This window comes from Glaciimonas sp. Gout2, assembly GCF_035018905.1.
GTDB lineage: Bacteria > Pseudomonadota > Gammaproteobacteria > Burkholderiales > Burkholderiaceae_D > Glaciimonas.
In genome coordinates, this window is sequence record NZ_JASJXA010000011.1 from 1 (window position 1) to 115,343 (window position 115,343).

The window sequence follows — 115,343 nt, forward strand, 5'->3', positions numbered from 1 at the left end:
ACTCGGTCATCGCAGCGGTCAGCCCCATGCCCTGGCTGGCACGGGTCAAATGCCGTGCCATAGACGGTGGCTGGATCTCTACCGGCAGCGGCATAGTGGCTTCACCACGTATCAAATGCCGTGTCTTTGGCACTCGGTCATCGCAGCGGTCAGCACCCTGCCCTAGCTGCCACAGGTCAAATGCCATGCCATAGGCGGTGACTGGATCGTTACCGGCATCAGCGTAGTGGCTTCACCACGTATCAAATGCCGTGCCTTTGGCGCTCGATCATCGCAGCGGTCAGCACCCTGCCATGGCCGGCACGGGGTCAAATGCCGTGCCATAGACGATGGCTGGATCGCTACCGGCAGCGGCATAGTGGCTTCACCACGTATCAAATGCCGTGCCTCCGACACCTGCAAAGGCCTAAAAATATAATAGACTATAGTTACCTATAAATCCCACTAGCAACATTTTCCCACCCCGTTTAAGTGAGGTATGAATGCTGGCGCATTATGATGGGAGCATGAACATTACGATCCCACCACCAGACGATTACCAGGCCGCACTAAAAGAAATCGACTCGCTCATGGCCGCGGAAAAAGGCACGCCCGAAGGAAATCACCTAAACGCTCTTGCTAATCTGGTTGTGGCATACGAAGCCAGCATGATTACAATGCACAACATTTTTACCCCGCTCATGACTCGTGACAATTTAATCGCATCGGTTCCTATCCATGAGCACAACGGACGCCCATATTTTGTGCGCCTGGTTGAGATACCAGAACCGTGGCGCGGCCAATTCGGGGAAGCCTTGACCGGCTCGCAGACTCCAATCTTCGAGGGCGAAGGAAAACTTGCCTATGCATGGGACTGGACATGCTGGGTCGATGACAAATGGCACGGCCGCTCTGGCCCTACTGGGCTAAGCACGGTTTAAATTATGGCGGCACCATCACCCCACAGCGCCCACCCGCTTAGATTGGCACGGTCGTAGCAAAACTGTGTGGCCGGCGCCGGCGCCGCGATCATGGCGCGCAGGATCGCCACCGCCTCGACATCGAGGCCCGCACTGGGGTCCGTGAACAACGCCGCCCCGGCGCCAGGTAGATCCGGCCCGAAGTTGTCCGGGCAGTCGTCAACAGCAATCCAGCGCACATGCTCGCGCCCGTGCGCGCGCAGCCATTGCCAGCACTCGCGTTCGCGCTGGCGCGGTTCCTTGCCCTCGATGCCGGTCACGCCGATAAACCGATGGCGGACGTCAAGATCGAAATGCACCGCCAGCTCGGCCACGCTGCCGGCGTCCTTGCGCCAGTCGGACGAAACCACGACTTCGATACCAGGATGATCGCGCAGCACCTCCGAAAATCGAGATGCATGGAGAAACAGGGCTTTGGATGTACAGGCGATTTCGTGCATCACGCCATCGAAGTCAAGGAAGACAATCATGGCAGTTGCCAGCCAGACCCAAGGGTGTAGAGAGCACCAATCCGCAGGGAATGGGCATCGTGCAACGCATAGTGCGCCGGCCGTTCTGGCGTGTGGTAGCTTGCCATCCGCGCGTGCAATTCTGGCTGCTCGTCGTCGCCCATCGACCACGCCGTAAAAAGCATCGGCGCCGGCGCCAAGTTATTCGGCCACTCGACCAGAAGCCGGCACAGTAAGCCAAAATCAGGGTCCGGGCAATCCCTAACGATCACAGCGCAATCCTGAATGCCGGCAAGCCAAGCGGTCAACCGATCACAGGTTGCCGCCACGCTATGGACATGATCCTCGCCCCACAGGTGAGGCACCACGTTGAAATGCACCCACCCATTGCACTGGACGGCGTAATGGACGAGGGGCAGCTCTGCATATAACTCGCGGCCAGCCCCGTCCACCGACCCAATCGAAATCAAATCCGGCTTGTCTTGGTCGAGTCCAGTAAATTCGGTATCAAGAAAAATCATCATCCGCCGGCCCAAAATATTGCCCCGCCAGCCGGAGCAAAGCGACTTTTAAGGCGATCTGTTGGCCGCTCATCAGGATATGATGAGCCCTCGCGCCAGTCGCCGCCATGCGCATCGTCTGCCGTAACGCCCATCGCGAACAGGATGCTGGCCAGCTCCCGGATATCCGCATGCTCAAGCGTGCGCACTTCCTCCAGCTCGGCCAGAAAGCCTGTTTCTGTTAATCGAATGTTGGCGCCGACGCTACATTGACCCACAGCGCGAGTACGGCTAACCCAGGCACGGCTGAGGGAAACCGCACTGGGTCTGCGTTTGCGCGAGACCAGGGTCAAAAAATCTCGGCAGCCTAGTTCAATTTGGAGTCGGCGCCAACAATCCTACTTCACCTCATTTACTTATCCGCAGAATTGCTGCCCTAGCATCCAAAATTACTGGGCGCCATTCATCTTCTGGCGGCGTAATTCCTCGTTCAACCAAAGCCGCATGTAGGCCACGGATGACTCGGGTAACATCGCTAAGTGCCAAGACGATTTCGGTCTCGTAGTCTACGTTTGCTTTACGGCCAAGGGCTGCGCGGCGGATGAATTCAGATATGTCCATTTGCCGGATGCTCGCTGAGTGGCGGATTTTTTTGTCCTCTTCTTCGGTCAGTCGAATTCGACGCGCAACTGATCTCAACTCGGATGGATCCTTCTTTTTGAAAAGCTTTGTCATAGCCTCATCATTTCATGAAAATTGCATATATGCAATTTATTTCTTGAGGTTATGGGTCTCGGGGTGAAGCCCTGAGTTGACTGCGACGGGCGCGAAGCGAGCTAGCGGACGAAACCCTGGATTGTGCCGACAGGCACACATCCGGCATCCTGTCCTTCTTCTTGGCTCTTGTTTTGCTGCAAATCGTAAGCGAGTTTGCTGTAAATCGTAAGCGAGTTTTCGGCATGTTTGTGGCATCTCTGAGGCGATGCGTAGGCGAGTCTGTTGGGAGAATTTGGGTAGTCTGTGGTAGCTGCACGGTGAGTTGATGGCTGATATGACTCGATTGTACGAGGTCCGTGCGGCGTTGTTGGTGCGAAACTGGTGGAAGTCTGCAGCTAACCGCTCGCATTCGAAACTGGCCATGGGGTTGTACTGGATTCTGTGTAGACGGGTTTTCGTTTAAGCCTGCGGCACCCGGTCTTCAAACTGGATGGCGAAGCGGTTCAGCGCTCGATCCATATCAGCCATCAAATCACCGTGCAGATACCACAGACTACACAAATTCTCCCAACAGACTCGCCTACGCCTTGCCTCACAGATGCCGCAAACATGCCGAAAACTCGCTTACGATTTACAGCAAAACAAGAACCAAGAAGAAGGACAGGATGCTAGATGTGTGTGCAACACACATCTAGAATTTTTACTGCTAGGTTGCTGCGCACCCGTTGCAGTCAACTCAGGGCTTCGCCCCGAGACCCGACCGAACACAGGACACCGAAAACAGGTTGCGTACATGTTTTCGACGTAAAATGGTTTGCTGGCTATGGACGTAGGTTACCAAAAATCGGCAGCTGGATCAAAAAATTGTCTGCGTCAACAGCCCGGCGAGGCCGCAATCATCGGCACCGACTTCTCCATTCCATTGACCATCAAATTTTTTCCGCCGAATGCAAAGCCGTTTCCGATGGGCCCAATTACCAGGACCATTGAAACACGTAGTTTTCAGGCCTATGCAATTTTTACGTACGTGACATTAAACTCCTTGCACTGACGGTGCTGCTGCAAGCGGCTGGTGAAGCTGAATACATCGTTGAGTTCGTAGCGCTGGAAGACATCAAGCCCACGGCTCAAGACGATTTTCCAGCCATGGTCGGTCGTGATGTCACGATCATCCTTGGCTCCCGTCTTGCCGTACTCCCAAGTGAACTGGATGCCAATGCCTGTGCAGGCATTGGCCATTTTCTGGAAGTTCTCGGTCTGGCGATCACCATTGAACTCATCCTCCGCCGTGACGACATGGACCGATACCTCGTCCTCGGAGCCTACCTGCTTGCTGATGGTCTCCAGAAGATCCATCAGGTTACGTTGCTGGTGAAACAGGCGCAGGTATGGGTCAGTGATGGTGATACGGCTTGCTCCGGCCAAGTAAGGCCCAAACAGCTTATCGAAGCTTACGCCCCGCTGGTTTTCCTGAAAGACGAGATGCGCCTCCTTCAACTGTTCCAGAGCGGCAGTCGATGGGGCTGCCACTGCGACCGACGGACTGACGACGGCTACACTGGGGGGGGCTGCAGGGAGCTCTGGTGCCTGCGCCACCCAGTCATCTGATGCGCTTTCGGTCGCAACCTTACGGTGATAGGAATTTGGATACTCATCCTCTTCCAGCGTCCGGACAGACTTCTCCTGTCCGTCATTGGTCAAGTAAACGAATCGAACAGCAGGATAGGTGGAGTCGATGCGCAGGAGTTGGTCCTTGACCCGCTTGCGGCCTTCGATGGCTGAACATAGCACTTCCTCGACTTCTGCATCTGAAGCTTCACCATGTGGGTAGAGGATCTTCATCAAGCCTGAGAAGGTCTTATTGATGCCGTCGCGGTCGCGAGTCGATATGTCGTCGGAGAGCCGGAATTTCGCTTTGTATCTGTCAGAAAAGTCATGACTGCGCAGCGAGCGCAGAATCTCGGCAAGGTAATCGACGACAAAGCCGTAACCGTCCGAAAACATCTCGCCACGGATGACGTCCACCTCCCATCCCGGGATGTAGCTATGGATACGGTCCAGGAAAGCCGAGTCGTGGAACTTTTCGGGCAGCGGATCGAACAAATCCGAATGCTTAAGCATGTACGGCACCGTATGGTCCGTGTTGCCGACGAATACCATGCTGGCCTCGGCTCCCAACGTCTCCACGCCCCGGGAGAAAGTTTTGTTGGCCATGTAGTTCTTCAGAATGTCGACCAGCGCTTTGTCGACCTTCTTCTGCTTGCCAGCGAACTCATCGAAGGCCACCACGTCCCAGTAGCCTACTAGTCCCAATTTGCCGCTGCTATTGTTAACGAACAGCTTGGGTACCGTTACCTCGCCGCCAGAGACCAGGATGCCGTGAGGAGAAAACTCCGAGAAAATGTGAGACTTGCCGGTGCCTTTTGGCCCCAGCTCGATCAGGTTGTAGTTGCGCTCACAAAACGGAATCAGGCGCACAAGTTGACTGAGCTTATTGCGTTTGCCGAACATCTGCGGGTTAAAGCCCACACTCTGGATCAGCAGGTCAATCCACTCGTCGGTACTAAACTGCTTACGGGCCTGTAAATAGCCGTCGAAGTCGAAATGCGATAGCTGAATCGGCTTGATCGAGGCCAATATCCAAGGCGTCGCGTTCTTATCTTCGGTGAACATATATTCAAGGTCGGCGATACACCAGACCCCACCGACCAGCAGTTTGGGGTGCGCTTTAACCGTGGCCGAGTCGATCACCACTTTCTTAACACCAAGATTGGCGAACTCTGCCTCGTAGGCATCCGATTTATCGTTCAGCGCCACGCTGATCCGGTCAATAACCTTGTGTCGGCCTTTCTCTTTGATCGTCGAACGCACCAGACCCGCTTCGTTGCGGTGCACGTAGTGCTTGCGCAGGATTTCTCGGACTGTATCGATACCCGCTTTAATAGTGGCTTCGTCATTGGTGGCGCAATACTGCCCGAGCAAATACTCCAGCACGTAGGTAGGCACGATGGCATTACCCTTCACCGTCTTGACCAGATCCTTGCGGACCACCAGGCCGGCGAAGTGCTGATTGATTTTATCGTCTAGCTGGCTCATGGGTAGTTCCTCTGGCATTCACTCAAAAATCAAAATCACTGGAGAGCGAACGGCGGATCGCATAACGCACCGCCTGGTATTTAGCGTAGTGCGAGGTGCCGTCTACCTGTTCATCCAGGCGCAGTTCTACCTGCTGGTTGTTGAAATCATCCGCCTTGCGGCTGAGGATGAAGCGCACTGGCAACTCGCGCTCGCGCGGGTTGTCGGAAGCAAAGTCGAAGGTCAGGTCATGCGTGTCGGAGATCGACTCACCCGCCAGGGTGTAGATGCCCGCCTTCAAGCGCCGCGCCTGCTTCTTCTCGGTGATCGGCTCGGTCTGGTAGAGCACCACGGCCAGCTGCCCTGTGGTGATGGTTTTGCCACCGCCGCCGATGAAGTCCACGTCCACCCGGCCCACGTCGCTCTGGCGCTTCTTGTTGATACTGATGACCGGAATCACAACCTCCTGCAAGGTGGCCCCACCATGCACGAACCGGCTGCCGGAACCTTTCAGGCGCAAACGATTAATGGATTTGGGGATTTGCACCTCCAGCGTGCCCGCCAGTGACAACTGCTCGGGGCTGAAGGTCTTGAAGCCGGGCTTGGCCCGCAGCCCCTTGCCCAGCACAAAGCGGCGGTCGGTGTAAAGAACTTGGCTGCCCTCGGGCTCGGCGCTGAGGAAATCACTCTCTGCCAGAGGTCGGTTTTGATAGATGAAACCGTGATCTGCTGTAACGAGCAAATTACTCGCATTGGCATTGGTCAGTTTCTTCACCAGGCGCAACAACTCGTCCAGCGTTTCCTCGGCCGCGCCAAACACGCGCTCCTCGGTATCACGCGTGTCGCCCGTTTTGTCGATCAGGTTGTGATAGACATAGACAACATCGTGGTCACGCATCAGCGCGCGCGATTCATCTCGTCCCATGCCCAGCACATCCTTGGCCAGCACCACGGTCGATGCCGGCACGGCCGACGCCAGAATTTTGGCCCGGTTTGCCGAGCCCATGCTGCTCTGGCCATTGACCAGCGCGTGGCCGCTGTCATCCTCTATCAACTGCAGCGTTTGGTTGGGCAGCAGCGCAGCCATACCCAGCTGGGTGTAGCTAGGCAGACAAGACAAGACGGGCACCAGCTCAGCATCAAAGCGATCCTCACGGCGGATCAGGCTTTGCAGCTCTTCGCCGATCTCATACCGGAAAGCGTCTGAAATCAGCACACAGACCTTAGCCTTACGATCCAGATATGGCCGCACAAAGCGGCTGAAAAATTGCGATTGTGAGATCACGGACGCGGCCTCCCAGCGCGTACTCGCATCGACGAAGATTTGCCAACGGTCATTGAGCCGCACCAGAAAGTTGTTGGTGTACAGGTTCTCGATCAGGTGGTTGAGATCCTGCAAAAGGGAAGTCTGCCCCGACTCTCGTGCATGATGGATGAATTTGCGATAGCGCTGGTCTAGTCGGAACCAGGTCTGCGCGTACTTCTTGACACCATCCTCCAAAGAGCTCATCTCCAGCTGGGCGATGTCCAGCAACTGAATAAACTGCGCACCATGCTCGATGGTAAGGTAAACGTCTTTGAAGCGTTCAAACCAGTGCCCCTGCCGGCGTTGCCGTACCCACAGTTCTACCTCTTGCGCAGAGACAGTGCGTGCCACCACATCCCGTACCAGGTCGCTGAGAATCTTCTGGTCGATCAGCTCGAAGTAATCCAGCTCCTTGAGTGAACGGTAATCAATGCTCTGCAGCTTCTCGTCAATCTGGAGGATGGCAGCGCACTCGTCCGACAGGGCTTCATAGCTCTGGCTATGGGCGCGGCTGTCTTTCCAGCGATTGATGAACATCTGCGCCTCGGCAGATAGGCGCGCCTTGTAGTCCGGTTCTATGTCTGCAAAGAAACAGGTTTTGAACAGCTCGATCACAAAATCACGCAGGCCAGGCTGATCGGACGCGTAGCCGTAGGCGCGTTTCATTCGCTCCCACAAAAACTCACTAAGGCCGCTGCGTTCGATCAGCTTCATGCGCGCATCGGAGCCCTTGGCCAGATCGGCCAGCAGCTCTTCAAGCATTACATCGAGGCGGGGTTCGCTGCCCACGCAGACCGCCAGCATCTTCTGGCACAGGGCGTTTTGGCTGTCTCCGCTCTCCAACATGGAGTGCAAGGCTTCGCGGCGTTTGGCAGCCTCAAAAAACGCCACGTGAGCCTCCAGCAGCGGGTAGCAGTCCGGCCCCAGCTCCAGCTCCGCCAGCCACAGCGCCACCTGATCGGTACGGAAAGTGTGGCCGCTGGCTAGTTGCACATCCAGCAACCAGTTGTGCAGGTGCTCAGGCTCCGGTCCATCGCGGTAGAGCAAAAACTTTTGCGTCTGCTGAGCGCGCAGCACACGGTGCTTAATGCCAAACTCGTTGTTGGTCAATTCGATCTTCTCAATGCCGGGCAGTTCCAGCGCGACAAAGTCAGCACGAAACTCGTGCCGTGTGTCGTACCAGAACACGATGCGTTGTTTGTCGAACAGGTTGGTGAGAGCTTGTATAATTTTGAGGTTGCTCATCGGCGTCACTCCTCGCCCTTCGCATCCAACCCGACGATCTTCTTCAGGGCCGGGCCGAGTTTGAGATAGTTGACCTTGACGCCATCATCGAGATCCAGCGCTACCTGCTCGGTGGCCAGCGGGTAGAGAGTGTCGCGCTCATAGTCGTCCAGTTCCTGCAATTGCTTCTTGATGCTGTCGATCTCCTTGTTGGCGCGGGTCTTCTCGCCCTGGCTGGCCGTGGTGCTGATGCCCACATGCTGCATGTAATTTAGGTGCGCCGCCAGCTTGTTGCGGAAGTCACGCAGGTAGCCGTTGAGCACCACGCTCACCGTATCCTGGCGGTAGCGGTGCAGATAAATCAGCGCGTTGAAGCTGCCCTTGGGACTTGAAAACAGCCAGTAGATGGGGCGCTTCTTGTAGCGCTTTACATGGTCGTTGTAAAAATCCTTGAGGAAGTAGTCACGGATCTCACGAGCCTTGCCGTTTTTGCCCAGCGCCAGTTCAATAAACTTCAGGTTTTCCTCAAAATGCGTCTCGCCAAAGGCCACGCGTAGGAACTTGCGGAAGCGCTCGGCGATGTCGTCCGTGAACCAGTCGCCGTCGAGCATGGGGATTACGTTATCGTCATCAACTGCAAAGCTTGGTTCCGGCACCTTGATCAGATAGTCGTCGATGGTTTCGCCCTGGTTGGCAAGAATCAGCCCCGGCTTGTCAAGCGCGTAGCGACCAAACATACAACCCACAGCGAAGGAGATCAACTCGCGAACGGTGTCGGTCAGCAGCAGCGCTTCCAGTTCTTCTTCGCCCTTACCCTTCCCATAGCGGAAGTGCGGGTTACAGGTCAGTGTGATTTCGCTGAGCGGTACTTCGGGCGTCAACTCATCCTGTAGGCCATAGGCCTCGATGAAGATGCGGTTGTTCTCGTTCTCTAGTCGCTGCACCTCTTGCACGATTTCCCGCCAATGGGCGCGGAGTTTCTGATAGCTAGCCGTCAGAGTCGGTTGACGGTAGTCTGGATTTAGCAGTGGCAGGCTGGAGAAGTCCCATGAGGTTTCAAACGCGTCCCAGTCATACCTCGCGGCTTTTATCAAACCGAGAAGGATGGGCGAGCATTGCTCCTCCACCATCTTATTGGGTATAGGTAGTTTACGAATTTCACCCGCTTGAAAGTTTAGCGTTGGTGATAAACACCGAAGCATTACTTCACTTACTTTTGAATTCAATAAACAGAAAACCGTACTGAATCGCTCTCTATCAATGAATGCTGTTGGGCTAGCAGAATTAAAAACGGCACCCGCTGGTGCCAAACGGAATGATGCTGCGCCAGAACTGACACGTGTATAGAAAACTCCTTCTCGGAAATAGTATGTTCGAGAAGGAAGTTTATTCCCTTGTTTACTCAATGCGTTGTAATCGCTATCCCCGAACGCAATCACATCCGTGAGATTTCCAAACCATTTGCGGTACTCTCCGCCTTTTGTGTGAGGAACCCAGCGGGCATTTTTCATGACAACTTCCTCCTGAGAGGATGCATTAAATACTGTATTTTCGTTTGAAACCTCAAACCACGAACGAAGGAATTGACTGTTATCACCAGTATCTAATCCGACGCGAATATCTGCGCGATCGCTTACGGACTCGTTACTTGCGAATGCATGAATGAGCTTGTCAGATGCCCAAAAAGCCAAAGGGGCACCTGGTAGAAGAAGACATTCCTTAGCCGGTAATTTGAATTGCATAGCACCTTCTTTAAAATGTGTCTCTTTTACTCGACCTGGAACGTCACTTAGGTCGCAAAAATGGCTCAAACGCTCTGCGGGAGGGCTATTTTCAAAAACAAAAGCTGTGTTTTGTACTTTTTCTCCGTTTATTTCGGGGAATACCTCTGTCCCGAGATAACACAAATCCAACAGCGTGGATTCAGTAAGAAGTCTTCGACGGAAGTCTTCAAGACGGGAAAGAAACATCCAGCTGCGTTGTGTAATTAGCGCAAAGATTCCTCCATAAACGGTTTTCCTCTTTGCATTTTCGATAAAAGTAGAATCAAGTCCCTGCTTAGTATCCGGATAAAAGCTCTCAACGAATGATTTTAGCGTCGGATTCATGTTTCCAAGATCAAGATAAGGAGGATTGGCGACTATGACCGTATAACGGGGGCTAAGGAAATCTGTCATACGCAGAACCCTCAGAACCTTGACGTGGGTATCGGCAAGAAACAGGTTACCCACCATATCCTTCGCTTCGAGAACTAGTAAGAGATCTTCAGTGTTAGATAGTTTCGGACAAATCAGCGAGCCGAAGTTATCTGCCTCCTCGAATTGCTGTAGAGTGTCTCGCAGTCCGAGCGTAAAAAGGTCACGCCCAACGAAATCCATGTAATCGGCCAGCTCGGCTGCGTTAAAACTGATTTTTTCCAACACGCAGATGTTTGGCTTGATAGCCTTATTGAAGAAGCGGCGTTGTTTGGCCCGCGCTTTCATGGTCAATGCGAAAGCAGCCAGTTCCCCTGCACGTTCGTCTAGCTCGACGCCGAAGAGGTTGTAAGTAAGGATTTTTTCCGGTATCTCGGCCGGGTCAACGCCTTCTTCCTCGTAAATGGCGTAGAGCAGGTCAAAAGCGTAGGTCAGCATGTGGCCGGAGCCGCAGGCCGGGTCGCAAATTTTGATCTCTTCGGGACTGGCGAGCTTAAGAAAATTGGTGTCCGGCTGCTCGGGCTGGATGTAGTAGTCCATTTTCTCGGCCAGTTTCGAACTCGGACGGTTGAGCAGCCACAGGCGGCCTAGGGAGTTTTCCACCAGGTAGCGCACGATCCAGTGCGGGGTGAAAAGCTGGGTGGCGGCGGGAATGTTTTCGGGTGTAATTTTCTGGTTCTTCTTAAGCCCCTCGAACACAGCATCTTTTTTCTCGGAGATGTAGAACTGGTAGAGCCAGCCGATGACTTCGACATCTTCGCACGCGTCAGGTGTCATCGCCTCGCGGGTATAGGCCAGGATGGAATTGCCCGAGAGCAGGTCGTCGGGCATCAGCAGTTCGGTGTAGTCGGCGATGCGCTCGAATAAAAATGGCATGGCGCGGTGAAAGGCGTTGCAGGCTGCTACGACCAGCAGGCGATAAGCTTCGCCCTGCGGGTCGTGGCTGGGTGCCTTACCGTCAAGTAAGGCAAAGATCTGCTGACGGATTTTCTCCGGCACCATCTCATCGTCGATATGTCCCATCTTGGCCTCGGCCAAAATTTCTGGCTGGAACTGCCCCTCGGCAGGCGACACCACACCGATACGGGTGTAGCGGTTAACATCCATAAAACGCAGGGCGCAAAAGCGGTTGAACCAGATGTAGGCCACGCGCTCGATCACCTGCGCTTCGCCATGGTTTTTGATGGCTTCTTCGAGCTTTTTGGTGGCATCGGCATTTTCACGCCGAGCGGCGCTGCCGACATGCAAAACCAGTTGCAAGCGCGCCTCGACCACTTCTAGCAGAGTGCGGCGGGCATATTGGGCAAAGCGGCGTAGTTTGGTGGTTTCCATAGTTACTCTCCAGCACTCAAGCGACGGACCGAATCTGTGCCGAACTGCTTTTTGTACTGCTCTAAATTCAAAATGACACAGGCCTGAGCGCATGGCGCAGACCAATCTGTATGTTTTATTGGCAACGAGCGTTGTAGCTCATCCTGTTTTGCCAGCAGCAAGGCCGGCTCCAAACTGGCCATCGACAGCAATACAATGTAGTGTGTGGGTTTGTTCGCTTTTCCACTCAGCGTTCGAAACCACAAACTGTCTCTATACTTCCCGGCCAAATCTGGAATTAGATTTCCACTCAGCAGTTTTTTCTTGAACGCGTCCGAATTTGCAGCCGCTGGATTGTCGGGATCTTTGATCTCAAGAAAAATAAAGCGGTCAGAAAATTCTGCGATAAAATCCACGCGCTTCATCGTACTTTGCTTGTGCAAGGCATCGTCGTCAAAGCAAATCGCTTCAATGGCCGTACTGAAATCAAACTCCAGATCATTTTCAGATAGAACCGTCATCAAGCCCCTCCCAGTGAGCGCTTGATTTCTTCGTCATAGAGATCATTGAAGGTGTTGGCGATTGCGTTGTTGTTCAACTGCCGGTAGTCATCTGCGGTTTGCACAACCACCTGTCCATTTTCGGTTGAAAGCGCATGAAACCTAATGTGATCTCCTTGGCCCTTGTTGACAAGAAGATCAAACCACTTGAGCAGCACATAGTCGTGCGTTGCCAGAATAATCTGCTGACCATTGCGTGACAGCTCCAGCAGGATTTCCACCAGCAATTTCATTAACTTGGGATTCATATTGGTTTCAGGCTCGTCCCAGAACAAAGTTCCGGTCCGGCCAGGGTCAAGCTGGCGATTTTGCAAGAGCAACTGAAGAATACCAAGCTTACGGATACCCTCGGCCGCCATATTGGCGGAGATGCTTTCGCCCTTCGTTGCGAGAAATTTCGCCTGCATTCGGGTATTCAGATCGTGCTGATCCTTGTCTCGCTGCACCTGATACTGGCCCGGATCAAACGACATCAGCACCGAGCCGCCAATGTCGGTCAGACTGAAGCGCCCCTCCAGTGCATTCACCAGTTTTTCGTAAACAGCACCGAAACGCGGATCGCTTTCGATCACGTCTTCCGCCTTGAGCGGCTTTTTAGCCATCAATTTTTCGCAGAGATCTAGGTAGGTGCTGTCGAAGATGGACTCAATGGTTTTTAGGTCGGCGTCTTTGCTTTTGATGCCGCGCAGCAGGGATAGCACTTCCTTGGTGGGCAAGAAGAGAGGTGCACCTAGCGAGGGTTGCGCGGCGATGCCGGGCAACGCAACGGTCTTCGAGGCTGAGGTGAATCTGGCCTGCAAGCGTTGGCCACCAGCAAATTGAGCATCTATTTCGGCATGCGCACCCACCGGTGTACCATGCCGAACCAGTTTTCCCAGGCTATCGCCGGTGGGGCGGTAGATTCTGCAGAGTCGCTTGGCCAGATCTGTACCTTGTAGCTCATCGCTCAAAGCCGCGTTGGCGGCGTAGGCGGCCTTAAGCAGCTGGGTCTTCCCAGTGCCATTTTCGCCGATCACGATGTTGATGCGTGGCGAGAACTTGATAGGGAGATCAGAGAACTTGGCGAAATTCTTTAGTTCGAGTTTTTCTAGCATTTGAGCCTCTATACCTGTACGCGATTGCCTGCCTGAATTTCTTTCAGCCAGGCTTCGCGCTGTTGTTTAAGGTAATCGTCCAGTTCAGACTCGCTGGCCAACCAAGGTTTGGCATAACCTACCTTGATGGTGCGGGCTGGTACCAGGCGAGGCTCGGCCACGACGGGGCGCAGTATTGTCGTCGCTGGCTTGCCGCCATCAGATTGCGGAGGAGCACCGTCCTGAGCGCTGGGTGGGGGCGTGCCCGATTTGGGCTTGGCCAGGCCTTCGAGTTCGAGCAGCAACTGCGGATAGCGTTCGTCTTCAAAGTGACGCAACTGGTTCTGGATCATAGCGATGCGTTTCTGGTTCTGCATCGACTGGCGCACATCGTGGAAAGGTTTTGCTAGTTTGGCCTGATCGTCCGCTCTCAGGCCCACATATTCGTCAGTGCCCTGTAGGCGCTGTGACAATTCATCGAGCCGATTTGCGGCGGTTGACTTTTCGCTCGCCAGTTGGTTAGCAATACGCTGCTGCAAAGCGTCCAGCTGGGGCTTGGTTTGTTGCAGACGGTTGCCTTGCCACGGACGCTTGTCGATCAGTAACGCTTGAACGATATCGACTTCAGCCGAGGGCACAAAGGCGAAGTTGTCCTCATGGTCGTTGACGAGTTGACGCGCCTGATCGAAGATCGCCTTTTGCGGGCTTTTCATGAAGCGGCGCAGCGGGTCGATCAGTGTTTCTTTGCTTTCGAGCAGTGCATCTTGCGCGCGAGCGAGATCGGTCAAGAACCAGTTGACGTTCTTCTCGGCCACTTCTTTTAAGGTGACCAGTACGGCGTCGAACACGCTTAGGAAGGGGTATAGCGCCTTTTGGGCGTTGAGTTCGACCAGTTCGATTTCCAAGTCCTTGAGAGCGTCGATGGTTTCGCGCGCGAGGGCCCTTGCCTCGTTACTGATCGCTGGTTTGTCGAAGAAGTCAGCGAAGAAATCTTTGAGCGTGCGGACTTGCGAGGCGGTGAATTCGACCTGCGGCTCCAGCACCAGGGTGGCATGCGCATTGGTGTTGCGCAGGCTACGTTCCAGAGCGTCGGCTTCCAAGGCATTGCTGTCCTGGCGGATTTCGACTTTACCGCGCGCACTGAGCAAGGCCAGGTTGCACAGGATGGCAGCGTAGTACCAGCCGTAGTTCTTGCGCTCGAACCGTTCGATCAAACTCTTGACGGTAGTGCGGACGCCGCTGCGCGCGTTGCTTTGAATGAAGGCCAGCAGTTCCTGCTCGGGCTCGGTAAGGCTGGTGGCATCGTTGGCTAGCAGACTGTCTTCGACCATGCGCAGGTGCTTGCCTACATCGGCTTCATTGAAGGGCAGATCGCGCAGCATGCGCAGGTTCGAATAGGTGGTCTGGATTAAGTGGTCAAAGCCTTTGAGCACCCGCGTCTGGCCATCTTCACTGCTAACGTCAACATCGGCGGCGTTGATTATCAGCGTGGCTTTGCCCAGTAGCGCTTTCGCACGCATTTGCAGTTCACTCATGCGCTCGGTGTTCTGGAAGCCCTTGGCATCCAGTATTCGCTTGACGGCTTCCTGCTGAGTGTTGCTGTTTTGACGGATGTATTTCTCCGTGCGCTTGTGCATGGCCAGGTCTTGCATGAAGCGTGCATCGGCAGGCAGCACTACCCGCAACTCGTCACGTCCCATGCTCTGCATGCGTTGCAGCGTAATGTTGTCGAAGTTGTCGCTTAGCGGGGTGATGATGTGAATCGCGAGCTCATGCTCGCGGCTCAGCGAGCGGTCATCCATCTTACGGGTGTAGGCGTAATCTTGGCCGTTGCTGTGACGGATCTTGCGCTGCTTGATCACCCCGTCGAACAGCAGGGTTTCCAGCTCCTTGATCACGTCGGCCGTTTCGACCTCGGTGTTCTTGATTTCCTCTTCTACGTCTTTTTCCTCATCGGTCAGATATTCGTAGAGGTCGCCATTGCGCTGGACGTACGTTTGCTGCTCCAGCAGGTTGAGCGCCGCTTCCAGTTTTCTGCGCTGGGCGGGCAGATCTTCGCCAAAGCGCTCTAGCATCAGCACACCCAGATTGCGCAGCGTGGCCTTGAACTCTTTGACGTACTTGACCAGGAATAGCGCCTTGAGAACCCGAACGGCGTAAGGGTCACCCAAGTTGCGTTCTGCGGTGTTGATGGCGCTTTGGATACCACTTTTCAGCGCGCCCCTAATACCTTCGAACATGCGGTCGAAAGTAGCCAGTTGACCGACAGGTTCATTATCAATGGCGATGGCCACCTCGCGGAACACTCCGAGCATGGAGCGCTCGCCCACTGAGCTGGCCTTACCTTCGAATCCATTGTGTACCGAAATGCCTCGAATGGCCGACTGGAACAGTGGAAACTGGTAGGGTACGAATGGGTAGGCGTATGTGAAGTGTTCCTCGTCGCGGTAATTCTGGTAGACCTGACCGCCATCGGCAAAGTCGAACAGCGTCTTAAAGTTGTTGAGCTGTTGGGCATAAGTCGTCTTCAGCAGCTCGGTACCGATGTCGTTCTTGGTGAGCAACCGCTTCTGGATCACCTCGGCCACGTCGGCGCTGGTCAGCTTAAGTCTGTTGGCGAAACGCGCCTGGATCTTGGTGAAGTCGTTGCTCTGCTGCCGGCTCATGTCACCCAGCACCGAGTTCATGTCCTCCTGTGCTGTGACGATGATCCACGCGCGCCCCTGGCATTTGGTGGCCAGACTTTCGGCTACCGTTTGCAGGTTGGTCATGAGCTTGGTGTTTTCAGCGACGTACTGGCCGACTTCGTCCACAAAAAAATTGAGACGGAAGTTCACCGGCTTCTTGTCGAGCCAGTTTTTGACCTGGTTGCCGAAGTCTTCGATTGAGACGCTGTACTGATTACGGTATTTATCGAGAATACCCTTGGCTAGAGATGGATCTTCGCCCGTGATCTCAGCATAGGCCTTGGCAATATTTCCTGCTTCCAGCAGTGCCTGCTCGCGCCCCCGTTCCCACGATTTTTTTGCATGGCCTTGATAGGCGTCTTTAAACCGCAGGAGCTGGTCGCGCCCGTCGAGGTCGCGTTCGAATTGAGCAATGTAGCCTTGCTTTCCGAAATATCCACACATCTCGTTGAAGACTTTGACGAACACTGATAGCAGCGCGTCGATTTGCGTCTTGCTGATGACATCGGCCTTCTGGTCGATGTTGAACAGGATGCTTCGAGATGGAATGGCGACGGCCTTCTTGAGCGCGGCACGCAGCAACTCGTCTTCCTTCGAAATCTTGGGAAGGAAGATGTCCAGCGCATTACCGCCATCGACCTGACGATTTTCAAGCAGCAGGGCGAGCATCTTGAGCAGGTGTGATTTGCCTGAGCCGAAGAAGCCCGACACCCAGACACCGTTGGCGCCGTGGTAGTCGTTGTAAGCGTCAAGGAAGTGCTCCAGACGCTTGGCAACTTCATCTGTAAGAACATACTCACTGAGTTCGTTGTAAAGACTGGACTCGTCGTCTGCCTTGATTACCCCTTCAATGGGGCGAATGACGGGGTTCAGAAAAATACGATTGAGTTCCAAATGTCACTCCCTTAAGCCTGTGTTTCAAAGATGTTGAATGCGCGGTAGTACTTGTCGTCGTGCAGCAGGCCGAAAAGCTCCAACGACGCGCCTTGCTCAAGCGAGTAACGGTATTCACCTGGGAAAAACATGACGGTCGGCTTTTCCTTGGCCGTACTTTGCAAGTTGTTGAGTACGTTGTGCGAGCGTATGTAAGGGAACACTTCTCCGATGCCAGACAGGAAAAGCACATCAAACTCGGTATGCTGTATGCGCTCACCAATGGCCGGAACCAGATAGTCTTCAATGCCAAGCACGTTTTGCAGCAGCTCCAGCAGATTGTCCTTCTCGACATCGCTTTCAATTGCAATGATCTCATCCCACAAATTGCTATCCTGGCTGCTGCCTTCGCGGGCCTTGAGCAGGTCGATACAGAGGTCATAAAGATTTATCTCAAGCACCTTAACGCCACGTCCTCCCAGGCATTCGACGGCGGAACTATCCAGGGTGTTGATCAGTTGGCCTTGCATGCGCTGCATTTCGAAGGCCTCGGCGGATCTAAACTCGCAGATGTAGAATGGCAAATCGTTGTTCAGCCCGCGCATCTCCAGGAAACGCGGACTGCTGATTACATTGATCAAGTGTTCAAAACGGGCTGCCAGCGTTTGCTGGCTGATTTTCTGGCTCATTTCAGCCACCTCTGAATTTCGTTGTCCGTGGAGGGGAATACCAACAGTTCCTCTCGCCCGCGCCGAGCCAATAGCTGTGCCATCCGGGGGCTAAGCATGGCTGGCTGAATGTGTTGTTGATCCGAAATCAGGTCTGCCTCTCTCAGCATCCGGAACATGTTTTGCCGGAGCTTCTGCTGGGTAGAAAGGGCGATCTCGTCGAGTTCCGTGTGCCACAGGGCCTTGCCGTTGTAATATGCGTCGTAGTCGCCAAAAGAAATCTGGCGACGTAGCAGCAAGTGATGTTCCCGCAGCACCTCAACGGCGAAGTCATGGATGAAGGCGTAGCGTCGGCAAGCCGCCGCCCAAAGCAGGTAGCCGCGATCACGCAGGCTGGCCTCCCGCAGCTCTTCCAACTCCGGCACCTCTAAGCACTCAAGTCGCGCGACCAGTTCTTTGCTGAGTCGAAGCGCGGCACTTGCCGTGCGGACCTGTAGCAGGTTTTGGCTGCGCATCTCGGCTCGCGTCTGTGCCCAGTCACGCAGAGCCAGGTAGCGCTCCGCGACGAGAGGTGCTTCCTGCAAAAAAATGCCGCCCGTTGTGAAGGACAGGCGGTAGCGTTCAATTGTCATCGTTGCCTTGCTTTGACGGGGCAAGACTCGTCGCCGACTGTTGCTTGATCCATGCGTCAATGTCCGCACGCGAGAATCGCCACATGCCTCCAACCTTAAACGCGGGAACCTTTTTAGCCGCAGCCAGTCGATAGATCGTTCGTTCAGCAACCTTTAGGTATTCGGCCACTTCCGCAATTGTCAAAACATCATTTTCTTGCTTTTTCATTGGCGAAAAATGTCACTAAAGGTCAAAGTTGGCGAAATATGGCCACATCTTACCGTGAATCACTACCCTATTCAATCTCTGCATCGTCTTCTTTCTGTTGGCGCCGATGTCAAATTGATCCAGGCTGCCGATTCCAACTGACCCACCTCAAAACCTCTGGAACCGTTACTGCACGCGGGTTTGCTGGATACGGACATGGATCACCGAAAATCGACAGCTTGGGTCAGAAAATCGTCGGCGCCAACAGTTGAATGCCCCAAGTCTTTCTCGCTCAGATCTGCACTAGTCTTACGTCTACAGGGTATTGGGATGGGTCAACGATTTCCAGTAGTCTGGGTCAATTATGCGTCAGCGCCAACAGGCGCTGGGCAGACGCTTACATTTCAGCCTCGTTTGATTGACGTGTGGGCGGTGCCAGACATTGTTCTCCTGACCGAAGAGGCCAGCGCGATAAGCGAGGGGCTGCAAGCGCTGTCCGCGCCGACGCCGGCCGACTACCAGGCGATGCGCGCCCCCCACAATGACCTTACCACGCCATACGCTCAGGTAAGCGGGCCGTGCAGCGCTACCTCGTCAAACAAGTCGCTTTGCCAAATCTTCAGCCCGGAGATGCGTATAACGTTTTAGCATCTGAAGGGTCTTGTGGCCGGTGATTGAGGCAACTTCCATAGGATTAAACCCCAGTTCAAAGAGGCGTGAAGCTGCTTCATGGCGTAAATCATGAAATCGAAAATCCTGCAAAAAATGACTATCCGCCACTTTTCCCAGTTTCTGACAGTCATTTTGATATAGATTCTGCGCCCGGTTTACCGCCCTACGCCACGTTGCTTGAATGCTCCCGCTTTCCTTCCAGTTCCAGAAAACGCGTAGGTCCTCTGGATTGCGCGATAACAACTTCAGCGCATTTGCTACCGCAGTCGAAAGGGGAACTTGTCGCGTATCGCCGTTCTTTGTGTCTCGCAACAATGCAACACGCTTATCGAGATCAACGTCCGCCCACGATAGACTGAGAAGCTCACCCAGCCGCATCGCGGTTCCCAACGCAACCACGACCAAGGACTTCAACGCTTCAGAACTGACACCTGCAGCGCTAAGCAGCCAAACTTCCTCATCGTTGACAAGGCGCCGGTCGCGCCCATTGGGCAATTTCGGCTTTTTGATGATTTCAACGGGATTACTCAAATTCTCCATCCCCCATTCTTTCCGGGACACATTGAAGAGATTCGAAATAAGGTTGATCTCATGAATGACTGTCTGCGCAGATACTTCTTTGAGCCGGCTATCGCGATAGCTGGCAATGTCGCTGCTTCGAATACTCGCCAGCGACCGTATGGCAAGGGGGCCACCCAGCAAATTCTTGATACGGCTTCTCTCCGGCATCGCGCCCTTCTTTCCAACGGTAATTTCACGCTGGTAACGCTCCAGGGCTTCCCGAAATGTTGTACGCTCAGACTCGGCACTACTGACAAAAGTGCCGCGTGCCATCGCTGATTCGACTGTGGCCGCCCATGCCTCGGCTTCCGGTTTTGTGTTGAAGGTTTTTACTTGGGCTGCAAAGCCCTTGCGAGCAACGCGAGCCTGCCATTGCAGATCGCCACGCTTACGAAATGATGCCATTGCTACTCTCCCGCCAATAAAATGTCATTTGGACAGATTTTGGACAATAATTCGATTTTTGGATATGGAAAATACTGGAATCTGGCGGAGAGCCTTGATTTTACTGGTGCGGCTGGCGGGGATCGAACCCACGACCCTTGGCTTCGGAGGCCAATACTCTATCCACTGAGCTACAGCCGCATATGAGAGGTACGAAGGATACCGTTTTTCGGTGTGTTCGTCCATGAATTACGTTGCTTTATCGTCCCAAATTGTGATTATTACGACTATAATCAAGGGTTTGGCGAGAGACCGTGCGTTGTTCTGTCTTTTTTTACGCGCGTCTGTATTTGCCCACCGGTTTTTGAAAATTGTACTGAGGGAAACATGAGCGACGCACACAACGAAGAACAATCTGCAATCAAGACGCCAAAACAGTTGATTATCGCTATTCTGGCAGGCTTTTTAGTCCCTATTATTTGTATTGTGCTATTGGTGGAGTTCGTCACCAATGCGCAAAAAACGGGGGCTGGATCTGAGGGACAGACTCCGGAAGCGATAGCAACCCGATTGAAGCCAGTCGCGGATGAAGGTTTTACTTTTAAAGACGTTAATGCACCACGGATATTTTTGACTGGTGAAGAAGTGTACAAGTCGACTTGCGTCGCTTGCCATGGTAGCGGTGCCGCTGGCGCGCCTAAATTTGGCGATGTAAGTGCATGGGGACCGCGCCTTGCGGATGGCGAGGACAAAGTGATTGGTTATGCGATTAACGGTTTGCGTGCGATGCCAGCCAAAGGTGGTAACCCTGATCTTGATGATGTTGAAGTCGCCCGCGCAGTAGTCTTCATGGTGAATGCATCGGGTGGAAAGTTTAAAGACCCAGTTGTTCCAGCGCCTGCTGCCGCGGCTGCGTCTGGCTCGGCTTCCGCGAGCGCTGTTGCTGCTCCGGTTGCTGCTGCTGCTTCTGCTTCTGCAAAGTAAAATTTAACTCACGTGCAGTGAGTTAAATTACGAACGCATTAAAAAGCCGACTCATTGAGTCGGCTTTTTGTTGTGCAATCGCAATCGGCTTTAATCGTATTCACCGGTTACTTTTAACTCAGCTACTAGCGTTGCTGAGTTTGTTGAGGTTGCTGTGGTTCTGCGACGTAAATTTCAACGCGGCGATTTTGTGCGCGATTGAAGCTGGTGTCGTTGGACGCTACTGGCTCATGCGAGCCTCGGCCTTCGATGCCAAAACGATTTGGTGAGATACCGCGTGCTGTCAAATAGTTGCGCGTACTTGCTGCACGTTGTAACGACAGAGGATCATTGATTGCATCACTGCCGGTATTGTCGGTATGGCCGATGATGGTGACCGTGGTGGCAGTATTGTCGGCCAACGTCGTCGCAAATCGTTCCAGAATAGGTCGGAAGTTAGGCGTGATATCGGCACGGCCGGTCGCGAACGAAACATCACTAGGTATTGCCAGTTTCAAGCGGTTATCCGCAGTCTGGCTGACTTGCACGCCGGTACCTTGGGTGGCTTGTTGCATTGCCTGTTTCTGCTTTTCCATCTTGTTTGACCAGATATTGCCAGCAACCGCGCCGATAGCACCGCCGATGGCTGCTCCGCCGAGTGCGCGCCCACCGCCGCCCGGGCCGGTTACGGCACCGAGTAGTGCGCCGATACCTGCACCAACACCTGCGCCGGTTGCCGTGCCGCGCTCCGTATCTGACATGTTTGCGCATCCTGCAGTCGCCAGGGTGACTGCTAATGCTGCTGCGCCGAGCTTGAATTTATTCATTTTTCCCTCATTAATTAAGCGATGTTTCCTAAATGATACATCAGCATAGTCTTGCTGAGTTTCCGACTATTCGTTATCGGCTACTTTTTTATCGCGATTACTCAAGTAAGCAGCGGTGCTTGCGGCTGCGATCAGGATGCCGCCCACAAATAGGGATTTACGGATCGGACGCTTTGATAAGATGGATACACCGGTCACCAATATCGGCGCCAATGATTGCAAACGAGAGAGGGAGAAAAGGCTTGGTTGTTTTGTCATCATTGCGTAAGCCGTTCCGGCAATCCGACCTAACAGACCTTTGCTTAGCGCCCCGCCCGACATATTTGATCTGACGCCATCCCGACAGCGCAAAATTTCGTCACGGTATGCGCCGCCTTCTCGTAACAATTGCAGTTTGCGTTGCGCTAAAGAGCGCTTTCTATCGGCGTGGGATTCAGAATTCATATCTGACCTTCTTGTGAGAGTATAGCGTCAAAGTAGCGCATCCCGATCCTGCCGAAGTTCGTGCATGGTTTGCGGTAGGCCGATACGGCCCTGGCGCAAAATGGTGCGCACGTAGAGGCCCATGGCGATGGCGACGATACTAAATAGCGCGGCCAAAATCAGAAGTATTTTCCAGCCCAATGCGTCCCAAGCAAGCACTACGACAAGGCCGCTCCAAAATGCCAACGCAAACAATAACGCCAGGATGCCCAGAGAGAAAACCAGGAGCAATTTGACGATATGCGAGCCAATTTCGGTGAACTCCAGTGCGGCAAGTTCAATCCGGCTGATAATTAGCGCGAACATGTTTTTGGCGATGCCAACCATACCAGACATGAGCCCTGGTTGATGGGGCGCTGATTGTTTGGTATTGGAATGCTTGGATGTTGCGTTGTCCATGCTCGCCTGATGGTTAAGTTGCGGTTATTTACGGGAAATAATAAGCCCAAGGAGCAGGCCAATGGTAGCCGATACCACGACCGCACCCCAAGGGTTTTCATGGACATAGTCGTCTGTGGAGGCCGCAATTTCTTTGCCGGTTTCGAGGGCTGCGGTCTGTACATCCTGGGCTTTTGCTACCGCTGTATCGAGCAGTTCCAGTCCCTTATTGCGTAGCACCTCCGCTTTATCGCCAGTGCTGGCTGCTGCCTCATGAAACAGGTCCTGCGCGTCTTTTACCAATGATCTGATATCGCCGCGTGTGGTCTTAAAGCTCGATTTATACATCGTTGGCTCCTTGCCAATAAAATACTAGTATAACGAATAGCATCCTGAAAATCTGCCTATCGCGGTTAATGTTCTTGTTTTTTAAATCACTTCTAATGCCAGATTGGAGTGACACGAAGGCAATTGGTTGCAATATATATTTAGCAACATCGAATTAATTGATATTCCATTCGAGTAATTATTTTAATGCCGCTGGAAAATTGAATGCGAGGCAATAAAATACGTTCAGATGGAATGTTAATCAAAATCTGATATGCCAAAGTTCATCAACAATAATCCAGAAATTCCCGTTTTTGTACTCACGTATGTGATCAAGCGAAAATTCATGACGACATGAGCGGGGATGACGCACCCTCCATGGCTTTGCCACCGGCGATATTAATCAAGTTATGTGACCTTCGTTTTTAATCATCACTGAAGCGCAGGGATCGTATGAATCAAGTGCCGCCGGTAAGTAAGTGGTTACTAATTTGTTTTGGATCTTAGTTCAGCAATGGTTTCAATATTCCCAATTTGTATGATGATAGGGCGCAGCGACATCGTTGGTTGGGTCGGCCGCCAGGCAAATAGCCATTCCTTTTGTATGGCGTTCCCCTGATTTTTTGTGAAGGCAGCGCCCAATGGATTAGGTTTACCGTAAGAAATCGCACCGTCGATGCCGGTCCAACTCGGCAACAGGCGTTGCGCTGCGCGATGGATGCGTTCTCCAAATTCTTCGGGATCATTGATCACCAGACAACAGTCGCTATTGGCAAACTCGTTATATAGCGCATCATCCGCGGCGCAACTCAAGCTGAGAGTGAGCAGTTGCGGCGAGGCGCGGGATGGATTATGCAAATGATTTATTTGCAAACTTTCCACAGGAGGACGCAGACGGAATTCTCCGAGCGTCAAAGCCCGTTCGAGCCACTGTCGTTCGGAATACCGGTAAAGCTTGGATGGGCGCTGATAATCTGCGGTTGACATGATGGCCTATTACAATTGTGAGGTAAGAAATTGATGAGATAGAAACGTTTTTGGCGTCGAAAAACACGCAGCCATAATGATAATGGACGTGCCAATAATACTCAAAAACAATGTTAAAGGTGAAATTCGCCGTTGGCTTCCGGCTGATAAGTGACTTCTAATACACGCAACTGACATTCACGTCCGACCGGACCCTGCCAGGCAATCGATTGACCGACTGATAAGCCGAGTAAGGCACCGCCAACTGGTGCCAGAATAGACACGGCGTCGAGCGATTTTGCCTGGTGCGGATACACTAATGTTAAGACGTGTTCTGTTTGGGTCTTATCGTCTATAAAACGCACAGCAGAATTCATCGTGACGACGTCTGCCGGAATATCTTCAGGGTTGACTACTCGTGCGCGGCGCAGTGTCTCATTTAACAACTCCACTGCCGCAACATTGCGATAGGTCTGCGATTCCAGCAATTGCTCAATCCGCTCCATATCGAAACTAGAGAGGGTTATTGGTGGTTTAACTTCCATGATGATTTCTCTTTAAATAAGCGAATGAACTTGCTAAGACAAAACGTACCGACATCATTCTGCGAATACGCTTAGGAAGTTTTGCTATAAGGTCTGATGGTAGGCGAGATGCAGAGGAGACGCAAGCCACCACCATTGTGTCCCCTCGTTACGTCAGATAAAGTCTTAACGTCGCCTATTTTGATTGCATTTGTATTTATTCGTCCATTTGCGCATCGGCTATGGAGCGCAATTGAAAGCGGCCATCAGTGTTAAATAGCCAGCTTTCGGAAATTTCTATCTCGCCCTTGCGTAATAAGTCCCTATCAGGCTTCGGAAAAGGTGCTGCGTTTTTTACCGAGAGCATGGCGACCGCTTCGGCGGCACGGTCTTTGTTAGTGCGCATAATTTGCGTGCGTAATAACTGGCCATCAGCATCGATATAAAACTTCAATACGATTACCGCCCTCAACAACGCTTGCGGCCGACCGATATACACTTTGGTGGAGTTGACCGCAACAATACGTTGGGCAAGATTGCGTTTATAACCATCTATCGTCGTTGTATTCGTGGGTGTGGCAGTATTCGCCGGGATAGTCGGCGAGTTATTGCTAAGTCGATCTATTAGTCCACCGACGCAACCGGCGAGGCTTATCGAGATAAGTGCCATGAGGCACATGGTAACAGTCGACGCCTTGCGTTTCATAGGTCACCTCGGGATCGAACTATTCGAACAAAAGATCACACCTAAATATTAGCACTTTGTTAGCAATTTGTTAGCGCCAACGGGTGGCAATGATTTACTCAGTTCGCATCTTCAGGCGACGACGCGCGATGTCGTAGAGCCAGTTAAAGCAAAAGGCATACACCATAAAAAATACCGAAAACACCAGATCCAGCATAAATGCCTGAACCACGCTGATGCTCATCCACCAGGCGGTAATGGGTAAGGCCACAGCCATGAAGCAGAGTTCAAAGCCAAGTGTATGACCCACTCTGACGGCAATGGTTCTGACCCAGCCATAACGTGTCTCAAACCATTCAAATCCATGGTTGTAGAGCATATTGCAAGCCATTGCGCAAAGTGCCAGGATCAATGCCAGCGCGCCGAAGTGAAACAGTTCTAGTCCAAGTCCGTATGACATCAACGGGACCAGAATAACGAGTGCGCCTATTTCAAAAAGTATGGCATGAAGGATACGGCGAAATAAAGTAGAGATAGTCAATCCTGAAGTATAAATGGGCGGTAACGTACAGTATAACCAACCAAATAGCGTTATGCGTCACCGTGGCGGGATACCGGGTATTCCAACTAACCTGATTGGTTATTTGAGATTTTTCCCGTTGTGGCTGCTTTGTGCGAGGTGACGGTGTGATTTAGTCGCGCAATGAGTATCCGCTGCATTGTTCTGGATGGGTGATAGTTTCTTTCGATTTTAGGTTTGGAATTAAGTGGAATTCAGCGCTCTAGCCCGTCAGATGACTAGGTTTAATGCGGCCGGCCATGATCGGTTTAAAGTTCTTTTAAGAATTTTTCATGAAACCCTAGACGAATAAAAAAACTCATGTATAATTCGGCCTCTCTGGGGTTGTGACAAACGCCACGGAAGTTCGGCTGAATAAGCATTTGGGTGCTTAGCTCAGTTGGTAGAGCGGCGCCCTTACAAGGCGTAGGTCGGGAGTTCGAGCCTCTCAGCACCCACCACTTAGCCGAATAGTCGTTAGGTAAGATGCAGTAAAAACAAGGAGTGGTAGTTCAGTTGGTTAGAATACCGGCCTGTCACGCCGGGGGTCGCGGGTTCGAGTCCCGTCCGCTCCGCCAACTATATGTCAAACGTTAGCCAAGTTTGCCGACAAACCCCTAAGAGATCAAAGACTTAGGGGTTTTTTGTCGCCTGTTGCGCCCATCGTTGACCATTGACAGCCAGATTTTATGACAGTATCTAATCTACTGTCAAAATACATACTGTCATAAATGCCTAAAGTACCCACCCGTTGACTGCCGATTACCTCTAAAGCCACTCTCGCTCATTGAGGAAAAAAGTCTGTTAACTCCATGGGAAATTCAAGTTGATTTAGCGTTTCACATCGAGCCGCGCTTTACCGACGTGAGCAGTTACAAAAGCGTGGCGAATTGAAAAACGCCTAAAGAACGGACATTCTTTTGGCGTTTAAGTAAAAGGAAATTGAGGCGGCCCCCCAATTTTCTCTTGCATGTTTTTACTTTCAACAGCATCGGAATAGTAGGCTATCGGCCGCCGATTAAGGTTAAGCGAACTTATAGGAGGTATTTGCCATGGCTGCATGTCAATATCCAAAATCTGTCCGTGTTCGGCAATATATCCGCTTCCGTTTTGGGAAATGGAAGATGTCTGTCAGTACTGTCGGTCTTGCCGAGGTCAATTAGCGTTATTTAACTAATCAGCCAAGCTCTCCCATCGTGGCGGGCTTTTTAACGCCGGGTGATTCATTAAATGACGGAAAATAGATGAGGGCAGGATAGGTGGTGAAGCATCTTTTGGTACAAAGTAGTGGCAATTGCTTGCCAGGGCGATAAAGTGTCCGGGGCAGGAGGGCGGTAAATGCTAAGGATTTACTTTTGACAGTACAAGCGACAGTACATTTAGACATTGAAAATAATAGAACGTTTGTTTATAAGACTCTGCCCTGGTCGTTAGGCTCTCGTCCGCCCAAGAACAAAAAAAAAGACGCGCCTAAGTGCGTCTTTTTTCGTCTATTAATTTGTTTTGATCGGGCGTATTGTGACTATTATTGTGACGCGTATTGCTACCCGCGGTGTAACGAACATTAGGGCGCATAGAAGTGCTTTATGGCAACTTTTGTAGTGCAAGCAAGACATTATTTCCATGTTTCAACACTGTTGTTTCATGTGGGAAAACCTATCTTTCATGTATTCCCAAAACTTCATTCAGTTGGCTTGCCAGCATCGCAACATCGCGCTATTGTCGGTTGCTATACTTATTTTATTATCACTTTAGGCCTTCGCCGGTAATAAATCGTTGATAGCAGTTGTGCTTAAATCGCACTCACCGTAGCAAACATAAGTATGTAACCGATTGCCAGGTAATGGAACCCGAACAACTTATTCGAATTAACAGAATCACCTGCCGTATGCTTTACTGGGTGACCTTTAGCTACGTCCTGGATACTCTGTTGCTCTCTGCCTTTGCAGCCATTGATGTGCTCGCTGCACCTCTTATTTTGATGTATGGCGCAATGGCTGTGTTGATTAACGGCATCTTCTACCTGTTGATTAAGAGCGGCTACAACCGCAGGCTAAAAGATCCAACCATGACATTGGCACAATTGATGGTGGCCGCCTTTGGACAAATCGGTTTTGTTATTTTGGTGCCAGAAGTTGGTTACCTGTTTTTGATCAACCTCTTTACCGTGTACGCCTTTGGTGTTGCGACTCTTTCTACCTTACGCTACGTCTTTAGCTGGATTATCGGAGCGTTGGGACTGGCGGTTGCGTTCTATCTGGTAGGGAGCCGACTAGGTCTTCCTGTGGGTACCTCGCAAAGTCTGTTTTTGGTCTATCTCTCTTTTACGCTGACGCTAGGGCGCTGCGTATTTATCGCTGATTATTTAACGCGTCTTGGTAAGCGTCTATCTAAAAAAAACAGTGCCTTGTTATTAGCTATGCAGCGTGTGCAAGAGTTAGCAACACGTGACGAATTGACGAATACCGAAAATCGGCGATCTCTTGGCGAAATTTTGGATTCGGAACAAAAACGTTTTCAGCGTGGTGGCGCATCGTTCTGTATTGCCATACTGGATCTGGATGGTTTTAAAACCGTCAATGACCGTTTTGGTCATCCCGTTGGCGATGAAGTTCTAAAAGCTTTCGTGCAAATCGTACGCCATGAGATGCGTCATAGCGATCATTTCGCTCGCTATGGCGGGGACGAGTTTGTATTGGTTCTGACCGGCACAACCTTATCCGATGGATTAGTAGCGCTAGAACGCATTTGTGACCAGACGGCGATATTTAACTGGCACCAATTTGGTGTGGGGATTGCCGTCACAGCCTCTATCGGCGTGACTGACTTCCGCCCAGAGGAAACCATTGCATCGGCTTTTCAGCGCGCTGACACCGCTATGTATGCCGCTAAATCGGCAGGCCGTAACCGTGTTGTCGCCAGCGGCGACCTGCAGGAGAATGGTTACGGCATCGACGATATGGGGTCTATCGATGCCGCTGCTGCCTAGTTTTATGGGCTTTTCCTGCTGTTGGTCAGTTGCTCATTAGACGTCACCGATGCTTACGCAGTCGGTTCCCCGCCTAAAGAAAACACCAAGTCACTGAGAAGTTTATTTAACTCGCCGGTCATCAGGGTCAGATCTGAGTCGAAGCGTTCGTCATCGTTTATGCTGGAAACGTCGTTTTCTTCTTTTATCACGTCAAGGGGCGCTATGCGCTTGACAGCCAGCCCTTCGGTCAACACGAAAGAAATTCGGTCGGCCCACGTCATCGCTAGGCGGGTACATTGTTTGCCCGCTGCGATATGACGCCTTACGTCTTCAGCTTCCAGCGTGTGACGCACGTAACGCACGGTGGCCTTGCCTTCACCGTTAGCGCGCAATTCAGTATCCTGATCGACCGTAAAGCCGCTTGGGGCTTCATCTGCGACCAACCAGTCGGTCATGGAGGTGAGCGGTGAATGGACGGTGCGCAAGCCTGAAACCTGCAATTTATCGACGGAACCAAGCAAAAGCTTCAACACTTCTTCGGCTTTAGCCGGGCTCGATGCGTCAACTACCAGCCAACCATTGACTGGATCAATCCAGACCCAAGTCGTGCGACGGATACTAAATGCACGCGGCAGCAGTTCGTCGGTTACCTGTTCTTTTAGGTCTTTCAGTTGTTTGCGTCCAGGCGCAAAACCTTGTTGCTCTTCAATCTCTGCCGCACGTGCCTTGGTGACCTGGTTGATGACTGTGGCTGGCAGAAGTTTTTTTTCTGTTCCGAGCGCAAGGATCAACTGGCGATTGACGACGTGTACCAACATTCCGTTGTCGCGTGGTGAAATCCAACCCTGACTTTGCATTTCTAAACTGCTGCACTCAGCAAATGCCTGCTTCGACAGAAACGCTTCCAGTTGATCGGATGAGATCGCCCAAGGCGCGGGAATACGATAAATTTGTAGATTTTTAAACCACATAATAATCTGTTTAATCCGTTAAAAAAGTGATGCGCCAATCTGCAAAACAACAAAGGGCGCAAAGGTGGGTTTGCCCATTGTTGTCGCTGCAGGGTGGCGCAAGGAAAATGATGGCAAATACGTGCGGCGCTTCAATCGGCCGCTATATCATCGTATCGACGTTTAGCACGCTAAGCGTCTTGTTTGGTAACTCCCCTTTTGCATGTAACACTGGCTACAAAGTAGGCAGCGCGGATGAGGGAAGAGGGGAAAAATACAGGCGCAATGGCAGCAACACCGTCAGCAAAAATGCTGCATTTATGCGTCCGTTTGCCAGGTTATTTAAATGCCCATTTTTGTGAGCATATCGGCGATCTCGCGGAATACCGGTTCCAGATGTGGATGACGGACAGCCAAACGTGCTGAGATTTTTTGTGCCTGGTTGACCAGGTCGCTACTAGCTTCCTCTGTCGATACATCCGGTGTCGCGTTCGTATTGTTAGCCAATATCCTTTGTATATCTGCGTCCAATGTTTGCAGTAGCGCTTTAGTTTCAGGATCGACAGGTGCGCCGCTTTCTAGCGTTGCGTGCAGTTTTTGCAATGATTCTTTGAGGTTGTCGAGGCTCATGGTGATTTCTCTTATTTCCTGAAATGTTGCTTGGTTATCTTGGTGACAATGGTTTGCTAAATTTACTCGGCTTACGGGCATCTTCAGTGTCTGTTGTCACCAATAGATTCTCGATAGCGGTTGTTGCCAGGCTGAACCTATCATCTCATGCTACGCGCGGCTTTTGCAATAATGCTTTCAAATTCGCCAACCGGTTTTGCGGCGTAATGACTTCGTCTTCGGTCGGGACCGCATCGCCTTCGTCCAGCTTCATTTCTTTAATAAAACGCGACATGTCGCAATGCACGCTTTCCCCGGCACGCTTGCGTTTTTTGCACCAACTGACGTGTAGACTGCGCTGCGCACGGGTGATACCCACATACATCAGGCGACGTTCCTCTTCGATCCGCGCGGCGATGACCTCAATCGGTGCGTCAGGATCGCCCTTATGCGGCAATATGCCTTCCTCCACGCCGATCAGGAATACATGCGGATATTCCAGTCCCTTAGACGCATGCAAAGTCGACATCCGCACCGCGTCAGGCTCCTCGTCACGGCCATCCAGCATCGACATCAGCGCCACCATTTGGGTCAGTTCCAGCAAATTCTTCTCTTCGCCGGTGCCGTCCTTACCACCCGTCCCCTTTTCCTTGAGCCAGTTTGTAAAGTCGAGAACGTTTTGCCATTTGCTTTGGGCCTGACGATCATCGAAGCTATCGTACAGATAACCCTCGTAATTGATTTCCTTCATCATATCGTCGAGTACCGCCGCCGCATTTTCGCCGCTGCCAGCGGGGCCGATGCGGCTGGCCCGAGACTCAAGTTGATTGATAAAGTTGCCGAACTGACGTAGCGGGTAAAGCTGCCGGTCGGAGAGTTTGGCGTCAATACCGCCTTTAAAAACCGCCTCAAACAACGAGCATTGCCATTGTCCGGCGACCGTTCCCAATATTTCCAGAGTGGCCTGACCAACCCCACGTTTTGGCGTTGTGATGGCGCGGATAAACGCGGGATCGTCGTCTTCATTGGCGATCAGGCGTAAATAACTAATGATGTCTTTGATCTCGGCCTTGTCAAAAAAACTCTGACCGCCCGACATCACATAAGGGATTCGCTCGCGCCGCAGGGCTTTTTCAAAAATGCGGGCCTGATGATTGCCGCGATACAGAATCGCATAATCGGCAAACTTGGCGCGGCGCTCAAAGCGATGCGCCGATAGCATGATGGCGATCTGCTCAGCTTCCTTCTCATCATCTTCCATCCCCATGACTTTGATCGGATCACCGAGACCGTGATCGGACCAGAGCGATTTTTCAAACATTTTCGGATTGTTGCCAATGACAGCGTTGGCAGCTTGCAAAATTCTGGTCGAAGAGCGGTAATTTTGTTCCAGCTTGATCACTTTTAGATCAGGGAAGTCGACTTGCAACGTTTTCAGATTTTCAATGGTCGCGCCGCGCCATGCATAGATTGCCTGATCGTCATCGCCCACCGCTGTGAACATCGGTTTTTTGCCGACGCCGGTGACCAACAATTTCACCAATTCGTACTGGCACGTGTTGGTGTCCTGATATTCGTCCACCAGCAAATAACGCAAACGGCGCTGCCATTTGTCACGTACAACTTCGTTAGTGCGAAATAACTCGACCGGGAATCGAATCAAATCGTCAAAATCGACAGCTTGATAAGCCTTCAGTGTTGCCACATAGCTCAGATAAATACGCGCTGCCTGTGCTTCATCTTCTGTGACGGCTTGATTGAGCGCCTGCTCTGGATCAATCAAACCGTTTTTCCATAAAGACATGGCGGTCTGAATCCGGCGAATTAATTGTTTGTCTGTGGTGATCGCTAAATCTTGCACAATTGAAAAGCAATCGTCGCTATCCATGATCGAAAATCGGTCTTTTAGCCCTAACTCACGCGCTTCTTGCCGCAAAATCTTCACACCTAGCGAGTGGAATGTACTCACGGTGATGTGTTTGGCTTGCTTTGGTTCTTTTAACAACTTGGCAATCCGCTCCTGCATCTCGGTCGCGGCTTTGTTGGTAAAAGTCAGCGCCGCAATATGGCGTGGTTCATAGCCGCAATCTTCGATCAGATGCGCGATTTTTTGGGTGATGACGCGCGTCTTTCCCGAGCCAGCGCCCGCTAACACCAGGCATGGGCCGTCCATGTATTTGACGGCTTCCCGTTGTGGGGCATTGAGACCAAAATTGGGAGTAGACGACATGCGGCAACCAGAAAGAAGCAAAGCAGACTATTTTAACAGTCTGGACCATCAATGCCGCTAAGGTGACGCGAACTGTTGCGCAGACACGCGCTGATTTTTTTGTCTTACTTTTACGCTTTTGCTGGGCGCGGGCATAGTATGGGAGAATTCGGTTATCGCCATCAGGCAGTTACTTCTATTGAGTCTTTATGAAATTTGCGCATTTAATCGAAATTAATGATCCGCTTAATCCATTGATTAAGCCGTTGACCTCTGAACAACTTTGGCGCGGGCTAGTCCTGCGCGCTGAACAGCCGATGTTATTCGTTCCGCATCTGGACGCATGCCAAATCCTGGAAAAATCGATCGATTCGCTCTCGCGAGAGTTGCGTTACGGCAAAATCATCATCCGCGATATTGTGACGTATTTACCGCAATTGCAAGTGCGTTATCAGGTCCCACCGCAAGAGGAATTGTTGGGATCAAGTCTGACCATGACTATCGAGCAACCTCAACAGGACGCACTGTTTGTACGTTTTTCGTATACCGATGAATCGAGCGGGACCGCTATCAGCGCAGAAGAGGAAATGGTCGATGAGTTTCGTCGGAGCGCCTATTTACAGGCAGATATCGACACAATCCGCATAATCCGAGAATTAGTGGACAGCGATAAGCTAAACTAAGTTGTCTGATTTTTGCAGCGTGGCCTTGTTTGGCCACAAATGAAGACGCAACTTTGCACCAAAAATATGAGAGGTTCCATGTCAGATACCGTCATTAATCCGCAGTTATTACAGTTACGCGATCAAATCGATATTGTCGATGCACAGTTGGTCGCGCTGCTTGGTCAGCGCTTTGGACTGACAGCGCAAGTCGGGGTGTTAAAAAAAGAAACCGGTCTTGAAGCAAGAGATCCAGATCGGGAGCGTTTACAGATTGTAAAAGTGCGCAAGTTAGCCGCTGATTCCGGTGTCGATCCTGATTTCATAGAGAATTTGTTTCAAACCATGTTGAAAACGGTGGTCCAGAATCATCGAGAGGTTTAAGCGTTTCTGGCGACGCACGGCACCAACGGCGCATTAAAACTCGGTAATGCATTATCGATGTTGCTCAAATAGGGCGGCTTGGTTCAAGCCGGTTCTATTGTGTTTTTTGGTGCTTTTACGTTCCGCCAACCATAGCAATACCAACCCCACCGAAGAAAAGACCCAATAATCAATCGGCACTGGCCCCAACCAATGTTTGTGCCACGGCACGTCAATCGGGTTGAAGCGGCTCAGACCAAATGCCGGGTTCACCAGAAACCATAGCCAGTCTTCTGCGATCCAGAACAACATGATCGAGGCCAGAATGCGTCCTTCGGCCCTCCAGTCCCAACGTCCGTTGAACCAGATTGGATAGTGGAACACCAAGGCGATGAACGGAAATACCCACGCGTGGTAGCCGGTCATGGCGCGACCTCCCCAGAAAATATCGAGTAGCCAGTGATGCTCTATGCGCCAGGTCGGCAGATTGGCGGCCCATCCCGCGCCACCTTCAATCTGAATTTCTACGTTGGCGAAAAAATAAGCTAACAATGCGGTCCATACAAGCATGCCGATCACACGGCGAAACTGTGTCAATTGCATAAGTCAGTGAACCTGGAAATAGGAGCGTTGAACGAGTGGCGGGATCGCGGGCGGTGTTAAAGTCTCGCGCAATCCATCAAGATGGTTAAAAACAACATTTAAAACTTCTCGCCCAGCACGCGGGCGGCCCAGGGCAAGGCACCGTTCGCGCAGCTCTGCAAGCAAATGTGGGTTTTGCAACAAAAGTTGTAGTCGATAATTGAGCGCGGTCAGATCTACTGCCTTTAGTGCCGCGCCTTGCTCTAACAAATAATCGGCATTGCGTTCTTCTTGCCCCGGTATCGGCGAATGGATGATCATCGGAACGCCCATCGCCAGGCACTCAGAAGTGGTCAGGCCGCCGGGTTTGGTGATCACCAGATCGGCACAAGCCATTAACTTTTCCACCTGATCAGAAAATCCGAGTGCCTTCAGGCGATGCGGATGTTGGGCCGCGATGTGCTGCAAATTATTTTGTAACTCCAGATTTTTACCGGCCAACGCTACCAGCTGAAAATCGCACTCAAATCCGTTATCCTTCATGTTCAGCAAACTTTGTACTGTTTTATCCAGATCGCCAATCCCTGCACCGCCGGACATTAAGAGGATAATCGGGCGTTGTGCATCTAACCCCAAGGCTGCCGCGCACGCCACTCGCTTCAGGGTTTGCGAGAACGCTGGCATCACCGGAATGCCGGTTACATACACTGAAGTGGCAGGAATACCTTTGGCGCGCATGCGGAAGGCGACCTCTTCGCTAGCCGCAAAATAGCCTTGCATCTGGGGTTGCAGCCACATACTGTGCAGATCAAAGTCGGTGACCTGAACCCATACCGGACAAGCGAGCCGCTGGCTGCTGATTTCTCTGGAGAGCATTTCAGCGGGTAAAAAATGCGTGCAAATAATCGCGTCGGGCGCGTACAGGTTGACGGCTGCGCGCAATTTTCGAGTGCTTACGCGTTCCATCATCCTTCGCAGTTTTTGCATCGTCGCGTCGGGATGTGCGCTGTCGCTTTTTTGATAGACGTAACCCCACACCGCTGGATGACGATTTACCAGATGAAGATAAAAATCTGTGTAGATAGCGCGGAAACCGGCAGAAACATAGTCCATCGCATCCCAATGCACAATCTCGGTGCCGGGATATGCTGCCGCGCAGGCTTTTAACGCCTCCGCCGCGCGCATGTGTCCCGCACCGGCAGAAACGCTTAATAACAATATCTTTCGTTTTTTTGTCGCGTACGTGATGCTATTGATGGTCAACTCCGGCTATTGCTATTAATGGTGCTCATTGCACAAAACAGCTTGTAAGTCGCTGCATTTTTGGCAGCTTACCTACCGTTTGTGTCAGGAATGTGAAAATCGCGATGTTCCATGCCGGAATGTAACAAGTGCAATTAATTGGCGTGGCGTAGAATCGGTGGCCGTTACCATTCGCCATGAAAATTGCCATGCGCGGTTAAATCTCATTTAAATGTAGGAAGTAGAACCATGTCGACGCACCATAAACCCCTGGATGGCCTTGCCATTGGCCTGATGCTCTTGCTGTGCATTTGCTGGGGCTTCCAGCAAGTGGCGGTCAAACTGGCGCTGTCAGTGATGCCATCCACCTTGCAGATCGCTTTGCGCTCGGGCGGTGCGGCATTGCTGGTCTGCTTGTTCATGCTATGGCGAGGTGACGGATTTTCGCTACGTGACGGCACTTTTTGGCCGGGCTTGGTGGCCGGTGCATTGTTTGGCGGAGAGTTTCTGTGTGTCTCGATTGGCCTCAATTACACCACCGCATCGCATATGTCGGTTTTTCTGTATAGCGCCCCCATTTTCACCGTACTGGCGCTGCATTGGCTGGTTCCGGGCGAACGGTTGGGGTTGCTCCAATGGTGCGGTGTGCTGACTGCATTTTTAGGAATCGTGGTGGCGTTGGCGGCAGGTTTTTTTGATGGTGAGGCCACGCCTGTAAGTGTGCTTGGCGATGCGCTTGGTTTGGCAGCGGCGGCGTTTTGGGCAGCCACCATTATCGTGATCAAAAAAAGCTGTTTATCTACAGCTAAGCCGAGCAAAACATTGCTGTATCAACTAGGTGTGGCAACCGTGATGCTATTGGGTTTTGCTTTTGCTACGGGACAAGCGTCTATCGGACCAATGACGGAAGTGACGTGGATGAGTTTATTGTTTCAGACGGTTGTGATCGCTTTTGCGAGTTTTTTGACATGGTTCTGGATGTTGCGCCGTTATCTGGCGTCCCGATTGTCCGTGTTTTCGTTCTTAACGCCGCTCGTTGGCGTCGGTTTTGGGGTGTTGATACTTAACGATCCGGTGGGCTTACCGTTCGCAATCGGAGCAGTATTGGTGCTGACAGGTATCGTCATGGTGAATCGGCGGCAGAGTTGATTTTGTGCGTCTCTGCCGCCTTTGAAGTTTGCGCTTACTATCCTCCGACTTTTACGCTTTAAACGTGCCTTCCGACACTAAAGCTGAAAGCGGCAGGCGCGGACTTGGCGCTTCTTTTTCTTGCAATCCGGCTGGAAGCATTGCTTTGTCGCCGATCTTGCCGATGGCAATCACCGCTTCAATGGCAATATTTTCAGGTATCGCCAGTTCGCTGCGGGTTTTTTCCTTATCAAAGCCGGCCATGCCATGCGCATGCCAGCCTGAAAGACTGGCTTGTAGCGCCAGATAGCCCCAAGCTGAACCTGCGTCAAACGAGTGGGTTGGCGATGGTTTTTCTTCGGTTGATCCTGGTGCAGTCATCGTGGTTTTCGACAAGACGACCACCAACGCAGAAGACTTTTCAGCCCAACTACGGTTGAAATCGTTCAGCAATCCGAGCAGTTTGTCCCAATGTGGCGTGCCGCGACGTGCAAATACAAAGCGCCATGGCTGCGAATTGTAGGACGATGGCGCCCAGCGTGCCGCTTCCAGAATGGTCAACAGTTCTTGTTCTGTCATCTCATCGTTAGTGTATGCGCGGGGCGACCAGCGATTGATAAATTGTGGATCAATAGTGTGTTCGGTAACGCGTGGGTTTGATTCGGACATAAGTACTCCTGTTAGTGGTGGTGCGAAAATGACATCAGATCAACGGATGCAACGCAATGCAATTGCCTGAGTCAAACATAGGTCAACCCTGCGTCAACTTTGAATTTGCAAAGGCGCATCATCGCAAAATACCCCGCTGATCGCCAGAGTTTCCTGGATGCGAAGTATCTTATCAGCAGTTTTTAATGCGTGCAGATAGTGCAGTGTTTGGCTTAAACGTGTTTGTTTGATGACGTACTCGATTGCAGCGGAGCGGAAGTCGGTCGCTAAGCCGGTATAATCGGGCGTCTTAGATGCTGAATTAACGCAAATTAATTCGTAACGACAATCCACATCATTTCGGTCGGTTTGCCGATCCACTGAACGGAAATTCCATGCTTGCGCAACAAAAACAACACATTATTGACCTTTTTAACGCTGCGTTGCAGCCAATTGTCGTTGGTACAGATGTACACCCAACCATCACGCTGGAACGTCCGCGTGACCCTGCGCATGGCGACATTGCTTGCAACATTGCCATGCAATTGGCGAAGGCACTGAAAAAAAATCCGCGTGAATTGGCGCAATCATTGGTTGCTGCCGTAATGGCGAATCCTTCACACGTTAACGTGATTGCGGGCGCTGACATTGCCGGGCCGGGGTTTATCAACTTGCGTCTGACCGCCGCAGCCAAGCAAGAAGTGGTCAAAGTGGTATTGCAACAGGGTGCGGCATTCGGGAAGAGCACTGTTGGCGAGGGCAAGAAAGTATTGGTCGAATTCGTCTCCGCCAATCCTACCGGACCATTGCACGTCGGTCATGGTCGTCAAGGCGCGCTGGGCGACGCAATGTCGTCCCTGTTTCAAACGCAGGGCTACGATGTCACCCGTGAGTTTTATTACAATGACGCCGGTGTTCAGATTGCAACACTGGCAACCTCCGTTCAGGCGCGTGCCAAAGGCAATAAACCGGGCGATACCGATTGGCCTGAATCCGCATATAACGGCGATTATATTGCCGATATCGCCCGTGATTTTCTAGCCAAAAAGACCGTAGAAGCCAGCGACGGCGAACCGGTTACCGCCAGCGGCGATCTGGACGATGTTGAGTCAATTCGCAAGTTTTCCGTCACCTATTTGCGTCGTGAGCAGGATCTGGATTTACAAGCGTTCGGCGTCAAGTTTGATAACTATTATCTTGAGTCGTCGTTGTACAAAGATGGCAAGGTCAACCACGCCGTTGAAACACTGATCGCCGCAGGTAAAACCTACGAACTCGATGGCGCACTATGGTTGCGCACCACCGACTACGGCGATGACAAAGACCGCGTGATGAAAAAATCCGACGGCACGTACACCTATTTTGTGCCGGACGTCGCCTATCATATTGTCAAATGGCAACGTGGTTTTGGTAAAGTCATCAACGTTCAGGGCAGCGATCACCACGGTACCATTGCACGGGTACGGGCCGGATTGCAAGCGGTCGACGCGGGCATTCCGCAAGGCTATCCGGATTACGTTCTGCACAAGATGGTCACCGTCATGAAAAATGGCGAGGAAGTAAAAATTTCCAAACGTGCCGGTTCTTACGTCACCGTGCGCGATTTGATCGAATGGTCTTCTGGCGATGCGGTAGCGGAAGACGGTTCCCGCGACTTGACGCGTGGCCGTGATGCCGTGCGTTTCTTCCTGATTTCACGTAAGGCCGACACCGAATTTGTATTCGATGTCGATCTGGCGCTATCCCAATCAGATGAAAATCCGGTGTATTACGTACAAATGGCGCATGCGCGGATTTGCTCAGTGCTGGCCCAATGGGACGGCGACGAGTCGACCCTCAGCGGTGTTGATCTGAGTCTGCTGACCGCACCGCGCGAAGCCTCATTGATGGCTAAACTGGCCGCCTATCCCGATATGCTGGAACACGCATTGGAAGAACTCGGCCCGCATCAGGTTGCATTCTATTTGCGGGATCTGGCCGGTGAACTGCATAGCTATTACAATGCTGAACGTGTGCTGGTCGACGACGAAGCGCTGAAGTTGGCGCGTCTGGCGCTGATGGTGGCCACGCGCCAGGTGCTGCGCAATGGTATGGCATTGATTGGTATTTCGGCACCTAACCGCATGTTGCGCGATCCGGTCGAAGTCGTTGCATAATCGAGATCGTTGTCATCGAGATCGCTGCAAGAATTGAAGACGTCATTCGGTGTTAGTCTGGTTTGGTTGCGCTAAATTGTCGGGTTAAGACAGGCGTGGAGTTGGATCGACTAACGCTTCAAACCATGTATATCGTATATATCGTATACGTAATGGGCAATGAGTTGAATGTAATGAGGGAAGTGGAAGTATGAGCAAAATAGACAAACGCAAAAAAAAGCAAGCTGGCGGAACGTTCGTTGGTGTGATTCTGGGCCTGATTGTCGGTTTGGCGATTGCGGTGGTCGTAGCAATCATGATTACCAAAACCCCAACACCTTTTACCAATAAAGCACCAAAGGTCGAAAAGCCGTCCGACATCATCACCGCGCCTGAGCAATTGTCTGATCCTAACAAGCCGCTCTACGGTAACCGTGGTCAGGCCTCAACACCTGCTACCGCAGTTGCGCCTGTAGTAGTTCCTGATCGGCCCGTTAGTCCGGTCGTCGTTGCGCCAGCAGCACCTGATCTGATCGGCCAAAAGATTCAGGAAAAGCAGCACGAAGCCGCCAAAGCACCGATTATCGATAAATCGACCGCGGATAAAACCAAGAAAGTGGCCTCTGACATCGCCACAGCCAAAACTGACAGCGCAGATGATCACTGGATTTATTACCTGCAAATCGGCGCCTTTCGCGAGCAGGCTGAAGCAGAAAGTGCACGTGCCAGATTAGCGTTGCAGGGTTTTGAGGCAAAAGTCAGCGAACGACCATCCGATAATGGTTCACTGTATCGCGTACGTATCGGTTCATTTAGTAGCTTAGAAACAATGAACCGTATGCGTAGTAAGCTGTCTGACAGCGGCATCAGCACTGCAGTAGTGCGTTCAGCAAAATAACGTAGATGTTATCGGCGTCTTGTTCTTCGCCTCCCGTTCGCTATAAACGTGGAGGCAAAGATGGCGATAACAGCAATATTTGCAGTACAACCTCTTCGCGCAATTCCGAACGCTCCTGAAGCATCAGGGATTGCGCACTGTCTATCATTAGAATAAGGAAATCCCATGCGTTTTTTGCAACGTGCATTTGCCATTGTCGGCCTTAGTCTCACTCTCGGTTTCGTCGCCGCATCGGCCAGCGCTTCTCCTGCCAATCCGGTCGCAGGTACAGACTACAAATTGCTCGATACCGCGCAAGCCACTGATTCTGGCAAAAAAATCGAAGTCACTGAATTCTTTTGGTACAGCTGCCCACATTGCTTCGCGTTGGAGCCAGAGTTGGAAAAATGGGTTGCCAAACAGGGCGACAAGATTGATTTCAAGCGTGTCCCGATCTCTTTTGATCCACGCTTTTTGCCCCAACAAAAACTGTATTACACATTAGAAGTCATGGGTCAGGTACCAGCGATGCATAAAAAGGTATTCGATGCGATTCACGTCCAGCACCAGCGTCTGGATACGGATGCAACGATCCTTGATTTTGCGGTTAAGCAAGGCTTGAACAAAGCTAAGTTCACTGAAGTGTACAACTCGTTTGGTGTGCAATCGAAAGCCATGCGCGCAACCCAACTGCAAAACGCTTACAAAATTGACGGTGTGCCGATGATTGCCATCGACGGCCGCTTTCTGACTGCACCATCGATTGTCGGGACTTCAATGGGTAACGCGCCAGAGCCGGTCTTGTTTGCTGCCACGCTGCAAGTCGTTGATTCTCTGATTGCCAAAGCGACCGCAGAAAAAAATAAAACGGCTGCTCCGCCAGCGCAAGCCAAAAAATAATACGGATTTGTGGGAACTGTTCGTTAGCCATCAAGAACAGCTTAATAGGTGTAAACGGTGGCTAAACGATTACTAAACGGTTACTGAAATCTATTAGACGCGATTTGAGTCCGATTTTGATCCAAGTCATCGGTATCTGCGCTTCTGGCAATGGAGCCCGAACACCTAAACCGAGATTGTCTTTTGAACATTAAGATCTTTGTGCATTAGGATCTTTTAATACTGTTTGATTTAGTACCCTGGCCGAGCAAAAATTCTTCTCCAGGCTTCTCAAAAAGTTGTCAAATAGTCCGTCCCGCCCTTATCGGCAGAGGGCGGACTTTTTTTATATAGGACACATATGCAACGTGTATTTATTACCGGCGCTTCTAGCGGTATTGGCGCTGCCCTTGCGCAGCAATACGCAGCGCAAGGCGCTACGTTAGGATTGGTGGGGCGCCGTCGTCAGCCGTTGCAACAATTGATAGACCGTTTGCCTCATCGAGAGCGCCACCATTTATACGTTCTGGATGTGAATGATCACGAGGCGTTACGGATTGCCGCAGCAGACTTTATTGCAGAGGGCAATGGTATCGATGTGGTGATTGCCAGCGCGGGCATTTCTCAGGGAACGTTGACCGAATTTGCGGAGGATCAGAAAGTATTTGAATCGATATTCGCGACCAACATGCTGGCCACCGTTGCCACCTTCAGCCCATTTATTGCCACGATGAAACAACAAGCGCAAGCCGGTCAGCGCGATTGTCGTTTGGTCGGCATTGGCAGTGTTGCTGGTATCCGCGGCTTGCCCGGGGCGGGCGCATATAGTGGCTCGAAAGCAGCAGTGATGCGCTACTGTGAGTCGTTGCGCGTTGAATTGCGCGCCAGCGGCATTAAAGTTATCACGTTAGTGCCGGGTTATATTGATACGCCGATGACACAGGTTAACCAGTACCGCATGCCGTTTTTGATGCCAGCGGTCGCGTTTGCCGCCCAAGCCTGCGCTGCAATCACGCGCGGAAATAGTTATCAGGTCATCCCGTGGCAAATGGGTCTGGTAGCGAAATTATTGCGGATTTTGCCAAACTGGTTATACGATCTGGTATTCGCCAGAGCGCCGCACAAGGCGCGTAAGCCATCGTAACTAGCTGGCCCCGATATGAGCGCAGCCTAAACTGGTTAGATGGTATGTTGGTCAAATTGTCTTAGTTTGTTTGGGCCAGACAAACCTGCCAGCAGAAAAGTAAAAAAAGGCGTTCGATACTTCTAGTATCGAACGCCTTTCCATTAGCAATACGCGTTAAATCACTTTGTGTGATTTGTGCGATGCCGTAAATTTACTTCGGATGCAGCAACGACCGCTTACGCGCATAGCCGAAATACACCGCCAGCCCAATCAATAGCCAGCAACCAAAAGCGATCCACGTTACCGCTTGCAGATGCAACATTAAAAATACGCAGAAAAAGATCGCAGCCAACGGCACAAACGGCACACCGGGGCAACGGAAAGGGCGTTTGATATCTGGACGTGTTTTGCGGAATATCAATACCGCCGCTGAAATTAACGAGAACGCCATCAATGTGCCGATATTAATCAGCTCTGCCAACACGCCCAAGGGCACGACCGCCGCGATCAGCGCAAATACAATACCAACCAGCCACGTAGTAAAAAACGGCGTCGCAAAACGAGGATGCACTTTAGATAATTTTTTCGGCAATAGTCCGTCGCGTGACATCGCAAATAATATGCGGGTTTGACCATAAGTCATGACCAGAATCACTGTTGTCATTCCTATAATTGCGCCGAGATCGACAAAGCCAGCAACCCAGTTTTGACCCGCATATTGCAAGGCCAGTGAGACAGGATGATCGACGCCGAGAAATTTTTCGTAAGGGACAATGCCCGTCATGATGCTGGCGACGATCACATACAATATCGTACACACCGTGAGCGAAGCGATGATCCCGATTGGCAAATCACGGGAGGGTCGTTTGACTTCTTCCGCCGCCGATGTCACGGCGTCGAAACCAATAAATGCAAAAAATACGATGGCTGCTGCATTAAACACGCCTTGATAGCCAAAAGGCAGAAAAGGTTTCCAGTTAGCCGGCTGGACATGGTTCGCACCAACGACGATGAATAGCACAACCACGCTCAGTTTGATAAACACCATGATGTTATTGGCACGCGCTGATTCACGCACACCAATCGACAACAAGGCGGTGACGACTAGCAAGATGATGAAAGCAGGCAGATTGAACCACGTCTCCACGCCTGGCACCGAGCCAGGCGCCGCACTCAGTATGGCCGGTATGTGAACGCCAAATCCGGCTAGTAAAGACTGAAAGTAACCCGACCAGCCGACCGAGACTGCCGATGATGCCAGTCCGTATTCCAGCAACAAATCCCATCCAATCATCCAGGCAACCAGCTCACCCATGGTGGCATAACTATAAGTGTAGATCGAGCCGGATACCGGCACGGTAGAGGAAAATTCAGCGTAGCACAATGCAGCAAAGCCACAAGCTACGGCGGCAACGATGAAGGACAGCGACAAGCCGGGGCCGGCGAGCAGAGCACCGGTTCCGGTTAATACAAAAATGCCGGTACCGACAATCGCGCCGATACCGAGCAAGGTCAGATCGAGCGGTCCAAGCGTGCGCTTCAGGCCACTACTATCATTCTGACTATCGAGGATCATCTGGTCGAGGTTTTTGGTGCGAAACAAACTCATGAAACTTCTCCGGTAAGGATATTACGGTGTCTCAATTGCCCGATAAGTTTGAGATCGATTGTGTAGAAGGGCGATAGGCTATGCGGAAACCTAGCTGCAAACCAAATATCCAAACCTGTCCGGTTGGCAGCAATGGTGAAGATCGTTCGCGTTGGATGGCGATGACTGCGACATATCGTCGTCAGGCATCGATCAAATAAGTACGCTACTTGGGATCGATAAAAATCCACGCAACGGAGATGGGCGACAAGCCTTTGGGTGCGCGGGCGGGATATCAGGTGATAATGGGGAGTGTGTGAAATGGGTTGAGTCAGTAAGCTAAACGAGTAGGCAAAATGAGGTGGACAGGAGAGCAACGCGTGAATCATGCGTCGCGGTAAGCCTCTACCGACCTGCCCGATACAAACGAGATCAAGCAATACGGCAATCATTTCCCAATGGAAATTTTCCCGTATTCTCTCATAATCGACGCATCAAATCCACGCTAGCGTAATGAAAATAAGAATTGAGCCTATAAGTGTGCCGACGTTAAGTTTCCATAAAATGATACTTTTTTAACGAATCAATCAGATTCGAAACCATAGTCGCGCTCGACTTTGGCAATCCTCGTTTTATAGTGTGAGTACCAATCAGAGCGTCCAGACGCTTGCGCAACCAGATGATCGGCGTTGGCTTTCCAGGCGCGTATTGCTTCTAGCGAGGCCCAGTATGAAACAGTAATGCCGAGCGTTTCCCGTGCAGATTCGATCCCAAGAAAGCCCGGTTGTTGCTGAGCCAACAAAACCATCCGATCCGACATGGCGTCGTAGCCTTCATCGTTGGCGGTTTTCAAGCTGGTAAAAATCACAGCGTAATAAGGCGGAGCAGGCGTCGCGGCGATCATCTTAATCCCGTAAAGATAAATGGGGGCTGTGCTTTAGACTTTAGACATCAGGCAAAGCGCCGGTTGCATCAATGCGTCTGAAAGCGATAAATATTGTCTGCATCCATGCGCCGCACAAGGACGTCGTCAAACCATAATTTATGTAAATGTGCCAGCGCCTCGCCGAGCGCAAAAGTCATTTGATGCGCGTCCAGAGCACGGGGAAACATGATCGGTACGATATCGCTGGCAGACTGCGGTGTGGCGCAAGCTTCAACTACTTCAGCCAGTCGGTCGCGATGATGGTCCTTCAGTTGATCGATACGCGTCTGTAAGCCACGGAACGGCTTGCCGTGCGAAGGCAGCACCAAGGTGGTTGTGGGTAGATTGCGATATTTTTCGAGCGAATCCAGATACTGCTGGACCGGATTAGACTCCGGTTCGATCGCAATCACCGACACATTGGTCGAGATGCGCGGCAGCACCATGTCTCCGGCAATCAGTAAATCGAGATCAGGACAATGCAGCGCCACATGCTCGGGGGCGTGACCGAAACCCGTAATCACGCGCCATTCATGCGTGCCGATACGAAACTTCTGCTGATCATGCAGTCGGTGATAGGCGTGCGGCACCGTGGGAACCATGTCCGGATAATAGGATTTGCGTTGCGCTACCTTCGCAATGACTTCAGGATCGCGCATGCCATGCATCTCAAAATGCGGCAACATCGAACTGCCATCGAAACCCGGCAATCCTGCCGACATCATTCGGGCCGACAAATATTCGCCAGCACTCATCCATAGCGGCGCTTGCCAGCGCTGACAAAGCCAGTCTGCAGAACCAACATGATCAGGGTGACAATGGGTGACCAGCACGCGCAACACCGGCAAACCATTTAATTGCGTAGCAAAAATATTCTCCCATGCACTCCGCGTGGCATCGTTTGAAATCCCGCAATCGACGATGGTCCACCCTTTTTGTACACCATGTGCGGTTTCTAACCTATCTTCCAGCAGCCATAAATTGATATGGTTCAGCGCAAACGGCAATGCCATGCGCAACCAACGTACGCCGGGCGCAACTTCAAGCGTAACGCCAACCTCCGGCAAAATATCCGAAAATGCGTAGTCGAGCTGAGCTTCGAGGGGATTCATTAAAACATCCTTGTAGAGTGAACGGCCAGATCAGCAGCGTCGATGCGCGTGATCGGAGTGTGAGACGGAAAGTGAAGAGCACTAACCAGACTTGCGAAAGGTAATGCTCGTCTCTTCATTGGGAGGTTAGTTTCTTTGATTTTGCCACGGAAGACGACATAACGTCGGCAGTGCACTATTTTGGGACTACGTTGCCGTTTTCATGCGAGCTGCATGGCAAGCTCGGGTAACCGTATATTTGCCCTAGCGCCACCATAAGATCAGTTAAAGTTGATCGCCGGTCACTGCATAAAGCCCAGCTATTCCCCCAAATCGATGATCGCGGCCAGCGGCGCAGTGCACGGCGCCTCGTAATGCGACAGTACCCACGCACGCGAAGAATGATTCGCCACTCCGTCCAGGAACCGCATCACAAAGCCAATGGAACCCTTATCAAGTGCAGCAAAAGGATCGTCCAGCAATGTTACCGCTGCGCCAGCGGCGAAAGCGGCCGCCAGCCAGACTTTGCGCTTTGACCCAGTGGAAAGCATGTAAAGATTCTTCTCCAGATGCGGCGCCAGCGACAAACCGTCTATCAAATCGGCCAACAAGACCTGATCGAATCCGGGATACAAAGCGTGCAAAGAGGCGAAATACGCAACCGGCGTCATCTGATCAAAAGCATCTGATCGCATATCGATCCAAAACACCTGCCGTCGATAGGCGGCAGGCTGGTCGACCAGCTTCACGCCGTTAATCTCCAGATCACCTTTAGCGGCTGGCAGTTCACCCGCCAACAGACGTAGCAGCGTTGTCTTACCGCTACCTTCGCCACCGCGCACCAGTGTCACTCCCGGTGGGATACGCGTAGACCAATCAGTGAATACGGCGCCTTGCGCGTAATGGAAGCACAGCCCGTTGACTTGCAAGACTGGCGATGGGGGAATGGCAGCGTGTTCGATGGGAGAGCCCACTTTCAGTTTGAGATCGTGCATGCATTGTAGAAATACGCTGCGAGGTTTGTCAAACCAACGCGTGACTTTTAGTGATGATTTTTTGCGATCAGGCGTATTGGGAGCGGGGTTCGTGATGGATGCGCCATTTCTTCGTTGATTGTGAGCAAGTGACGAAGAAATGGAATCGGTAATCTACTTCACAAAAAGCATCATGATGCCCTATACTCTTTTTGTCTCTGAGAAAAAGGAGGCCGAGTTTAGTAGCTCGATTACGTTTGGCACACAGGCCGCGCAATGCGGTCTTTCTTGTGTGTCTGCCATTGTTGTTCCTTCTATGGGCGACATTGGTAGGGAGGCTTCGGCCTGCCGGCAGCCAAACGTACCGGTCTACTAACCTTGCCATTTGTCGCCCACCCCATTTCAAATTGGGATGCGGTGTAACCGTAAAAGGAATCAACAATGCTTAGAACCATCACGTCTACCGCATCTTCTTTACCATTCTTTAAGCGCCTAGCTGTCCAAGTCAACACGGGAGTGCAATCATGAGCCAGCCGAGCATGACACCGCCACCGCCGCCAGAGCCAGAAGCATTCCATCAGCCATTTTCATGGCTTCCTTTGCATCATCAGACTAATCAATGCGCGCAATTTTATGCGCTGACGGTGGATGTCTGCGAAGGGATAAAAACATGTCTTGATTTGGTCCATGTAAGCAATGCGGACCGCGGCACCGATGTCAAGCCGACGCTGGATATCATTGCCACGGAGCGCTTGTTGCGCCTTGCATTGACGTCCGCTCAGATGCTGGCGAATTTCGCCGCGCATCGTATTGATCAACTTGATCGCCACGTCAGGCTTGGGCCATTAGTGACGGCTTAATGACAGATTAATGTCAGATACATTGATACTGCGGTCGGAGTGCGGCAAAGGTCCGTTCACAGACGCGGACGCTTTGGACGCACTCGTGATCGAATGCAGGCCGAGCGCGATCAAAATCGTCTAGACCATTTCGACTTCCTTATTCAATTGCGGAGATTCCATCATCTGACCATCCGAGGGTGAATGTGCAGTTGCGACGCAATAAGTCTTTAATGAAGTGCATCAGAGGCACTGTATCCCGATAACCTATCAGAATTGATAGTTACTTCCCTTCGCATTTTGTATAACTATTGAGGTTGTAAAACGTTAAGAGTGTTAACGAGCTTTCTAAAAAAATCCTCGACCAGAAAAACAAAGGAAAGTGATGATTCAACGCTACGTATGGATAGGGCTATGTATCGGGTTAGCCATCTTATTTTTGGTGTGTGCTATGTGGTATTCGGATCAAATTGCTAAGATTTTATTAAAATACAAGACTATAAAACCACGTCCGATTTCTGACACTGCCACACCGATATGTTGCAACCACAATTGCAATGAAGGTCGTAATTGCCCATTGAAGATTCAGGGTTTGATGGTGCTAACGGAAAAAGCAGAGTTGGTTCTACGATCAACTTCTTCCAAAGAGACGGCGCACTCTCACGCTTAAGGTGGCAATTCGGTAGCAATAACGGTAGCAATAAATTCACGCAGGGATAATTAATTTTTCTTTAATCGCTTTAATGACCGCCTGCTGTCGCGTCTGGACATTGAATTTCTTTTTCATATTCGCCACGTGAAAATTGATCGTCGCTTCCGAGCAATGAAGAATCTGAGAAATTTCCCACGATGATTTGCCTGACATTACCCATTTGATGCACTCGAGTTCACGCACTGTCAGTTTTGTTGGCGCTTCAATGGAAGGTGATACTGTCAGAAATTTTTGCGATGATTCCAATACATAATCGCGAATCAACGATAGTTCTCCCAGCACCAGCGGTCGTCCGCTATAGGCTTCGTGGTTCACGTTATCTGCGACAAAACTCAGCGTCCCACACTCTCCTTGCGGCCCATGTACCGGATAGCTGATGCCAAAGCGCAAGTTATACTCGCAAGCCCGTTCATATAGCTCTTTCTGTAGCCGACCTTTAAAAGTATTCGGCGTCCACATAATCGGCAACGCGCTAACAGTGCAATGCGCAAAGACTGGATCAATCCGATGAAGCGCTGATTGTTCGTAAGTTGCCAGCCAATCTTGATGGTAGTTGCTCTGAAGAAAAGAAAGCACATCAGGCTTTTTTTTCCCGGGTAGAACGCCGTAAAGGACTTGCTCAAATCCACTGTTTTTTGCAGTCTTGAACAACGATGCGCTCCATTCCTGTTCTGTTTTGCAGTCAAACAGGTTCAACAATTGCTCTAAAAGAACCATAGGAAGTTTGTCATTAGGAGGACCCCTTTATGTACACCAGAAACAATCGTATACCGAGTGACAACAGCTATTTTGGTCGTTGCGATCCTGGCAACGGTTACGTTCTACCGGGGTAACCAGTAAGGCGATGCGACTGCAATTACTATCATCATTACAGACAAAATCACTAATCAAAGCGCGTGTTGCTGCAGCTATGGTGCCGAATGGGTAGAACACCATTACTTCTTTAATATTGACTATTGATCAATAAGACTAAACTCGCTCCTATTTCTTAAATTTGATTATTTTTGGAATATACGACTACTTATCAAACATTTAACAGATGTTTTTTTGTTAATGCATAGACATTTATGCAATATTTTTTATAAGTCATTCCAGAAAAATTAATATTTCATTAGTAATAACGACCAACATGAGGTTTCCTTAAGCCCTTTGCGAAAAATTTCTGAAAAGCATGTGGAGGATTTTTGGATAAGAGGAGGATAGATGTGGCGGACTGTTGCTATCGATTAATCTGGAAATGACACGGGGATTGAGTGACTGCCAATTGAGCGGCCAATGTAAGTATCGTAGAGACGTGGTGCAATTGCTGGATTGATTGCATGGTCAGCAGCGTATCGCAGACTGGAAACTTGCCAACCTTACTTCGCTTGACTGAGTATGGAATTTTTTCTTGTGCGCTTTTTAAATTTTTTCGGCCAAATCGATACGTAAAAAGCCGATGCACACACGGTTGAGCGATACACCCCGAAAAGAATGTTTCGGGGGCGTATGTTCACGATAACGGTCTTTTAAATCTACAACGTCATCACGTTACGACATTGGCATTATTAAATCGCAACTGGCCATCGACGCGGCGTAGTAAGCCAAGCGGGTTGTCTGTCTTAAGCGCGTCGGGCAGCAGTGACTCAGGCATGTCTTGATAGCTTACCGGCCGCAGAAACCGGAAAATAGCCTGACTACCGACGGATGTAGACTTGCCGTCGGCAGTTGACGGGTAGGGACCGCCATGGACCATGGCGTGACCAACTTCTACGCCGGTCCCGAATCCGTTCACCAGGATGCGACCTACACGACGTTCCAGCGCAGGCAAGAATCCACGGAATTCGGCATGATCTGCCTCTTCGATATGAATTGAGGCTGTCAATTGACCTTCGAGGCTTTCTACAATTGCCAGCATCGTCGCCAGATCCGGACAGCGAACAATCAGCGACGATGCACCGAATATCTCTTGCTGCAATGCGGCATGTTTTTGGAAGGCTTCCGCTGTAGTAGAAAACAACGCCGCCTGTCCTTGATACTGTGTGCCGCCTTTGCCGCGCGCCTCGGTGCGAACGTCAGGGTGATCGCCAATCGCTGTGACACCCATGTCGTAGGCTTGATGTATACCCGGCGTCAGCATGGTCGATGCCGATTGTTCATTCAGCGCAGTTTTCGCCGCGTCTATAAATGTGTTCAGAGTCGGACCATCGATGGCCAGGATAAGACCGGGGTTGGTACAGAACTGTCCGGCGCCAAGTACCAGCGAGCTGACAAATTCCTTGCCGATTGATGCTGCGCGATTGGACAGCGCATGCGGAAACAGTAGCACTGGATTGATGCTGCTCATTTCGGCATACACCGGAATCGGCTCTTGTCTGGCTGCGGCAAGTTGCATCAAAGCGGTGCCACCAGCACGTGATCCGGTAAAGCCAACTGCCTTGATGCGATGGTCGGATACCAGGCCTTGGCCAATACTGCGTCCGCTGTCGAATAGAAGCGAGAACGTACCTTCCGGCAAATCACAATCACTGACTGCTTTTTGAATCGCCCGACCAACCATCTCGGACGTACCTGGATGTGCCGAGTGGGCCTTGACGATGACCGGGCAACCTGCCGCCAGGGCCGACGCTGTATCGCCACCGGCGACGGAAAAAGCGAGAGGGAAATTGCTGGCACCGAACACGGCGACGGGGCCAACCGGAATGTTCCGAAGGCGCAGGTCTACCCGCGCAAACGGCTTTCTTTCTGGCTGCGCCGGATCGATCCGCGTTTCTAGAAAGTCGCCGTTTCTGACCACGGCGGCGAACATGCGAAGTTGACCGACCGTGCGCCCACGCTCTCCTTCAATGCGACCACGCGGTAAGCCGCTTTCGCTGACACAGCGCTCGATCAGATCGTCGCCGAGTTCCAGAATGTTTTGAGCAATCGTCTCTAAAAAAACCGCTCGCGCTTCAAGCGATGTTTCACGATAACGATCAAATGCCTGCCAGGCCAACGCGCATGCCTGCTCAAGGTTCTCTTGCGTGGCTCCGCCGAAAAGCGGCGCAAGTATGGCGCCGGACGCCGGATTGACGGCATTGATAGTGCCGTTTGTGCCACGTGTAGCGCGGCTGCCAATTAATGACTCACCTAAAATCTGCATATAAGATTCCTTGAAAAATAAGAAGTAGATCTGCTGCTTGCACTGCGATGGTTTGCCGCAAGCGGTTGTATTAATTCGCCCAACGCAAAACTAGCGGGTCGAGGCGGCGCGCGATCTGCATCAGTCCGTCGCGGGTTGCCGGATGGATGGGTTGAAGCGGGTGGCGTAATGCGTCTGATGCGATGATTCCGCCCTCTTTCATGAGGATTTTGCACGTCGCCAGACCACCTTGCCGATTTTCAAAATTAATCAGCGGCAACCATTGTTGATAATAAGCTGCGGCTTGTTCGTAATCACCGGCCTGATAAGCGTCGATGATTTTACGAATCCCGTCCGGGAAGCCCCCGCCGGTCATTGCGCCTGTCGCGCCAGCATCCAGATCAGCCATCAGCGTGATGGCTTCTTCACCATCCCACGGCCCCAGAATGGCGTCGCCGCCAAGTTCAATCAGTTCGCGCAGCTTTGCCGCAGCTTGCGGTACTTCAATTTTGAAGTAAGAAACGTTGGCGATTTCTTTGGCCATTTTTGCCAGAAATGACGCCGACAATGTTGTCCCGCTGGCTGGCGCATCCTGAATCATGATCGGAATATCGATGGCATCGGAGACGACCTTGAAAAAAGCTTCAATGCCACGCTCTGCGACGCGGAATGTGGCGCCATGATAAGGCGGCATAATCATTACCATTGCCGCACCGGCATCCTGCGCACTGCGGCTTCGCTCGGCGCAAATACGTGAGCTGAAGTGGCTGGTCGTCACGATGACCGGCACGCGTCCTGCAACGTGTTCCAGCGCCGTGTTCGTCAAAATGGTGCGCTCGTCATCGCTGAGCACAAACTGTTCTGAAAAATTGGCGAGAATGCAGATCCCATCCGAACCGGCATCGATCATGAAATCGAGGCAGCGGCGCTGTCCGTCCAGATCAAGATTGCCCTGATCGTCGAAAATGGTCGGCGCTACTGGAAATACGCCACGGTATTCAGGCTTGTGATTGTCATTGGTCATGATTTTTTATTCCATTTAAGCTGTGAAGCGATTCGCTGTATGTCAGGTGAGTTCTAAGGGGCTAATCATCACGTGATCGCGCCGATTTGCCATGGTACGAATTCGTTTTGTCCATAACCGTGGACTTCGCTACAGCTGCGTTTGCCGGAGGCAGTGTCGAGCATCAGTTGAAACAACTCCCTGCCTTTTTCTGCGATAGTGGCTTCGCCGGTCAGAATGGTGCCGCAGTTCAAATCCATATCTTCCTGCTGGCGCTTCCAGAGCGCGTTGTTGGTCGCGATTTTGAGTGAAGGGGTGGGTGCGCAACCGTAAGCGGAGCCGCGTCCGGTGGTAAAGCAAATGAGATTTGCGCCGCCAGCGACCTGTCCGGTGGCAGAAATTGGGTCGTAGCCCGGGGTGTCCATAAAAACGAGTCCTCGGGCCTTCACCGGTTGAGCGTATTCGTAGACTTCGACCAGATTGGTATTGCCGCCTTTGGCAATGCCGCCCAATGATTTTTCCAGCACTGTAGTCAGTCCGCCCGCCTTGTTTCCCGCGGATGGATTATTGTTCATCGCTGCATTGTTTCTGGCGCAGTATTCTTCCCACCAGTGAATTCGGCTGACCAGTTTTTCGCCAATCTCGCGACTCACGGCGCGGCGTGTCAACAAATGTTCAGCACCATAGATTTCCGGCGTTTCGGACAGGATTGCGGTCCCACCGTTTTGAACCAGCAGATCCACGGCAGCGCCCAAGGAAGGATTGGCAGAGATACCCGAATAGCCATCCGAGCCGCCGCATTGCAATCCAACAACCAGATGGCTTGCCGGTACCGGCTGCCGGTGAACCCGGTTTGCTTCGGTCAGCATTTGGTTGATGATGTCGACCCCACGCGTGATGGTCTTGGCGGTTCCACCGGTTTCCTGAATATTGAACGTTTTGAGAAAGTCAGCTTCGACCAGACCTTGCGTTTCCATAATTCTGGAGATTTGGTTGGTTTCGCAACCCAGGCCGATGACCAACACGCCAGCAAAATTCGGATGGTTTGCATAGCCGCCCAACGTACGCTGGAGCATGGCCAGGCCTTCGCCTTCCGGATCAACGGCACAACCGGCGCCGTGGGTCAGCGCGACCACGCCATCCACGTTCGGGAATGCGCGCAACGCTTCGGGAAAAATATCTCTGCGAAAACGATCCGCAATCGCTCGCGCCACCGTGGCGGAGCAATTAACGGAAGTTAGTATCCCAATATAGTTGCGTGTGGCAACCCGACCGTCGGCGCGAACGATACCATCAAACGTTGCCGGTATCTCGTTTAACACAGTGGGTTTGGAATCGACGCAGAACGCATAGTCACGAACAAATTCGCCCATGACCAGATTGTGGGTATGTACATGCTCGCCGGGCAAAATCGTGCGGCTGGCAAAGCCGATGATTTGTCCATATCGCTTGACAGCCTGACCTTGCTCAATCCGTCGCACCGCTACTTTATGGCCAGACGGGATCAAGCCGGAGACGCGAATATCTTCGCCGGTCAGGACAGTACCGCCCACTAACTGACTGCGCGCGATGACAACATCGTCATCTGCATGCAGTCGCACTGCATGGGCTTCTGGTGCTTGGGCTGTGGGTGTTGGGGCAGTCGCTACCGCGGCCGTCACTACGACAGAAGGGGCTATCTCTTTTTTGATATCAGGCATGTCAGCATTCGTCCAGTTTAGTTAAGCATGTCGGCAGGAAGCGAGACGCCAAAATATTTCTTATAGATCTCGTTCAGCTTGCCGTTTTTAAGATTGATCTGGACCCATTTATCTAGGTAGGCTTTCAACTCGGCATCGTTTTTGCGGATGCCTATACCGAGCGGGAAAGTCTTCATGATAAATTTCGTTTCGACATCGCGCGACGGATTGGCTTTTTTGACTGCGGGGATCACACTCATCGCTGCCGCGAGGTAGTCTTGCTGACCTGTCGACACCGCAGTATTGGTGGTGGCGTCATCTTCATATCGGACAATATTTACGCCAGAAATTTCCTTCACGCCAAGGGTTAACTCCATGTCGCTGGTCGTCCCGCGGGTGACAGCGACGGTTTTCCCAATCAGGTCGGTATACGTGCCGATTTTTTGTTTGACCGGACCGCCCACTACCACCTGGATGACGCCATACGGATTGGAAAAATCAATGACCTTCTTACGCGCATCGGTGATGGAAAACGAGGCGATGACCAGGTCTGCTTTTTTGGTCAGCAGAAAAGGCACGCGGTTAGGTCCGGAGACCGGGACGACTTCAAGTTCTACGCCGAGATCTTTGGCGAGCAGTTGAGCAGTTTCGATGTCGGAACCGCTTTGCTTAGCTTTGCCATCGAGCATTCCGTAGGGCGGTGCACCGATATCGACGGCGATCAGGATTTTTTTGCGCTGTTGAATATTTTCCAGCGTATTGGCTGTAGAAAATGACGATAAGGTCAACAGGCAAAGCGCCAACAGACTGGCGGATAGAACATTACGTTTCTTCATGGTCTCACTCCTAGTTATCGGTCTCGCGGCCGTTTTATTAAAATCCACTACCCACAAATTGGGTCAGTTCTGCTGTCTTTGGTTGCGTGAGCATGTCGCCGTTTCCACGTTCCCAGACCACACCGTCATGCATGAAAAGAATTTGGTCGGCGACATTACGCGCAAAATGCATTTCATGGGTCACCAGCACCATCGTCATGCCATCCACCGCAAGATTTTCAATCACCTTTAATACCTCGCCGGTGAGTTCTGGATCCAACGCCGATGTCACCTCGTCAAAAAGCATCAGTTTTGGCTTCATGGCAAGCGAACGTGCAATGGCGACACGCTGCTGTTGACCGCCGGATAGTTGCTCCGGATACGCCGCGGCTTTGTCTTCGAGGCCCACTTTGCGCAGAACGTCTTTGGCAATGTCACGCGCGTCGGCGCTATTTAAGCGGTTCACTTTGCGTGGTGCCAATGTGATGTTTTCTTCCACCGTCAGGTGCGGAAACAGGTTATAACTTTGAAACACGATACCGACATCCTTGCGCAGAGTATGCAAGTCGATCTTGCCTTGATGCATATCGCGGCCGCACACTTTGAGCGTGCCGTCGTTGATACTTTCCAGTCCGTTAATGCAGCGCAGCGCGGTACTTTTTCCCGAGCCGCTGCGGCCGATCAGCGCGACGACCTGGCCCTTTTGCACGTCAAAGCTGACGCCTTTTAAAATTTCATTGCTACCAAACGATTTACGCACTTTGTCGAAATGGACGATGCTGTTCATTTGCCTGTCTCCTTTTTAGCTTTTTTTGAATTTCCGCTCAAGCCTGGAGGCGAGGCTGGAAAGCGGATAACACATTGCGAAGTAAATGATGGCGGCAATGGTGAATACTAGAAACGGTTCAAACGTCGAGTTGTTAACGACTCTTGACGAGTAGGTCAGGTCGAAGACGCCGATCACCACTGCGTAAGACGAATTTTTCACAATTTGCACCAGAAACCCGACGGTAGGCGGGATGGCAATCCGCGCGGCTTGGGGCAGAATCACGTAAGCAGCGGTTTGTATCGGTGTGAGCGCGAGGCAGTCGGCTGCTTCCCATTGGGTGCGCGGCACGGCTTGAATGCAGCCCTTCCATATCTCGCCCAGATAGGCGCCAGAATAGGCGGTCAAGGCGAGTCCGGCGGCCACGATGGCAGGTAGATCAAAACCTGCCACGCTGATGCCGAAATAAACAACAAACATAATGACGGGCAGTGGAATGCCCTGCACTACCTGCACCATGAACCCGCTAATCCGGCGCATCCATTTATTGCTGCTGCTGCGCGCTAACGCAATGGGCAAGCCAAGAATCGTGCCGCCGATAAAGCCCATCGCAGACAGGATCAATGTCCAGCCCGCGCCTTTGAAGATGAAGAAAATATGGTCGATCGTTAGTCCGTGCATGTTAGTTTCCTTTGGCGGTTCAGATTAACGCTGCGCATTAAGGCGACGGCGTCGGGGGAATGCAAAGTTGGCCCCTTGTTCCATGATCAACCGTAACAGCCACGACAACGCCAGATAAACAACGGCTAGCACGATATATATTTCGAAGCCCCGAAAAGTCTCGGATTGAATCCGATAGCCAATCGCCGTCAATTCCTCGGCGGAAATCTGGGACATGATCGATGTTGCCAGCATCATCAATACGCACTGGCTGATCAGGGATGGATACATTTTTTCGATGGCTTGCGGAAGAATGACGTGTAAGATAACGCGCCATCGCGGCAGCCCAAGGCACTCGGCGGCCTCAAGTTGACCTTTTGGAATCGACTCAATGCCAGCGCGAATAATTTCTGTGGTGTACGCGACGACATTGACGACCAAAGCAAAAATAGCCGCTGTTAAAGCGGGAACCCGAAACTGTAAAGCAGCCAGCCCGAAGAAAATCCAGAATGCCTGGATCACCAATGGCGTATTTCTGATGATGTCGACATACCAGGCAACCGACCTGGCAGCCCATCGCGGGCCAAATACGCGGATGACCGCAAAGGCCGAGCCGAACATGACGCCCAGGACAATGCTGATGGCGGACATGCGAACGGTGAGCCCGACGCCGTCGAGTATGTCGCGCCAGTTATTGAGCAAGAAACTGAAATCGAACTGGTAGTCCATGGTGTTATCTCCTGTCTGGCGCTGTCCAATAGGCTGGATAGGCAGCACCTTTTTTTATGAGAGCTGTGAAATGAGAGCTTCGAAGTTAAAGTTGATAGGTCAAAGTTGAAGCACGCCGCCTGCACTGACATGTCCACTGCTGCGCTCGAAGGAGTTGCACAACGGCGCGCCGAACGCGGGCAAGCTGATTTCAAAGGTGTCGCCCTCCCGCGTTGCTATGCCATCTGCGAAAGAAATGGTGGCAGAACCGAAGAAGTGGACGTGGACATCGCCCGGCCGCAAGAATTGCGCGTATTTGAAATGGTGATATTCAAGGTTTTCTATGGTGTGAGTCATATTTTTCTCACCCGTTAGAAACTGCTTTTCCCACAATAATTTGCCATCGCGATGTATGCGGCTGACGCCGGAAAGATCGCTCGGTAAAGTACCAATATTGAGTTCGGGGCCAAACGAGCAGTAGCGTAATTTTGAATGTGCGAGGTAAAGGTAATTGCGCCGCTCCATGATGTGATCGGAAAACTCGTTACCAATCGCGAAACCAAGCCGATAAGGCTTGCAGTCGGCACCAATGACATACAGGCCTGTCAGTTCGGGCTCTTCGCCTGCGTCTTCCGCGAACGCGGGAACCGGGATGGCGCGGCCAGGATGAACGAGTATGCCGCCGTCGCCCTTGTAGAACCATTCCGGCTGCACACCGGGCGTTCCCGAGCGCGGTCGCCCGCCTTCCAGGCCCCATCGAAAAACCCGCATCGAGTCAGTCATTGCTTCATGCGGCACCTGATCGTGGTGCATGGCGTCGCGCAGTGAAGCGCTGCCCAGATGGGTCAGCCCAGTGCCGCTGATCAGGCAATGCGCGGGATCTTCGTCATGATCGAGAGGGACTAGAATACGGGATTCCGCGAGAATGGCTTTATAAGAGTCTCCCGGCGTGTGGCCAAGTGCAGCAATTTTTGATTCAAGGCTGACGCCGTCGGAAATGGCATCCAGAGCAAGCTGACGGGTCGCGCGAACGTTGTTGACAATATGTACAAGGTCGGAGCCGGTATTAACGACGCCCACGCGACGATGTCCTTCATTGTCCAGAAATTGGATCAGTCTCATTTTTGTCTCCAGCAGCCGTTTTGTATTTTTTGTTTGTGCAGCGACTATAGGGGACGTCATGCTTGATGTATATTGAATTGTTTCCATCTCGTGATTACTTTTACGACTCACATGAAAAATACCATTGATGTGCTGATGTCCCGGTTGCGCATGAAGCAACTTCACCTGTTGATTGCGCTGGACGACCATAAGTCTCTTCATAAGGCAGCAGGCGTTCTGTCGATGACACAGTCGGCGGCGAGCAAGGTGCTTCACGAGCTCGAATCGATGTTTGAAGCACCGCTGTTCGAACGATCCAAGACCGGCATGATTCCCAATCAGTTCGGGCATTGCATCATTCGATACGCACGGCTAATGGCGACCGACCTGACGTCGTTGTGCCACGATATCGCCGAAATAAGATCCGGTCGAGGTGGGCGGCTTGCAGTCGGTACGATCATGGGGGCCGTGCCGGAAGTGTTGGTGCCAATTCTCAACTGGCTGCATACCAGACAGCCCAATCTTTCCATCGAAGTTGTGGAAGATACAAGCCTACGCATGCTTTCGCTGCTCGACGACGGTCGCCTTGATCTGGTGATAGGTCGCGCCAGTGTCAGCGATCAACCCTCTAAATATCACTATCAACCACTGGGCGATGAGTCGATTTCAGTGGTGGTCGGGTATGCGCACCCACCGTTTGAGGGAGAGTTGACACTGAAGGACTTAAAGGATCATCGATGGCTGGTTTATCCCGGTCATATGCCGCTGCATTCGCTGCTGCAAAGAGAAATGGATCAGGCTGGCATTAGCATGCCGTCGAATCAGATTGCGACCGCATCCACCTTCGTGACAGTGACTATTCTGCAGCGAAGTACAGACCTGGTCGCCTTACTGCCGACGGACGTTGCGAAGTTATTTGTGGCGCATAAGATGGTACGTATTTTGCCATTGAAGCTGCAATCGAAATACCAGACTTTCGGCATTGTCACTAGAAAGGGAGGCACGCTTTCCCCTGCCGCCGACCAGTTTATTCAGCTGCTGCGGGACAGGAATCTGGTGCATTGAGTCGGCTTTAGAAGGTCATTGTGACTGCTGCATAGACGCGGTTAATTTGAATGGTCAATATCAGCGTAATTCGACGGTCGTAATTTGGTCCAAAATTTGGAAAGAACTTGTGTGACCTAATTTTTTATCATGTGTCAAGTGTTGTAAGTGCCTCTTGGTAACTGCTGCGCCGGACCTCGCTAACCTCTTTTTCCCATAATGGATTAAGCGGCATGTGATAGCCACCGTCCTTTGCCTCTTGTACTAATGTCGCTAGCTCTTGACTATTATTAATGATGCTCATCACCTCGAATGGACCGATTTTTATAGGTAGAAAAAAAGTCGCAGGATAATTCGACGAAGGATCCGTAGCAGGGCTGCCAGAATCGGCACTGTGGTGCACCACTTTCTCGCCATCACCGACCAAGGCGTGATTAATGACGGGGATCATGTCGCGTATTCGTTGTGTTGCGTTACCGATATTTTTATCTTCTTTTTCAGAAAATTTATTTTCTGAGCCATAAGCTTCGACCAACTCCGCATTCAAGTTATAAGGACCCACCATTTCTTTGCTGTGCATCCGTTGATAAGCATCGACCTTGTTACGCAACACGATTGGTGCAATATCAGGCACAGGTAGATTATCTTGCGCTCCAACATCGCCAAGATGCGGCCCGATCAAAAATAGATCGTAATCTGCTGTCAATGCCCTAGCTTCCATTGGAGATTGCTGATCAATTTTTGGCGCTAATACTTCAATCGGGGCTCCTTGAAAAGTGATGACATACCTATCCTGATCATTCTGTATCTGGCGTGAAGCTTCACATTGAAAAACGTGATTGCTGGGGGCTTTCGCGCTGAACGTCACTATTCCTTGGGCGTTCTCAAGCGATAAATTGGTAATGACGCCTAGTTTTAATAAGCTATTTAAGCGTTTTGGCGATATTGATAGCGGTATGGCTATGACATCGCCATTTTGGATACTGGATTGTGCGTACTTATTAAATTTCGCAATCTTCTCCTCAGACGCATTTTCCAATTTGCTGTAACGCTGATTCACGCAAATCATCCCTGCCTGCGGTCCCCACGAAGCACTTTTTCCTTTGTCACAAAAACGTTTGGTCGGGTGCCCATTTTCAATTAACTCGGTCGCTAACGGATCTACCGGACGGAAACCTATGATGCAGTTGTAGTCTTGGGCCAGCTTTTGCAACGGCGCTAAATGCGCGGTGACGATGCCGGTTTGACTGCTGACATGGTCTATCACATCCTTAATCGATTTTTCGATACTGTTTTTTTTCGACGCCACCAATAATGCTTTGCTCATGCTGTTGGGCGTGATGGACGATGCATTAAAATCTGGAATACTGTTCATAATTTATTTGTAATAGGTGTTTTAAAATTTGGTAATAACCACACGTCGTCACTTAGCTACGCGCTTGAAAGAGCGCAGCGTGAGCAGGTGTTCTAACTCAAGGCCTAAACCAGCCGCTCTAACTATCGTCGTCGCAGGTTTGATCATGTTTTATGCTATTAGCGAATCAAGCCGCAGACAATAGGACGTGTCTGGGTTTTGGTCGGTGTTAATTGACTTTTGTCGCCGTACGCACGCGCATGCGCTTGTCGCGCTTTATGCGGTTGCCGGATGCAATCGCGCATTTAATATGGCTTGGGAAGGATGCGCATCTTCTCTTTGATGGTCTTGAATACCAATATTGCGGAATGCCACAGGTTTCATTCCCAAGAGAAATTGTTGTTTCAATTATTCAAAGAAGAATTTGATTGACGTTAACGTTAACTGCGGATAACGTAGCGTACGTAACCTAAACCACATTAAATATGGTTTGCATCCCTTGTGTTACCGACAAACCTTTAAGCTACTTTAATAGGTATTGACCGAACAATCAGATTTCCGAAGTGCGACGTACTGTTGTATGGATCGAATTGTCAACCCGATCTTCAGCCCGCTGTTTAATCCAACTTGGGATTGAGCGGCAGGCTCCGTGCTACGGTTTTTAGAAGAGCTTTGAAAGTATTGCCGCCCATTATGCCGACCTACACCATTACCGAACTTGCACATGAATTTGACATCACGCCGCGGGCTATTCGGTTTTATGAAGACCAAGGCCTGCTGAGCCCTGCGCGCGAAGGCGCGGGTGGGCGAAATCGTGTTTACGCCGGGCGCGAGCGTACGCGGTTGAAGTTGACATTGCGTGGCAAGCGCCTTGGTTTGACGCTGCTGGAAATCAAAAGCCTGGTCGACATGTACGACTCGCCTAAGGATTCCGTGGCACAGCTTGAACGTTTTCAGGCGGTTCTGGCGCATCACAAGCAGTTATTGGAACAGCAACGCGAAGATATCGAAATCACGTTAGCCGAGATTTTAGTGCACGAACTCGAATGCGTGAGATTACTGAAAACCAATCAATTTAAGCAACAGAAAGCCGACCCGGACAAAGTAATTTAATACTTGGAACAGCGCCGTAAATGCTGCAGGTAGTCCGCGTGATCTGAATATTTAAACGATGGTAATGGAAATAGGAAATCGCTATTCGAGCCGGCCCCCTAACAACAAATGGAGTAAACATATGGTGCATCTGAACGGACTAAATTTTGATCATGGCGAAGATATCGCCGCTTTGCGTGAAACGATTCAACAGTTTGCGGCGGCAGAAATTGCCCCACGTGCGGCAGAAATCGATCGTACTGACCAATTTCCGATGGATTTATGGAAAAAAATGGGTGATTTAGGCCTTCTCGGGATTACTGCTGATGAAGCCTACGGCGGCATCGGAATGGGCTATCTGGCGCATATCATTGCATTGGAAGAAATTTCTCGCGCATCGGCTTCGGTCGGACTTTCTTACGGCGCGCATTCCAATTTATGCGTCAATCAGATTAGTCGTAACGGCAATGCAGAGCAAAAAGCCAAATATTTGCCTAAATTGATCTCTGGGGATCACGTCGGCGCGCTCGCCATGTCGGAGCCAAATGCTGGCTCTGACGTGGTTAGCATGAAGTTGCGGGCGGACTTAAAAGGTAACCGCTGGGTGCTGAATGGCACCAAGATGTGGATCACCAACGGTCCTGATGCAGATGTGTTGGTGGTCTATGCCAAGACTGATCTGACGGCAGGCGCTCGCGGCATGACGGCGTTTTTGGTTGAAAAGGCTTTTAAAGGTTTTAGCGTCGCGCAAAAGCTCGACAAGTTGGGTATGCGCGGATCGCATACCGGCGAACTGGTCTTTCAGGATTGTGAAGTCCCTGTTGAAAATGTCCTCGGTAGCGTCGGCAAAGGTGTGAACGTGTTGATGTCTGGACTCGATTTTGAACGGACAGTTTTGTCAGGCGGCCCACTTGGCATCATGCAAGCCTGTATGGACGTCGTCGTTCCGTATGTACATGACCGCAAGCAGTTCGGCCACGCCATTGGCGAATTTCAATTGATGCAAGGCAAACTTGCTGACATGTATTCCACCATGATGGCCTGCAAAGCCTATGTGTATGCCGTTGGTCAGGCTTGCGACCGTGCCAAAACACCGGAAGCTGCACGTGCTTTACGTAAAGATGCTGCGGGCGCGATTTTATATTCTGCCGAAAAAGCTACCTGGATGGCGGGCGAAGCAATTCAGGCGCTGGGCGGCAACGGTTATATCAACGAATACCCGGTTGGTCGCCTATGGCGCGACGCGAAATTGTATGAAATCGGTGCAGGAACCAGCGAAATTCGTCGTATGCTCATCGGACGCGAATTATTTTCTGAAACGGCTTAATGTTTGTCCTGCGTCTGCCATAAGTTAATGCTAACTAGCCATTGGCCAGGTAGCAGGCAACGCGCAGTTTTGTTAATTCGCTTCAGGCAGTACACTTTATGCAGGCAAGTACACTTTCATTATTAGGACTTACGCATAGATGACTTCTTTGCATATTCAAACGGCTTTATTGGCACATCCACAACTTTCTGTCGCTCTCGGCAAAAAAGTTTGGTTGAAAATGGAAAACACGCAACCCTCTGGCTCATTCAAGTTGCGCGGGATTGGTTTGCTTTGCCAGCGTGCGGTGACGAGTGGTGCGACCCGATTAGTCTGTCCGTCCGGCGGTAACGCCGGTTTCGCGGCAGCTTTCGCCGGTGCTGCATTAGGTGTCAGAACCACGGTCGTCGTGCCGGAAACCACTTCCGCTGCGGTGATTGCGCGCATTCGTGACATCGGTGCAGAAGTGATTGTGCACGGCAGCGCATGGCATGAGGCGAATCAGGCCGCGCTCACATTATGTGAACAAGCGGGTGTGATCTACATTCCACCTTTTGACCATCCTGATATTTGGGACGGCAACGCCACCCTGATCGACGAAGCCTTAGCGCAAGCTAAAGCGATGGGATTCGATTTTGATGTGGTTATTTGTGCCGTTGGCGGCGGTGGATTGATGTCCGGGATACTGGAAGGCATGCATCGCAACGGTTTGAAAGAGGTGCCATTGATCGCGGTCGAAACCGATGGCGCGGCCTCCTTACATGCTGCTGTGGCGGCGGGCGAGTTGGTGTCGTTAGCGGCGGTGACGTCGATTGCCACGTCATTGAATGCGACCCGCGTGGCGGCAGCCGCATTTAACTGGACGCGTCAACATACGGTGCTGAGCGTCAAGATCAGCGATGCGCAGGCGGTTGCTGCCTGTCTTTCGTTTGCAAATGATATGCGAACGCTGGTCGAGCCGGCATGCGGCGCAGCCTTGGCAGTCGCCTATCAACGCCTACCTGAACTGGATAAATTCGAACGGCCCTTGATTGTCGTCTGCGGCGGTATTGGCGTCAGTCTGGAAACGCTTGCCAACTGGAAGAACCATTTTTCGTTATGACCATGTCGCCAGCCTTTCCAAAATTGTTGTCCTCGCAGATCGCCTTTGATACTGCGCGGACAATACTGGACGGCTTCGACAAGCATTACCGCCTGTTTCGCGAGGCAACCCATGCGGCGAAGCGGCATTTTGAATGTGCCGACTGGAAAACCGCTCAGATCGAGGCCCGTGAACGGATCGCCTTTTATGACACGCGCGTGGACGAATGTGTGCAGATGCTGGAAGATGAATATGCCGATGTCGATCTCACCGACGAGGTCTGGCGCGAGGTGAAGCTGCATTACATTGGCTTGCTGATTGATCACAAGCAACCGGAGCTTGCAGAGACGTTTTTCAATTCGGTATGTTGCAAAATTTTGCACCGAATCTATTTCCATAATGACTTCATTTTTGTACGGCCAGCAGTATCGACTGAATATCTGGACACCGACGAGACGACACCGACCTTCCGCGTGTATTACCCAATGCTAGACGGGATGCACGCCACCCTGAAGCGCATCATTACTAATTTTCAGTTGCAAACACCTTTCGCTGATCTTGATCGCGATGTCACGCTGGCAGAAGAGCGCATCCAGCAAACGTTTAGCGCAGACGCGCTCGAACTCAATCACCAGATTCACGTGCTATCGACGCTTTTTTACCGCAACAAAGGCGCTTACATGGTCGGCAAAATCATCAACGGTAGCAATGAGTATCCGTTCGTGATTCCGATTTTGCATAATCGCAAAGGTGAACTGGTATTGGATGCTGTGTTGTTTGAACGCAAAATACTGGCGATTTTGTTTTCGTTTACGCGTGCGTATTTCATGGTGGATATGGAGGTTCCTTCTGCCTATGTGCAGTTTTTACGGACCCTGATGCCAGAAAAACCACGTAGTGAAATTTATACGATTCTTGGTCTGCAAAAACTCGGCAAGGCCTTATTTTATCGGGATTTTTTGCGTCATTTAAGGCACTCCTCGGATAATTTTGAAATTGCACCCGGGATACGCGGGTTAGTCATGGTGGTGTTTGCGCTGCCATCGTTTCCCTATGTATTCAAGGTGATCAAGGATTATTTCCCAGCGCCCAAAGAGACGACCAATGCGCTGGTCAAAGAAAAATATTTACTGGTTAAAAATCATGATCGTGTGGGCCGCATGGCCGACACATTAGAATACTCAAGCGTTGCCTTTCCGCGCGCACGTTTTGCCGATGAATTATTGGCAGAATTGAAAGCTGTAGCGCCTTCCGTGGTTGAAGAAGATGGCGACGAAATCATTATCAAGCATCTGTATATCGAGCGCCGCATGGTGCCTTTGAATATCTATCTGAACAGCGCCCAGGCGAACGGTGATCAAACGGCGATGGAGCATGGCATCGTCGAGTATGGCAATGCAATCAAAGAATTGGTGGCCGTGAATATTTTCCCCGGCGATATGCTGTACAAAAATTTCGGTGTGACACGTCACAATCGGGTCGTTTTTTATGACTATGATGAGATTGAATACATTACAGATTGCAACTTCCGGAAGATTCCAGAGCCACGCAATGAAGAGGAGGAAATGTCTGCCGAACCGTGGTATTCGGTCGCAAAAAATGACGTGTTCCCTGAACAATTCGGTGTTTTTCTTTTGGGCAACACCAACGTAAGAAAATATTTTTTGAAACATCATGCAGATTTATTGACGCAACAGTACTGGCAGCAACGCAAACAGCACATACTGGATGGCCATTTCGACGATGTTTTTCCTTACCCACAAGAATGTCGTTTTAGAAATGCGAAATCAGTAGCCATGCTGACGCCGGTCACGCAAGATTGTGCAGAGTAGCGTGATTTTCGCAAAATTGGTCATGACGCTTTGCTGTGCTAAAAAAAGTGTCAAGAAATACGTTTCAAATTGTGACTAATCTGACGGCATAGACCGTCTTTAACTGGAGAAAAAACATGAGTGACTCAATTGTTATTGTCGGTGCGGCACGTACCCCGATGGGTGCATTTCAAGGTGATTTTTCCTCACTAACCGCTACTGATCTGGGTGCAGTCGCGATCAAAGCGGCAGTCGAGCGCGCCGGGCTAAAGCCTGAACAAATTGATAGTGTGGTGTTCGGTAACGTATTGCAAGCTGGTCAGGGTCAGGCACCGGCGCGTCAGGCGACAATCAAGGCCGGATTGCCAATGTCGACTAACGCCTCGACGATTTCCAAAGTGTGTGGATCTGCCATGCAGGCAACCATGTTTGCACATGACGCATTGTTGGCCGGCACGCATGAAGTTGTTGTCGCTGGCGGGATGGAGTCGATGACTAACGCACCGTATTTAGTGCCGAAGGCACGTGGCGGTTATCGTATCGGTCACGGCGCGATTTTGGATCATATGATGCTGGATGGTCTGGAAGATGCCTATTCCAGAACTGAAAACGGCGGCGGTCGTTCGATGGGCACTTTCGGTGAAGAGTGTGCAGCAAAATACAAATTCACGCGTGAAGAGCAAGATCACTTTGCAATCAGCTCAGTCAAGCGTGCACAAGCTGCTGCTGCCGATGGCCTGTTTAAGTGGGAAATCGCACCGGTAACGGTCACTAGCCGTGCGGGCGAGGTGGTTATCGATAAAGACGAAGGCCCGACTAAAGCGAAGGTGGAAAAAATTCCATCGCTACGTCCAGCATTCAAAAAAGACGGCACGATTACCGCCGCATCATCATCGTCGATCAATGACGGTGCTGCCGCTCTGGTATTGATGCTTGAGTCCACTGCGAAGAAACTTGGCTGCACACCAATCGCCAGAATCGTCGGTCATGCCAGCCACTCGCAAGAGCCAGATTGGTTCACCACTGCGCCGGTTGGTGCAATCGATAAGCTGTACAAGAAAATCGGTTGGACCAGCGCTGACGTTGATCTGTTTGAAATCAACGAAGCATTCGCCGTAGTGCCAATGGCAGCGATGAAAGAACACAATATTCCGCATGACAAGGTCAACGTGCATGGCGGCGCATGTGCATTGGGCCATCCTATCGGTGCATCCGGTGCGCGCATTATCGTGACGCTGCTTGGCGCTTTGAAAGCGACTGGCGGCAAGCGCGGCGTGGCCTCGTTATGTATCGGGGGTGGCGAAGGTACGGCGCTGGCGATTGAGATGCTGTAATGACGGTTTGTCTACGCTGGTGACCGTGTAGACAAAAGACGGATGCAAAGCTATCCCGGCGGATAAGTCAGTCGCCGGGACGTCCTGCAAAAGTCCTGAAACAGGCAACGATGCAAAGTCATTTTTTCGCTGATTTCCCTGGTATGTTTGTTTGAGCAAAGCCGGGTGACACTGAAAACAACACTATCGACCGGGATTCGGTCGCCAGAGTGAATTCGAAAAAGGTTTTACATGAGTGCTGCAATCGATTTTTATTTTGATTTTTCGTCTCCTTACGGCTATTTTGCAGCCGAACGCATTGACGAACTGGCGGGAAAATATGGGCGCGATGTCGAGTGGCATCCGATTTTGCTCGGCGCTGTCTTCAAGACCACCGGTTCGGCACCGCTGACAGAGTTGCCGATGAAAGGAAAATATTCGTTCCACGATTTCGAGCGGAGCGCGCTCTTTCATGGCATTCCCTATCATCGGCCTCCGGCTTTTCCGCTTCCTACCCAAGTTGCGGCGCGTGCGATGTTGTGGATGCAGAGCAAACATGGTGCTGATCAGTCGATCAAATTTGCCAAATTGATTTATCAAGGCATGTTTGTGCACGGCATCAATATTGCTGAGCCGCTTAATGTCCTTGATATAGCGCGTAAAAATGGCTTCGATACAGAAGGCATGGCTGAAGGCGTGAATACGTTGTCGATCAAAAACCAGTTAAAAGCCGAGATTGACCTAGCCATGGCGCGTGGTGTATTTGGCTCTCCGTTTGTGATCGTCGATGGCGAATCGTTTTGGGGTTTTGACCGCTTTGATCAGATTGAAGCAATGTTGAAGTCTGGCAAAGTCTAAACGCGGCAACATCGAAAAATTGAAAAGTACGATGAACAAGCCAGTATGAACAAATCACATAATGCAGCACTGTGTCCATGTGGCGGCGGTCAGTTCTCGACATGTTGCGGTCGTTTTCTCGCCCCACAAGTTGGACTCTATCCGTCTGTGCCGCAAACTGCACAGGAATTGATGCGCTCTCGGTATACCGCCTACACGCTGCGGGATGATGTCTATTTATCAGCGACCTGGCACCGTAGCACGCGACCTGCGGCGGAAAACATCGTCAGCGCTGACGATGGGTTGAAGTGGCTTGGTTTAGAGATTCGACAGCATGAGACTGACGGCAATCATGCGACGGTGGAATTTGTTGCCCGTTATAAAGTCGGCGGGCGCGCCCAACGCCTTCACGAAGTAAGTCAATTTGTAAGAGAACTGGCCGAAACTGAGACCAAAGCCCAGCTGAATGAAAGTGCGTACCGCTGGTTTTATGTAGACGGATATTTTCCAGAAAAAATAATATAAATTTTTTGAGTGACCGCTGGATGCCGTTTGGACCGCTGTACGACCAGAATGACGGTGGCCAAAAATCAATGGACAAGGATAGGAGACAAACAATCATGCAAGCGAAAAACGATTCTTTAGCCGATTTGCCAACGACCATTTCCACCACTAATGCGATGACCGATCTAATCAGTACGCCAATCAACGGCATGAGTATCGCGCGTGGCAGTCAGGATATCCCGTTGATCGAAGATACCCTTGCCGTTTTCTTTGATGGGATGGTGGAAAATGTTCCCGACAACGATGCGTTAGTCGCTTGCCATCAAAACATTCGCATGACGTACCGCCAGTTGCAGACGGAATCACGTCGTTTGGCAAGCGCTTTACTGCGGTGTGGCGTTGAGCGCGGCGAACGTGTAGGGATCTGGTCGCACAATAATAGCGAGTGGTTACTGATGCAATTGGCGACAGCCCGTGTCGGTATTATTCTGGTCAATATCAATCCTGCCTATCGTGTGAGCGAACTGGAATACGCGCTCAACAAAGTTGGTTGCAAAGTCATCGTCACAATGACCAGCTTCAAAACCAGTGATTATCTTGAGATGTTGCGCACGTTGGCGCCCGAGTTGGCCGGTTGCGTTCCTGGTGAATTGCAGGCGGCGCGCATTCCGACTTTAAAAACGGTGGTGCATCTTGGCACCGATATATTACCGGGCATGTTACGGTTTTCTGATCTGATCGCCCGCGGTGATAGCGACGATCCACAAGTCGCCCTGATTGGTGCGACATTGCAAGCCACCGATGCGATTAACATTCAGTTCACCAGCGGCACGACCGGTTTTCCTAAAGGGGCGACGCTGACACATCGCAATATTTTGAACAACGGTTTCTTTATTGGCGAAGCCATGCGGCTCACGGCGCAGGATCGCTTATGTATTCCGGTCCCGCTGTATCACTGTTTTGGCATGGTGCTAGGCAATCTGGCCTGTCTGACTCACGGCGCAACCATCGTCTATCCGAATGACGGATTTGATGCGTTATCGGTATTGCAGGCGGTGCAGGATGAGCGCTGCACTGGCTTACATGGCGTGCCAACGATGTTTATTGCTGAACTCGACCACCCACGTTTTGCGGAATTCGATCTGTCCACATTACGCACCGGGATCATGGCCGGTTCGCCCTGCCCAACTGAAGTCATGAAGCGGGTAGTGCGTGACATGCACATGGAGGAGGTGACGATTGCTTACGGCATGACCGAAACCAGCCCTGTAAGTTGCCAAAGCCTCACCGATTCGCCGGTGGTGAAACGCGTGTCGACTGTTGGTCAGGTGCATCCACATCTTGAAGTCAAAATGGTCGATCCAGAATCGGGTGAAATAGTACCAATTGGTGTCACCGGCGAACTGTGCACACGCGGCTATGTCGTGATGCAAGGTTATTGGGACGATCTGCCAAAAACGCAGGAGGCAATCGACGCCGAAGGCTGGATGCACACCGGCGATCTGGCGACGATGGACAGCGAAGGCTACGTCAATATCGTTGGCCGAATCAAAGACATGGTGATACGCGGCGGAGAAAATATTTATCCACGCGAGATTGAAGAATTTCTGTATCGCCATCCAGCCGTGCAAGATGTACAGGTCGTCGGCGTGCCGGATGCCAAATATGGTGAAGAACTATGCGCGTGGGTCATTCTGCGGCCGGGTCAAAGCGTCGACGAAGAAGGATTGCGTGCATTTTGTAACGGTCAGATTGCCTATTACAAAGTGCCGCGTTATATCCGTTTTGTCGATGCGTTCCCAATGACCGTGACGGGGAAAATTCAAAAATTCAAAATCCGCGAAGCGATGAAAGAAGCGCTTAACATTAGCGAAGTTAAAACGGCCTGAAGTTAATCGAGCGTCAACGCATGCAATTGCGTTAGAGAGCCACGGGCAGCCACGGCGCATCTGACGATAAAAGACGGTAATAGTAAGTTAAAAAGTTTAAGGATATTGAGATGCCCCAGTTAGAAAGCAAACTGAATACCCGAAGCGAAGATTTTCAGCAGAATGCTAGCGCACTCAATTTGCTGGTCGACGATTTGCGACAAAAGGTCGCGCAAATTTCAGAAGGCGGCGGTGATGCGGCGCGTGACAAGCACGTGGCGCGTGGCAAACTTTTGCCGCGTGACCGTGTACAAATGCTGCTCGATCCGGGCACACCATTTATGGAATTTTCGCAACTGGCGGCCTATCACGTTTATATCGATAAAGACGGCAGCGATGCTGCGCCAGCTGCGGGTGTCATCACCGGCATCGGCCGCGTGGCAGGGCAAGAATGCGTGATTGTCTGTAACGATGCAACGGTCAAAGGCGGTACTTACTATCCGCTGACGGTCAAAAAACATCTGCGCGCACAAGAAATCGCCGAACAAAATAATTTGCCGTGTATATATCTGGTCGATAGCGGCGGTGCCAATTTGCCAAATCAGGATGACGTGTTTCCTGATCGGGATCATTTCGGGCGAATTTTTTATAATCAGGCGCATTTGTCCGCTAAAGGCATTCCGCAAATCGCGGTCGTCATGGGATCTTGTACCGCCGGCGGTGCGTACGTTCCCGCCATGAGCGATGAATCGATCATCGTCAAAAATCAGGGAACCATCTTTTTGGCGGGTCCGCCGTTAGTCAAAGCAGCGACTGGCGAAGTCGTCAGCGCCGAAGACTTGGGCGGCGGCGATGTACACACGCGTTTATCCGGCGTCGCTGATCATCTGGCACAGAATGATTTGCACGCGCTGGCACTGGCCCGCACGATAGTGTCAAACCTGAACCGCAAAAAGCCCGAAGGGCCAGTATTGCGCCCAGTGATTGAGCCGAAATATCCGGCCCACGAGTTATACGGCGTCATCCCGCTTGATACGCGCAAGCCATTCGATGTGCGCGAGGTCATAGCGCGGGTGGTGGATGGCAGCGATTTTGATGAATTCAAGGCACGTTATGGCACTACGCTAATTTGCGGCTTTGCCCATATTTATGGCATGCCGGTTGGCATTATCGCCAATAACGGCATCTTGTTTTCAGAAGCGGCGTTAAAAGGCACGCATTTTATTGAGCTATGTTCACAGCGTAAAATCCCGCTGGTTTTTTTGCAAAATATCACCGGCTTCATGGTTGGTCGCAAGTACGAAAACGAAGGCATTGCGCGTAACGGTGCCAAGATGGTGACCGCGGTGGCGACGACGGCTGTGCCGAAGTTGACGGTGATTATTGGCGGCAGTTTTGGTGCCGGTAATTACGGCATGTGCGGGCGGGCCTTCTCACCACGATTCTTGTGGATGTGGCCAAATGCGCGGATTTCGGTCATGGGTGGCGATCAGGCTGCGGGCGTATTAGCAACCGTCAAGCGCGATGGTATCGAGGGCAAAGGCGGTATTTGGACTGAAGAAGAAGAAGCCGCCTTCAAAGCACCGATTCGCGATCAGTACGAACATCAGGGACATCCGTATTACGCCTCGGCACGCTTATGGGATGACGGTGTCATCGATCCTGCGGATACGCGCATGGTGTTAGGTCTTGGTTTGAGTGCGGCGTTGAATGCACCGATTGCGGAGACTAAATTTGGCGTTTTCCGCATGTAAATTTGCTGCATAAATTTATTATGCAGCGCTATTTACGCACCCCAAAAAGTAAAAAACGCACGCGAACATGCAATCGGAAAGAACATAATGACGTATAAAACCCTGTTAGTTGAATGTAAAGCTGGCAACAGCGACCATGCACAAGTCGCCACCATTACCTTAAATCGGCCCGATGTCCGTAACGCCTTTAATCAGGACACGATTGCCGAAATCACGCGCGCCTTCACGGAACTGGGCGCAATGCCACAGGTTCGGGCGATTGTGTTGGCTGCGAATGGTGTCGCATTTTGTGCCGGTGCTGATCTGAACTGGATGAAAGAGATGGCAGATTACACGCCGGAACAGAATCGCGCCGACGCAGGACAATTGGCGGCCATGTTGCAGGTGATTTACGATTGTCCAAAACCGGTGATCGCTCGCGTACAAGGCGATTGTTACGCAGGCGGCCTGGGTTTGGTTGCCGCGTGCGATATCGTGGTGGCGGTCGAGGCAGCCCATTTCTGTTTGTCGGAAGTCCGGATCGGCTTGATTCCCGCGACTATTTCCCCCTATGTTATTAAGGCAATCGGCGAGTCGGCGGCGCGCCGCTACTTCATTACCGCTGAACGCTTTTCGGCAGCAACCGCCCTGCGAATCGGGTTGGTCCACGAAGTGGTCGGACTTGAAACATTAGATGACACGGTTAACGTGCTATTGAAATCATTGCTTGCCGCCAGTCCGGCTGCCGTGACAAATGCCAAGCGCTTGGTGCGGGATGTTGCCGGTCAACCTTTAAGCGCTGCACTGATTGCCGCAACAGTCGAGGGAATTGCCCAAAGCCGTGCTTCCGATCAAGGCCGTGAAGGCGTTCGTGCTTTTCTGGAAAAGCGCAAACCATCATGGTTGCAATGATAATTAACCGACAATATTATTGAAAAGTCATACATAAAAACCATCCCCATATGGGATGAATGCAGCGCTAATCCACAGGTTGAAGTGATGCTGTTGCGGCGATACCTATACAATTCCGGTTCCCCTGCAGTCTCTTGCAGTATGGTGAGCGCAAGCTCGTCAGTTTTAAAAGTTAACACATGATAAACAATGATTTTTTAAACAATCCTTACCCAACTTATCAGGCACTGCGTCAGGCCGGGCCGCTGCACTGGAATGAAGAGTTCTGTGGTGGTGCATGGCTTGTGACGGAATATAGCGATGTCGCCAGCGTTCTGCGCGATCCACGTTTTTCGGTGCGGCGTGCGGGTGGCTGGGCGAATACTAGCGGCCCGGAAGCGCTGACCGAGTTGCGTGAATTTAAACGTATTTTTTCGCGGTCGTTGTTGTTTGTCGATCCGCCGCAACACACACGGCTGCGTCAAGTCATGAACGTTGGCTTTAAACCAGCGGCTTTGCAGGCGCTAGCGCCGCGGATTCAAAGTCTGATTGATGGCTTGCTGGATTCTGTGATGGCAACGACATCTGCGACCCCCGCCAGTTTTGATTTCATGCGGGATGTTGCGCGGCCGTTGCCAGCCTTGGTGATTGCGGCGATGTTGGGTATTGATGGCGATGATCGGGCGGAATTCGTGGCCTGGTCGGATGATATTGCTGATTTTATCGGCAGCCCGACCCCGACTATCGAGATTGCCCGACGTGCGCAAACCAGTCTGGTCGCGATGAACGCGTATTTTCGCGCAATCCTGCCGCAGCGGCGTTTGCATCCCGGCGATGACTTGATCAGCCAATTGATGCTGGCCGAAGCGAACGGCGGCATTATTACTACCAAAGAATTGCTGGCGCAGTGTTGCACGTTGTTATTTGCCGGTCACGAAACGACCCGCAATCTGCTCGGCAACGGGATGTTGGCGCTTCTGCAACATCCTGACCAATGGCAGATGTTACGGGACGATCCAGCATTGTTGCCATCGGCGTTGAAGGAATTGCTCCGATTCGACAGTCCGGTGCAATACACTGGCCGTCGTTTGAAAGTTGACGTTGAATTGCATGGTCAGCGCATGAAAAAAGGCGATCTGGTCATCCCATTGATCGGTTCGGCTAACCGCGATCCCGCCAAATTCACCGCCCCCGATACGCTCGACATCACCCGTAATCAGGGCGCGCATTTATCGTTCGGCTTCGGCCCGCATGTGTGTATCGGCGCGACTTTGACGTATATGGAAGCAGAAATTGCCTTGCGCAGCGTTATGCAGCGGTTGCCGGGCTTGCAACTAGTTGGCAAGACCCAATCGTGGGGACATAACGCAGTTTATCGAAGCCTCAACGCGTTGCCATTAAAGTACGTGTCGACGCTGGCGGCCTCTCCAATCGAGGATGCCGCGCATGTCTAATGCTGACCTTAATTTGCCTGTTGACGCGTTTCCCGGTTTCAAGCCCGATTTGATGGATGAAATAAGCGCTCAGTTGATGCAATTGCAAGACCAGAAGCTGCTACGCAAACGACGCATCGTGGATGGTCCACAAGGTCCGCTGCTGACAATTGATGGCAAGCAAATACTGGCTTTCAGCAACAACGATTATCTTGGTTTAGCCAATCATCCTGCGTTGATCGCTGCTGCCCACGATGGCTTGGCGCGATTCGGCGTCGGCGCGGCATCGTCGGCGCTGATCAGCGGTCATAGTAGTGTGTGCGAAGAATTGGAAGTCGCGCTGGCAGCGTTTGTTGGCATGCCCCGCGCATTGCATTTCTCAAATGGCTACATGGCAAATATGGGGATTATTCCGGCGTTGGTCGGCCCCGGCGATCTGGTACTTTCCGACCGGTTAAACCACGCTTGCCTGATCGATGGCGCACGTCTTTCCGGTGCAGAATTCCGCGTCTATCCGCATAACGACGTGGCGCGGGTGGAGCAGCAACTCGCCAAAAGCACTAGCGCACGCAAGCTGATAGTGACTGATGGCGTGTTTAGTATGGATGGCGATATTGCGCCCTTGCCTGCGCTGTTGGCACTGTGCGAAAAATACGATGCGTGGTTGTTGGTCGACGATGCGCACGGTTTTGGCGTGCTGGGACCGCAAGGCCGTGGCAGTCTGGCCCATTTTGGATTGGCGTCACCGCGCGTACTGTATATGGGCACGTTGGGGAAAGCGGCTGGTGTTTCGGGCGCGTTTGTGGCTGGCGATGCAACGTTGATCGAATGGTTATTGCAGCGCGCACGGACTTACGTGTTCACTACGGCCAGTCCACCGATGTTAGCGTGCGCACTATTAGCGACGCTCAACTTGTTGGAAACCGAAGATTGGCGACAACAGCATTTGCGGCAATTAGCAAAACAGTTACGTGATGGTGTTGCTGATTTACCATGGTCGCTACTCCCGTCTGACAGTGCGATTCAGGCATTGGTTGTCGGTGATAATCAGCTCGCCCTGGATGTGATGGCGGCATTGTTTGAGCAGAATATCTGGGTGCCCGCGATTCGCCCGCCGACGGTGCCCAAAGGGACTGCGCGATTGCGTATTTCGCTCTCAGCGGCGCATACAATAGAACAAGTGGATCAATTGATTGCTGCGTTGCATGTGGCTGCTAAAAAGCTTGCTGCCGCAGAGACCTTGACCGCAAAAGATACCGTCAGCGAGGAAAACGCGCCAGCCGATATCGACAGTATGAAGGAAGCATAGTTGAAACAAAACACACAATCTGACTGGGTGAATCGCAGTCTGAAAAGCGTCTGGCATCCATGCACGCAAATGCAACACCACGAAACGGTGCCGCTGATTCCGGTCAGCCATGGTCGCGGTGCGTGGCTATACGACGCCGATGGCAAGCGTTATCTGGACGCCATTAGTTCATGGTGGGTGAATCTATTCGGTCATGCCAATCCGCGTATTAATGCCGCGTTGAAAGACCAGCTGGATAAGCTTGAACACGCGATGTTGGCGGGTTTTACGCACGAGCCGGTGATTCGGTTGTCAGAGAAACTGGCAGAGCGCACGGGGAATGTGTTGGGGCATTGCTTTTACGCGTCGGATGGCGCTTCGGCGGTGGAAATAGCACTGAAGATGAGTTTTCATTCCTGGCGTAACGCCGGTCATAGCGCCAAGCAAGAATTCGTTTGTCTCAAAGGCAGTTATCACGGCGAAACCATCGGTGCGCTGGCGGTGACAGACGTGGCTTTGTTCCGCGATGCGTATGGACCGCTATTACGTCAGGCGCACGTTGTGATGTCGCCCGATGCACGCGGCGCGCATGAAGGAGAAACCGCTGCCGATGTTGCGCGTCGTGCTGCGCATTCCCTGGAATTGTTATTGCAACAACGCGGTACGCATATTGCAGCGCTGATCATCGAACCGCTAGTGCAATGTGCGACCGGCATGGCAATGCACGATCCCGTCTATTTGGCCGAAGTACGCGCCTTATGCGACCGTTATCAGGTGCATTTGATCTTTGATGAAATTGCCGTGGGCTGCGGTCGAACTGGAACATTCTTTGCGTCTGAGCAAGCTACGGCAAAGGGTTCTGAAGCCTCAGCGCCGCAGCCGGTCTGGCCGGATTTCGTTTGCCTGTCGAAAGGGATCAGCGGTGGCTATTTACCATTGTCGCTGGTGATGACGACCGATGCCATTTATCAAAGTTTCTACGATGCCGACGTCACCCGTGGTTTTTTGCATTCGCATTCTTACACCGGCAATCCATTAGCCTGTCGTGCGGCGTTGGCGACGCTTGAAATTTTTGAGCAAGATGATGTACTGAACGCTAATCGCGTGAAGGCACAGCGCATAACCGCCGCATTGCAACCAATGGCCGATCATCCGAGCGTGCAGCATTTCCGCCAGCGCGGGATGATCTGGGCGTTTGATGCAAAAATTGCCGATACGGCAGCAGCGTCAACTTTTTCGCGTCGATTTTTCAGCAAAGCGTTGGAAAGCGAATTGCTATTACGACCCATTGGCAACACGGTCTATCTGATGCCTCCATACATCCTCGATGAGGAAGAGTGCGACTTGCTGGCAGCACGCACAGCTTCTGTATTCAACAGCGTCATTGGCGAGAGGTCTTGATGACTAATCAAACGATACCGTTGAATGCGTTGATGCCAATGGAAAACAAGCCGCAATGCGCCTATTTTGTCGCTGGCACGGATACCGAAATCGGTAAAACGCTCGTCGCTGCCAGTTTGTTGCATGCGCTGACCAAAACCGGCATTCGTACCGCCGGGATGAAACCGGTCGCCGCCGGTGCAGAGTTGCGCGACGGCATCTGGCACAACGATGATGCCGACGCTTTGGCAGCGCAAGCCAGCGTCGCGCTACCAACACATTTGGCAACGCCGTATTTATTTAAGGCGCCGACCGCGCCGCATATCGCCGCCGCGCAGGAAGCCCGCATCATTGCATTGCCGCATATTTTGGCGTGCTATCAACAGATAGCGACCTTGGCTGACGCAGTGGTAGTCGAAGGCGTTGGTGGCTTTCGCGTGCCATTGAACGCCACCACTGATACCGCCGATTTGGCAGAACAGTTGGGTTTGCCGGTTGTGCTGGTTGTTGGTTTGCGGCTTGGCTGCATTAGCCACGCGCTGCTAACGGTCGAAGCGATTGCCGCGCGCGGCTTGCTATTGGCAGGCTGGGTTATCAATACTGTCGATCCCGACATGCTGAACGCTGACGCGACGATTGAGGCGCTGGTGGCGCGCATTGATGCGCCTTTATTGGGCCGTGTACCGCGACTTCCATTGCCCGCTGCGGAATTAATCGCCGCTGCCGCCAGTTATCTTGAATTTTCACATTTGCCGGGCTGGCCTGCCGGAACACCTCTTTTAACAAATTCCCTCCCTTCTAAGGAAATCTGATCATGTCTTCGCAACCGAACGCCAGCACTTCACAACCGATTAACTTTCAGCCTGGTATCGCCCAAAAAATCGTGGCTCCGGCAGTCGATGCCGCATGGCGCGTGGAAGAAGTGCTGGAAATATTCAATTTGCCGTTCAACGATTTGATGTTCCGCGCGCAACAAGTACATCGCGAAAATTTTGATCCAAGCGAAGTCGAGTTAGCGACACTCTTGTCGATCAAGACCGGCGGTTGCCCGGAAGATTGCGGCTATTGCCCGCAAGCTGCGCGCTACGATACCGGCGTTGTTGCCCAAAAAATCTTGCCTCTTGAGACGGTGCTGGATGCTGCCCGTCAAGCCAAGGCTAACGGTGCAACGCGTTTTTGCATGGGCGCGGCATGGCGCGAGCCAAAAGATCGTGATCTGGAACACGTAGAAGATATGGTGCGCGGCGTGAAAGCTCTCGGCCTTGAAACCTGCGCCACGCTGGGTATGTTGGGCGAAGGTCAGGCCGAGCGGTTGAAGCAAGCCGGTCTGGATTACTACAACCATAACCTCGATACCGCCCCCGAATTGTATGGTGACATTATCACCACCCGCGATTATCAAAACCGTCTGGACACGATCGACAGCGTGCGTGGTGTTGGTATCAAAGTGTGCTGTGGCGGTATTGTCGGCATGGGCGAATCGCGCCTGCAACGGGCCGGTCTGGTGGCGCAACTCGCCAACATGACACCTTATCCAGAATCGGTTCCTGTGAACAATCTGGTGCAGGTCGAAGGCACGCCTTTGTATGGTATTGAGGCGCTGGATCTGCTCGAATTTGTTCGGACCATCGCAGTGGCACGTATCACGATGCCAACAGCGCGGGTGCGTTTATCGGCCGGTCGCCGCCAGATGGGTGAGGCGATTCAGTCGCTGTGTTTCCTGGCGGGTGCGAACTCGATTTTTTACGGCGACAAATTGCTGACAACCGGCAACCCGGAAGTTGAAGAAGATCGCGCATTGTTGGCTAAATTGGGTATGCACACGCGGTCGACTGCCATTGATGCACGCTGTGAAGTGACGCAAAGCGAAGCGCAATAAAGCAGTTCGTTAGCTGACCGAAAGAAAAAATAGAAACGGCGAAAAATCATCTTCAAACGTCTGTTACCACAAGTGAGATTCTGTAGGACTGACGATTGCGTTAGTCCTACAAACTTTTAGTAGAAGTAGCGATGGGCAGCGATTTGATTGAATTGTTTTTCAGCAGAACAAAAAACCAACTGGAGCAGACATGTTTACAAAAATTTTGATCGCCAATCGCGGTGAAATCGCCTGTCGCGTTGCCGCCACTGCCCGCCGTATGGGTGTCAAAACGGTGGCGGTTTATTCGGAAGCCGATGCAGGTGCCAAGCATGTGGCAGTCTGCGACGAGGCAGTCTGCATCGGGCCGGCAGCGGCCAAGGAAAGCTATCTGCACGGGGATAAAATTATTGCCGTCGCGCTGGCGACGGGCGCGCAGGCGATCCATCCGGGTTACGGTTTTTTGTCAGAGAACGCGCAATTTGCGCAGGCGTGCGCAGACGCTGGTCTGATATTCATCGGACCGCCGGCTAGTGCGATCAAGGCGATGGGATCAAAATCTGCCGCCAAGTCATTAATGGCGAAAGCCGACGTGCCGCTGGTTCCCGGTTATCACGGCGATGATCAGGATGCCGATCTGTTGCAGCAACAGGCCGACAAAATCGGCTATCCGGTATTGCTGAAGGCAAGCGCTGGCGGCGGCGGTAAGGGCATGCGAATCGTCGAGAATAGCGCAGATTTCAAGGCTGCATTGGCATCCTGCAAGCGCGAGGCGATCAGCAGTTTTGGTGATGATAAAGTATTGGTCGAGAAGTATTTGACCCGTCCGCGACACATAGAAATTCAGGTCTTTGCCGACAGTCAGGGTGATTGCGTTTACTTGTTTGAACGTGATTGCTCAGTGCAACGGCGTCATCAAAAAGTACTGGAAGAGGCGCCAGCGCCAGGAATGACTGAAGAGCGGCGCAAAGCCATGGGCGATGCGGCGGTCGCGGCAGCTAAGGCAGTTGGCTATGTCGGCGCGGGTACGGTGGAATTTATTGCTGACTACGAAAATGGCGAAGGCGGCGCGTTTTATTTCATGGAAATGAATACCCGCCTGCAAGTCGAACATCCGGTGACCGAAATGATCACTGGGCTTGATCTGGTTGAGTGGCAATTGCGAGTTGCTTCTGGCGAGCTGCTGCCACTTAAGCAAGCGCAACTAACAATACGCGGTCATGCGATTGAAGCGCGGATTTATGCTGAAAATCCGGACAAGGGATTTTTGCCGTCAATCGGCACGCTGCGCCATTTGCGTACGCCAGCCGCACGCGAATTTGAAGTGACCGCTGCGGCAACACCCGACGCGATTGTACGGATTGATTCAGGGGTGCGTGCGGGTGATGCCATCTCGCCGTTTTATGATCCGATGATCGCCAAATTGATTGTCTGGGCACCGGATCGGCAACAGGCTTTGGCGAGTATGTCTAATGCTTTAGCACAGTATCAAATTGTGGGTCTGGCCAGCAATATCAGTTTCTTGCAGCGCCTGATTGCCAGTCAGCCTTTTTCCACCGCTGATCTGGATACAGGGTTGATTGAACGGAATCAGGACGCGCTGTTTCCAATCGCTCAGCCGGTTGAAGTGGCAGTGCTTGCGCTGGCAACCGCCGCATTATTGGCGGCTGAACGTCGCGCAACCGACACGCATGTTAATCCCTGGACCGATACCAATGGCTGGCGTCTGAACAGTAACTTGCAACGCCAGCTGACCTTTGTCGACAATGGCAAGGCAAGCCCGATCGCTGTGCTGTATCAATCCGGCAGTTGGTTGTTGCAACATGGTCAACACTTCACGCGGATGGCATTGTTGCAGCAGAGTGATTGTGATTACGTCATCAGTCTTGGTGATCGCGAGGTGCGGGGTACGGTGGTTTCTGATGGTACCCACTTTCAGGTATTTACCGGCGGCCACCAGTATACGCTGGACTATGTCGATCCATTGGCGCACGCCGGTGAAGTCGAAACCGAAGGTGGTCGCCTGACTGCGCCCATGCCCGGGAAAATCGTTGCCGTATTGGTCGCGCAGGGCGATCAGGTTAAAAAGGGTGCGCCATTGCTGATTATGGAAGCGATGAAAATGGAGCACACGATTGCCGCGCCAGCCGATGGTCTGGTGGAAGAGTTACTGTATGCGGTTGGCGATCAGGTGGCCGAAGCGGCGCAATTGCTGGCGTTTAAACTTGATGTAACGCAATAGTTTGATAATGCGGTTTTGTGGCAAAGCGGTGGGTGTAACAAACCTGATAGCGGACCTGATTCCGCACTTGGTTTCGATGCTTGACCGAAGGCTAGTCAGAAATTAAAAAAAGCGCTGCCAGAAGGAGTTCAATGAAAATAATATACTATGCGCCGCCTGGGAGCGGGCTGGACGACTGGCTGGAAATGGTCGCCAAAGCGATGCCTGAAGCTGAATGTCGGTTATGGTCCGAGGGCGATACGGACCATGCAGATTATGCGCTGGTGTTCGCACCACCGGCGGCCATGCTGCGTGGGCGACACGATTTGAAAGGCATTTTTAATCTTGGTGCGGGTGTCGATGCCATTTTCCAACTAGGGAATGCGTTTCCTGACGGTGTGCCGCTGATTCGGGTTGACGATGCCGGTATGGCGATTCAGATGGCTGAGTATGTGACGCACGCTTTGCTTGGCTACTACCGCCGCTTTGCGCTTTATCAGCAACAGGCCAGTCAGGGTGAATGGCGACGCTTGTCGCGCAATAACAAGCAGGATTTTAGCGTCGGTATTTTGGGTCTTGGCGTGTTGGGTGTACGGATTGCCGACGCGGTCAGGCATTTTGAGTTTCCGTTGAATGGTTGGAGTCGCACTCAGAAAGACTTGCCCGGCATGCGTTGTTATGCGGGCGAAGACGGTCTTGATGCGTTTTTGCGGGCCTCGCGGGTGTTGGTCTGCATCCTGCCGCTGACGCCAGAAACCACCGGCATCATCAATCGTGAAAATCTGCAAAAATTACAGAGTGGCACTGAACACACCGGGGGTTCCAGAGGTGCGTATGTGATTAACGTTGCCCGTGGCGGTCATCTGGTGGAAGACGATTTGCTGGCGCTGGTCAAAACCGGTCATATCGCCGGTGCAACACTGGATGTATTTCAGCAAGAACCATTACCGTCCGAGCATCCTTACTGGCAGGAACCGCGCATTACCATTACGCCGCATTTCGCAGCAGCATCGGTGGAACTAGACACGATTCAACAAATCAGCGAAAAAATCCGTGCGCTGCAACGCGGTGAGGCGGTCACCGGGGTTGTAGACCGTATCAACGGCTATTAAATCATCGGATATTAAAATCATAAGAATAGCGAGGATCGTAAAATGACATTCCCAAGCAAAGTTAAAATCGTTGAAGTCGGCCCACGTGACGGTTTGCAGAACGAAAAAGAGACCATTCCTGCAGAAATCAAGATTGCACTGGTCAATCAACTGACCGCGGCAGGTTTCGTCAACATTGAAGCGGCCTCCTTTGTATCGCCTAAATGGGTGCCGCAAATGGCGACATCCACCGAAGTGATGGCGGGCATCATCCGGCAACCGGGCGTAATTTATTCAGCCTTGGTTCCCAATATGAAGGGCCTCGAAGCTGCCTTGGCGGCGGAGGCTGATGAAATGGTGATTTTTGGATCGGCATCGGAAGCGTTCTCGCAAAAGAATATCAATTGCTCAATTGCCGAATCAATCGAACGGTTTCGTGACGTGGCTCTGACCGCTAAACAAGCGGGAAAACGTTTGCGCGGCAGTATTAGTTGCGTTTTTGGTTGTCCGTATCAGGGCGAGGTCAGTATCGATGCGGTGGTAGATGTGCTGCACCGCATGCGCGATCTTGGTTGCGACGAGATTGACATTGCCGATACGATCGGTGTGGCAACTCCCAACAAGGTGAAGGCGGTCATGCAACGATTGGTGCAGGAATTTCCGGTGGATCGTTTGTCTGGCCATTTTCATGACACTTACGGTCAGGCGCTGGCGAATATCTACGCCAGTCTGGATGTCGGCATTTCAATCTATCACGCGTCAGTGGCCGGTTTGGGCGGTTGCCCGTACGCTAAGGGCGCAACCGGTAACGTGGCAACGGAAGACGTGTTGTATATGATGCAAGGGTTGGGGATTGAAACGGGTATAAATCTCGATGCGGTGGTTGAGGCAGGACAATTCATCTCTCAGCATCTCGGACGCAAGGCTGCCAGTCGGGCCGGAAACGCGATCGCTGCTAAGCGCGCTTTTGCCTAGTAGCAAATCGCCAACACATTTCGGGCAATTCGGGATTAGGTCGCCGATACAAAACAAATTCAGGCGATAACGCTTCGTTGGCATCTTAGTAAGTATCTTAATAAGTGTCTTATTTTGCGTTAGTCTGCGTCGGTTTCGGCATCTCTTTGCCCATCTCGCCTAATAGAACTGTTTTCGGGCGCGGGACTGCGTAGAATGGCGATCTATATTTAATCAGGAATTGAAATAATGAAAAAATCCGGCATGGCAAAGATGCAAGCAATGAAACTTTCCGGCAAGATGAAGCAACCGGGTTCCGCCGCTGTATTCGGTCAAACTGCGCCCGTAGCGCTGGATCGGCGTGAGCAGCGCAATCTGGATCAGTCGCTGGGTTTGGTACCGTTTGCGGTCAAACTGAATAGTGATCTGGTGCAGCAAATAAAAACGCTGGCGCAAGAGCGTGACTGCGGCGTGAATGAATTGGTCGCGGAGTTGTTGAGCAAGGCGCTGGAAGCGTAATAGCCAAGCAAGTTAGGGGTTGTGTCGCCTTAGCCCAATCTCTAGCGTCGCGTTTATGCACATGATCCGCAAGGACCAGTGCGCGGCGCTTTGCCGATCATTGGGCCTCCCATGGGTTAAGAATCGTCACGCCGGACGGTTGAAAGTCAGCCACATTTCGCGTTACTAAGGTCATGCCATGAACCAGCGCCGTTGCTGCAATGAGGCTATCCATGGCCGGGCGCGGGTCGGGCACATGAAGCGCCGCGCAACGTTGCGCAACCGCGGTATCAACCGGTAGAATGCGGCCGGCAAATGCAGGTAAAACATGGCTCTCGAACCAGGTCCGAAAAATAGCGCCTTGTGGTGGATCGCGGCGCTCAATTAACAATACGCCCAGTTCCAGCTCCTGCACGGTGATGGCCGACAAATAGAGGTCTGTGGCATCCACACTGTCGGCCCACTGCGCCACATTTTTATCGGCTCGGCCAAGGCGAATTTTTCGCAACTCAGAAACGACATTGGTATCGAGAATAAACATCAGGAAAAGTCCACAGGGCGCGGAATCTCACGCGAGCGTGGAGTCTCAAAGTCGATATCAGCGATGCTCGGCATCGCCAGCAAATCGGCAATCTTCTGGTGACTTCCGGTAATCTGCTGATAAAGCGCGATGCTCATAAGAACATGGGCCGGTCGTCCCCTATCCGTGATGAATACTGGCCCATTGTTTGCGGCCCGTTTTGCCTCGCTCGCCCCTTGATTGAACTCGCGGCTTGATAGGGTTGTGATGGTCATGACCATAGCGACACCTCGAATACTTGATTTAAGTAGATATGTTACTACAACATAAATGCGGGTGCAAACGCTGTACTCTGCATGGATTCTGTCGTACTAGTTTAATCGCTGGCGGGTCGGTCCTTAGCGCGCGGCGTGTCCGGGGAAGATGCGGCCTTCGTTCTCGGCTTTTGCCGTCGTTACGCCGCCACCGAATTGAGTTGCGCTGGTCTCTTGCTTTTCTGCCTCCAACACATAGCCATCCTCGTTAGCCATCCGTCCAAAAAGCGTTACCTGCGGCCTCGATGCGTTCAGCAATATAATCTGCCACCACTTTGACGCGCACGGAATCGCGCGCTTCGGCATGGGTGATTAGCCAATAGCCGCGGAATAGTTTGATCTGGTCTGGCAATAGTCGCACCAATTCCGGCTCATTGCGGGCCATGAAGCATGGCAGTGCGCCCAGTCCGACTCCGCCTTTCACTGCCGCCATCTGGCTGATCACATTCGAAATTCTGACACGTGGCGCTGGCGCGGTAGGAATGTGTGACAAATAATCAAGCTCCTTGGTCCACATCAAGTCCTCCACATAGCCCACCCAAGTATGGGCCGCCAATGAAAGTTGGGTGTCAATTGGTCCGTGCTGCGCCAGAAAAGAACGTGCCGCATAAATGCCAAGCTCATAGTCGTTTAGCTTGCGTGCATGCAACCGCCCCGTTTCGGGGCGCGTCATGCTAATCGCAATATCAGCCTCGCGCCTGGAAAGACTAAACATGCGTGGATTGGCGATGAGTTCAATTTCCAGCTGTGGATGGCGGGTCGCCAGACCGGTCAGTTCGGGTGCCAAAAAATAAGTTCCGAATCCTTCCGGTGCGCCGATCCGCACCGAACCCATTAACCCTAGCGCTCCATCATCGGAGCGGGATCGAATGCGGATCGCCAGGCTTTCGACCGCCTCCGCATCGGGAATCAGGCGCTCACCTTCTGCTGTGAGGACGTACCCGGCCGAGCGACGGTCAAACAAAGCCACCCCAAGCGCCTTCTCCAGGCCAACTATGCGTCTGCTGAGTGTCGAATGATCAATACCCAACTGCAAGGCTGCGGTGGTAAGTCGTCCGGCCCGCACCACGGCTAAAAATCCTTGTAGGTCGTTCCAGTCAAATTTTTGCATGCGATTTTTTGCACATCCATTGTGTGATATTCAATATTTACGGGGGAAAATGCGAATGCTACTCTTTTTATGTGAATCCGAAAATACGGTATCGCCTCCCGTCAAACATGGCGGTGTACAAATATTATTACAGGAGTAGACATGTCAACTTTGTTTCAGCAATTAAAAGGACTCGCTGACGCGGGAAAACCCGTGCGCGTCGGCTTGATCGGGGCAGGGAAATTCGGCTCAATGTATCTGTCGCAAGTGCCGCGTACGCCGGGCGTGCATCTGTTGGGGATTGCTGATTTGTCCCCGGCACGTGCGTGCCAATCCTTAAAACGAGTCGGCTGGCCGGAGCCGATGTATGCCGCAAAATCCTGGAATGAAGCGCTACGTAACGGCAGCACCTTCGTACAAGATGATGCGGAAGCGCTGATTTCGCAAGGCGAAATCGATATCATTATTGATGCCACCGGCAATCCAGCTGCGGGTATTCGCCATGCATTGCTTTGTTGCAAGCATCGCAAACATATCGTGATGGTCAATGTCGAGGCCGACGCGCTGGCCGGACCGTTGCTGGCACGGCGCGCTGCGGAAGCTGGGATCATTTATTCAATGGCATATGGCGATCAGCCTGCGTTGATAGCCGAGATGGTGGATTGGGCGCGTACTGCCGGTTTCGATGTTGTCTGCGCGGGCAAAGGGACCAAATATCTACCGATATATCATCAATCCACTCCCGACACGGTATGGGGACATTACGGTTTTAGCGATGAGCAAGTCGCCGGTGGTGACTTCAATGCGCAGATGTTTAACTCGTTCCTGGACGGCACCAAATCGGCGCTCGAAATGGCGGCAGTGGCCAACGCGACAGGGTTACGACCAGGTTCAGACGGACTCGCTTTTCCTCCTTGCGGTGTGGATGATTTGCCGAATATTTTACGTCCGGCATCGGCTGGCGGGATCTTGCCGCATTCTGGCACAGTCGAAGTGGTGTCTTCGCTTGAGCGTGATGGGCGTCCGGTCTTTCGCGACTTGCGATGGGGCGTGTATGTAACCTTTGAAGCACCAACCGATTATGTCCGCGAATGCTTTTCGCAATACGGTTTAAAAACCGATTCCAGCGGTCGCTTTGCCACGATGTATAAGCCGTACCATCTGATCGGTCTCGAATTGGGGATTTCCATCGCTAATATCGCCGTTCGCGGTGAGCCAACCGGCAGTACTACAGAATTCCATGGTGATGTCGTGGCAACCGCTAAACGCGATTTGCGCGCTGGCGAACGTCTGGACGGTGAAGGTGGCCACATGGTGTATGGCAAATTGATGTCGGCCGCCGATTCATTAAACAGCGACGCGCTACCGATCGGACTTGCACACAATATTGTGTTGCAACGCCCCATCAGCGCGGGGCAATCCGTGCGTTGGAGCGATGTCGTTATCGACAGCAGCAAAGAGTCAATTCAGGTACGGCGTGAAATGGAAGCCATGTTCCGCAAGGAAATGGGTCTGCAAGCCCCGCGTGATGATATTGCGGCCTAAAACATCCTACCAATAAAAGGACCAACTAAGAACGTCGATCCCGAATCGCCGGTAGAGCGAGAGGGGTCGAACCGCTGGGATATAGTCCGTGGCGGCATTCCTGATCGTCGGTGCGTTGCGGGTGCCGACTGTACATTCACATCTGGCAGATTATTAAAGGGCGTCCGATATATGGTTCATCGGATACGTCTTGGTTGGATGCCGCTTTTAGCGCTAGATATAATTTTCTTGCTGATTCCATCGCCATCGGCGAACATGGAGGTTAAACGCAGTTGGATCTATTTGACTGATGTGACTGATTAATTACTAGTCATATTGTTAAATCGGTCCGCTGCACGGCGAACGTTACTTGTTGATGTGAAGGTTGTGCCCGCATGTTGGATGTAAACGCTGCCTTGGCGCGTTCCCCTGTTGATCGGATGCTGATCGTTGCGTGTGCCATCTCCTGGCGGTTGGTAGTGCAACGATGAACGATTCCTTGCGTGTCCTATTACCAGCGACCATGCATGTGCTTCAACGTGGCTGGTTGTCATCAAATAACATCCTGTTTCTGGGACAGGAACAAACCGCTCTGGTCGATAGCGGCTATGCGACGCACGCAACGCAGACGGTTGCGCTGGTAGCGCAAGTGTTGCATGGTCGCCCGCTCGACTGGCTGGTTAATACACATATTCACTCGGACCATTGTGGTGGCAACGCCGCGCTCCAACAAGCGTACGGCTGTCGTACTTTTATTCCTGCTGCAGAAGCGTCAAAGGTACGCGACTGGGATCAGGGCGCGTTAAGTTACGTCGCCACGGGTCAGCAATGTGCGCGATTTCATGTTGACGCCACCTTGCAAGGCGGCGACGAAATAATCCTCGGAGACATGACCTGGCAAGTGCTGGCTGCGCCAGGGCATGATCCGCATTCGCTGATCCTGTATTGTCCTCAACATCGGATTTTGATTTCTGCTGATGCATTGTGGGAAAACGGGTTCGGTGTCATTTTTCCAGAACTCGACGGCCAATCGGGATTTGCTGAAGCGCGGGAGACGCTGGAAATGATTGCCGCTCTGGACGTTGCGATCGTTATTCCTGGTCATGGTCGACCATTTACAGACGTTGCCAGTGCGCTTTCCAGTGCTTTTTCACGGCTGGATTATCTCTCGGCCGAGCCTATCCGAAACGCGCAAAATGGACTGAAAGTATTGCTGAAATTTCTGCTACTGGAACGTCAAAAAATATCTCTGGAAGATGTGTCGCAGATAGTTGCGACAATGCCTTTGATGGTATCCACAAATGCGCGTCATTTACATCTTCCGAATGATCAACTGACTGCTTGGCTTATTGCGCAATTGTTACGCGCTGGCGCAGCGCAGTTGGATGGTGAAGTGTTGTTAAATTCGGATTAAATATTTGATTCTGCGTAAGAAAAATACGTAATATAAGTAAGATTTTTCTCAAAATAAGTCAGACTTTTCTAATAATGCGTCTTCAGTCACGCCATGGGTATAAAACCCGCCGCCCGCGCCCGCTTTAACGGCTAATATCTAGCGGCCAATCATTTCGATGTGGCGCTAAGCAAAATAATCAATATGTAAATGTGCGTAGAAGCTGACGCGTAGAAATCGATACTGCCATGCAGATCATATGCCAATGACATGCGATTGGATGGTCAGGTGTCGTTATATGTTGTCGTTATACGTTGTCGATAATACACAGTCGCAGTCTGTAATGGCATTCCCTTTTTACCAGAGACAATCCACTCATGTTTGAAACCCTTCTTCACCCTATCGTCAACTGGCTTAATGGTATTTTGTGGGGATATGTCCTCATTTATTTGTTGTTAAGCGTCGGCGCTTTTTTTACGATTCGTTTTGGTTTTATCCAGTCGCGCATTTTTCGGTCAAATTTATTCAAACGCGAACCCGGACAATCCGTTGAGGGAATTACCGGCTTTCAAGCTTTTGCTACAGGTATCGCAAGCCGTGTCGGAACCGGTAATATTGTTGGCGTTGCGGTGGCGTTGACCGTTGGTGGTCCTGGCGCGATTTTCTGGATGTGGGTGGTCGCACTGCTTGGCATGTCATCAGCATTTGTCGAGGCAACGCTGGCGCAAATTTTTAAAGTCCGTAATGAAGACGGTAGTTTTCGGGGCGGACCGAGTTATTACATCCAGATTGGATTGCGTTCACGCGCCTTTGGGATGGTGTTTGCGTTGTCGCTGATCTTGGCTTTTGGGTTTGTTTTCAATGCAGTTCAGGCCCAATCCATCGCTGAAACGATGGATATTTCTTTCCATATTCCGCGGCATTGGGTTGGTATCGCATTGGTGCTGTTGACCGCGCCGGTTATTTTCGGTGGCATCCGACGCGTCGCAAAGTTTGCCGCTGTGATCGTGCCGATTATGGCGGTTGGCTATCTCGGCGTGGCGGCATTTGTGTTGGTGACGCATCTGACTGAATTGCCTGCGGTCTTCAGTTTGATTATCAAAAGTGCGTTTGGTCTTGAGCAAGCTGTCGGCGGAACCGTTGGTTACGCGATCACTGTGGCCATGATGACTGGTATTAAGCGCGGACTATTTTCTAACGAAGCGGGGATGGGATCAGCGCCCAATGCCGCTGCGGCGGCAGTCACTTCTCATCCTGTTTCTCAAGGATTATTACAGATGATGGGCGTGGTGGTGGACACAATGATTATCTGCACGGCGACTGCATTGATTATTTTATTGTCTGGTGAATACGTTCCAGGTGGCGCAACCCAAGGAGCAAGTTTGACGCACGCGGCGATCACAGCGCATTTGGGAAGTTGGGGCGGACTATTTTTAACCGTGGCGATTTTCTTCTTTGCGTATTCATCAGTGTTAGGCAATTACGCTTACGCTGAAGGCAATGTTCAGTTTATTAGCAAGCATCCATTGTTGCTGTTCTTATTCCGTCTTTGTGTACTTGGAATGGTGATGTTTGGTGCCACGGGCAGTTTGCCGTTGGTATGGGATATGGCGGATACCAGCATGGGATTGATGGCGTTGATTAATCTGGTGGCAATTGTGTTGTTGAGTAAATACGCCTATGCGGCATGGCGTGATTATCTGGAACAGAAAAAACGCGGTATCGACGTGCCTAAATTTACCCGACATAGCATTCCTGCATTGCGCGATGTGTTGCCTAAAGATGTCTGGTAATTTAACGTAGCGATAGGCGCATGCCGTTGCCATATCGTTAAAAATAGCTCGCTAAAATGCGAGCTATTTTTTTGTATTTCGCGAACATATCCTCCGCATCCAGATGCTTGTCACTCACTTAATGAAAGCCTCATTTGGTTTATGATAACCAATCCAAAAGTTTTCACTCACTTATGCGCTTGCTGTTTATTATATTTTTAATAAAAAAAAGTAATTAGAATCAATCCAGTTAGAAGATAAAATCTAGCACGATCGTACTTTTTTGTATGACGTTTCCCTTATAATCATTTCTTTGATCCCACTAAAAGAGGTCGTTATGGCATTGCCCGCAGTGTTGCAAAACTTAAGCCTTCCCGTTATCGGTTCGCCGATGTTTATCGCCAGTGGACCGGCGTTGGTCGCGGCGCAATGTAAAGCGGGGATCGTCGGTTCGTTTCCGGCGCTCAATGCGCGTCCGGCAGCCGAGCTCGATGTGTGGCTGACACAATTGCAAATTGAACTGGCAACATATCAGGCAGAACACCCGGATGCTAAAGTAGGTCCGATTGCAGTCAATCAGATTGTGCATCAATCCAATGATCGTCTGGCCCATGATGTGGAAATGTGTGTCAAACATCGTGTTCCGATTATCATTTCCAGTCTGCGTGCGCCACCCAAAGAGATGATGGACGCTATTCATAGCTATGGCGGCATCGTATTGCACGATGTTATTTCGATTCGCCATGCTGAAAAAGCATTGGAAGCCGGAGTTGACGGCTTGATTTTGGTCGCCACCGGCGCTGGCGGTCATGCCGGTCCGTTGTCACCGTTTGCGTTAGTGGGCGAAGTACGAAAATTCTTCGACGGGACGATTGCACTGTCTGGCGCGATTGCCACCGGTGACGCGATTCTGGCGGCGCAAGCAATGGGCGCAGACCTTGCCTATATTGGCTCGCGCTGGCTCGCCACTCAGGAAGCCAATGTCGACGATGCCTATCGTCAGGCCATTGTCGAATCAAGCGCTAACGATATTGTGTATACCAATCTGTTCACAGGTATTCACGGCAACTATTTGAAAAAATCCATTATTAATGCTGGTCTTGACCCAGACAATCTTCCCGAGGCGGACAAGACCAAAATGAATTTTGGTTCCGGTGGAAGCGGCGCCAAAGCCTGGCGTGATATATGGGGCGCGGGTCAAGGGGTCGGACTAATGAGTGACGTGCCAACGGTGGCCGCAATGGTAGATCGCTTGCAAACCGAATATCAGGCTGCACGTCGGCGGCTGGCGCTTTAGTGCAGGCTGGCCCGGCCCGGCTGGTTTGGCTCTGCGTCAACCCTATCATTTTAGGTATTGAAAATTTACGCTAATCCGCGCCAGCGGCGTCGCGCAAAGCTAGAATTATTGGCTGCAAAACTCACTTCTGATATTCAGCCAATTCCTGCTCAACGATGATATCCAGCGTCCACTTGACCGCGCTGGCATCGGCGGGTGGATGTGGAACGCGCTCTTCTAAAATGCGCAGGCGATATTGCACACCGGGTTCAGGTTTGAAACCGGCAATGTCGCCGTACCAGAGTTGCCATGGGGCTTTTTTATCTTCACGGATTTGATAACAAGTTGTCTGCATCACGCCGGTAGAGCAAGGTGCTTTTTCCGCGGCGACGTAGATGAATTTTATTTTAGCCGTGGCACCGACTTTGTCCCGTGCGTGGAAAGTCATTACTTTACCGTCAACGGTGTTGAACTCAAGGGTTTTTCCGGTAATTTTGTAGTCGTTCACTGCCTGTAGTTTTTCTAAAAAGTCAGCTTCGAAACGCATGGCGGGTTCCGGGCACGCCATACGTGTTGTCACCGCTTCAACAATCGTCAGTCGACCCGGGCTACGAATCGAAAACGGTGCCGTAAACTGATTGCACCAGGCGCGACCATTCACCCGTCCCTGGCCTTTTTCATTGCTAAAAGTCAGAATCACCGGATCACCGTTATCGCCGGTTGGAATAACATGGTTCGGCCAATCGGTGAGTTCCCAACGGGACGATAACAATCGTGGATCGTCGGTGATTTTGCTTTCCTGTCCGGGCATGGCGCAAGCTGCCAGCGTCGCACTGGCAGTGAGAGCGAGGGTCAAGGTGCGAGCGAAAGTATGAGCAGACAAATTAGGCATGATGGCAGGCTCCAAAGCGAATTTAGCAAATGCAGGGTATTTCTCGAGGACACCATTTTATCGTACTCAAGGCATTTTATACGTGGACGGAGATTCTTAACCCTTCGTTGGTTTTATCGCGCTCCGCGATCGCTCACTCAAGCCACTTCGCGCGACTCGCTGATAGTGCGACCGCCAGACATAACACACCGACCAGAGACAGCGCGGCGTGCAGGCCGAAGCCATGTGCCAGAAACCCGATCACCGGCGGTCCAATCAAACCACCGCCGTAACTGAGGGTGGCGACACCCGCCAGCGCGGTAGAACCATGGCGCCCCGCCGCACTGAATACAAAAGGGAAAACGGTCGCAACGCCAACACCGGTCAATGCAAAGCCGAAAATGGAGAGCGAAACGTTAGGTGCGATGAGTGCCACAAACATACCAACTGCCGCGATAAGCGCACCGGTGGTGACGACTTTGCGTGCATTGAAGCGCTCCTTTAGTCGATCTCCTATAAGTCTTGTAACCAGCATCATCGCCGCGAAGGCGGCAAACGCTAACGGTGCAGTGCCGTCGCTGGCACGCAACCAGTCCGTCATGTAAACACCACTCCAGTCTGCCACAGACCCTTCAACAATCGCGCCGCAAAATCCGATGATACCGAGGACGATCAGGTGGCCGTGCGGGAGTGAAAAATACTTTTTACCGATGCTCGGTTCGGGGCGATCATTTGGCAATGCGTAGTAGCAAAGTCTTAGCGGCAGGGCGAATAGCAGTGCCAATAAGCCGAAGTGTGAGAGCGGCGACAAGCCGATGCCAGCAAAGCCGCTGCCGATGAGCGCGCCGGATAAAGTGCCGACGCAAAACCAGGCGTGTAATAGCGACATGATCGAACGCGCAGCTACTTTTTCGGCTGCGGCACCGAGTGCGTTGATCGCCACATCAAAGCAACCAGAGCAAAGTCCAAGACTGGTCATGGTAAGCATTAACCACGCCATATTGGGAGCCAGCGCCAAACACGGCATAGTCACCAATAATCCAACGCCGGCGTACCAGGCGCTGTGGCGCGCGCCGTAATGACCGGTCAGCCACGCTGCCAGCGGAAAAGAACCCACGGCACCGATCCCTGCGCATAGTAATACCAGACTTAATTCTGCCGGATCAAGTTGCAAGGCATCGCGCACCGCCGGTATGCGCGAGGCCCAGGTTGCATATACAACGCCGAGCAAGACAAACAGGAGCGGAAGCGCTGCCTGACGCATGCGGTTAATAGTAGGAACGGGAATGGCTAGTGGAAGAGACATTGATCACAAAAATGGTGAAGAAGTGGACGAGATCGTGTAGCGCGTGGGTGTGTTGGTGTAATAGTGCAATAGCACACTAATCAGCCCCGTCGATAGTGATTGCGATTATCAACGGGGTATTTACGTCACCGTCGTGCGCTAGTGTGCACTTCAATATTCGAATCTATAAGATAGAGATACGACTAAGCCAATTTAACCGCATTTGTCTTATCTTTCAGATGATTGGGTAGCGCATCCAGTAACGCCTGACAATCCGCATTTGAGCCGACCGTAATGCGCAAAAATTGTGCAATTCGCGGGCTGGTAAAGTGTCGAACGATGACCCCATCGGCGCGTAATCCTGCGGAAATGGTTGCCGCGTCGTGTTGTGGATGACGCGCGAAAACGAAGTTGGCAGCCGACGGCAATACGTTAAAGCCCAGCGCATTCAATCCGGCAACCAGCGTCTTGCGGGTATCCATAACCGCAAGCCGGGTTTGATCGAAATGCGACTTATCCTGAATCGCGGCCGCGGCTCCCGCAATCGCCATCCGATCCAGTGGATAGGAATTGAAACTATTTTTGACCCGCTCCAAAGCAGCAATCAAATCAGGATGACCAATAGCAAAGCCAACCCGCAGGCCAGCTAAAGAGCGGGATTTGGACAGTGTTTGCACCACAAGCAGATTGGGAAAACGCGAAACCAGCGGGATCGCGCTGTCGCCGCCAAAGTCGATGTACGCCTCATCAACGATGACCACGCTATCAGGTTGCGCCGCGACCAGGCGTTCAACTTCAGACAATGGCAGCAGACAACCAGTCGGCGCATTCGGGTTAGGAAAAATAATCCCCCCGTTTTTGCCTGCATTCAGATAGTCATCGACCTGAATCGTAAAGTCGTCCGCGAGCGGGATTGTCTTGTAGGCGACTTGATACAGGTTGGAATAAGTCGGGTAAAAACTGTACGTAATGTCCGGATACAGAATCGGATCATCGTGTTGCAATAGCGCCTGAAACACATGCGCCAGCACTTCATCGGAACCATTACCGACAAATATATGTTCCGGAGTGATGCCGTATTGCGCATTTTGTTCCGCAATGGCAAGCTTGAGCGGTTCGGAGTCCGGATTAGGATACAGACGCAGCGTGTCGGCAGCTTCGCGCTGGATCGCTGCAATGGCCAACGGCGACGGACCGTAAGGATTCTCGTTGGTATTGAGTTTGATCAGATTGTTAATCTTTGGTTGCTCGCCGGGCGTGTAAGGCGTCAGGCGGCTGACGATGGGACTCCAATATTTGCTCATGGGGATCGATCAAGTGGGTTGGCTGGTGCGTAAGTCGATAGTGTAGCAAACCCGCGGGAGTTAGCGCGCGGCATCTCGATCTGATTGATGGTGATGGACCATCCCTGATTGCGCATTCGGAGCTCAAACAGAGCTGCATGTCAGTACATAAGGCTTGAATGACGCCCCTTTCAGCCTACTGTTGCAACTAAATGCAATAATCCAAGCCTAATGACGTTGTTTAAACGTTACTTAAGTGCTAATTAAGCGTTTTTTTAAGCATTATTGGAACGTCTAGTCTCATCACCGTCGGCGAGCAAGTCATTGACGCGTCAGCCTACAGGCGAATGTTCGTCATAAAAATAGGAGTTTACCTTTGAATACTTTTGCCGTTGACCAGTTAAATGGACTCTGGACTTTTCTGGCTACGTCCTCGCTGCATTACGCGGTGAATGCCGTGCTGGCGATCGTTATATTGATGCTTGGTTGGTGGTTTTCTTCCAAATTATCGAATATGTTCCAGCGTGTGTTGATTCGCTCTAACGTCGATGCCACCTTGCGACCGGTATTGCGGAGTGTGTTGTTGTGGCTCATTCGTCTGATTACGGTGATTGCTGTATTGGGACAGTTTGGTGTGCAGACCGCCAGTATCATCGCAGTGTTGGGTGCAGCCAGTCTGGCGATAGGTCTGGCATTGCAAGGTACGCTACAAAATATTGCGGCCGGTATGATGTTGTTGTTTTTGCGACCATTTCAGGTCGGCGAATATGTTGCGAATAGCAGCGTCGAAGGAACTGTCGATGAAATTGGTCTTTTCGCAACAAAATTAACTAAGGCCGATGGCGTTTGTCTATTTGTCCCAAACAACCAGTTATGGAACAGCGCGATTACCAACTATAGTCGGCATGACAAGCGGCGTATGGATCTGCCGATCGGGATCGATTATAAAAATGATCCCGCCATTGCGATTCGGGCCTTAACCGCGTTATTGGATGCCGATCCGCGGATTCTGAAGTTGCCAGAACCGCTGGTGGTTGTGAGCGATTACGCGGATAGCGCTGTGATGCTCAAAATACGGTTTTGGACAATGACGTCGGATTTTTGGGCCGTTCGCTGGGATATTAGTCAGCAGATTAAGCCAACACTGGATGCGATTGGATTTTCGATTCCGTTTCCGGTGCAGGAACTACGTCGTGAAAAACCGAGTCAAGCCGCCTTACAGTCGTCGGCACCAATCGCGTCAAATGGCGCGCCAGAGACGGCGATATCATCCACTCCAACCACGTTATAGACGTCTGAGCGCACCACATCATTCGGTGCAAGGTAATGATGTAAAAAATGGTGGATCAGGAAGCACCTGACCCACCATTTTTTTATGTCAGATTTGCGGTGTTGTGACGCTAATCAGACGAGTAAAAGGAAACTGTCAAAGAATTAATAGGTGTAAAACATCCGCTGAATGTCTTTCGTATTATTCGTTTTGGTCAGCGCTAGCATCAGCAAGATTCGTGCTTTCTGCGCATTCAGCGTATCAGCTACAACGAAGTCGAGAGTATCGTCGCTGGCCTCGCCGTTGCGCGCCACAATGCCTTGCCCGATTCGGCTGGCACGCACGATAATCACCCCTTTTTTACGTGCCGCAATCAGTGGTTCTTTCATTTGCGCTGCAATACTGCCATCACCGACACCAGCGTGGATAATGCCCTTGGCACCAGCGGCGACTTGCGCATCTAGCGCAATGCTGTTCATATCGGCATAGCCGTACACGATATCAACTTTCGGCAAGACATCCAGGTTACTGATATCGAATTCTGTGTCGAGTGTGTTTTTGCGGGTTGACTGGCGATAAAAATACGGCTTACTGCCTTGAATGTATCCCAGCATCCCGAGTTCGGGTGATTTAAAGGTATCGGTGGTTGATGTATTGGTTTTGGTGACTTCGCGCGCGGCGTTAATCTGGTCGTTTAATGTCACTAAAACGCCCTTGCCGATTGCCTCTTTGCTACCGGCCAACAGCACGGCATTGTATAAATTGATTGGTCCATCCGCAGACAGCGCGGTCGACGGACGCATTGCGCCGACGATCACAACTGGCTTGCGACTCTTAACAGTCAAGTCAAGAAAGTAGGCGGTTTCTTCGATGGTGTCAGTGCCGTGAGTGATGACGATGCCATCGACATCCGGGCGCGCCAATAATATATTGACCCGCTTGGCAAGTTTCAGCCAATGGTCATTCGTCATGCTTTCGCTGGCGATCTGAAATACTTGTTCACCCTTCACGTTGGCGACTTTTTTCAGTTCCGGCACGGCTGCGATCAATTTCTCAACACCGACCGTGGCAGACGTATAACCGACGGTGGTCGTGCTCGTCGCGCCGGTACCGGCAATCGTGCCGCCAGTGGCAAGAATTATCACGTTTGGTAGTTTTTGCGACGCTTCCTGAGACTCTTGCGTCTGCGCAATGGCATTTCCTAATCCGCTCGACAATAATAAAGCGCCGAATATGAATCGAAAATAGGGCTGAAAACGGGTGTGGATTTTATGCAAAACCATACATCTCCTAATTTTAATCGTTGTTTTTCTCGAGGTTGATACCGTGGCATCGCACTGAAAGAACGATCGTAATGATTATAGGAAAGGTTGCTGATCGTATAAACGGTTAATCGCCCTAGCCTTGCTCATAATGCGAATAAATACGGTATCGCACCCGCACTTTATGGAGACTGGCGAAAAAAATCTAATGCAAGTTATGCATAGGTTTATGCATAACTTGTATCAACACACATTCAAAAATGTGCTTAGGAGAAATGCATTAGTTGAAATTAGTCTGTCGAAGCTTGTCCGGCTAAGAGTGATTGCGGGCACAGGCCCGCAATCCGCTAAGTAAAGAATGCTTCTACATGGTCTTTACAGTAGCAGTGAAGCCGCAATCGACCACATGACTACTGCAATGACACCATCCAGAATACGCCATGCAATTGGCTTGGCAAAAATCGGTGCGGCAAAGCGTGCGCCGAATCCCAGGCTCAAAAACCAGAGAAGCGAAGCCAGCATGGCACCCGCAGCAAACAACACCCGGCCCATGCCAATCTCTTGTCCGCCGACTGATCCTAGCAAGACGACCGTATCGAGATAAGCGTGCGGATTGAGCAGGCTAAAGGCCAGCGCGCTGGTGATCACGGCGGCATAACGAGGAGGCGCGAGCGGTGCCGTGGTTGTTATCAATGCGGTCGGCTTCCACGCGGCCAAAGCAGAGCGGATTCCACACCAGCACAAAAATGCCGCGCCACCCCATTTTGAGAACGCAAATAAAGCGGGATTATCGGCAATCAATGCACCAACACCAGCAACGCCAAGCGCAATGAGCAACGAGTCGCACAAACCACAAATCAGCACTGATGTAAGTACATACTGACGCTGCAAGCCCTGACGTAAAATAAATGCGTTTTGTGCGCCAATAGCGATAATCAATCCGCCACCTAATCCCATACCTTTGATAAATGCTGCGGTTTCCATGCATGCTCCTTCATTCAATGGAAGAAGCTTAATGCCGCAAGAAATATAAGTACAATGAATGAATCTACTGATAGATAAGAAATTCTTATGATGGGGGAATATGAAAAATCTGGACTATCGCGGCTTGGCAGCGCTCAATGCAGTCGTCGCCTTAGGCAGCTTTGAGAAGGCGGCGACGTCGTTGCATATCAGCCAATCGGCGGTGTCGCAACGTATTCGGACTTTGGAAGAATTGGCGGGTCAATTATTGATCGTGCGTGCACAGCCGCCATTTGCGACGACGCTGGGTCAGCGCCTGATTGCGCATTATAGCCAGGTCAAGCTGATGGAAGCTGCGCTCGCAATTGATACCGATGAACCCGATACTTTGCCGGAAATCGCGATTGCGGTGAATGCCGACACGCTCGCAACATGGTTGCTGGACGCTTTGGCGCCCGTACTCAATCCACCGCAATGCCAGTTGACGGTACTAATAGACGATCAGGACCATACACTGCAATTGTTGCGTGAAGGCACAGTTTTCGCGTGTGTTACCAGTTCGATGGCGCCTGTGGCCGGCACAACAGCGTCACCGCTTGGGGTGGAGCGGTATATCTGCGCCGCGTCACCAGCGTTCGCGGCACGCTGGTTTAGTGACGGCTTTACCTCCGCCGCAGTGGCGCAAGCACCGGCTGTTGTGTTTAATCAGAAAGATGCATTACATGCACGGTTTTTGAATTGGCGCTTAGGATGGGGCACACCTTATCCGCATCATTCGATTGCCTCGGTCGACGCCTTTGAAAAATTTGTACACAGTGGCTTTGGTTATGGCATGTTGCCGACGCTACAAATTGAACGCGCGCTGGCGTGTGGGGATTTGGTCGATTTAACGCCCGGGGATGGGATCGATGTACCGCTGGTGTGGCATGCCTGGAATATTCAGACACCGCTCACGGAAGCGTTATCACAACACATTATTCAGACCGCGCGACGTAGTCTGAGTTACGACCCGCTCACATTGGATACTGCAAATACGCGTTTGAATAATCGATGATGATTGTTATCTGGCATACAGGGTAACAATTTGACATGGCGACTACGTCATGAGTCAGGATCAACGGGCGAATAACGCTCTGATTTGCGTATTCGCCCGGCGTAACAATTAACCAGTAACCAGTAACCGGTAACAATTAAAAAATAATAATTAACGCGTTACCGGCTTGTAGCGAATGCGCTTAGGTTTAGCGCCCTCTTCGCCCAGACGTTTACGCTTATCGGCTTCATATTCCTGATAATTGCCATCAAAAAACGTGACTTGCGAATTACTTTCGAACGCCAGAATATGCGTTGCAATCCGATCCAGAAACCAGCGATCATGGGAGATCACCATGACACTACCGGCAAATTCCAGCAAGGCATCTTCCAGCGCGCGCAACGTTTCTACGTCAAGATCGTTGGACGGTTCATCGAGTAGTAACACGTTGCCGCCTTGCAGCAGCGTTTTGGCCAGATGCAAACGACCACGCTCACCGCCGGACAAGTTGCCGACGATTTTTTGCTGGTCGCCACCCTTAAAGTTGAAGCGCCCTAAATAGGCGCGGGATGCCATTTCAAACCGACCAACGGTCAGGATATCTGCCCCGCCAGAGACGTCTTCGAACACGGTTTTGCTGTCAGACAGCGCATCGCGATGCTGATCGACGATGGAGACGCGTGCCGTTTGACCGATGACAACTTCGCCGCTATCCGGTTGTTCTTTGCCTGTGATCATTTTAAACAGCGTTGATTTACCTGCGCCGTTGGGGCCGATAATCCCGACAATCGCGCCTGCCGGGACAGTAAAACTCAGGTCATCAATCAATAAACGGTCGCCGAAAGATTTGGAAACGTTCTTGAATTCGATGACTTCATTGCCAAGGCGCTCAGCTACCGGAATGAAAATTTCCGATGTTTCGTTACGTTTTTGGTATTCATGCTCGCTCAACTCATTGAAGCGTGCCAGACGTGCTTTACTTTTAGCCTGACGCCCTTTTGGATTCTGGCGAACCCATTCAAGTTCTTTTGCAATGGTTTTCTGGCGCGACGATTCGGTGGCTTCTTCTTGTTTCAGGCGGTCGCCTTTTTGTTCCAGCCACGAACTGTAATTGCCCTTCCACGGGATACCGTGGCCGCGATCCAGTTCCAAAATCCATTCGGCGGCATTGTCGAGAAAGTAGCGATCATGGGTAATGCCGACCACAGTCCCGGGAAAGCGTTGCAGAAATTGTTCCAGCCAATCGACTGATTCAGCATCCAAATGGTTGGTTGGCTCATCAAGCAGCAACATGTCGGGTTTTGACAGCAGCAATCGGCATAGCGCAACACGGCGTTTTTCACCACCAGATAACACGCCAATAATGGCATCCCATGGTGGCAAGCGCAGTGCGTCTGCGGCCATTTCCAGTTGCAGCTCCAGATTGCCACCGTCGGAGGTGGAGATAATCGCCTCAAGCCGGCCTTGCTCAGTCGCCAGCGCATCAAAATCGGCGTCCGGTTCTGCATAGGCTGCATAGACGGCGTCCAGTTTGGCACGTGCTTCGAAGGCTTCGCCGAGACCGCCTTCAACAGCCTGCCGCACGGTTTGTTCTGGATCCAGTTGTGGCTCTTGTGGCAGATAGCCAATATTCAAACCCGGCATCGGCGTGGCTTCACCCTGAATGTCGGTGTCGATACCGGCCATAATTTTGAGTAAAGTGGATTTGCCGGAGCCGTTCAGACCCAGCACGCCAATCTTGGCACCTGGGAAAAACGACAGCGAGATGTCTTTCAGAATCTGTCGTTTTGGCGGCACGATCTTGCCGACCTTGTTCATTGTATATACGTATTGGGCCATGATGGTCTTCTCGGTGAAGTGTCAGAAAAAGGAGGTCGGACCGACGCAAATCGTTACCGTTAAACGCCGATTTCCTCCCGGAAGCGGTCGGGCGTATCGAACAGCCAACTATTTCGGCTAACGGGAAATCGCACTGTTTGGATTGCGGTCTAAGTCCTACGGTATTCAAAAAATGACGCAGCGTACTAGCGCAGGATGACTAGGATAACCGAACTGGCTAAGCCTGACTATGTATGGCTATGGTTATCAGGTTATATAGCGCCATGTCATTATGTCGCGATGGCGGTACTAATCTAACTTGCGGAACCGGATTGCCGCCCAATGCTCGGCCATGCGCGCCACAAGCCTTCTGCCGAGTACAACACAAGTGCACTCCAAATGACGGTAAATCCAATCAGTTTAGTGCCATCAAGTTGTTCGTTATAGAGTAATACGCCTAACAGCAACTGGATGGTCGGCGTGATGTATTGCAACAGTCCAAGCAGCGAAAGAGGAATGCGACGTGCACCAGCGGCGAACAGCAAGAGCGGAATGGAGGTGATTGGACCCGCCGCCGCCAACAACCATTGCGACGAGTGTGATGCTGTCATAAAACTATTTTGACCATGGTAAGTGGTGAAAGCCAGATAGGCTAGCGTCAGCGGCAATACCAGCGCGGTTTCCAATGCAAGCCCGGGTAGCGCACCAAGACTGGCCGTCTTGCGCAACAAACCGTAGCCACCAAAACTCACGGCAAGAGCTAATGAAATCCACGGAGGATGACCAGTTTGCCAGGTTAACCAGATGACCGCGCTAGCGGCGAGTATGATCGCTAACCATTGCATAAAGCGAGGGCGCTCACCCAAAAACACAAAGCCGAGACCGACGCTGACAAGAGGGCTAACGAAATACCCCAGACTGGCATCGACGATGTGATCGTTGTTGCAGGCCCAGACATAGGTAGTCCAGTTAGCCGCCAACAAAAACGCACTGGCAGTAAAGCCAGCAAGAACGCGGGGTTGGCGCAGTACCGGCACAATCCAGGCCCATTGCTTGCGAAAAGCCAGCACGATCACCAAGAACAGAAATGACCATAGCATCCGGTGCATGACGATATCGACCGGCGGAATGTCACGTAACGCTTTGAAGTACAGCGGGAAAATGCCCCATAGGACGTAAGAGGAGAACGCGTAAAACATACCTGCTTGCATAGCTGTAAGGATGAAAAAGAGTTAGGGTATTCTACGCAAAAAATTTTAGAGCGTTTTGTTCCTGGGAAATAAACGCTTAGCGATCAATATCGGTATACCGTCATTCACGCATATAGCATTCGTGCTAACGATGGTTTCGCCGACTGCTTCACATTTTTGTCCCTAGTGACAGCATTCGATCATGTTCCGGTCGGGCGATAGTGCGATGTAGAAGCAATGCGCCGACGCCGCACACGCTCATCACCATCATCAATGGTCGCGCAGTGCCGTCGTGCCACAGACTCATGCTGACACCGGCGATGATGCCGAGAGAGAATTGTACCGTCCCCATTAACGCTGACGCAGTACCGGCTTGATGGCCTTGCTGGGACAAGGCGATTGCTGATGCATTCGGGCTGATAAAACCATAAGAGGCCATAAATCCAAAGAAGCCGACCAGTAAGAGCGGCAGATTATTCACGCCAACTGCGACCAGTATCGTGATGACTAAGGTTAAGCAGGCTGGAAGCCATAAAGCCCGCCCAAGAATGGCATCGGGCGTCATTTTGCCGACGAGTCGGGCATTGAGCTGCGAAGCACCGATAAGGCCGATGGCATTAGCGCCAAAAACCCAGCCGAAATTTTCTGGCTTGATACCGTGTAGTTCGATCAGCACAAAAGGCGACCCGGTAATATACGCAAACATACCCGCCTGCAATAAGCCGCCGCATAAAGCGTAGGCCAGGAATTGACGGTCCATAAGTAAGGAGCCGTATTGTTTTAATACCCGCCCCAAATGTAGCGGTGCAGTGTCTTGGCGTTTCAGGGTTTCTTGCATCGTGGTATGAATAGCAACCAGACAAAACAAGCCAAAACACGTCAGACCGCCAAAAATGACGCGCCAACCCCACAGTTTAAGCACTTCTCCGCCGATCAACGGTGCCAGAATCGGGGCGATTCCCATGACCAGCATTAATAGTGAAAATGCCTTGGCCGATCCAGCTGCGCCCATGCGATCCCGAATGACGGCACGCCCGACGACCATCCCGGCGCAACCGCCAAGCCCTTGCATAAACCGCGCAAAGATCAGCGTTGTCACATCTGGCGCAAACAGGCAGGCAATGGACGCAAGCGTATATAGCCCAAGGCCAAAATAGAGCGGCGGTTTACGGCCAAAGTGATCACTTAGCGGTCCGTAAAACATTTGACCGACCGCCAGGCCCACCAGGAAGCTAGCTAACGTGAGTTGGACCAGATTGCTGCCGACCGCAAAATCTTTTGCAATAGTTGGGAAACTTGGCAGGTACATATCAATCGAAAGGGAGCCAATCGCTGTTAGTGCACCGAGCAAGATGAGCCAGCCGGGCAGCATTTTTTCTGGCGTTACAGTGTCGATGTTGTTTGTCATTAAGAACTTTGAAGTGTGCGAATGATGCCTGTCTTGCATTGCCTAAACAATCGCATTGGATAGCACAAGATTTTACGCTGAGTGGTGGCGCGACGAAACGTCGACATAGTGTAGGTAAAAAGCAAGAGTGACAAAAAGAGACCGGCGCAGCCAATAATCCAATACTGCATCATTGTTTTTTAAAAATGAAATCCGAGAACAGTTGGCATGTTCGAGGAATAACGTTAGCGGTAGCATTTTATAGCATTCGCCAAATAATTGCCGCTGGGGAATAGGATCAGCCTTATTGCCTGAGCGCCCTGACAGAATACGCGGCAATGAGGGTTTGCATTTGCGCTGTCAAAGCGAACGGATTGGCTAGACAAGCGGGCTGCCAATGAAGAACGAAAGTTAACAAAAAAATATATTCAGATTGCTATGACCCGCTTATAGATTGTGTCGTTTGTTGAATGACTTAACGCACTATTACTGTAAACCTATTTTGATGAATGATGCCTCTATTCCTTCGCTTTACATACTCGCCTTCGTTGTTGCTGTCATGGCTTCCTATTTTGGATTGATGTTAGCTGGGCGTGTTAGTCGTGCGCGGCGCGGGCAAGCGTTAGCTTGGTTGATCGGAGGCGGTATCACAATAGGTACCGGAATTTGGGCGATGCATTTCATTGGGATACTGGCGTTTTATTTGCCAATAAAGGTCTCGTATAGTGCAAGGGTAACTTTGCTTTCATGGTTGATTGCGGTGGTCGTGTCTTGCTTTGCTTTGTTCATGGTCAAGGGCACGCGTAGAAACCGGCACAATCTGGTATTCGGTGGCATCGTCATCGGCGTCGGTCTTTCGGCTATGAATTACGTGGGAATGGCTGCGATCAAATTTGGCTCTGGATTGCGTTACGATCCGGCACTGTTCGTGGCTTCGGTTGGCGTGGCGATCGTCGGTGCCATTGTCGCTTTATGGCTCGGGTTTCGTTTGCGTGGGGGCGACAGTTGGCATACAAAATTGACGCGATTTTCGGCCTCGATCATTATGGGGCTGGCGATTATCGGAATGCATTTCACCAATATGGCTGCTTCACGTTTTTCTTCGGCATCACTGTATGGGTTAAACGACGGGCTGGACCACAATTGGCTGGCGTTTTCAGTGTCAGGAATGATATTGATGATATTGGCGTTTATATTGTTGTGGTCGTTTATCGATATTCGGAGTCGACGCTATGCCGAAGCACTGCGCGCCTCTCTTAAAACGGTCCATTCGAAACTGGCTTATCTCGGCACGCACGATGTGTTGACCAGTTTACCTAACCGCTCATTACTCAATAAGAGAATTGCGGAGATCATCGCCAGCGCAGAGGGTAAAGCAATATTATTTACCATCCTGCACATCAATATTGATCGCCTGAAAACTGTGAATGAATCACTTGGACGCGCCGCCGGCGATCAACTGCTCAATGCGTTTGTGTTGCGCATACGCCAGACGCTGCGTCTGGGCGACATCTTGGCGCGGTTGAGCGGAGATGATTTTGTGGTGTTGGCAGAAGTGAGCCAGGCCAGTGATGCAGCTCAGATGGCAGAAAATCTGATCGAGCTATTAGGGCGTCCTTTGCATGTTCCTTCGCATGAGATTCATGTGACAGCGTCCATTGGCATCAGCCTGTTTCCCCATAATGGCAACACGGCTGAATCGTTACTGGCTACCGCAGACATAGCGATGTCGCATGTGAAGCAACACGGGCGCAACAATTATCAATTTTTCACGTCAGAAATGCATGCGCGCAATCGTGATCGGATTGACCTGGAAAGTGGATTGCGTCCCGCATTACGGGAAAATGAATTTCGGATGTATTACCAACCCAAAGTGGATATCAAATCTGGAAAAATTGTCGGTGTTGAAGGACTTTTACGCTGGAAGCACCCCGAATACGGCCTCGTGTCGCCGACCAGATTTATTCCTCTGGCCGAGGAAAGTGGTTTGATAGTGGCGATCGGAGATTGGGTGATGGAGGCTGCATGTAAGCAAAGCCGACAATGGCAAAATCAGGGTTTGATGCCGGAGATCATTCCCATCTCGGTGAATCTATCAGCGCATCAATTTTTACAGCGCGACCTGGTGGATAGTACGATGACTGTTTTAAAGCGGCATGCGATACCGGCAGCAAGTCTCATATTGGAGCTGACGGAAGGATCGCTGATGGGTAATCCAGAGAATGCCATTGACGTGCTGCGCGAATTGAATCGATTAGGCGTGCGAGTTTCAATCGATGATTTTGGGACCGGTTATTCCAGCTTGAGTTATTTACGTCGCTTTCCATTGAGCGAAATTAAGATTGACCGCTCTTTTGTGCAATCCCTGGAGAGTAATCTCGAAGATCGCGCGATTGTGCGCGCGATTGTGACGTTGGCACATAGTTTGCAATTGACCGTGGTCGCTGAAGGCGTCGCTAACGTTGAGCAGTTACGGTTTTTGAGACAGATTGGCTGTGATCAATATCAGGGTTTTTTGTTTAGTGAGCCGGTTCCTGCGGAGACTATTTCAGAGATGCTGGCGAGTCAGTGATTCTCGCCAGCAAAGACATAGAAGCGCCGCATCGACACAGACATTAAGCCTGCAAGAAATCCAGCAACGTCATCGACACCACTTTGGTGGCCTTGCGCAAATCATCGAGCGAAAGATTTTCATCGGCCTGTTTGGCGTTTGACTCGCCCAAAGTGCGTGGGCCAGCGCCGTATAACACCACCGGAATACCTTGCTCGCCATACAGTCGGGCATCGGTGTAGAGCGCCGAGCCATCGGTTGATATTGGTTCGCCGAATATGGCCTCGGCATTTTTTTGCAAGCTATTGCGTAATAATTCGTGACCAGGAAGTGGGCGTAACGCGCGGGCCAGCAACAGGCGTTTAATGTCCACCCGTATGCCCGGCAAATCCGCGACCGCCGCTTCGATCATAGCGCGCACATCGCTTTCAACTTGCGTCGGATCTTCTTCCGGAATCATGCGGCGGTCCATTTTCAGAACCACTTTCCCAGGAACCACGTTGGTGTTGGTGCCGCCATCGATGCGTCCAACAATCATCGTCGGGTGGGTAATGCCAGGAATGGCCGATCTGATCGCTTTCAGTTCAGGTAGTTTGGCGTAGATCGCTTGCAGAACAGCAGTCGCCGCTTGCAGCGCATCATGGCCGGTTTCTGGCGCCGAGCCATGCGTTGCTTTGCCGTGTACGGTCACTTCAAACTGCAAACAGGCATTGTGCGCGGTAACAATGTTATAGCTGAATCCGGGCGCAATGACGTAATCCGGTTTGGTCAGGTTATTCTCCAGCAACCAACCCGGACCAAGCAAACCACCAAATTCTTCATCGTAAGTAAAGTGCAATTCCAGCGTACCTTTTAGCGGCACGCCTAAAGCTTCCAACGCACGTACGGCAAAAATATACGTCGCAAAATCACCCTTCGACACCGCCGTTGCCCGTCCGAATATACGGCCATCCGCAATTTCGCCACCGTACGGCAGTTTGCTCCAACCGTCACCGGGTGGCACCACATCGCCGTGGGCGTTGAGGGCAATGGTCGGTCCCGGCGCGTCATAATGACGGCGAACGATCAGATTGGTAATACTTTCCATGCCATACGCCTGCACCGTGTCAGCCGGCACAACATGCTTCTCAACTTCCCAACCCATGGAGGTCATCAACTCGGCTACCACGTCCGCGTGCGGCGCATTGTTGCCGGGGGGCGTGTCAGTGGGAATGCGAACGATTGTTTGAAGAAAGGCGACTTCTTCGTCGAAATGGTCGTCAATCCAGGTGGAGAGTTGCGTGGCGTTTTGTGGTTTGACCATGGTTGTTAGGGCGAATAGTGGGGAAGGAATGGGAGTGATTTTACGTCTTTATGACGGTTTGGGCGCTGTTTGTGGGAAATGCAGCGATTCTTAGCAGTCTTCGTGAATGAAGCGATTTGCGCCGTATGCAGATTTTTTTACTGGTTTGTGGCAAACTACTTTTGAAACACTCACCGCCTTCACAGTCGATTCCGCTGGTTTGGAGCGACATTTTTTAGTTGTTGGTCATGCTTCGTGGGCAATGACGTGATTACTTCAACATTTCAATTTCCTTGTGCGTGGTGAAGTCGTCGCCAGTCAATGCGTTGCTACTTTGCATTAGAAACACGACGACCAAACACACGCGTTGCTACATCAAACGCTGATTATCTCGCATCCCAATCAAGCATAAACGCCCTCTTCTGTTTGGTTTCCATGTCGACTATAACGACTAACATTCAAGTCATCCGCTGCAATCGCTGGACGTCGGCCGGAGATAACATCGGCCAATAGTGCCGCCGATCCGCACGACATGGTCCATCCTAACGTCCCGTGACCAGTGTTGAGGAACAGGTTGCGAATGCGTGTTTTGCCGACAATCGGCGTGCCATCCGGCGTCATTGGGCGCAATCCGGCCCAGAAACTGGCTTGCGCTGTATCACCTGCGCCCGGAAATAAATCGTTGACGACCATTTCCAGCGTGGCGCGGCGTTTTGGATTTAATGATTTGTTGTAACCGACAATTTCGGCCATGCCGCCGACGCGGATGCGATTGTCAAAACGCGTGATCGCGATTTTGTAAGTTTCATCCAGAATCGTCGAGACCGGTGCAGCATCGGCGTCGGTGATCGGAACGGTAATCGAATAACCCTTGAGCGGATAAACAGGAATATCGACGATAGAACGCAAAAAGTTGGTCGAATAAGTGCCCAACGCCACGACGTAACTGTCAGCTTGTAAATAGTCGTGACCGCATTGCACGCCCGCGATTGCACCATTGGAAAATGTCAGCGAATCGATTTGCAGGTTATAGCGAAATTGCACGCCAAGTTGTTCCGCCATTTTTGCCAGGCGCGTGGTGAATAACTGGCAATCGCCGGTTTCATCGTTTGGCAAGCGTAGGCCGCCATGCAGTTTGTGCTTGACGGCTGCCAATGCTGGCTCGACGCGGGCCATTTCTTCCACGGTCAGCAGTTCAAACGGCACCCCGCTTTCCTTCAACACTTGCGTATCTTTGGCGGCTTCTGCTAATTGTTGTTCGGTGCGGAACACTTGCATCGTGCCCAATTGACGACCTTCGTAGGCGATCCCGGTATCGGCGCGCAATTCCTTAAAGCAGTCACGGCTATATTCCGCCAATCGCACCATACGTTCTTTATTGACCGCGTAGCTGGCTGCGTTGCAATTGCGAAGCATTTGCCACATCCAGCGCAATTGAAACAATGATCCGTCCGGCGTAATTGATAGCGGCGCATGTTTTTGCAACATCCACTTTAACGCTTTGAGTGGAATACCGGGCGCGGCCCATGGCGATGCATAACCCGGCGAGATCTGACCGGCATTTGCGAAACTGGTTTCCTCGGCAGGTCCTGGCAAACGATCAACTACCGTCACCTCATGCCCAGCCTTCGCCAAATAATACGCAGTCGTCACACCGACCACGCCACTGCCCAGAATAAGCACCCGCATGTTATTTCTCCTAAATACGCAAAAAACACGCCTTCGTTTTGGGGCAACAAGGGGCGTGTCCAGATCAATTACATGAATCGGTATCGATTTATAGTAATTAACGCTATGCTATTTAAAATCTACCAGTTTTTGTTACTGTAAAAATGACAATATTTAGGAAGTAATCCTGAAAAAATATTCCTTTTCCCAGATTTTTTAGAAATTGTAAAAGAAGCTAATGGTTTTGTCTGGCTATGTAGCTAAACGCCTCAGGCAGAGTCGCAGGGTTATACGAATGTGTAAAGTTTACCCATCATGCTTTTTGAAAATTATTTGCCAACGAATTGACCGCCACAAATTCGTTGTTTAATTTGTGACTAACACTGCGCCTATAGAATAACTATGAGAACCCAAAAAGAATCCGTTCGCTCTCTTGATAAACTGGATCGACACATTCTCCGTCTCCTGCAACAAGACGGACGGATGTCGATGAAAGAGTTAGGTGAGCACGTCGGCCTTTCAATTACCCCCTGTATTGAGCGGGTTAAACGGATGGAGCGCGATGGTGTAATTGATGGATATTACGCACGCATTAATCCCGCGGCGGTAGGCGCAAAACTGCTCGTATTTGTAGAGATTACGCTTAACCACAAATCTGCGTCGACCTTTGAGCAATTTCGGCGCGAAGTGTTGCGCATTCCAGAGGTGCTGGAATGTCATCTGGTCTCAGGCGATTTCGATTATCTGATCAAAGCGCGTATCCGTGAGATGTCGCAATATCGGACCTTGCTGGGCGATATGCTGCTGAAATTACCGGGCGCGGTGCAGTCCAAAAGTTATGTCGTCATGGAGGAAATCAAAGAAACGCTGGCGCTTTCGCTGGAACCTTGATAAAGCCTATTAATGGCTCTGAATGACGTCGCTTCGCTATCTTCTCCGAATAATTTACCGGTCATCAATAAATCCAGCAGGCAAGACGTGCGTGCTTGCTGTTGTTTTTTTGTGGCATGCATTTTGGTCGATGTGATGTTTTACGACGGATGTGTTTCTCATTGCGACAGATTTTTCGGAGTTGGTTTTGGCAACTATTCATGCATTGCTCTTTATGCCATTCTTACCTTGTCCTTGATTAACCGGTGCGGACCGGATGCATCATTGATGGCTTTGCAAGTAGCCAAAAATCGGTGCGCGGCGGTAGTCAATATCCCGAAAAGTAGATCGTTACATTCTTTAGGAGCGTAATACATGAAGAAAATTATTCTGGCTGCTGGTTTGTTGAGTGGTGTTGCATGCATGGCGCAAGCGCAGACAAACGTCACCATTTATGGTGTCATTGATTTAGGGTTGAACTACACCAACAATGTCGGTGGTAAAAACGACGTGCAAATGGAAAGTGGCTATGCCCAGGGCAGTCGGTTGGGTTTCAAGGGTAACGAAGATTTAGGTGGCGGTTTGAGTGCGTTGTTTCAGTTAGAAAACGGGTTCGCAGCAGACACCGGCAAACTGGGACAAGGCGGTTTGATGTTTGGTCGTCAGGCATTGGTCGGTTTGTCGAGCAAGACTGCCGGTACCGTCACACTGGGACGTCAATACGACTCGGTAGTTGATTTTCTTGCACCGATGACTGCGAACGGTAATTGGGCTGGTTATCTGTTGTCTCATCCACTGGATAATGACAACACGGATAACTCATTCCGCATCAATAATTCGCTGAAGTACACCAGCCCGACTTTTGCTGGGGTCACGTTCGGTGGCTTGTATGGCTTCGGCGAAACCGCTGGTCAGACCGCTAAAAATCGTACCTACAGTTTAGGAGCGAGTTACGCCAACGGTCCATGGGCGGCGGGTATCGCGTATATGAATTTAAGTTCGCCGGGTTCGACCGGTGCGGGCGGTGGCGCGGTCACTGCAACCGACGCTAACTTTACCGGCCCCAACAGCAAGCAAAAAATATTCGGCGCGGGTGTCAATTACACCATCGGTGCGGCAACTCTGGGGTTCGTCTACACAGGAACGAATTTAAGCAATCCAAACGGTGGCAATGCGTACATCGCCTCATTTGCGCCAATGAATGGCAGCACGCTGAATTCGCTCAAATTTACCAACTACGAACTCAATTTTAAATACCAATTCACTCCTGCATTTTATGTCGGTGCGATGTACACCTACACACAAGCCAAATACAACACGAGTGCAGGTAACTCCAAGCCAAAATGGAACGAAGTCGGTTTGATGGCTGATTACAACTTCTCCAAGCGCACCGACGTTTATTTGCAAGGCGCGTATCAAAAAGTCGGTGGCGACCTGACTGGATCGTCACTTGATCAAGCCTACATTCCCGGCGCCGCCGGAAGTTCGGGCAATGACAAGCAAGCCGTTATTCGTGCTGCAATCCGTCACAAGTTCTGATAACTGGTTGGATGTTGATATAACCTGATCCGGCCAATTGCGGATCAAATTAAGGCGGGGCCGGAGACTTTATTCCGGCCCCGTTTTTGTTTGATGCGGCGCGATGGGTGTCACACTATCTAAGCGGGTCATCAAGATGGGATAAGCGGGAAATAACCGTATTGTTGCAGCAACAAGCACTTTACGGCAGAATGGGCGATTGATAGGAGATGGCATGCCTCCTGGGTTTATTCCTAACCGCTACAAGTGATGACCGCGTTGAAACCGCCTGCATACTCATCGGATGATTAAGTAAAGTCACTGATCCGTTGCCGATGGTTTGCAGTAAGAACTCACGCTGTAACTGATGATGCCTACAAGTTCCTGAATCGGGAAGTTGTAGGCGTGCGTGAGCGGTTAATGTGTTTACATCGTTTGCCAACAATGCAGCTTCCCGCGATTCAGGTTTGTCGCCCCCAAATCTGATCATAATGAAACCATCCAAAATCCCTGAGCAATGCCTGATGCTGCTCTATCTTGGCCGTTGGCTTGTACTGTCTTCTGTCGTCGGCGCGTTAGCCGGTGTCGCTTCTTCTGCTCTTTTAGTCTCGCTCGATTGGGCCACCGCCACGCGCGTGGGGCATCCCTGGTTGGTATGGCTGTTGCCGCTTGCCGGGCTGGCGGTCGGATTGCTTTATCATCACTTCGGCAAATCGGTCGAAGGTGGAAACAACCTGCTGATTGATGAAATTCACGATCCGCAGCGAATCGTACCAAGGCGCATGGGGCCGTTGATTTTGATTGGTACTGTGGTGACGCATTTATTTGGCGGATCAGCTGGTCGAGAAGGGACCGCGGTGCAAATGGGTGGCGTGCTGGCCGATATGGTGACGCGGGTGTGCAAACTGGACAAGGAAGATCGGCGGATTCTGCTGATGGCGGGTATCAGTGCCGGATTCGCGTCGGTTTTTGGTACGCCATTAGCCGGTGCTATCTTTGGATTAGAGGTGCTTGCGATTGGGCGCTTGCGTTATGACGCGATTCTGCCGTGTTTTTTTGCCGCTATTATTGCAGACCAATTGCCCGGCTTGTTGGGCGTGCATCACACGCATTATGCGATTCCGTTCGTGCCTCAAATTAGTTTGATTGTGCTCGGGGCGACGATTGTTGCTGGCATTGTGTTTGGGTTGGCGGGAATGTTTTTTGCCACGGCAACACATGGTTTGTCGCGCTTATTTAAGCGTTGGATCGGTTATGCGCCGATGCGGCCTTTTGTTGGTGGCGCGATCGTGGCGCTTGCGGCGATGCTGTTGGCGACTGATAAGTATTTGGGTTTGGGTATTCCGACCATCGTCGCATCGTTTTCGCAACCGTTGCCAGCATTCGATTTTTTCGGGAAATTCATCTTCACGATAGTGACATTGGCATCCGGCTTTAAGGGTGGCGAGGTGACGCCGCTGTTTTTTATCGGGGCGACGTTGGGTAATGCGCTCAGTTATGTGCTGGCTTTGCCGTTGCCAGTTTTGGCCGGACTGGGTTTTGTGGCAGTGTTTGCGGGTGCCGCCAATACTCCCATTGCCTCGACGATCATGGCTATCGAGTTGTTTGGGCCAGAGATTGGCGTCTTGGCTGCGATCGCATGCATTGTGAGTTATTTATTCTCGGGCCACGCAGGTATTTATCGTGCGCAGCTGATCGGTGACGGAAAATTTTTACGGCTGCCGGATGGATCGCCGCGCTCAGGAATTTCTGGGTTTCGCAGGAGTGCAGCGAAAAGGTCATCAGACAAAAAAGAGGTGGTCGCTGAAGAAAGGGATGACTAGAAGGGGCGCCGGGATTGTGTAGCATTGTTATGCTCTTAATCCCGGCATTGCATGCCGTTGTATCTTCACGATAAAAGTCATCGGGAGATAAGGGCTCTTGGATGATTTGATTAAATTGATGCTTTTTTGGCGATCATAGAGACTAGTTACGAGAACTTACGCACCGCATCCAACGCTAGTCCCGCGCCAATGCTGCCGAACAAATCCCCTTCGACCGCCTTTGCAGTCGGCACCACAGCGGCAATCTGCTGCCGTAACAAGCCCACGCCGCTTGATCCACCGGTAAAAAACACCGTATCGATGGCATTTGCTTTGACACCGGCATCACGCAGCAGTTTGGTCACGGTTTCTTCTACCGATGACACAAGGTGCGAGATGCTGGTATTAAAGGCACCGCGACTGAGAAGGATTGGCTCGTTAGCGGATAATTTTTCCAACGTCAGTTCTACCGTTTCGGCATCCGACAACGCTATTTTGCCTTCTTCTACCTTCATCGCCAGCCAATGGCCAGCGCGCTGTTCGACCAAATCTAACAGTCGATCAAACTTGTCGCGTTCACGGACCTCGCGCGCGACATCTTTCAGTTGCTCCGCCATTCTGCGCGTGTAGATCAGATTGATGGTGTGCCAGGTTGCCAAATTGAAATAGTAACTCGACGGTACTTCACTGTTGTTCATTAGTCGGCTACCCAAACCCAACATCGGCATCACGCTCGACAAACTCAGGTATTTGTCAAAGTCGGTGCCACCGATATGCACACCGCCGGTGGCGAGTATATCGTCGCGCCGGTCCTGCTTTTTGGCACGTGTTGGCGATAGTCGCACCAGCGAGAAGTCGGAGGTTCCACCGCCAATGTCGGCAATTAATACCAGTTCTTCACGGTCAATTGTCGATTCATAGTCAAACGCTGCGGCGATTGGCTCGTATTGGAATGCGATATGTTTAAAGCCGGCGGCGCGGGCGACTTCTTCCAGCGTGGCTTGTGCGCGCTGATCGGCAGCGCGATTATCGTCGACGAAAAATACAGGCCGACCTAATACGACGCTATCGAATTCCTGCCCCGCAGACCGCTCCGAGCGGATTTTGAGTTCGTTGATGAACTGTTCCAGCAGGGTGCGAAAAGGCAACGCCCGTCCGCCCACTTCAGTCTGGCCATCAATCAGTGCCGATCCCAGCAAGCTTTTTAGCGACCGCATCAGGCGACCTTCATAGCCCGTCAGATAACCGGCCAAGGCAGCGCGTCCATAACTGAATAATTCATCTTCGGCGTTGTAGAAGACAACGGAAGGTATGGTGACCTTGTCATCTTCCAGTTGGAGCAAAGGTGATTTTCCGGGCCACGCTTGGTCGGGCCGACTCCAGCCTACGGTGGAATTGGACGTGCCGAAATCTACACCGCAAGCATTCGACATGGTCTTCCTAAAATATAAAAACGGGCGTAATCATAGCGCAAAGCACGGTTTGACGTGCGAGGCAGCGCACCTTTTTTAATCAGTTGGTGCGATCAATGCCGGAGTGTTGTTTTTTAAGTGCTAAGCGATGGTAGAAGATGGCGGTGTTGAGCCAGCGCTTGGGTAGCCCTGCATGCGGCCTAAATTCCCCCCTTGGCAACATCTTCAAAAATGCTGCGGATGCTGGCTAATGGCATCCCTCGGCGTCATAGGAAGATTTCGACGTGCGCCGAATGACGGTGACATACGTTTCTTTAAAGAACTATTAGCCAATTTGCGCCATAC

The 115,343-nt window shown here is 51.5% G+C and carries 99 protein-coding genes, 3 tRNA genes, 1 pseudogene and 1 riboswitch; of the genes and pseudogenes, 44 read left to right on the top strand and 59 right to left on the bottom strand.

Annotation, left to right across the window (positions count from 1 at the left end; translation table 11 throughout):
• A partial coding sequence (locus QN379_RS09805; protein WP_323506557.1) for a hypothetical protein occupies positions 1 to 187 on the bottom strand: 187 nt, incomplete at its 3' end.
• Positions 188 to 506: 319 nt separating this feature from the next.
• Here QN379_RS09805 and QN379_RS09810 point away from each other — a divergent pair.
• Entirely contained in the window at positions 507 to 920 is a 414-nt protein-coding gene (locus QN379_RS09810; protein ID WP_323506558.1) for a hypothetical protein, read from the top strand.
• Here QN379_RS09810 and QN379_RS09815 read toward each other — a convergent pair.
• The 15 genes from QN379_RS09815 to QN379_RS09885 all read right to left on the bottom strand — a co-directional run bounded on the left by QN379_RS09815 (position 917) and on the right by QN379_RS09885 (position 20,234).
• Positions 917 to 1,429 carry an HAD domain-containing protein gene (locus QN379_RS09815; protein ID WP_323506559.1) on the bottom strand — a complete coding sequence of 171 codons (513 nt, stop codon included), beginning with the start codon at positions 1,427 to 1,429 and terminating at the stop codon, positions 917 to 919. The genes QN379_RS09810 and QN379_RS09815 overlap by 4 nt on opposite strands.
• The gene (locus tag QN379_RS09820; protein WP_323506560.1) at positions 1,426 to 1,932 is read right to left on the bottom strand and encodes a hypothetical protein; all 507 of its coding nucleotides are present in this window, start codon (positions 1,930 to 1,932) and stop codon (positions 1,426 to 1,428) included. Before QN379_RS09820 ends, QN379_RS09815 begins: the two co-directional genes overlap by 4 nt.
• Complete coding sequence (locus QN379_RS09825) at positions 1,929 to 2,261, bottom strand: hypothetical protein (RefSeq protein ID WP_323506561.1); 333 nt, start codon at positions 2,259 to 2,261, stop codon at positions 1,929 to 1,931. The genes QN379_RS09820 and QN379_RS09825 overlap by 4 nt, the downstream gene beginning before the upstream one ends.
• A gap of 55 nt (positions 2,262 to 2,316) precedes the next feature.
• On the bottom strand, positions 2,317 to 2,643 hold the full coding sequence (locus tag QN379_RS09830; RefSeq protein ID WP_323506562.1) for a plasmid mobilization protein: 327 nt from the start codon (positions 2,641 to 2,643) through the stop codon (positions 2,317 to 2,319).
• A gap of 990 nt (positions 2,644 to 3,633) precedes the next feature.
• Positions 3,634 to 5,721, bottom strand: coding sequence for a BREX system Lon protease-like protein BrxL (gene brxL / locus QN379_RS09835; RefSeq protein ID WP_323506563.1), 2,088 nt, complete (start codon positions 5,719 to 5,721; stop codon positions 3,634 to 3,636).
• Between the two features lie 22 nt (positions 5,722 to 5,743).
• On the bottom strand, positions 5,744 to 8,251 hold the full coding sequence (gene pglZ / locus QN379_RS09840) for a BREX-1 system phosphatase PglZ type A (protein ID WP_323506564.1): 2,508 nt from the start codon (positions 8,249 to 8,251) through the stop codon (positions 5,744 to 5,746).
• A 5-nt stretch (positions 8,252 to 8,256) separates the two neighbouring features.
• Complete coding sequence (gene pglX, locus QN379_RS09845; protein ID WP_323506565.1) at positions 8,257 to 11,757, bottom strand: BREX-1 system adenine-specific DNA-methyltransferase PglX; 3,501 nt, start codon at positions 11,755 to 11,757, stop codon at positions 8,257 to 8,259.
• 2 nt (positions 11,758 to 11,759) lie between these two features.
• The gene (locus tag QN379_RS09850; RefSeq protein ID WP_323506566.1) at positions 11,760 to 12,257 is read right to left on the bottom strand and encodes a hypothetical protein; all 498 of its coding nucleotides are present in this window, start codon (positions 12,255 to 12,257) and stop codon (positions 11,760 to 11,762) included.
• A complete protein-coding gene (locus QN379_RS09855; RefSeq protein WP_323506567.1) occupies positions 12,257 to 13,390 on the bottom strand; it encodes an AAA family ATPase in 1,134 nt (377 codons plus the stop codon). Before QN379_RS09855 ends, QN379_RS09850 begins: the two co-directional genes overlap by 1 nt.
• A gap of 8 nt (positions 13,391 to 13,398) precedes the next feature.
• The gene (brxC, locus tag QN379_RS09860; protein WP_323506568.1) at positions 13,399 to 16,950 is read right to left on the bottom strand and encodes a BREX system P-loop protein BrxC; all 3,552 of its coding nucleotides are present in this window, start codon (positions 16,948 to 16,950) and stop codon (positions 13,399 to 13,401) included.
• Between the two features lie 11 nt (positions 16,951 to 16,961).
• Positions 16,962 to 17,618, bottom strand: a complete 657-nt coding sequence (locus tag QN379_RS09865) for a DUF1788 domain-containing protein (RefSeq protein ID WP_323506569.1) — start codon at positions 17,616 to 17,618, stop codon at positions 16,962 to 16,964.
• The gene (locus tag QN379_RS09870) at positions 17,615 to 18,229 is read right to left on the bottom strand and encodes a DUF1819 family protein (RefSeq protein ID WP_323506570.1); all 615 of its coding nucleotides are present in this window, start codon (positions 18,227 to 18,229) and stop codon (positions 17,615 to 17,617) included. The genes QN379_RS09865 and QN379_RS09870 overlap by 4 nt, the downstream gene beginning before the upstream one ends.
• Positions 18,219 to 18,437 carry a methylation-associated defense system helix-turn-helix domain-containing protein MAD1 gene (gene mads1, locus QN379_RS09875; RefSeq protein ID WP_323506571.1) on the bottom strand — a complete coding sequence of 73 codons (219 nt, stop codon included), beginning with the start codon at positions 18,435 to 18,437 and terminating at the stop codon, positions 18,219 to 18,221. The genes QN379_RS09870 and mads1 overlap by 11 nt, the downstream gene beginning before the upstream one ends.
• 573 nt (positions 18,438 to 19,010) lie before the next feature.
• Positions 19,011 to 20,054 carry a site-specific integrase gene (locus tag QN379_RS09880; protein WP_323506572.1) on the bottom strand — a complete coding sequence of 348 codons (1,044 nt, stop codon included), beginning with the start codon at positions 20,052 to 20,054 and terminating at the stop codon, positions 19,011 to 19,013.
• A 104-nt stretch (positions 20,055 to 20,158) separates the two neighbouring features.
• A tRNA-Arg gene (locus QN379_RS09885) sits at positions 20,159 to 20,234 on the bottom strand.
• Positions 20,235 to 20,420: 186 nt separating this feature from the next.
• Here QN379_RS09885 and QN379_RS09890 point away from each other — a divergent pair.
• The gene (locus QN379_RS09890) at positions 20,421 to 21,017 is read left to right on the top strand and encodes a c-type cytochrome (RefSeq protein WP_323506573.1); all 597 of its coding nucleotides are present in this window, start codon (positions 20,421 to 20,423) and stop codon (positions 21,015 to 21,017) included.
• Positions 21,018 to 21,142: 125 nt separating this feature from the next.
• Here QN379_RS09890 and QN379_RS09895 read toward each other — a convergent pair whose 3' ends face one another.
• From QN379_RS09895 to QN379_RS09930, 8 genes are all read right to left on the bottom strand, one after another.
• Positions 21,143 to 21,823: an OmpA family protein gene (locus QN379_RS09895; protein WP_323506574.1), complete on the bottom strand. Its 681-nt coding sequence runs from the start codon at positions 21,821 to 21,823 to the stop codon at positions 21,143 to 21,145.
• A gap of 66 nt (positions 21,824 to 21,889) precedes the next feature.
• Entirely contained in the window at positions 21,890 to 22,267 is a 378-nt protein-coding gene (locus tag QN379_RS09900; RefSeq protein WP_323506575.1) for a hypothetical protein, read from the bottom strand.
• A gap of 27 nt (positions 22,268 to 22,294) precedes the next feature.
• Positions 22,295 to 22,705, bottom strand: a complete 411-nt coding sequence (locus QN379_RS09905) for a phage holin family protein (protein WP_322234406.1) — start codon at positions 22,703 to 22,705, stop codon at positions 22,295 to 22,297.
• Between the two features lie 24 nt (positions 22,706 to 22,729).
• Positions 22,730 to 23,032, bottom strand: a complete 303-nt coding sequence (locus QN379_RS09910; RefSeq protein WP_322234403.1) for a DUF883 family protein — start codon at positions 23,030 to 23,032, stop codon at positions 22,730 to 22,732.
• Between the two features lie 465 nt (positions 23,033 to 23,497).
• Positions 23,498 to 23,998 carry a hypothetical protein gene (locus tag QN379_RS09915; protein WP_322234401.1) on the bottom strand — a complete coding sequence of 167 codons (501 nt, stop codon included), beginning with the start codon at positions 23,996 to 23,998 and terminating at the stop codon, positions 23,498 to 23,500.
• Between the two features lie 113 nt (positions 23,999 to 24,111).
• Positions 24,112 to 24,522 (bottom strand): nucleoside diphosphate kinase regulator, encoded by a 411-nt coding sequence (gene rnk, locus QN379_RS09920; protein ID WP_322234398.1) that lies wholly within the window; start codon positions 24,520 to 24,522, stop codon positions 24,112 to 24,114.
• 196 nt (positions 24,523 to 24,718) lie between these two features.
• Positions 24,719 to 25,207 (bottom strand): hypothetical protein, encoded by a 489-nt coding sequence (locus tag QN379_RS09925; protein WP_323506576.1) that lies wholly within the window; start codon positions 25,205 to 25,207, stop codon positions 24,719 to 24,721.
• A gap of 94 nt (positions 25,208 to 25,301) precedes the next feature.
• Positions 25,302 to 25,727 carry a PACE efflux transporter gene (locus tag QN379_RS09930; RefSeq protein WP_322234393.1) on the bottom strand — a complete coding sequence of 142 codons (426 nt, stop codon included), beginning with the start codon at positions 25,725 to 25,727 and terminating at the stop codon, positions 25,302 to 25,304.
• A 403-nt stretch (positions 25,728 to 26,130) separates the two neighbouring features.
• Here QN379_RS09930 and QN379_RS09935 point away from each other — a divergent pair.
• The 3 genes from QN379_RS09935 to QN379_RS09945 all read left to right on the top strand — a co-directional run bounded on the left by QN379_RS09935 (position 26,131) and on the right by QN379_RS09945 (position 28,734).
• Positions 26,131 to 26,206 (top strand) — tRNA-Val (locus QN379_RS09935).
• Between the two features lie 40 nt (positions 26,207 to 26,246).
• A tRNA-Asp gene (locus QN379_RS09940) sits at positions 26,247 to 26,323 on the top strand.
• 1,310 nt (positions 26,324 to 27,633) lie between these two features.
• Entirely contained in the window at positions 27,634 to 28,734 is a 1,101-nt protein-coding gene (locus tag QN379_RS09945) for a GGDEF domain-containing protein (RefSeq protein WP_323506577.1), read from the top strand.
• A 53-nt stretch (positions 28,735 to 28,787) separates the two neighbouring features.
• On the opposite strand, the gene QN379_RS09950 is transcribed toward QN379_RS09945, so the two are convergent.
• The 3 genes from QN379_RS09950 to QN379_RS09960 form a co-directional block, all read right to left on the bottom strand.
• Positions 28,788 to 29,687 (bottom strand): recombination-associated protein RdgC, encoded by a 900-nt coding sequence (locus QN379_RS09950; RefSeq protein ID WP_322234386.1) that lies wholly within the window; start codon positions 29,685 to 29,687, stop codon positions 28,788 to 28,790.
• Positions 29,688 to 30,008: 321 nt separating this feature from the next.
• Positions 30,009 to 30,296 carry a DUF4404 family protein gene (locus tag QN379_RS09955; protein ID WP_322234384.1) on the bottom strand — a complete coding sequence of 96 codons (288 nt, stop codon included), beginning with the start codon at positions 30,294 to 30,296 and terminating at the stop codon, positions 30,009 to 30,011.
• Between the two features lie 145 nt (positions 30,297 to 30,441).
• Entirely contained in the window at positions 30,442 to 32,505 is a 2,064-nt protein-coding gene (locus QN379_RS09960) for a UvrD-helicase domain-containing protein (protein WP_323506578.1), read from the bottom strand.
• A gap of 188 nt (positions 32,506 to 32,693) precedes the next feature.
• Here QN379_RS09960 and QN379_RS09965 point away from each other — a divergent pair, with 188 nt between their 5' ends.
• Together QN379_RS09965 and QN379_RS09970 are read left to right on the top strand one after the other, a co-directional pair.
• Complete coding sequence (locus tag QN379_RS09965) at positions 32,694 to 33,167, top strand: SRPBCC family protein (RefSeq protein ID WP_322234378.1); 474 nt, start codon at positions 32,694 to 32,696, stop codon at positions 33,165 to 33,167.
• Positions 33,168 to 33,245: 78 nt separating this feature from the next.
• Complete coding sequence (locus QN379_RS09970) at positions 33,246 to 33,530, top strand: chorismate mutase (RefSeq protein ID WP_322234375.1); 285 nt, start codon at positions 33,246 to 33,248, stop codon at positions 33,528 to 33,530.
• Positions 33,531 to 33,581: 51 nt separating this feature from the next.
• Here QN379_RS09970 and QN379_RS09975 read toward each other — a convergent pair whose 3' ends face one another.
• A complete protein-coding gene (locus QN379_RS09975) occupies positions 33,582 to 34,112 on the bottom strand; it encodes a hypothetical protein (RefSeq protein ID WP_322234372.1) in 531 nt (176 codons plus the stop codon).
• A 3-nt stretch (positions 34,113 to 34,115) separates the two neighbouring features.
• The gene (locus QN379_RS09980) at positions 34,116 to 35,276 is read right to left on the bottom strand and encodes an MGDG synthase family glycosyltransferase (protein ID WP_416348542.1); all 1,161 of its coding nucleotides are present in this window, start codon (positions 35,274 to 35,276) and stop codon (positions 34,116 to 34,118) included.
• A 306-nt stretch (positions 35,277 to 35,582) separates the two neighbouring features.
• Between QN379_RS09980 and QN379_RS09985 the strand changes: the two genes are divergently transcribed.
• On the top strand, positions 35,583 to 36,482 hold the full coding sequence (locus tag QN379_RS09985; protein ID WP_323506580.1) for a DMT family transporter: 900 nt from the start codon (positions 35,583 to 35,585) through the stop codon (positions 36,480 to 36,482).
• A 51-nt stretch (positions 36,483 to 36,533) separates the two neighbouring features.
• On the opposite strand, the gene QN379_RS09990 is transcribed toward QN379_RS09985, so the two are convergent.
• On the bottom strand, positions 36,534 to 37,130 hold the full coding sequence (locus tag QN379_RS09990) for a nitroreductase family protein (RefSeq protein WP_323506581.1): 597 nt from the start codon (positions 37,128 to 37,130) through the stop codon (positions 36,534 to 36,536).
• A gap of 374 nt (positions 37,131 to 37,504) precedes the next feature.
• Here QN379_RS09990 and argS point away from each other — a divergent pair, with 374 nt between their 5' ends.
• The 4 genes from argS to QN379_RS10010 all read left to right on the top strand — a co-directional run bounded on the left by argS (position 37,505) and on the right by QN379_RS10010 (position 42,144).
• Positions 37,505 to 39,265 (top strand): arginine--tRNA ligase, encoded by a 1,761-nt coding sequence (argS, locus tag QN379_RS09995; protein ID WP_323506582.1) that lies wholly within the window; start codon positions 37,505 to 37,507, stop codon positions 39,263 to 39,265.
• A gap of 190 nt (positions 39,266 to 39,455) precedes the next feature.
• Positions 39,456 to 40,142 (top strand): SPOR domain-containing protein, encoded by a 687-nt coding sequence (locus tag QN379_RS10000; protein WP_322234360.1) that lies wholly within the window; start codon positions 39,456 to 39,458, stop codon positions 40,140 to 40,142.
• Positions 40,143 to 40,307: 165 nt separating this feature from the next.
• Positions 40,308 to 41,021: a thiol:disulfide interchange protein DsbA/DsbL gene (locus QN379_RS10005; RefSeq protein ID WP_322234357.1), complete on the top strand. Its 714-nt coding sequence runs from the start codon at positions 40,308 to 40,310 to the stop codon at positions 41,019 to 41,021.
• Between the two features lie 340 nt (positions 41,022 to 41,361).
• On the top strand, positions 41,362 to 42,144 hold the full coding sequence (locus tag QN379_RS10010; protein ID WP_322234355.1) for an SDR family oxidoreductase: 783 nt from the start codon (positions 41,362 to 41,364) through the stop codon (positions 42,142 to 42,144).
• Between the two features lie 193 nt (positions 42,145 to 42,337).
• Here the strand turns inward: QN379_RS10010 and QN379_RS10015 are convergent, their stop codons facing one another.
• The 4 genes from QN379_RS10015 to QN379_RS10030 form a co-directional block, all read right to left on the bottom strand.
• A complete protein-coding gene (locus tag QN379_RS10015; protein ID WP_322234352.1) occupies positions 42,338 to 43,735 on the bottom strand; it encodes an amino acid permease in 1,398 nt (465 codons plus the stop codon).
• 562 nt (positions 43,736 to 44,297) lie between these two features.
• Positions 44,298 to 44,618: an antibiotic biosynthesis monooxygenase gene (locus QN379_RS10020; protein WP_322234350.1), complete on the bottom strand. Its 321-nt coding sequence runs from the start codon at positions 44,616 to 44,618 to the stop codon at positions 44,298 to 44,300.
• Between the two features lie 68 nt (positions 44,619 to 44,686).
• Positions 44,687 to 45,751, bottom strand: a complete 1,065-nt coding sequence (locus tag QN379_RS10025; protein ID WP_322234348.1) for an MBL fold metallo-hydrolase — start codon at positions 45,749 to 45,751, stop codon at positions 44,687 to 44,689.
• Positions 45,752 to 46,050: 299 nt separating this feature from the next.
• On the bottom strand, positions 46,051 to 46,725 hold the full coding sequence (locus tag QN379_RS10030) for an ABC transporter ATP-binding protein (RefSeq protein ID WP_323506583.1): 675 nt from the start codon (positions 46,723 to 46,725) through the stop codon (positions 46,051 to 46,053).
• Positions 46,726 to 47,228: 503 nt separating this feature from the next.
• Here QN379_RS10030 and QN379_RS10035 point away from each other — a divergent pair.
• Positions 47,229 to 47,564, top strand: a complete 336-nt coding sequence (locus QN379_RS10035) for a hypothetical protein (protein ID WP_322234343.1) — start codon at positions 47,229 to 47,231, stop codon at positions 47,562 to 47,564.
• Between the two features lie 685 nt (positions 47,565 to 48,249).
• Here the strand turns inward: QN379_RS10035 and QN379_RS10040 are convergent.
• From QN379_RS10040 to araD1, 9 genes are all read right to left on the bottom strand, one after another.
• On the bottom strand, positions 48,250 to 48,972 hold the full coding sequence (locus QN379_RS10040; RefSeq protein WP_322234341.1) for a LuxR family transcriptional regulator: 723 nt from the start codon (positions 48,970 to 48,972) through the stop codon (positions 48,250 to 48,252).
• An 808-nt stretch (positions 48,973 to 49,780) separates the two neighbouring features.
• The gene (locus QN379_RS10045; protein ID WP_322234339.1) at positions 49,781 to 51,376 is read right to left on the bottom strand and encodes an aldehyde dehydrogenase (NADP(+)); all 1,596 of its coding nucleotides are present in this window, start codon (positions 51,374 to 51,376) and stop codon (positions 49,781 to 49,783) included.
• Positions 51,377 to 51,446: 70 nt separating this feature from the next.
• Positions 51,447 to 52,379, bottom strand: coding sequence for a dihydrodipicolinate synthase family protein (locus QN379_RS10050; protein WP_323506584.1), 933 nt, complete (start codon positions 52,377 to 52,379; stop codon positions 51,447 to 51,449).
• Positions 52,380 to 52,447: 68 nt separating this feature from the next.
• Positions 52,448 to 54,058 (bottom strand): altronate dehydratase family protein, encoded by a 1,611-nt coding sequence (locus QN379_RS10055; RefSeq protein ID WP_323506585.1) that lies wholly within the window; start codon positions 54,056 to 54,058, stop codon positions 52,448 to 52,450.
• Between the two features lie 17 nt (positions 54,059 to 54,075).
• The gene (locus tag QN379_RS10060) at positions 54,076 to 54,873 is read right to left on the bottom strand and encodes a transporter substrate-binding domain-containing protein (RefSeq protein ID WP_323506586.1); all 798 of its coding nucleotides are present in this window, start codon (positions 54,871 to 54,873) and stop codon (positions 54,076 to 54,078) included.
• A 37-nt stretch (positions 54,874 to 54,910) separates the two neighbouring features.
• On the bottom strand, positions 54,911 to 55,639 hold the full coding sequence (locus tag QN379_RS10065; protein WP_323506587.1) for an amino acid ABC transporter ATP-binding protein: 729 nt from the start codon (positions 55,637 to 55,639) through the stop codon (positions 54,911 to 54,913).
• Between the two features lie 15 nt (positions 55,640 to 55,654).
• Complete coding sequence (locus QN379_RS10070) at positions 55,655 to 56,299, bottom strand: amino acid ABC transporter permease (protein ID WP_322234327.1); 645 nt, start codon at positions 56,297 to 56,299, stop codon at positions 55,655 to 55,657.
• A 24-nt stretch (positions 56,300 to 56,323) separates the two neighbouring features.
• On the bottom strand, positions 56,324 to 57,007 hold the full coding sequence (locus tag QN379_RS10075) for an amino acid ABC transporter permease (protein ID WP_322234324.1): 684 nt from the start codon (positions 57,005 to 57,007) through the stop codon (positions 56,324 to 56,326).
• Between the two features lie 99 nt (positions 57,008 to 57,106).
• On the bottom strand, positions 57,107 to 58,108 hold the full coding sequence (gene araD1 / locus QN379_RS10080; protein ID WP_323506588.1) for an AraD1 family protein: 1,002 nt from the start codon (positions 58,106 to 58,108) through the stop codon (positions 57,107 to 57,109).
• A gap of 111 nt (positions 58,109 to 58,219) precedes the next feature.
• On the opposite strand from araD1, the gene QN379_RS10085 reads away from it, so the two are divergent.
• Positions 58,220 to 59,152, top strand: a complete 933-nt coding sequence (locus tag QN379_RS10085) for a LysR family transcriptional regulator (RefSeq protein ID WP_322234320.1) — start codon at positions 58,220 to 58,222, stop codon at positions 59,150 to 59,152.
• A gap of 127 nt (positions 59,153 to 59,279) precedes the next feature.
• Here QN379_RS10085 and QN379_RS10090 read toward each other — a convergent pair whose 3' ends face one another.
• Positions 59,280 to 60,506: an anthrax toxin-like adenylyl cyclase domain-containing protein gene (locus tag QN379_RS10090; protein WP_323506589.1), complete on the bottom strand. Its 1,227-nt coding sequence runs from the start codon at positions 60,504 to 60,506 to the stop codon at positions 59,280 to 59,282.
• A 672-nt stretch (positions 60,507 to 61,178) separates the two neighbouring features.
• Between QN379_RS10090 and QN379_RS10095 the strand changes: the two genes are divergently transcribed.
• From QN379_RS10095 to QN379_RS10185, 19 genes are all read left to right on the top strand, one after another.
• Complete coding sequence (locus QN379_RS10095; protein WP_322240309.1) at positions 61,179 to 61,598, top strand: MerR family DNA-binding transcriptional regulator; 420 nt, start codon at positions 61,179 to 61,181, stop codon at positions 61,596 to 61,598.
• A 121-nt stretch (positions 61,599 to 61,719) separates the two neighbouring features.
• Entirely contained in the window at positions 61,720 to 62,904 is a 1,185-nt protein-coding gene (locus QN379_RS10100; protein ID WP_323506590.1) for an isovaleryl-CoA dehydrogenase, read from the top strand.
• 139 nt (positions 62,905 to 63,043) lie between these two features.
• On the top strand, positions 63,044 to 63,985 hold the full coding sequence (locus tag QN379_RS10105; RefSeq protein WP_323506591.1) for a pyridoxal-phosphate dependent enzyme: 942 nt from the start codon (positions 63,044 to 63,046) through the stop codon (positions 63,983 to 63,985).
• Between the two features lie 2 nt (positions 63,986 to 63,987).
• Positions 63,988 to 65,796 carry a bifunctional isocitrate dehydrogenase kinase/phosphatase gene (gene aceK / locus QN379_RS10110; RefSeq protein ID WP_416186852.1) on the top strand — a complete coding sequence of 603 codons (1,809 nt, stop codon included), beginning with the start codon at positions 63,988 to 63,990 and terminating at the stop codon, positions 65,794 to 65,796.
• Positions 65,797 to 65,912: 116 nt separating this feature from the next.
• The gene (locus QN379_RS10115; RefSeq protein ID WP_322234307.1) at positions 65,913 to 67,109 is read left to right on the top strand and encodes an acetyl-CoA C-acetyltransferase; all 1,197 of its coding nucleotides are present in this window, start codon (positions 65,913 to 65,915) and stop codon (positions 67,107 to 67,109) included.
• Between the two features lie 231 nt (positions 67,110 to 67,340).
• Positions 67,341 to 67,946: a 2-hydroxychromene-2-carboxylate isomerase gene (locus QN379_RS10120; protein ID WP_322234305.1), complete on the top strand. Its 606-nt coding sequence runs from the start codon at positions 67,341 to 67,343 to the stop codon at positions 67,944 to 67,946.
• A 45-nt stretch (positions 67,947 to 67,991) separates the two neighbouring features.
• Positions 67,992 to 68,450 (top strand): YchJ family protein, encoded by a 459-nt coding sequence (locus QN379_RS10125; protein ID WP_322234302.1) that lies wholly within the window; start codon positions 67,992 to 67,994, stop codon positions 68,448 to 68,450.
• 155 nt (positions 68,451 to 68,605) lie between these two features.
• The gene (locus tag QN379_RS10130) at positions 68,606 to 70,318 is read left to right on the top strand and encodes an AMP-binding protein (protein WP_322240307.1); all 1,713 of its coding nucleotides are present in this window, start codon (positions 68,606 to 68,608) and stop codon (positions 70,316 to 70,318) included.
• 110 nt (positions 70,319 to 70,428) lie between these two features.
• Positions 70,429 to 72,051, top strand: a complete 1,623-nt coding sequence (locus QN379_RS10135) for a carboxyl transferase domain-containing protein (RefSeq protein WP_322234299.1) — start codon at positions 70,429 to 70,431, stop codon at positions 72,049 to 72,051.
• Between the two features lie 87 nt (positions 72,052 to 72,138).
• Positions 72,139 to 72,942, top strand: a complete 804-nt coding sequence (locus QN379_RS10140) for an enoyl-CoA hydratase/isomerase family protein (protein WP_323506592.1) — start codon at positions 72,139 to 72,141, stop codon at positions 72,940 to 72,942.
• Between the two features lie 179 nt (positions 72,943 to 73,121).
• Complete coding sequence (locus tag QN379_RS10145) at positions 73,122 to 74,375, top strand: cytochrome P450 (RefSeq protein ID WP_322234294.1); 1,254 nt, start codon at positions 73,122 to 73,124, stop codon at positions 74,373 to 74,375.
• Positions 74,376 to 74,427: 52 nt separating this feature from the next.
• The gene (bioF, locus tag QN379_RS10150) at positions 74,428 to 75,663 is read left to right on the top strand and encodes an 8-amino-7-oxononanoate synthase (protein WP_323506617.1); all 1,236 of its coding nucleotides are present in this window, start codon (positions 74,428 to 74,430) and stop codon (positions 75,661 to 75,663) included.
• On the top strand, positions 75,664 to 77,043 hold the full coding sequence (gene bioA, locus QN379_RS10155) for an adenosylmethionine--8-amino-7-oxononanoate transaminase (RefSeq protein WP_323506593.1): 1,380 nt from the start codon (positions 75,664 to 75,666) through the stop codon (positions 77,041 to 77,043).
• The gene (gene bioD / locus QN379_RS10160; protein WP_323506594.1) at positions 77,043 to 77,834 is read left to right on the top strand and encodes a dethiobiotin synthase; all 792 of its coding nucleotides are present in this window, start codon (positions 77,043 to 77,045) and stop codon (positions 77,832 to 77,834) included. The genes bioA and bioD overlap by 1 nt, the downstream gene beginning before the upstream one ends.
• A 2-nt stretch (positions 77,835 to 77,836) precedes the next feature.
• Entirely contained in the window at positions 77,837 to 78,901 is a 1,065-nt protein-coding gene (bioB, locus tag QN379_RS10165; RefSeq protein WP_322234288.1) for a biotin synthase BioB, read from the top strand.
• Between the two features lie 190 nt (positions 78,902 to 79,091).
• Entirely contained in the window at positions 79,092 to 81,122 is a 2,031-nt protein-coding gene (locus QN379_RS10170; RefSeq protein WP_323506595.1) for an acetyl/propionyl/methylcrotonyl-CoA carboxylase subunit alpha, read from the top strand.
• Positions 81,123 to 81,253: 131 nt separating this feature from the next.
• Entirely contained in the window at positions 81,254 to 82,213 is a 960-nt protein-coding gene (locus QN379_RS10175) for a glyoxylate/hydroxypyruvate reductase A (RefSeq protein WP_322234285.1), read from the top strand.
• 42 nt (positions 82,214 to 82,255) lie between these two features.
• Entirely contained in the window at positions 82,256 to 83,167 is a 912-nt protein-coding gene (locus tag QN379_RS10180) for a hydroxymethylglutaryl-CoA lyase (protein ID WP_323506596.1), read from the top strand.
• Positions 83,168 to 83,395: 228 nt separating this feature from the next.
• Complete coding sequence (locus QN379_RS10185) at positions 83,396 to 83,665, top strand: hypothetical protein (protein ID WP_322234282.1); 270 nt, start codon at positions 83,396 to 83,398, stop codon at positions 83,663 to 83,665.
• Between the two features lie 97 nt (positions 83,666 to 83,762).
• Here QN379_RS10185 and QN379_RS10190 read toward each other — a convergent pair whose 3' ends face one another.
• From QN379_RS10190 to QN379_RS10205, 4 genes are all read right to left on the bottom strand, one after another.
• Complete coding sequence (locus tag QN379_RS10190) at positions 83,763 to 84,188, bottom strand: type II toxin-antitoxin system VapC family toxin (RefSeq protein WP_323506618.1); 426 nt, start codon at positions 84,186 to 84,188, stop codon at positions 83,763 to 83,765.
• Complete coding sequence (locus tag QN379_RS10195) at positions 84,185 to 84,439, bottom strand: type II toxin-antitoxin system Phd/YefM family antitoxin (protein ID WP_322234280.1); 255 nt, start codon at positions 84,437 to 84,439, stop codon at positions 84,185 to 84,187. The genes QN379_RS10190 and QN379_RS10195 overlap by 4 nt, the downstream gene beginning before the upstream one ends.
• A 123-nt stretch (positions 84,440 to 84,562) precedes the next feature.
• The gene (locus tag QN379_RS10200) at positions 84,563 to 84,694 is read right to left on the bottom strand and encodes a hypothetical protein (protein WP_322234278.1); all 132 of its coding nucleotides are present in this window, start codon (positions 84,692 to 84,694) and stop codon (positions 84,563 to 84,565) included.
• Entirely contained in the window at positions 84,687 to 85,589 is a 903-nt protein-coding gene (locus tag QN379_RS10205) for a LysR family transcriptional regulator (RefSeq protein WP_323506597.1), read from the bottom strand. Before QN379_RS10205 ends, QN379_RS10200 begins: the two co-directional genes overlap by 8 nt.
• A gap of 141 nt (positions 85,590 to 85,730) precedes the next feature.
• Between QN379_RS10205 and QN379_RS10210 the strand changes: the two genes are divergently transcribed.
• The 4 genes and pseudogenes from QN379_RS10210 to QN379_RS10225 all read left to right on the top strand — a co-directional run bounded on the left by QN379_RS10210 (position 85,731) and on the right by QN379_RS10225 (position 91,554).
• Complete coding sequence (locus QN379_RS10210) at positions 85,731 to 87,113, top strand: NAD(P)H-dependent oxidoreductase (RefSeq protein ID WP_322234274.1); 1,383 nt, start codon at positions 85,731 to 85,733, stop codon at positions 87,111 to 87,113.
• A 466-nt stretch (positions 87,114 to 87,579) separates the two neighbouring features.
• Complete coding sequence (locus tag QN379_RS10215) at positions 87,580 to 88,506, top strand: MBL fold metallo-hydrolase (RefSeq protein ID WP_322234272.1); 927 nt, start codon at positions 87,580 to 87,582, stop codon at positions 88,504 to 88,506.
• A 356-nt stretch (positions 88,507 to 88,862) separates the two neighbouring features.
• Positions 88,863 to 90,275 (top strand): annotated as a pseudogene (locus QN379_RS10220) (alanine/glycine:cation symporter family protein); the annotation flags it as partial.
• Positions 90,276 to 90,594: 319 nt separating this feature from the next.
• A complete protein-coding gene (locus QN379_RS10225) occupies positions 90,595 to 91,554 on the top strand; it encodes a nitronate monooxygenase family protein (protein WP_322234270.1) in 960 nt (319 codons plus the stop codon).
• A gap of 121 nt (positions 91,555 to 91,675) precedes the next feature.
• Here the strand turns inward: QN379_RS10225 and QN379_RS10230 are convergent, their stop codons facing one another.
• The 3 genes from QN379_RS10230 to hisC all read right to left on the bottom strand — a co-directional run bounded on the left by QN379_RS10230 (position 91,676) and on the right by hisC (position 94,993).
• On the bottom strand, positions 91,676 to 92,425 hold the full coding sequence (locus tag QN379_RS10230) for an META and DUF4377 domain-containing protein (RefSeq protein ID WP_322234269.1): 750 nt from the start codon (positions 92,423 to 92,425) through the stop codon (positions 91,676 to 91,678).
• A gap of 133 nt (positions 92,426 to 92,558) precedes the next feature.
• Positions 92,559 to 93,710, bottom strand: a complete 1,152-nt coding sequence (locus tag QN379_RS10235; protein WP_323506598.1) for an MFS transporter — start codon at positions 93,708 to 93,710, stop codon at positions 92,559 to 92,561.
• Positions 93,711 to 93,892: 182 nt separating this feature from the next.
• A complete protein-coding gene (hisC, locus tag QN379_RS10240) occupies positions 93,893 to 94,993 on the bottom strand; it encodes a histidinol-phosphate transaminase (protein ID WP_322234266.1) in 1,101 nt (366 codons plus the stop codon).
• A 355-nt stretch (positions 94,994 to 95,348) separates the two neighbouring features.
• On the opposite strand from hisC, the gene QN379_RS10245 reads away from it, so the two are divergent.
• The gene (locus tag QN379_RS10245) at positions 95,349 to 96,263 is read left to right on the top strand and encodes a mechanosensitive ion channel family protein (RefSeq protein WP_323506599.1); all 915 of its coding nucleotides are present in this window, start codon (positions 95,349 to 95,351) and stop codon (positions 96,261 to 96,263) included.
• A 143-nt stretch (positions 96,264 to 96,406) separates the two neighbouring features.
• On the opposite strand, the gene QN379_RS10250 is transcribed toward QN379_RS10245, so the two are convergent.
• Positions 96,407 to 97,525: a type II asparaginase gene (locus QN379_RS10250; protein ID WP_322234262.1), complete on the bottom strand. Its 1,119-nt coding sequence runs from the start codon at positions 97,523 to 97,525 to the stop codon at positions 96,407 to 96,409.
• Between the two features lie 354 nt (positions 97,526 to 97,879).
• Positions 97,880 to 98,488, bottom strand: a complete 609-nt coding sequence (locus QN379_RS10255) for a LysE/ArgO family amino acid transporter (protein ID WP_322234259.1) — start codon at positions 98,486 to 98,488, stop codon at positions 97,880 to 97,882.
• A 100-nt stretch (positions 98,489 to 98,588) separates the two neighbouring features.
• Between QN379_RS10255 and QN379_RS10260 the strand changes: the two genes are divergently transcribed.
• Positions 98,589 to 99,521, top strand: coding sequence for a LysR family transcriptional regulator ArgP (locus QN379_RS10260; RefSeq protein ID WP_322234257.1), 933 nt, complete (start codon positions 98,589 to 98,591; stop codon positions 99,519 to 99,521).
• Between the two features lie 150 nt (positions 99,522 to 99,671).
• Here the strand turns inward: QN379_RS10260 and ettA are convergent, their stop codons facing one another.
• From ettA to QN379_RS10275, 3 genes are all read right to left on the bottom strand, one after another.
• On the bottom strand, positions 99,672 to 101,339 hold the full coding sequence (gene ettA / locus QN379_RS10265; protein WP_205322751.1) for an energy-dependent translational throttle protein EttA: 1,668 nt from the start codon (positions 101,337 to 101,339) through the stop codon (positions 99,672 to 99,674).
• 293 nt (positions 101,340 to 101,632) lie between these two features.
• Positions 101,633 to 102,529 carry an EamA family transporter RarD gene (gene rarD, locus QN379_RS10270; protein ID WP_322234255.1) on the bottom strand — a complete coding sequence of 299 codons (897 nt, stop codon included), beginning with the start codon at positions 102,527 to 102,529 and terminating at the stop codon, positions 101,633 to 101,635.
• A 148-nt stretch (positions 102,530 to 102,677) separates the two neighbouring features.
• Positions 102,678 to 103,916 (bottom strand): Bcr/CflA family multidrug efflux MFS transporter, encoded by a 1,239-nt coding sequence (locus tag QN379_RS10275; RefSeq protein WP_323506600.1) that lies wholly within the window; start codon positions 103,914 to 103,916, stop codon positions 102,678 to 102,680.
• A 484-nt stretch (positions 103,917 to 104,400) separates the two neighbouring features.
• Here QN379_RS10275 and QN379_RS10280 point away from each other — a divergent pair, with 484 nt between their 5' ends.
• Positions 104,401 to 106,467: a putative bifunctional diguanylate cyclase/phosphodiesterase gene (locus tag QN379_RS10280; protein ID WP_323506601.1), complete on the top strand. Its 2,067-nt coding sequence runs from the start codon at positions 104,401 to 104,403 to the stop codon at positions 106,465 to 106,467.
• 43 nt (positions 106,468 to 106,510) lie between these two features.
• Here QN379_RS10280 and QN379_RS10285 read toward each other — a convergent pair whose 3' ends face one another.
• On the bottom strand, positions 106,511 to 107,749 hold the full coding sequence (locus QN379_RS10285) for a M20/M25/M40 family metallo-hydrolase (RefSeq protein WP_323506602.1): 1,239 nt from the start codon (positions 107,747 to 107,749) through the stop codon (positions 106,511 to 106,513).
• Positions 107,750 to 107,855: 106 nt separating this feature from the next.
• On the opposite strand from QN379_RS10285, the gene QN379_RS10290 reads away from it, so the two are divergent.
• A complete protein-coding gene (locus QN379_RS10290) occupies positions 107,856 to 107,999 on the top strand; it encodes a hypothetical protein (RefSeq protein WP_323506603.1) in 144 nt (47 codons plus the stop codon).
• Positions 108,000 to 108,130: 131 nt separating this feature from the next.
• Here the strand turns inward: QN379_RS10290 and QN379_RS10295 are convergent, their stop codons facing one another.
• Complete coding sequence (locus tag QN379_RS10295) at positions 108,131 to 109,417, bottom strand: D-amino acid dehydrogenase (RefSeq protein ID WP_323506604.1); 1,287 nt, start codon at positions 109,415 to 109,417, stop codon at positions 108,131 to 108,133.
• Between the two features lie 381 nt (positions 109,418 to 109,798).
• Here QN379_RS10295 and QN379_RS10300 point away from each other — a divergent pair, with 381 nt between their 5' ends.
• The 3 genes from QN379_RS10300 (at position 109,799) to QN379_RS10310 (ending at position 113,607) form a co-directional block, all read left to right on the top strand.
• The gene (locus QN379_RS10300) at positions 109,799 to 110,287 is read left to right on the top strand and encodes an Lrp/AsnC ligand binding domain-containing protein (protein ID WP_322234238.1); all 489 of its coding nucleotides are present in this window, start codon (positions 109,799 to 109,801) and stop codon (positions 110,285 to 110,287) included.
• A gap of 354 nt (positions 110,288 to 110,641) precedes the next feature.
• Positions 110,642 to 111,805: a porin gene (locus QN379_RS10305; RefSeq protein WP_322234236.1), complete on the top strand. Its 1,164-nt coding sequence runs from the start codon at positions 110,642 to 110,644 to the stop codon at positions 111,803 to 111,805.
• Positions 111,806 to 112,001: 196 nt separating this feature from the next.
• A riboswitch (Fluoride riboswitch) is annotated at positions 112,002 to 112,168 on the top strand.
• Positions 112,169 to 112,275: 107 nt separating this feature from the next.
• On the top strand, positions 112,276 to 113,607 hold the full coding sequence (locus QN379_RS10310) for a voltage-gated chloride channel family protein (RefSeq protein ID WP_323506605.1): 1,332 nt from the start codon (positions 112,276 to 112,278) through the stop codon (positions 113,605 to 113,607).
• Between the two features lie 146 nt (positions 113,608 to 113,753).
• On the opposite strand, the gene QN379_RS10315 is transcribed toward QN379_RS10310, so the two are convergent.
• Positions 113,754 to 115,019 carry an Hsp70 family protein gene (locus tag QN379_RS10315; protein WP_323506606.1) on the bottom strand — a complete coding sequence of 422 codons (1,266 nt, stop codon included), beginning with the start codon at positions 115,017 to 115,019 and terminating at the stop codon, positions 113,754 to 113,756.
• Positions 115,020 to 115,343 lie beyond the last annotated feature (324 nt).

Excerpts from the sequence above, each read along its gene's own strand:
- QN379_RS09810 (WP_323506558.1), top strand. The coding sequence starts at position 507 with ATGAACATTACGATCCCACCACCAGACGATTACCAGGCCGCACTAAAA.
- QN379_RS09815 (WP_323506559.1), bottom strand. The coding sequence starts at position 1,429 with ATGATTGTCTTCCTTGACTTCGATGGCGTGATGCACGAAATCGCCTGT.
- QN379_RS09820 (WP_323506560.1), bottom strand. The coding sequence starts at position 1,932 with ATGATGATTTTTCTTGATACCGAATTTACTGGACTCGACCAAGACAAG.
- QN379_RS09830 (WP_323506562.1), bottom strand. The coding sequence starts at position 2,643 with ATGACAAAGCTTTTCAAAAAGAAGGATCCATCCGAGTTGAGATCAGTT.
- brxL (WP_323506563.1), bottom strand. The coding sequence starts at position 5,721 with ATGAGCCAGCTAGACGATAAAATCAATCAGCACTTCGCCGGCCTGGTG.
- pglZ (WP_323506564.1), bottom strand. The coding sequence starts at position 8,251 with ATGAGCAACCTCAAAATTATACAAGCTCTCACCAACCTGTTCGACAAA.
- pglX (WP_323506565.1), bottom strand. The coding sequence starts at position 11,757 with ATGGAAACCACCAAACTACGCCGCTTTGCCCAATATGCCCGCCGCACT.
- QN379_RS09850 (WP_323506566.1), bottom strand. The coding sequence starts at position 12,257 with ATGACGGTTCTATCTGAAAATGATCTGGAGTTTGATTTCAGTACGGCC.
- QN379_RS09855 (WP_323506567.1), bottom strand. The coding sequence starts at position 13,390 with ATGCTAGAAAAACTCGAACTAAAGAATTTCGCCAAGTTCTCTGATCTC.
- QN379_RS09865 (WP_323506569.1), bottom strand. The coding sequence starts at position 17,618 with ATGAGCCAGAAAATCAGCCAGCAAACGCTGGCAGCCCGTTTTGAACAC.
- QN379_RS09870 (WP_323506570.1), bottom strand. The coding sequence starts at position 18,229 with ATGACAATTGAACGCTACCGCCTGTCCTTCACAACGGGCGGCATTTTT.
- mads1 (WP_323506571.1), bottom strand. The coding sequence starts at position 18,437 with ATGAAAAAGCAAGAAAATGATGTTTTGACAATTGCGGAAGTGGCCGAA.
- QN379_RS09880 (WP_323506572.1), bottom strand. The coding sequence starts at position 20,054 with ATGGCATCATTTCGTAAGCGTGGCGATCTGCAATGGCAGGCTCGCGTT.
- QN379_RS09890 (WP_323506573.1), top strand. The coding sequence starts at position 20,421 with ATGAGCGACGCACACAACGAAGAACAATCTGCAATCAAGACGCCAAAA.
- QN379_RS09895 (WP_323506574.1), bottom strand. The coding sequence starts at position 21,823 with ATGAATAAATTCAAGCTCGGCGCAGCAGCATTAGCAGTCACCCTGGCG.
- QN379_RS09900 (WP_323506575.1), bottom strand. The coding sequence starts at position 22,267 with ATGAATTCTGAATCCCACGCCGATAGAAAGCGCTCTTTAGCGCAACGC.
- QN379_RS09905 (WP_322234406.1), bottom strand. The coding sequence starts at position 22,705 with ATGGACAACGCAACATCCAAGCATTCCAATACCAAACAATCAGCGCCC.
- QN379_RS09910 (WP_322234403.1), bottom strand. The coding sequence starts at position 23,032 with ATGTATAAATCGAGCTTTAAGACCACACGCGGCGATATCAGATCATTG.
- QN379_RS09915 (WP_322234401.1), bottom strand. The coding sequence starts at position 23,998 with ATGTCAACCGCAGATTATCAGCGCCCATCCAAGCTTTACCGGTATTCC.
- rnk (WP_322234398.1), bottom strand. The coding sequence starts at position 24,522 with ATGGAAGTTAAACCACCAATAACCCTCTCTAGTTTCGATATGGAGCGG.
- QN379_RS09925 (WP_323506576.1), bottom strand. The coding sequence starts at position 25,207 with ATGAAACGCAAGGCGTCGACTGTTACCATGTGCCTCATGGCACTTATC.
- QN379_RS09945 (WP_323506577.1), top strand. The coding sequence starts at position 27,634 with ATGCTTTACTGGGTGACCTTTAGCTACGTCCTGGATACTCTGTTGCTC.
- QN379_RS09950 (WP_322234386.1), bottom strand. The coding sequence starts at position 29,687 with ATGTGGTTTAAAAATCTACAAATTTATCGTATTCCCGCGCCTTGGGCG.
- QN379_RS09955 (WP_322234384.1), bottom strand. The coding sequence starts at position 30,296 with ATGAGCCTCGACAACCTCAAAGAATCATTGCAAAAACTGCACGCAACG.
- QN379_RS09960 (WP_323506578.1), bottom strand. The coding sequence starts at position 32,505 with ATGTCGTCTACTCCCAATTTTGGTCTCAATGCCCCACAACGGGAAGCC.
- QN379_RS09965 (WP_322234378.1), top strand. The coding sequence starts at position 32,694 with ATGAAATTTGCGCATTTAATCGAAATTAATGATCCGCTTAATCCATTG.
- QN379_RS09970 (WP_322234375.1), top strand. The coding sequence starts at position 33,246 with ATGTCAGATACCGTCATTAATCCGCAGTTATTACAGTTACGCGATCAA.
- QN379_RS09975 (WP_322234372.1), bottom strand. The coding sequence starts at position 34,112 with ATGCAATTGACACAGTTTCGCCGTGTGATCGGCATGCTTGTATGGACC.
- QN379_RS09980 (WP_416348542.1), bottom strand. The coding sequence starts at position 35,276 with ATGCGCGCGGCGGAGGCGTTAAAAGCCTGCGCGGCAGCATATCCCGGC.
- QN379_RS09985 (WP_323506580.1), top strand. The coding sequence starts at position 35,583 with ATGTCGACGCACCATAAACCCCTGGATGGCCTTGCCATTGGCCTGATG.
- QN379_RS09990 (WP_323506581.1), bottom strand. The coding sequence starts at position 37,130 with ATGTCCGAATCAAACCCACGCGTTACCGAACACACTATTGATCCACAA.
- argS (WP_323506582.1), top strand. The coding sequence starts at position 37,505 with ATGCTTGCGCAACAAAAACAACACATTATTGACCTTTTTAACGCTGCG.
- QN379_RS10000 (WP_322234360.1), top strand. The coding sequence starts at position 39,456 with ATGAGCAAAATAGACAAACGCAAAAAAAAGCAAGCTGGCGGAACGTTC.
- QN379_RS10005 (WP_322234357.1), top strand. The coding sequence starts at position 40,308 with ATGCGTTTTTTGCAACGTGCATTTGCCATTGTCGGCCTTAGTCTCACT.
- QN379_RS10010 (WP_322234355.1), top strand. The coding sequence starts at position 41,362 with ATGCAACGTGTATTTATTACCGGCGCTTCTAGCGGTATTGGCGCTGCC.
- QN379_RS10015 (WP_322234352.1), bottom strand. The coding sequence starts at position 43,735 with ATGAGTTTGTTTCGCACCAAAAACCTCGACCAGATGATCCTCGATAGT.
- QN379_RS10020 (WP_322234350.1), bottom strand. The coding sequence starts at position 44,618 with ATGATCGCCGCGACGCCTGCTCCGCCTTATTACGCTGTGATTTTTACC.
- QN379_RS10025 (WP_322234348.1), bottom strand. The coding sequence starts at position 45,751 with ATGAATCCCCTCGAAGCTCAGCTCGACTACGCATTTTCGGATATTTTG.
- QN379_RS10030 (WP_323506583.1), bottom strand. The coding sequence starts at position 46,725 with ATGCACGATCTCAAACTGAAAGTGGGCTCTCCCATCGAACACGCTGCC.
- QN379_RS10035 (WP_322234343.1), top strand. The coding sequence starts at position 47,229 with ATGAGCCAGCCGAGCATGACACCGCCACCGCCGCCAGAGCCAGAAGCA.
- QN379_RS10040 (WP_322234341.1), bottom strand. The coding sequence starts at position 48,972 with ATGGTTCTTTTAGAGCAATTGTTGAACCTGTTTGACTGCAAAACAGAA.
- QN379_RS10045 (WP_322234339.1), bottom strand. The coding sequence starts at position 51,376 with ATGCAGATTTTAGGTGAGTCATTAATTGGCAGCCGCGCTACACGTGGC.
- QN379_RS10050 (WP_323506584.1), bottom strand. The coding sequence starts at position 52,379 with ATGACCAATGACAATCACAAGCCTGAATACCGTGGCGTATTTCCAGTA.
- QN379_RS10055 (WP_323506585.1), bottom strand. The coding sequence starts at position 54,058 with ATGCCTGATATCAAAAAAGAGATAGCCCCTTCTGTCGTAGTGACGGCC.
- QN379_RS10060 (WP_323506586.1), bottom strand. The coding sequence starts at position 54,873 with ATGAAGAAACGTAATGTTCTATCCGCCAGTCTGTTGGCGCTTTGCCTG.
- QN379_RS10065 (WP_323506587.1), bottom strand. The coding sequence starts at position 55,639 with ATGAACAGCATCGTCCATTTCGACAAAGTGCGTAAATCGTTTGGTAGC.
- QN379_RS10070 (WP_322234327.1), bottom strand. The coding sequence starts at position 56,299 with ATGCACGGACTAACGATCGACCATATTTTCTTCATCTTCAAAGGCGCG.
- QN379_RS10075 (WP_322234324.1), bottom strand. The coding sequence starts at position 57,007 with ATGGACTACCAGTTCGATTTCAGTTTCTTGCTCAATAACTGGCGCGAC.
- araD1 (WP_323506588.1), bottom strand. The coding sequence starts at position 58,108 with ATGAGACTGATCCAATTTCTGGACAATGAAGGACATCGTCGCGTGGGC.
- QN379_RS10085 (WP_322234320.1), top strand. The coding sequence starts at position 58,220 with ATGAAAAATACCATTGATGTGCTGATGTCCCGGTTGCGCATGAAGCAA.
- QN379_RS10090 (WP_323506589.1), bottom strand. The coding sequence starts at position 60,506 with ATGAACAGTATTCCAGATTTTAATGCATCGTCCATCACGCCCAACAGC.
- QN379_RS10095 (WP_322240309.1), top strand. The coding sequence starts at position 61,179 with ATGCCGACCTACACCATTACCGAACTTGCACATGAATTTGACATCACG.
- QN379_RS10100 (WP_323506590.1), top strand. The coding sequence starts at position 61,720 with ATGGTGCATCTGAACGGACTAAATTTTGATCATGGCGAAGATATCGCC.
- QN379_RS10105 (WP_323506591.1), top strand. The coding sequence starts at position 63,044 with ATGACTTCTTTGCATATTCAAACGGCTTTATTGGCACATCCACAACTT.
- aceK (WP_416186852.1), top strand. The coding sequence starts at position 63,988 with ATGTCGCCAGCCTTTCCAAAATTGTTGTCCTCGCAGATCGCCTTTGAT.
- QN379_RS10115 (WP_322234307.1), top strand. The coding sequence starts at position 65,913 with ATGAGTGACTCAATTGTTATTGTCGGTGCGGCACGTACCCCGATGGGT.
- QN379_RS10120 (WP_322234305.1), top strand. The coding sequence starts at position 67,341 with ATGAGTGCTGCAATCGATTTTTATTTTGATTTTTCGTCTCCTTACGGC.
- QN379_RS10125 (WP_322234302.1), top strand. The coding sequence starts at position 67,992 with ATGAACAAATCACATAATGCAGCACTGTGTCCATGTGGCGGCGGTCAG.
- QN379_RS10130 (WP_322240307.1), top strand. The coding sequence starts at position 68,606 with ATGACCGATCTAATCAGTACGCCAATCAACGGCATGAGTATCGCGCGT.
- QN379_RS10135 (WP_322234299.1), top strand. The coding sequence starts at position 70,429 with ATGCCCCAGTTAGAAAGCAAACTGAATACCCGAAGCGAAGATTTTCAG.
- QN379_RS10140 (WP_323506592.1), top strand. The coding sequence starts at position 72,139 with ATGACGTATAAAACCCTGTTAGTTGAATGTAAAGCTGGCAACAGCGAC.
- QN379_RS10145 (WP_322234294.1), top strand. The coding sequence starts at position 73,122 with ATGATAAACAATGATTTTTTAAACAATCCTTACCCAACTTATCAGGCA.
- bioF (WP_323506617.1), top strand. The coding sequence starts at position 74,428 with ATGGATGAAATAAGCGCTCAGTTGATGCAATTGCAAGACCAGAAGCTG.
- bioD (WP_323506594.1), top strand. The coding sequence starts at position 77,043 with ATGACTAATCAAACGATACCGTTGAATGCGTTGATGCCAATGGAAAAC.
- bioB (WP_322234288.1), top strand. The coding sequence starts at position 77,837 with ATGTCTTCGCAACCGAACGCCAGCACTTCACAACCGATTAACTTTCAG.
- QN379_RS10170 (WP_323506595.1), top strand. The coding sequence starts at position 79,092 with ATGTTTACAAAAATTTTGATCGCCAATCGCGGTGAAATCGCCTGTCGC.
- QN379_RS10175 (WP_322234285.1), top strand. The coding sequence starts at position 81,254 with ATGAAAATAATATACTATGCGCCGCCTGGGAGCGGGCTGGACGACTGG.
- QN379_RS10180 (WP_323506596.1), top strand. The coding sequence starts at position 82,256 with ATGACATTCCCAAGCAAAGTTAAAATCGTTGAAGTCGGCCCACGTGAC.
- QN379_RS10185 (WP_322234282.1), top strand. The coding sequence starts at position 83,396 with ATGAAAAAATCCGGCATGGCAAAGATGCAAGCAATGAAACTTTCCGGC.
- QN379_RS10195 (WP_322234280.1), bottom strand. The coding sequence starts at position 84,439 with ATGACCATCACAACCCTATCAAGCCGCGAGTTCAATCAAGGGGCGAGC.
- QN379_RS10200 (WP_322234278.1), bottom strand. The coding sequence starts at position 84,694 with ATGGCTAACGAGGATGGCTATGTGTTGGAGGCAGAAAAGCAAGAGACC.
- QN379_RS10205 (WP_323506597.1), bottom strand. The coding sequence starts at position 85,589 with ATGCAAAAATTTGACTGGAACGACCTACAAGGATTTTTAGCCGTGGTG.
- QN379_RS10210 (WP_322234274.1), top strand. The coding sequence starts at position 85,731 with ATGTCAACTTTGTTTCAGCAATTAAAAGGACTCGCTGACGCGGGAAAA.
- QN379_RS10215 (WP_322234272.1), top strand. The coding sequence starts at position 87,580 with ATGAACGATTCCTTGCGTGTCCTATTACCAGCGACCATGCATGTGCTT.
- QN379_RS10225 (WP_322234270.1), top strand. The coding sequence starts at position 90,595 with ATGGCATTGCCCGCAGTGTTGCAAAACTTAAGCCTTCCCGTTATCGGT.
- QN379_RS10230 (WP_322234269.1), bottom strand. The coding sequence starts at position 92,425 with ATGCCTAATTTGTCTGCTCATACTTTCGCTCGCACCTTGACCCTCGCT.
- QN379_RS10235 (WP_323506598.1), bottom strand. The coding sequence starts at position 93,710 with ATGTCTCTTCCACTAGCCATTCCCGTTCCTACTATTAACCGCATGCGT.
- hisC (WP_322234266.1), bottom strand. The coding sequence starts at position 94,993 with ATGAGCAAATATTGGAGTCCCATCGTCAGCCGCCTGACGCCTTACACG.
- QN379_RS10250 (WP_322234262.1), bottom strand. The coding sequence starts at position 97,525 with ATGGTTTTGCATAAAATCCACACCCGTTTTCAGCCCTATTTTCGATTC.
- QN379_RS10255 (WP_322234259.1), bottom strand. The coding sequence starts at position 98,488 with ATGGAAACCGCAGCATTTATCAAAGGTATGGGATTAGGTGGCGGATTG.
- QN379_RS10260 (WP_322234257.1), top strand. The coding sequence starts at position 98,589 with ATGAAAAATCTGGACTATCGCGGCTTGGCAGCGCTCAATGCAGTCGTC.
- ettA (WP_205322751.1), bottom strand. The coding sequence starts at position 101,339 with ATGGCCCAATACGTATATACAATGAACAAGGTCGGCAAGATCGTGCCG.
- rarD (WP_322234255.1), bottom strand. The coding sequence starts at position 102,529 with ATGCAAGCAGGTATGTTTTACGCGTTCTCCTCTTACGTCCTATGGGGC.
- QN379_RS10275 (WP_323506600.1), bottom strand. The coding sequence starts at position 103,916 with ATGACAAACAACATCGACACTGTAACGCCAGAAAAAATGCTGCCCGGC.
- QN379_RS10280 (WP_323506601.1), top strand. The coding sequence starts at position 104,401 with ATGAATGATGCCTCTATTCCTTCGCTTTACATACTCGCCTTCGTTGTT.
- QN379_RS10285 (WP_323506602.1), bottom strand. The coding sequence starts at position 107,749 with ATGGTCAAACCACAAAACGCCACGCAACTCTCCACCTGGATTGACGAC.
- QN379_RS10290 (WP_323506603.1), top strand. The coding sequence starts at position 107,856 with ATGAAGCGATTTGCGCCGTATGCAGATTTTTTTACTGGTTTGTGGCAA.
- QN379_RS10295 (WP_323506604.1), bottom strand. The coding sequence starts at position 109,417 with ATGCGGGTGCTTATTCTGGGCAGTGGCGTGGTCGGTGTGACGACTGCG.
- QN379_RS10300 (WP_322234238.1), top strand. The coding sequence starts at position 109,799 with ATGAGAACCCAAAAAGAATCCGTTCGCTCTCTTGATAAACTGGATCGA.
- QN379_RS10305 (WP_322234236.1), top strand. The coding sequence starts at position 110,642 with ATGAAGAAAATTATTCTGGCTGCTGGTTTGTTGAGTGGTGTTGCATGC.
- QN379_RS10310 (WP_323506605.1), top strand. The coding sequence starts at position 112,276 with ATGAAACCATCCAAAATCCCTGAGCAATGCCTGATGCTGCTCTATCTT.
- QN379_RS10315 (WP_323506606.1), bottom strand. The coding sequence starts at position 115,019 with ATGTCGAATGCTTGCGGTGTAGATTTCGGCACGTCCAATTCCACCGTA.